This is a genomic window from Veillonella denticariosi JCM 15641 (assembly GCF_002959855.1).
GTDB lineage: Bacteria > Bacillota > Negativicutes > Veillonellales > Veillonellaceae > Veillonella > Veillonella denticariosi.
Genome location: NZ_PPDB01000003.1, coordinates 458,932 through 574,274, shown reverse-complemented (window position 1 = coordinate 574,274; position 115,343 = coordinate 458,932). Strand labels below are relative to the sequence as shown.

General features: G+C 42.2%; 102 protein-coding genes (2 of these 102 only partly in view). 44 read left to right on the top strand and 58 right to left on the bottom strand.

What is annotated here, in order from left to right; translation table 11 throughout:
- A protein-coding gene (locus tag VEHSUH05_RS05030) for an ESPR-type extended signal peptide-containing protein (protein ID WP_105090920.1) crosses the window boundary here: on the bottom strand, positions 1–129 show its 5' portion. 6,159 nt of this gene lie to the left of the window's left edge; the window shows 129 of its 6,288 coding nt (coding positions 1–129); it begins with the start codon at positions 127–129; its stop codon lies off the left edge, out of view.
- Between the two features lie 708 nt (positions 130–837).
- Here VEHSUH05_RS05030 and VEHSUH05_RS05025 point away from each other — a divergent pair.
- Positions 838–1,104 carry a hypothetical protein gene (locus VEHSUH05_RS05025; protein ID WP_105090919.1) on the top strand — a complete coding sequence of 89 codons (267 nt, stop codon included), beginning with the start codon at positions 838–840 and terminating at the stop codon, positions 1,102–1,104.
- A gap of 116 nt (positions 1,105–1,220) precedes the next feature.
- Here the strand turns inward: VEHSUH05_RS05025 and VEHSUH05_RS05020 are convergent, their stop codons facing one another.
- The 3 genes from VEHSUH05_RS05020 to VEHSUH05_RS05010 all read right to left on the bottom strand — a co-directional run bounded on the left by VEHSUH05_RS05020 (position 1,221) and on the right by VEHSUH05_RS05010 (position 8,653).
- Positions 1,221–1,865, bottom strand: a complete 645-nt coding sequence (locus VEHSUH05_RS05020) for a hypothetical protein (protein WP_105090918.1) — start codon at positions 1,863–1,865, stop codon at positions 1,221–1,223.
- Between the two features lie 106 nt (positions 1,866–1,971).
- The gene (locus VEHSUH05_RS05015; protein ID WP_105090917.1) at positions 1,972–6,864 is read right to left on the bottom strand and encodes an ESPR-type extended signal peptide-containing protein; all 4,893 of its coding nucleotides are present in this window, start codon (positions 6,862–6,864) and stop codon (positions 1,972–1,974) included.
- A gap of 649 nt (positions 6,865–7,513) precedes the next feature.
- Positions 7,514–8,653, bottom strand: a complete 1,140-nt coding sequence (locus tag VEHSUH05_RS05010; protein ID WP_105090916.1) for an inverse autotransporter beta domain-containing protein — start codon at positions 8,651–8,653, stop codon at positions 7,514–7,516.
- Between the two features lie 412 nt (positions 8,654–9,065).
- Here VEHSUH05_RS05010 and VEHSUH05_RS05005 point away from each other — a divergent pair, with 412 nt between their 5' ends.
- Entirely contained in the window at positions 9,066–9,956 is an 891-nt protein-coding gene (locus tag VEHSUH05_RS05005) for a DUF3829 domain-containing protein (RefSeq protein WP_054674372.1), read from the top strand.
- A 205-nt stretch (positions 9,957–10,161) separates the two neighbouring features.
- Entirely contained in the window at positions 10,162–10,419 is a 258-nt protein-coding gene (locus VEHSUH05_RS05000; RefSeq protein WP_054674374.1) for a hypothetical protein, read from the top strand.
- A gap of 146 nt (positions 10,420–10,565) precedes the next feature.
- On the opposite strand, the gene VEHSUH05_RS04995 is transcribed toward VEHSUH05_RS05000, so the two are convergent.
- The gene (locus VEHSUH05_RS04995) at positions 10,566–10,892 is read right to left on the bottom strand and encodes a Tat pathway signal protein (protein WP_232203193.1); all 327 of its coding nucleotides are present in this window, start codon (positions 10,890–10,892) and stop codon (positions 10,566–10,568) included.
- A 1,246-nt stretch (positions 10,893–12,138) separates the two neighbouring features.
- On the opposite strand from VEHSUH05_RS04995, the gene VEHSUH05_RS04990 reads away from it, so the two are divergent.
- A complete protein-coding gene (locus VEHSUH05_RS04990; RefSeq protein WP_105090915.1) occupies positions 12,139–13,557 on the top strand; it encodes a sodium:solute symporter family protein in 1,419 nt (472 codons plus the stop codon).
- Positions 13,558–13,704: 147 nt separating this feature from the next.
- On the opposite strand, the gene VEHSUH05_RS04985 is transcribed toward VEHSUH05_RS04990, so the two are convergent.
- Positions 13,705–14,259 carry a hypothetical protein gene (locus VEHSUH05_RS04985; RefSeq protein ID WP_054674375.1) on the bottom strand — a complete coding sequence of 185 codons (555 nt, stop codon included), beginning with the start codon at positions 14,257–14,259 and terminating at the stop codon, positions 13,705–13,707.
- An 8-nt stretch (positions 14,260–14,267) separates the two neighbouring features.
- Positions 14,268–14,837, bottom strand: coding sequence for a hypothetical protein (locus tag VEHSUH05_RS04980; RefSeq protein WP_105090914.1), 570 nt, complete (start codon positions 14,835–14,837; stop codon positions 14,268–14,270).
- A 488-nt stretch (positions 14,838–15,325) separates the two neighbouring features.
- On the opposite strand from VEHSUH05_RS04980, the gene VEHSUH05_RS04970 reads away from it, so the two are divergent.
- Positions 15,326–16,396, top strand: coding sequence for a DUF4917 family protein (locus VEHSUH05_RS04970; protein WP_054674377.1), 1,071 nt, complete (start codon positions 15,326–15,328; stop codon positions 16,394–16,396).
- Between the two features lie 109 nt (positions 16,397–16,505).
- Here the strand turns inward: VEHSUH05_RS04970 and VEHSUH05_RS04965 are convergent, their stop codons facing one another.
- From VEHSUH05_RS04965 to VEHSUH05_RS04805, 33 genes are all read right to left on the bottom strand, one after another.
- Entirely contained in the window at positions 16,506–16,931 is a 426-nt protein-coding gene (locus tag VEHSUH05_RS04965) for a hypothetical protein (RefSeq protein ID WP_105090913.1), read from the bottom strand.
- Between the two features lie 17 nt (positions 16,932–16,948).
- On the bottom strand, positions 16,949–17,221 hold the full coding sequence (locus VEHSUH05_RS09495; protein ID WP_483887660.1) for a P-loop NTPase fold protein: 273 nt from the start codon (positions 17,219–17,221) through the stop codon (positions 16,949–16,951).
- A 191-nt stretch (positions 17,222–17,412) separates the two neighbouring features.
- A complete protein-coding gene (locus VEHSUH05_RS04955; RefSeq protein ID WP_245875932.1) occupies positions 17,413–18,795 on the bottom strand; it encodes an SNIPE associated domain-containing protein in 1,383 nt (460 codons plus the stop codon).
- Positions 18,796–19,276: 481 nt separating this feature from the next.
- The gene (gene hxsC, locus VEHSUH05_RS04950; protein ID WP_105090911.1) at positions 19,277–20,308 is read right to left on the bottom strand and encodes a His-Xaa-Ser system radical SAM maturase HxsC; all 1,032 of its coding nucleotides are present in this window, start codon (positions 20,306–20,308) and stop codon (positions 19,277–19,279) included.
- Positions 20,309–20,316: 8 nt separating this feature from the next.
- Complete coding sequence (gene hxsB / locus VEHSUH05_RS04945; protein WP_054674386.1) at positions 20,317–21,753, bottom strand: His-Xaa-Ser system radical SAM maturase HxsB; 1,437 nt, start codon at positions 21,751–21,753, stop codon at positions 20,317–20,319.
- On the bottom strand, positions 21,753–22,082 hold the full coding sequence (locus VEHSUH05_RS04940) for a hypothetical protein (RefSeq protein ID WP_054674388.1): 330 nt from the start codon (positions 22,080–22,082) through the stop codon (positions 21,753–21,755). Before VEHSUH05_RS04940 ends, hxsB begins: the two co-directional genes overlap by 1 nt.
- A 1-nt stretch (position 22,083) precedes the next feature.
- Positions 22,084–22,836 carry a peptidoglycan-binding domain-containing protein gene (locus VEHSUH05_RS04935; RefSeq protein WP_105090910.1) on the bottom strand — a complete coding sequence of 251 codons (753 nt, stop codon included), beginning with the start codon at positions 22,834–22,836 and terminating at the stop codon, positions 22,084–22,086.
- Between the two features lie 221 nt (positions 22,837–23,057).
- A complete protein-coding gene (locus VEHSUH05_RS09395) occupies positions 23,058–23,366 on the bottom strand; it encodes a DUF4236 domain-containing protein (protein ID WP_245875931.1) in 309 nt (102 codons plus the stop codon).
- Between the two features lie 287 nt (positions 23,367–23,653).
- Entirely contained in the window at positions 23,654–24,259 is a 606-nt protein-coding gene (locus VEHSUH05_RS04925; RefSeq protein WP_105090909.1) for a hypothetical protein, read from the bottom strand.
- Positions 24,260–24,564: 305 nt separating this feature from the next.
- Positions 24,565–25,335 carry a sigma-70 family RNA polymerase sigma factor gene (locus VEHSUH05_RS04920; protein WP_105090908.1) on the bottom strand — a complete coding sequence of 257 codons (771 nt, stop codon included), beginning with the start codon at positions 25,333–25,335 and terminating at the stop codon, positions 24,565–24,567.
- A gap of 255 nt (positions 25,336–25,590) precedes the next feature.
- Positions 25,591–26,733 (bottom strand): glycoside hydrolase family 3 N-terminal domain-containing protein, encoded by a 1,143-nt coding sequence (locus VEHSUH05_RS04915; protein WP_105090907.1) that lies wholly within the window; start codon positions 26,731–26,733, stop codon positions 25,591–25,593.
- Positions 26,734–27,431: 698 nt separating this feature from the next.
- A complete protein-coding gene (locus VEHSUH05_RS04910) occupies positions 27,432–28,862 on the bottom strand; it encodes a [FeFe] hydrogenase, group A (RefSeq protein WP_105090906.1) in 1,431 nt (476 codons plus the stop codon).
- A gap of 318 nt (positions 28,863–29,180) precedes the next feature.
- Positions 29,181–30,497 carry an O-antigen polymerase gene (locus tag VEHSUH05_RS04905; RefSeq protein WP_105090905.1) on the bottom strand — a complete coding sequence of 439 codons (1,317 nt, stop codon included), beginning with the start codon at positions 30,495–30,497 and terminating at the stop codon, positions 29,181–29,183.
- Positions 30,487–31,149: a hypothetical protein gene (locus tag VEHSUH05_RS04900; RefSeq protein WP_105090904.1), complete on the bottom strand. Its 663-nt coding sequence runs from the start codon at positions 31,147–31,149 to the stop codon at positions 30,487–30,489. Before VEHSUH05_RS04900 ends, VEHSUH05_RS04905 begins: the two co-directional genes overlap by 11 nt.
- 29 nt (positions 31,150–31,178) lie before the next feature.
- Positions 31,179–32,423: a flippase gene (locus tag VEHSUH05_RS04895; protein ID WP_105090903.1), complete on the bottom strand. Its 1,245-nt coding sequence runs from the start codon at positions 32,421–32,423 to the stop codon at positions 31,179–31,181.
- Positions 32,420–34,399, bottom strand: a complete 1,980-nt coding sequence (locus tag VEHSUH05_RS04890; RefSeq protein WP_105090902.1) for a hypothetical protein — start codon at positions 34,397–34,399, stop codon at positions 32,420–32,422. Before VEHSUH05_RS04890 ends, VEHSUH05_RS04895 begins: the two co-directional genes overlap by 4 nt.
- A gap of 12 nt (positions 34,400–34,411) precedes the next feature.
- The gene (locus VEHSUH05_RS04885; RefSeq protein ID WP_105090901.1) at positions 34,412–35,563 is read right to left on the bottom strand and encodes a glycosyltransferase; all 1,152 of its coding nucleotides are present in this window, start codon (positions 35,561–35,563) and stop codon (positions 34,412–34,414) included.
- Between the two features lie 13 nt (positions 35,564–35,576).
- Positions 35,577–36,638 (bottom strand): glycosyltransferase family 2 protein, encoded by a 1,062-nt coding sequence (locus tag VEHSUH05_RS04880; protein ID WP_105090900.1) that lies wholly within the window; start codon positions 36,636–36,638, stop codon positions 35,577–35,579.
- A 2-nt stretch (positions 36,639–36,640) separates the two neighbouring features.
- Entirely contained in the window at positions 36,641–37,414 is a 774-nt protein-coding gene (locus VEHSUH05_RS04875) for a DUF4422 domain-containing protein (protein ID WP_105090899.1), read from the bottom strand.
- A 99-nt stretch (positions 37,415–37,513) separates the two neighbouring features.
- Positions 37,514–38,611: a UDP-galactopyranose mutase gene (glf, locus tag VEHSUH05_RS04870; protein ID WP_105090898.1), complete on the bottom strand. Its 1,098-nt coding sequence runs from the start codon at positions 38,609–38,611 to the stop codon at positions 37,514–37,516.
- The gene (gene wbaP, locus VEHSUH05_RS04865) at positions 38,611–40,038 is read right to left on the bottom strand and encodes an undecaprenyl-phosphate galactose phosphotransferase WbaP (protein WP_105090897.1); all 1,428 of its coding nucleotides are present in this window, start codon (positions 40,036–40,038) and stop codon (positions 38,611–38,613) included. The genes glf and wbaP overlap by 1 nt, the downstream gene beginning before the upstream one ends.
- Positions 40,039–40,221: 183 nt before the next feature.
- A complete protein-coding gene (locus tag VEHSUH05_RS04860; protein ID WP_105090896.1) occupies positions 40,222–41,385 on the bottom strand; it encodes a glycosyltransferase family 4 protein in 1,164 nt (387 codons plus the stop codon).
- A gap of 20 nt (positions 41,386–41,405) precedes the next feature.
- Positions 41,406–42,659 carry a PIG-L deacetylase family protein gene (locus VEHSUH05_RS04855; protein ID WP_105090895.1) on the bottom strand — a complete coding sequence of 418 codons (1,254 nt, stop codon included), beginning with the start codon at positions 42,657–42,659 and terminating at the stop codon, positions 41,406–41,408.
- Entirely contained in the window at positions 42,629–43,600 is a 972-nt protein-coding gene (locus VEHSUH05_RS04850) for an O-antigen ligase family protein (RefSeq protein ID WP_170007097.1), read from the bottom strand. The genes VEHSUH05_RS04855 and VEHSUH05_RS04850 overlap by 31 nt, the downstream gene beginning before the upstream one ends.
- A gap of 425 nt (positions 43,601–44,025) precedes the next feature.
- On the bottom strand, positions 44,026–45,051 hold the full coding sequence (locus VEHSUH05_RS04845; RefSeq protein ID WP_105090893.1) for a glycosyltransferase family 9 protein: 1,026 nt from the start codon (positions 45,049–45,051) through the stop codon (positions 44,026–44,028).
- A 25-nt stretch (positions 45,052–45,076) separates the two neighbouring features.
- Positions 45,077–46,249: a glycosyltransferase gene (locus tag VEHSUH05_RS04840; RefSeq protein WP_105090892.1), complete on the bottom strand. Its 1,173-nt coding sequence runs from the start codon at positions 46,247–46,249 to the stop codon at positions 45,077–45,079.
- Positions 46,250–46,343: 94 nt separating this feature from the next.
- Positions 46,344–47,285: a VirK/YbjX family protein gene (locus tag VEHSUH05_RS04835; protein ID WP_105090891.1), complete on the bottom strand. Its 942-nt coding sequence runs from the start codon at positions 47,283–47,285 to the stop codon at positions 46,344–46,346.
- Positions 47,286–47,538: 253 nt separating this feature from the next.
- Positions 47,539–48,666, bottom strand: a complete 1,128-nt coding sequence (locus tag VEHSUH05_RS04830) for a glycosyltransferase family protein (RefSeq protein WP_105090890.1) — start codon at positions 48,664–48,666, stop codon at positions 47,539–47,541.
- An 88-nt stretch (positions 48,667–48,754) separates the two neighbouring features.
- Entirely contained in the window at positions 48,755–49,513 is a 759-nt protein-coding gene (locus VEHSUH05_RS04825; RefSeq protein WP_105090889.1) for a glycosyltransferase family 2 protein, read from the bottom strand.
- A 1-nt stretch (position 49,514) separates the two neighbouring features.
- Positions 49,515–51,518, bottom strand: coding sequence for an LTA synthase family protein (locus VEHSUH05_RS04820; protein ID WP_105090888.1), 2,004 nt, complete (start codon positions 51,516–51,518; stop codon positions 49,515–49,517).
- Positions 51,519–51,557: 39 nt separating this feature from the next.
- The gene (locus VEHSUH05_RS04815; protein WP_105090887.1) at positions 51,558–53,495 is read right to left on the bottom strand and encodes an LTA synthase family protein; all 1,938 of its coding nucleotides are present in this window, start codon (positions 53,493–53,495) and stop codon (positions 51,558–51,560) included.
- A 168-nt stretch (positions 53,496–53,663) separates the two neighbouring features.
- Positions 53,664–54,947: a transcriptional regulator gene (locus VEHSUH05_RS04810; RefSeq protein ID WP_105090886.1), complete on the bottom strand. Its 1,284-nt coding sequence runs from the start codon at positions 54,945–54,947 to the stop codon at positions 53,664–53,666.
- Between the two features lie 327 nt (positions 54,948–55,274).
- The gene (locus VEHSUH05_RS04805; RefSeq protein ID WP_054674440.1) at positions 55,275–55,877 is read right to left on the bottom strand and encodes a class I SAM-dependent methyltransferase; all 603 of its coding nucleotides are present in this window, start codon (positions 55,875–55,877) and stop codon (positions 55,275–55,277) included.
- Between the two features lie 203 nt (positions 55,878–56,080).
- Here VEHSUH05_RS04805 and VEHSUH05_RS04800 point away from each other — a divergent pair, with 203 nt between their 5' ends.
- From VEHSUH05_RS04800 to VEHSUH05_RS04790, 3 genes are all read left to right on the top strand, one after another.
- Entirely contained in the window at positions 56,081–57,439 is a 1,359-nt protein-coding gene (locus VEHSUH05_RS04800) for a hemolysin family protein (RefSeq protein WP_105090885.1), read from the top strand.
- 437 nt (positions 57,440–57,876) lie between these two features.
- The gene (locus VEHSUH05_RS04795) at positions 57,877–58,941 is read left to right on the top strand and encodes an efflux RND transporter periplasmic adaptor subunit (RefSeq protein WP_105090884.1); all 1,065 of its coding nucleotides are present in this window, start codon (positions 57,877–57,879) and stop codon (positions 58,939–58,941) included.
- A complete protein-coding gene (locus tag VEHSUH05_RS04790) occupies positions 58,938–62,000 on the top strand; it encodes an efflux RND transporter permease subunit (RefSeq protein WP_105090883.1) in 3,063 nt (1,020 codons plus the stop codon). Before VEHSUH05_RS04795 ends, VEHSUH05_RS04790 begins: the two co-directional genes overlap by 4 nt.
- Positions 62,001–62,376: 376 nt before the next feature.
- On the opposite strand, the gene VEHSUH05_RS04785 is transcribed toward VEHSUH05_RS04790, so the two are convergent.
- The 10 genes from VEHSUH05_RS04785 to dnaA all read right to left on the bottom strand — a co-directional run bounded on the left by VEHSUH05_RS04785 (position 62,377) and on the right by dnaA (position 72,271).
- Positions 62,377–62,694, bottom strand: coding sequence for a YbjQ family protein (locus VEHSUH05_RS04785; protein ID WP_038117605.1), 318 nt, complete (start codon positions 62,692–62,694; stop codon positions 62,377–62,379).
- Positions 62,695–62,797: 103 nt separating this feature from the next.
- Positions 62,798–64,279, bottom strand: coding sequence for an amino acid permease (locus VEHSUH05_RS04780; protein WP_105090882.1), 1,482 nt, complete (start codon positions 64,277–64,279; stop codon positions 62,798–62,800).
- Positions 64,280–64,288: 9 nt separating this feature from the next.
- A complete protein-coding gene (gene gyrB / locus VEHSUH05_RS04775) occupies positions 64,289–66,190 on the bottom strand; it encodes a DNA topoisomerase (ATP-hydrolyzing) subunit B (RefSeq protein WP_105090881.1) in 1,902 nt (633 codons plus the stop codon).
- A 54-nt stretch (positions 66,191–66,244) separates the two neighbouring features.
- On the bottom strand, positions 66,245–66,493 hold the full coding sequence (gene remB / locus VEHSUH05_RS04770) for an extracellular matrix regulator RemB (RefSeq protein ID WP_054674446.1): 249 nt from the start codon (positions 66,491–66,493) through the stop codon (positions 66,245–66,247).
- 36 nt (positions 66,494–66,529) lie between these two features.
- Positions 66,530–67,015 (bottom strand): hypothetical protein, encoded by a 486-nt coding sequence (locus VEHSUH05_RS04765; RefSeq protein ID WP_054674448.1) that lies wholly within the window; start codon positions 67,013–67,015, stop codon positions 66,530–66,532.
- A 96-nt stretch (positions 67,016–67,111) separates the two neighbouring features.
- A complete protein-coding gene (locus VEHSUH05_RS04760; RefSeq protein ID WP_105090880.1) occupies positions 67,112–68,014 on the bottom strand; it encodes a DciA family protein in 903 nt (300 codons plus the stop codon).
- Positions 68,001–69,101, bottom strand: coding sequence for a DNA replication/repair protein RecF (gene recF / locus VEHSUH05_RS04755; RefSeq protein WP_105090879.1), 1,101 nt, complete (start codon positions 69,099–69,101; stop codon positions 68,001–68,003). The genes VEHSUH05_RS04760 and recF overlap by 14 nt, the downstream gene beginning before the upstream one ends.
- Before the next feature lie 3 nt (positions 69,102–69,104).
- Positions 69,105–69,338, bottom strand: a complete 234-nt coding sequence (locus VEHSUH05_RS04750; RefSeq protein WP_054674450.1) for an RNA-binding S4 domain-containing protein — start codon at positions 69,336–69,338, stop codon at positions 69,105–69,107.
- Positions 69,339–69,350: 12 nt separating this feature from the next.
- On the bottom strand, positions 69,351–70,463 hold the full coding sequence (gene dnaN, locus VEHSUH05_RS04745; protein WP_105090878.1) for a DNA polymerase III subunit beta: 1,113 nt from the start codon (positions 70,461–70,463) through the stop codon (positions 69,351–69,353).
- A gap of 245 nt (positions 70,464–70,708) precedes the next feature.
- On the bottom strand, positions 70,709–72,271 hold the full coding sequence (gene dnaA / locus VEHSUH05_RS04740) for a chromosomal replication initiator protein DnaA (protein ID WP_105090877.1): 1,563 nt from the start codon (positions 72,269–72,271) through the stop codon (positions 70,709–70,711).
- Between the two features lie 958 nt (positions 72,272–73,229).
- Between dnaA and rpmH the strand changes: the two genes are divergently transcribed.
- From rpmH to rsmG, 8 genes are all read left to right on the top strand, one after another.
- On the top strand, positions 73,230–73,364 hold the full coding sequence (gene rpmH / locus VEHSUH05_RS04735) for a 50S ribosomal protein L34 (RefSeq protein WP_004692946.1): 135 nt from the start codon (positions 73,230–73,232) through the stop codon (positions 73,362–73,364).
- Positions 73,365–73,444: 80 nt separating this feature from the next.
- A complete protein-coding gene (rnpA, locus tag VEHSUH05_RS04730; protein ID WP_054674543.1) occupies positions 73,445–73,804 on the top strand; it encodes a ribonuclease P protein component in 360 nt (119 codons plus the stop codon).
- A gap of 49 nt (positions 73,805–73,853) precedes the next feature.
- On the top strand, positions 73,854–74,075 hold the full coding sequence (yidD, locus tag VEHSUH05_RS04725; RefSeq protein ID WP_105090876.1) for a membrane protein insertion efficiency factor YidD: 222 nt from the start codon (positions 73,854–73,856) through the stop codon (positions 74,073–74,075).
- 169 nt (positions 74,076–74,244) lie between these two features.
- Positions 74,245–74,910: a YidC/Oxa1 family membrane protein insertase gene (locus VEHSUH05_RS04720; protein WP_105090875.1), complete on the top strand. Its 666-nt coding sequence runs from the start codon at positions 74,245–74,247 to the stop codon at positions 74,908–74,910.
- 9 nt (positions 74,911–74,919) lie between these two features.
- Positions 74,920–75,705, top strand: coding sequence for an RNA-binding cell elongation regulator Jag/EloR (gene jag / locus VEHSUH05_RS04715; protein ID WP_095066671.1), 786 nt, complete (start codon positions 74,920–74,922; stop codon positions 75,703–75,705).
- Positions 75,706–76,010: 305 nt separating this feature from the next.
- A complete protein-coding gene (gene mnmE / locus VEHSUH05_RS04710) occupies positions 76,011–77,396 on the top strand; it encodes a tRNA uridine-5-carboxymethylaminomethyl(34) synthesis GTPase MnmE (protein WP_105090874.1) in 1,386 nt (461 codons plus the stop codon).
- A gap of 218 nt (positions 77,397–77,614) precedes the next feature.
- The gene (gene mnmG / locus VEHSUH05_RS04705; protein ID WP_105090873.1) at positions 77,615–79,486 is read left to right on the top strand and encodes a tRNA uridine-5-carboxymethylaminomethyl(34) synthesis enzyme MnmG; all 1,872 of its coding nucleotides are present in this window, start codon (positions 77,615–77,617) and stop codon (positions 79,484–79,486) included.
- Positions 79,487–79,537: 51 nt separating this feature from the next.
- Entirely contained in the window at positions 79,538–80,287 is a 750-nt protein-coding gene (gene rsmG / locus VEHSUH05_RS04700) for a 16S rRNA (guanine(527)-N(7))-methyltransferase RsmG (RefSeq protein WP_054674456.1), read from the top strand.
- 135 nt (positions 80,288–80,422) lie between these two features.
- Here rsmG and VEHSUH05_RS04695 read toward each other — a convergent pair whose 3' ends face one another.
- From VEHSUH05_RS04695 to VEHSUH05_RS04685, 3 genes are all read right to left on the bottom strand, one after another.
- Entirely contained in the window at positions 80,423–81,280 is an 858-nt protein-coding gene (locus tag VEHSUH05_RS04695; RefSeq protein WP_105090872.1) for a methylenetetrahydrofolate reductase, read from the bottom strand.
- A 188-nt stretch (positions 81,281–81,468) separates the two neighbouring features.
- Positions 81,469–83,901, bottom strand: a complete 2,433-nt coding sequence (locus tag VEHSUH05_RS04690; RefSeq protein ID WP_105090871.1) for a homocysteine S-methyltransferase family protein — start codon at positions 83,899–83,901, stop codon at positions 81,469–81,471.
- 183 nt (positions 83,902–84,084) lie between these two features.
- Positions 84,085–84,885: a vitamin B12 dependent-methionine synthase activation domain-containing protein gene (locus tag VEHSUH05_RS04685; protein WP_105090870.1), complete on the bottom strand. Its 801-nt coding sequence runs from the start codon at positions 84,883–84,885 to the stop codon at positions 84,085–84,087.
- Between the two features lie 797 nt (positions 84,886–85,682).
- Between VEHSUH05_RS04685 and VEHSUH05_RS04680 the strand changes: the two genes are divergently transcribed.
- The 10 genes from VEHSUH05_RS04680 to VEHSUH05_RS04635 all read left to right on the top strand — a co-directional run bounded on the left by VEHSUH05_RS04680 (position 85,683) and on the right by VEHSUH05_RS04635 (position 94,535).
- On the top strand, positions 85,683–86,453 hold the full coding sequence (locus tag VEHSUH05_RS04680; RefSeq protein ID WP_038117574.1) for a ParA family protein: 771 nt from the start codon (positions 85,683–85,685) through the stop codon (positions 86,451–86,453).
- Positions 86,437–87,369 (top strand): ParB/RepB/Spo0J family partition protein, encoded by a 933-nt coding sequence (locus VEHSUH05_RS04675; RefSeq protein ID WP_105090869.1) that lies wholly within the window; start codon positions 86,437–86,439, stop codon positions 87,367–87,369. Before VEHSUH05_RS04680 ends, VEHSUH05_RS04675 begins: the two co-directional genes overlap by 17 nt.
- A 444-nt stretch (positions 87,370–87,813) precedes the next feature.
- Positions 87,814–89,034, top strand: a complete 1,221-nt coding sequence (gene hydF, locus VEHSUH05_RS04670) for a [FeFe] hydrogenase H-cluster maturation GTPase HydF (protein ID WP_105090868.1) — start codon at positions 87,814–87,816, stop codon at positions 89,032–89,034.
- A 93-nt stretch (positions 89,035–89,127) separates the two neighbouring features.
- On the top strand, positions 89,128–89,649 hold the full coding sequence (locus VEHSUH05_RS04665; RefSeq protein WP_038117570.1) for a DUF4446 family protein: 522 nt from the start codon (positions 89,128–89,130) through the stop codon (positions 89,647–89,649).
- A 9-nt stretch (positions 89,650–89,658) separates the two neighbouring features.
- Positions 89,659–90,615: a M23 family metallopeptidase gene (locus tag VEHSUH05_RS04660; protein WP_038117568.1), complete on the top strand. Its 957-nt coding sequence runs from the start codon at positions 89,659–89,661 to the stop codon at positions 90,613–90,615.
- Between the two features lie 240 nt (positions 90,616–90,855).
- Positions 90,856–91,434: a cob(I)yrinic acid a,c-diamide adenosyltransferase gene (locus VEHSUH05_RS04655; RefSeq protein WP_105090867.1), complete on the top strand. Its 579-nt coding sequence runs from the start codon at positions 90,856–90,858 to the stop codon at positions 91,432–91,434.
- A gap of 42 nt (positions 91,435–91,476) precedes the next feature.
- A complete protein-coding gene (locus VEHSUH05_RS04650; protein WP_105090931.1) occupies positions 91,477–92,631 on the top strand; it encodes a hypothetical protein in 1,155 nt (384 codons plus the stop codon).
- A gap of 41 nt (positions 92,632–92,672) precedes the next feature.
- The gene (locus VEHSUH05_RS04645; RefSeq protein ID WP_105090866.1) at positions 92,673–93,053 is read left to right on the top strand and encodes a GerW family sporulation protein; all 381 of its coding nucleotides are present in this window, start codon (positions 92,673–92,675) and stop codon (positions 93,051–93,053) included.
- A 147-nt stretch (positions 93,054–93,200) separates the two neighbouring features.
- Complete coding sequence (locus VEHSUH05_RS04640) at positions 93,201–93,659, top strand: OmpH family outer membrane protein (protein WP_038117561.1); 459 nt, start codon at positions 93,201–93,203, stop codon at positions 93,657–93,659.
- A gap of 354 nt (positions 93,660–94,013) precedes the next feature.
- The gene (locus VEHSUH05_RS04635; protein ID WP_105090865.1) at positions 94,014–94,535 is read left to right on the top strand and encodes a nitroreductase family protein; all 522 of its coding nucleotides are present in this window, start codon (positions 94,014–94,016) and stop codon (positions 94,533–94,535) included.
- Positions 94,536–94,746: 211 nt separating this feature from the next.
- On the opposite strand, the gene VEHSUH05_RS04630 is transcribed toward VEHSUH05_RS04635, so the two are convergent.
- The 3 genes from VEHSUH05_RS04630 to VEHSUH05_RS04620 all read right to left on the bottom strand — a co-directional run bounded on the left by VEHSUH05_RS04630 (position 94,747) and on the right by VEHSUH05_RS04620 (position 96,974).
- Positions 94,747–95,034 (bottom strand): cupin domain-containing protein, encoded by a 288-nt coding sequence (locus VEHSUH05_RS04630; RefSeq protein WP_054674463.1) that lies wholly within the window; start codon positions 95,032–95,034, stop codon positions 94,747–94,749.
- Between the two features lie 316 nt (positions 95,035–95,350).
- Positions 95,351–96,016: a hypothetical protein gene (locus tag VEHSUH05_RS04625; protein WP_054674465.1), complete on the bottom strand. Its 666-nt coding sequence runs from the start codon at positions 96,014–96,016 to the stop codon at positions 95,351–95,353.
- A gap of 1 nt (position 96,017) precedes the next feature.
- Positions 96,018–96,974 (bottom strand): DUF1858 domain-containing protein, encoded by a 957-nt coding sequence (locus VEHSUH05_RS04620; protein ID WP_105090864.1) that lies wholly within the window; start codon positions 96,972–96,974, stop codon positions 96,018–96,020.
- Positions 96,975–97,433: 459 nt separating this feature from the next.
- Between VEHSUH05_RS04620 and sfsA the strand changes: the two genes are divergently transcribed.
- From sfsA to VEHSUH05_RS04595, 7 genes are all read left to right on the top strand, one after another.
- The gene (sfsA, locus tag VEHSUH05_RS04615; protein WP_105090863.1) at positions 97,434–98,756 is read left to right on the top strand and encodes a DNA/RNA nuclease SfsA; all 1,323 of its coding nucleotides are present in this window, start codon (positions 97,434–97,436) and stop codon (positions 98,754–98,756) included.
- A 169-nt stretch (positions 98,757–98,925) separates the two neighbouring features.
- Positions 98,926–99,564: a virulence RhuM family protein gene (locus VEHSUH05_RS04610; RefSeq protein WP_054674470.1), complete on the top strand. Its 639-nt coding sequence runs from the start codon at positions 98,926–98,928 to the stop codon at positions 99,562–99,564.
- A gap of 36 nt (positions 99,565–99,600) precedes the next feature.
- The gene (locus VEHSUH05_RS09390) at positions 99,601–99,807 is read left to right on the top strand and encodes a hypothetical protein (protein ID WP_245875930.1); all 207 of its coding nucleotides are present in this window, start codon (positions 99,601–99,603) and stop codon (positions 99,805–99,807) included.
- A 12-nt stretch (positions 99,808–99,819) separates the two neighbouring features.
- Positions 99,820–100,017 carry a hypothetical protein gene (locus tag VEHSUH05_RS09385; protein ID WP_245875929.1) on the top strand — a complete coding sequence of 66 codons (198 nt, stop codon included), beginning with the start codon at positions 99,820–99,822 and terminating at the stop codon, positions 100,015–100,017.
- Positions 100,018–100,020: 3 nt separating this feature from the next.
- Complete coding sequence (locus tag VEHSUH05_RS09380; protein ID WP_245875928.1) at positions 100,021–100,416, top strand: hypothetical protein; 396 nt, start codon at positions 100,021–100,023, stop codon at positions 100,414–100,416.
- 106 nt (positions 100,417–100,522) lie between these two features.
- The gene (gene gyrA, locus VEHSUH05_RS04600) at positions 100,523–102,994 is read left to right on the top strand and encodes a DNA gyrase subunit A (protein WP_038117547.1); all 2,472 of its coding nucleotides are present in this window, start codon (positions 100,523–100,525) and stop codon (positions 102,992–102,994) included.
- Positions 102,995–103,145: 151 nt separating this feature from the next.
- Positions 103,146–103,517 carry a hypothetical protein gene (locus tag VEHSUH05_RS04595; RefSeq protein ID WP_038117545.1) on the top strand — a complete coding sequence of 124 codons (372 nt, stop codon included), beginning with the start codon at positions 103,146–103,148 and terminating at the stop codon, positions 103,515–103,517.
- Between the two features lie 508 nt (positions 103,518–104,025).
- On the opposite strand, the gene VEHSUH05_RS04590 is transcribed toward VEHSUH05_RS04595, so the two are convergent.
- Complete coding sequence (locus tag VEHSUH05_RS04590) at positions 104,026–105,378, bottom strand: MFS transporter (protein WP_038117543.1); 1,353 nt, start codon at positions 105,376–105,378, stop codon at positions 104,026–104,028.
- A 103-nt stretch (positions 105,379–105,481) separates the two neighbouring features.
- On the opposite strand from VEHSUH05_RS04590, the gene VEHSUH05_RS04585 reads away from it, so the two are divergent.
- The 11 genes from VEHSUH05_RS04585 to VEHSUH05_RS04530 all read left to right on the top strand — a co-directional run bounded on the left by VEHSUH05_RS04585 (position 105,482) and on the right by VEHSUH05_RS04530 (position 113,813).
- Positions 105,482–106,579 carry an ArsR/SmtB family transcription factor gene (locus tag VEHSUH05_RS04585; protein ID WP_038117540.1) on the top strand — a complete coding sequence of 366 codons (1,098 nt, stop codon included), beginning with the start codon at positions 105,482–105,484 and terminating at the stop codon, positions 106,577–106,579.
- 248 nt (positions 106,580–106,827) lie between these two features.
- Entirely contained in the window at positions 106,828–107,202 is a 375-nt protein-coding gene (locus VEHSUH05_RS04575; RefSeq protein WP_038117538.1) for a hypothetical protein, read from the top strand.
- Positions 107,203–107,382: 180 nt separating this feature from the next.
- On the top strand, positions 107,383–107,769 hold the full coding sequence (locus tag VEHSUH05_RS04570) for a DUF805 domain-containing protein (protein WP_051435773.1): 387 nt from the start codon (positions 107,383–107,385) through the stop codon (positions 107,767–107,769).
- Positions 107,770–107,837: 68 nt separating this feature from the next.
- A complete protein-coding gene (locus VEHSUH05_RS04565) occupies positions 107,838–108,371 on the top strand; it encodes a flavin reductase (protein ID WP_105090862.1) in 534 nt (177 codons plus the stop codon).
- A 199-nt stretch (positions 108,372–108,570) separates the two neighbouring features.
- A complete protein-coding gene (locus tag VEHSUH05_RS04560; protein WP_038117532.1) occupies positions 108,571–109,008 on the top strand; it encodes a hypothetical protein in 438 nt (145 codons plus the stop codon).
- Between the two features lie 121 nt (positions 109,009–109,129).
- Complete coding sequence (locus tag VEHSUH05_RS04555) at positions 109,130–109,732, top strand: DNA-3-methyladenine glycosylase I (protein ID WP_105090861.1); 603 nt, start codon at positions 109,130–109,132, stop codon at positions 109,730–109,732.
- 187 nt (positions 109,733–109,919) lie between these two features.
- Positions 109,920–110,636, top strand: a complete 717-nt coding sequence (locus tag VEHSUH05_RS04550; RefSeq protein ID WP_105090860.1) for a DUF554 domain-containing protein — start codon at positions 109,920–109,922, stop codon at positions 110,634–110,636.
- A 510-nt stretch (positions 110,637–111,146) separates the two neighbouring features.
- The gene (locus tag VEHSUH05_RS04545; RefSeq protein ID WP_054674476.1) at positions 111,147–111,431 is read left to right on the top strand and encodes a type II toxin-antitoxin system RelE/ParE family toxin; all 285 of its coding nucleotides are present in this window, start codon (positions 111,147–111,149) and stop codon (positions 111,429–111,431) included.
- 11 nt (positions 111,432–111,442) lie between these two features.
- Complete coding sequence (locus VEHSUH05_RS04540; protein WP_038117525.1) at positions 111,443–111,757, top strand: HigA family addiction module antitoxin; 315 nt, start codon at positions 111,443–111,445, stop codon at positions 111,755–111,757.
- Positions 111,758–111,814: 57 nt separating this feature from the next.
- Positions 111,815–112,168, top strand: coding sequence for a Spx/MgsR family RNA polymerase-binding regulatory protein (locus tag VEHSUH05_RS04535; protein WP_038117523.1), 354 nt, complete (start codon positions 111,815–111,817; stop codon positions 112,166–112,168).
- 871 nt (positions 112,169–113,039) lie between these two features.
- A complete protein-coding gene (locus tag VEHSUH05_RS04530; RefSeq protein ID WP_105090859.1) occupies positions 113,040–113,813 on the top strand; it encodes a hypothetical protein in 774 nt (257 codons plus the stop codon).
- A 263-nt stretch (positions 113,814–114,076) separates the two neighbouring features.
- On the opposite strand, the gene glpT is transcribed toward VEHSUH05_RS04530, so the two are convergent.
- Positions 114,077–115,343, bottom strand: partial view of a glycerol-3-phosphate transporter gene (gene glpT / locus VEHSUH05_RS04525; protein WP_105090858.1) — the 3' portion only. Its footprint extends 56 nt past the window's final position; only the last 1,267 of its 1,323 coding nucleotides appear in the window; the start codon falls outside the window, past its right edge — the gene reads right to left on this strand; the stop codon is at positions 114,077–114,079.

Genomic DNA, 115,343 nt, shown 5'->3' with positions numbered 1-115,343 from the left:
TGTAGCGCCTACCATTTTAGAGAATACAACCGACAACGAGGAACGTTTCGTCATGTTCTTTGCTGTTTCCGCCACAACAACATAGCAGCCCTTTGTGCGATTCCAAATCACTTTAAATACTCGATTCATTAATCTTTCTCCTATAAAACTTATAAAACTTACTAACTAACTATCTACATTTTAATGAAATAACAATGATGTACCGATGATGTATTGAGAATTTATCGACATTCTTGAATGTGTATATCTAAAATACCACATTTTACTGGAAAAGTAAAATTTTTTTCATTTTATTTTCACAAAATTTTGTATTTAAATTATTAATAATTTCGATAAAATTAAATATACTGAATATTCTGCATAAACACTGTATTTTTTAACTATTATTCACCTACTTTCATAAATAATGCCAAACTCTCAATAATTATGTAATAATATCACACCATATGTAACCAATTTATTTTCTCTTCATCATCCTGTTTTATGATGACCGTATAATAGAATGGTATCTCGTCATAAACGGATATCGTACACGGCGTTCTGCCATCTCGACTCAATGTACGTACACAATTACTACATACCTACTTAAGCCAATTAACTATAGCACATTACACATGTCTATGAGGGTACATTCTATTATGTGAGAAAAGGAATGATCGGTGAAAGCCATAATACCGGCATTCCTTTTCTTTTATTTTTACGCTACGAACGCGGTCCGATGAGCTTTGTGGACTTCATAGAAATAGAGCATACGTATATGAAAACTATTTATACAGTCACTCCATGTGTTTTTTAACTTTTCCTGTTATACTGAAAGCAGAAAGGAGGAACTCATCTATGTCAGAACTCAATATCTTAGAACAAAATATAGACAAACCGAATCCGGTTAACGAAGAAGATATCGTAGTCACGAGAGATAATCAAACTTTCACAATCAAAGGACGTTTTAACGGAGAAGAAGGCGTGTTCACATACGACACGGACGTTCAGCCTAACGATCAGTTAAAATTTTTGCGCCACAACTTTACGGCCATCGTAAAAAAAATTACATATAAGGTGATTCAAGGTCAGCGAATCACATTGATTGCAAAATTATATGCATAAAAATATCGGGGTATTGTTAATACAAACAACACCCCGATATTTTTTATCGGTTATACAATTATAAGAAATACAATACAACACAACAACACTTAATTCTTATAATTGAATAATCTAAATTATTGAATTGTCGGTGCATTAATCGCAGCACGAAGGTCAACTACATGAGCGTCTTCCGGTTCCGGAGCCGCCTGTTCCCCCACAGGTTTCACGCGATTATTACCGTCTTTCATGGCTTCGTTCAAGCTGAAGATCACCATTTCATTCATGTAGAAACGCAATTCATCATCATGAATATTGGCCGTATTACGATCTAAAATATCGATGATTTGTTGTGCGTAATCCAATTTACCGTCTTCCGACACCGTCACATGGTCCGTAAAGAACTGTTTGTAATCATTATACAAACGGTCTAACGCCAAGCGCGCATAGCTGTCGTTCTTGTAACGATGGCTCACGATGTACCAGCTGCGGCGAACGTTCATGTAATATAATACATTATTACGATAGCGCTCTTGCCCCTTCATAACGCGCGTATCATCCATGATGCGTTTGCCCTTCTGATCCAATTGGAATTGTGTGAAAGCATTCACAACATCGCGAACTTCTTCGCTAGGTACAGGAACTGCGACTTCCGCTTCAATCACGTTTAACGGTTCAGCAGGTTGTTCCGGCATCATCAATCGATCTTGAGCCGCATCCGCTTGACCTACCGCACATACACAAGCAAGCGCCAATACAGGCATAAATTTTTTGAATTTCATAAATCCTCCTAATGACGAGCCGCCCCCCGAAGGGCGGCTTTCATATTCCTTACATGATTCTTACATGAATAGAGTATACTAAATAACCCATTTAATCAAGTCAAATTTACTTTGTAAGCCCTGCTTGTTGCATCAACAATGCAATTTGAGCCTTCATTTGTTCATTATCTTCCTTCACAGAGGATAATTCATCAATACGTTGTTGCATACGTGCATTATCATCCTTAACAGAAGACAGCTCATTGAGGCTTTCTTGCATGCGTACATTTTCAGCTTTCAACGCTGTCACTTCATCTTGCAACACATAAATAGAGCTGATAGGGCCGCCCTTGTATCGTTCAGGAACCGCTTTCTTAGCATCGGAAGTACCGAATTTACGAGTTACACCGGCATTGACCATGTTATGGTGGCTACCTACGGACATTCCTACATGGAACATCGTATCTTCCGCCGTATAATGAGCAATGCCTAGAGCCGCCGCTGTTTCACCGCGATAGTTGCCGATGCCGGCCATCACTTGAGTCGGTTCCAACGGATCGTACTGAATAGGTTTCAACGCTGAAAGTGCCGCCGCATGAGCGCCTACACGTTGTGTTTCGCCCGCTACCGCATTAATGGCATTTGACAAGCCGTCAGTAGCATCTTTCAATTGATTTACGTTAACCGCATCGGTTCCGTTTACGCCAGGGCCGACATTACTGATCGTATTGCCGCCGTTGTCGAGGCCGTCTTTTGTGAGGCTCACCTGGTTGCCGCCGGCCGGAGTGATGGTCACACCGCCACCGTTCATAACGGTCGTATTACCGTCAGCGTCCTTAGTCGTTACGGTTTCAAGACCTTTCAAGTCTTTCGCCATACGAACCTTAAGGTTATTGCTACCGTCGGATACGACGCCCAAGTTATCTTCGGATGTCAACTTGCTAGCATCAGTAATGCCACCCACTACATTAACTTGTTCGTTAAGCTTTTTCTTGATTACGGAACCGCTATCGCCACCGTATTTCATACCATCGTCTTTAGTTGCCACTTGGTGTGTCTTACCATTTTCGTCCTGGTACTTAATACGAGTGATGTCGTTACCGTTGAGGTCCGGATCACCTTTATCGACAGTTATATCCGCATTGCGGCCGTCTTTACCGGTTAAACCGATATGACCGACACCGTCTTTACCGGACATGGATACAGCATCTTTACCGTCTTTGCCTGTGATACCTACTTTGCCGTCTGTACCGTCAGGACCTGTAATGGATACACCGTCTTGACCGTTTTTACCGACTTTTACTTTATCAGTAGTTACGCTGTAAGTCTTAAGATCTTTCGCCATCTTGATAGTAACATTACCGTTTTCGGCTACGGTCTTAATATTCTCACCGGAATATTTATTGTCAGACTCTGTACCTTCACCTTTGATAGTAACCTTTTGGCCTAGATCACGATGGAATTCACCTGTATTGCCAGCGAAATTCATACCTTTTTTCGTGATTTCATCGCCTAGATTAGTAATCTTATTATCCAAGGATTTGTGGGATTTTTGCAATTGGTCTTCTGTAGCAGCACGACCGCTTGTGATGTTGTCAGGATCCCAATCTTTGTTTTCCAGACCTGTCACATAACCGTCTTTACCGTCAACAGCGACTTTGCCTGCCGCAATCTTGCCGTCTTTACCGTCGATAGTTACCTTATCGCCGGCTTTGATAGTTCCGTTTGTACCATCAAAGGAAACTTGTTTCCCCGCATCTTTGCCCAATGTCACCTGATCTTTAAGGCTTACTTCATAATTCTTGGAACCATTAGCGTTATCGCTAGGTGTAACAGTGATATTGCTGCCTTGAGAGACCGTCGTGGAGGCTTTCGCTGTAGCGTTATCCAATTGGGATTTATTAACCGCATCCATAGGATCCGTACCGTTGGCTACATTGGTAATCTTGTTGCCGCCGTTGTTTAAGCCGTCTTTTGTGAGGCTCACCTTATTACCGCCGGCAGGATTGATTGTCATTCCTTCACCGTTGATAACAGTATTATTACCACCGTTTGTGAAAGTTGTAGACGTTAACCCCTGTAATTCTTTTGCCAATTTTACATTCAATGTACCGTTGCCGTCAGATACAACACCGATATTATTGTCGGATAATTTAGCTGCATCAGCACCGCCTTTGATAGTTACGGTATCACCTAATTTTCTGTTGCTTACGGCACCGGTATCACCGGCAAAGTTCAAACCTTTTTCAAGAGTCTTATTGATATCGGAAATATCCTGTTTATTCTTATTGATGTTCTGCGTATTGTTGGCGATATCTCCGGCATTTTTCGCAATGTTTTGTTTATTACCAGCGATGTCCTGCTTGTTCTTATCGATATCATTTTTATTATTAGCGATATTTCCGGCATTTTTATCAATAGCGGATTTATTCGTATTAACTTTGTCGTTAACCTTCTTCAACTGATCTTCCGTCGCAGCACGACCGGATACAGCTACAGGATTATCCACATTCCAATCCGTATTCGTGAGGCCTGTCACATGACCTGTATCACCATCTACGGTTACAGGGTTCGTTGTACCTACGGTAATTTTATTACCGAGACCGACAGTATATTCCTTACCGCCTGCCGCATTTGTACCTTCCGTTACGGTTACATTCGCATCCTTCGCTTTCACAGTGGATGCCTTCGCAGTACCGTTGATAGCTTTTTGTAACTGACCGTAGTTAACTGCATCATTAGGATTGCTGCCGTCCGCCACGTTGGTAATCTTTTGATTGTTCGCGTCGATGCCGTTCGGCGTTACATAGGTCTTACCGCCTACAGTCAAGCCGTCGTTGTTGATTGTTGTACCGCCGGCAGTAACGCTTTCTAGACCGGTTAACGTTTTCGCCAATTTTAGATTTAATGTACCGTTGCCGTCAGATTCAACACCGATATTACCGTCGGACAATGTGCCTGTAGCACCGCCTTTTACAGTTACGGTATCACCTAATTTTCTGTTGCTTACAGCACCTGTATCGCCAGCAAAATTCAAGCCTTTATTAATTTTTGTATTAATAGTGGAGATGTCTTGCTTGTTTTGAGCAATATTGCCGGCATTGTTTGTAATATTTTGCTTATTATCAGTGATAGCTTGTTTATTCTTATCGATTTGATCCTTATTAGTATTAACTTTATCGTTTACCTTCTTCAACTGATCTTCCGTTGCAGCGCGGCCAGATACAGCCACAGGACTATCTACATTCCAGTCTTTATTTTGAAGGCCTGTTACATGGCCTGTAGTACCATTAATCGTTACAGGGTTCGTTGCACCTATTGTAACGGTGTTACCTAAAGTCATATTAATAGTTGTATCACCATTAGCTTGTGTGATTGCCGTATTGATATTGCTGCCGTCACCTTTGATGGTAACTTTAGAGCCTAATTTATTATTTTTCGTGCCGCCTGTATTAGCATCGAAATTAAGCCCTCTTTCAACTTCTTCTTTTACAGCATGTAACTGACTGCCATTGATAGCATCTGTACTATTAGCATCGATACGACCGGCAGCCAAATTAGTAAGCGTACGATAGTATTTTTTAATACCTGCCACACCGGCTACATTATTGGCACCGATACTTACGGTACCTTGAGCTGTACCGCCGGCAAAGGTCTTATTGACACCGTTAACAGTTGCATTCGGAGTACTTACTATAGTTTCCGTCGTTGAGTTAGTACCTAGCGCTACGGAATTAGCCTGATCCACACGGGCATTATTCCCCATAACAAAAGAGTCTATAGCCGTCGCATATGCCCAGTTACCTAACGCCATGCTACCCTTTGCGGATACAGTGGAGTTGTTACCCATAATATGGGCCCCTTCCTCCGTCGTATCCAAATGGTTATTATTCCCCATAACACTGGAGAATTTAGAGTTAATAGTTCCGTTATTAGTCCCCCATACATACGTATCATCGGAGTTGACAATATTTTTAGACCCGATAACGGCGGAACTTGTACCGTTTGATTCCGATCCATTACCGATAGCGATAGCATCTTGCTTAGTAGCCTTAGCTTTTGTCCCTATAGAAATAGCATTTTCCTTCGTCGCTTTTGCCGTTTCACCGATAGCAATAGAGGCTTCACCGCTAGCGGAACTATCCCAACCCATAGCAGCAGCATTAGTAGCGTCAGCTGTAGAGTTAGCACCGATTGCGCGAGCACCTTGCGCCAATGCTTTAGCGCCGTTACCGATGGCTACGCCCCAATCGCCTCGGGATTGGGAACCGTTCCCCATAGCGATAGCACCACCTTTAGATGCCTTCGCATTATTACCGAATGCCATGGAGGATCCACCGTAAGCACGTGCATTGGAACCGAAAGCCTGATCATTATCAAGACCTATCAAGTTATTGCTTTCATCATAGCCGGCACGTGCATTGTTTCCCAACGCAAAGCCGTTCGTGGATTGTACTTTTGCTTCATTACCGATGGCTACACCATTATTAGCAATGGTATTCGCATTACGACCGATAGCTACAGCTTGCGCACCTTGCCCTAATGTACCCGTACCAATAGCGATTGTGTTTATATCTCTTGTTTCCGCACTATGACCGATGGCGATACCACCGCTCTTATCCGTGATGCCCGGTGTTGCCGTAGCAGGGTTAACACTTACTGTGGCACCATGACCGATAGCGATACCGTTTTGGCTTTCAGATTCAGATGGATCATTTTTACCAACAGTAGCGTCTGTACCCATAGCCACACTATAGTCACCACGAGCATTTGTTCTATCACCAATCGCGATACCACCATCATTTTCAGCTGTCGCACCGGTACCTCTTGTAATAGGTGCCCCCAAAGCATCCGTAGGCATCATAACGCCTGTCAACATAACGGCAACTACTGTAGCGCCTACCATTTTAGAGAATACAACCGACAAAGAAGATCGTTTCGTCATATTCTTAGCTGTTTCCGCCACGACTACGTAACAACCCTTTGTACGATTCCAAATGACATTATAAATTCGATTCATAATAATCCTTTCCTACCGAGCTGTCGGTAAAAACATCATCCGTCTGCATTTCCTCACACAGCAAACATAATTTGAAATAACAAAAAAGAAGTGATAGAGACGGGTGATCATCTACACTTCCAACACAACGATAATATTCAGATTTACGATCCGAATATTGTATTTTTCAATGATTATTCATCTTACTCTCGCCCTAGACTATACAATATCAAAAAAATTCTATCTTGTAAACAGCTTTTTCATGTTTTCTTCATTTTTATATTTTTATTAATAAATTTAATAGTTAAGATAAAGAATCTTCATTTTACTAGCATTTAGCCGATAAAATTATCATTAAATTTAGTGATAAACGTCCCACATAATAAAAATCGTCCCACAGGAACATATACAAAAATTGTCACATATTCATGAAATATTAATTTTTACACAATTTTTCACACGACCGAACATAACAAATGTATACCATACATATGTTAGACTACATATTAAACTACATATATTAGACTACATACACATTACAATACATTTACATTTACATTTACAATAACTATCACATATATACGGTAAAACTAAAAGCCGAGGCTCTAAAACCTCGGCTTTCACCATATCATTTCTATATAGATATATTTATATTATTATCTCTTGCAGACTAATCAACGTGCACCGTATGTTGGCGGCGCACATTTTCCAGCATATTCGCGCGAACCGATGTTTTCGCATCCGATCGATGGTTGCCGCCGAACCACGCCGTATCGATACCGGCCAGACGGAACATGATCTTGCCGTACGGACTGCCGTGCTTATGCTCCGGCTTGTTGTAGCCCATATCTACAGAAACCCGCGGCGTGAGCTGCATCTCCGTACCGATGCGCAAACCGTGCTTATCCGCACCTCGCCTCAACTGCCAACGATAGGCCTCCATATACACGCGAGCCCAACGAGCATTCTTGAAGCTGGTCCCGTATTCCGCAGTATATCCGTTAGACACGCTCTCCAAGCGCGTCGCACCGTCAAGGGAACGCTCGCCGGACACACCGCGATACCAGTTCATGCGAAACGCACCGATGCCCGACACGTACTCCAGCCCGACGCTCACACGGCCGTGATTTCCTCTGAACCGATGATCATAAAACAGATTGCCGCCGTAATAATGGTCATCATTCGCCGCGACTCGACGATACCCGACACCTACATTCGCCGTCGCCCCCGTATCCGCCGCATTCGCCAGACGCTCCTGCGTGAACCACACATAACGGGATGCCTCATCATAATGACCTAGCGGCTGCAATGTTTCTACACCGTACAAGGGTTTCCAGTTTTTCTGAAAGCGCAACGACAAGACAGTTCGCTGCATCCACGGTTTCGCCGTTGACCCGTGCATCGCGGAATGAACCCCAGTCATGACCACCGCCTGCAACGCGGAGTTGACCGCATCCGTATCGGAATAACGGGTCGTCTTTTTATCCGTTGAGTCCGGCATCTTCAATCCGCCCTGACCGATAACATGATCCGGCGTATGAGAGGAGTTAACGCGGAATGTATCATCTAATTTGATAGTCTTCCGGTCATCTGTTGATTCGGATTTGATTTCGGAATTTGAACGACTCTTCACCGCCCCATTTGCAAATACCGATGTATCTGAGGCATCAGACGATACGTCCCTGCTTTCACTATGAACTTGTTTTACCGTGGTCGCCTGCATAGGCTGCGCCGTCCTGTCCACCTGTTCCCCCGACACGGGTATAACGGACATGCAAAGGGCCGCTACCAACACAATTATATATTTCATTACACACTCTTATTTACAAACACACATCTCTGACTACGTACTTAATGACTCTCACTGATTACGCACGCTGATTTCATTCTTAATTAGGTACATTGGTTATTCATGCTTTCATCATGAAAAATTCGTGAAATTATTTTTTATTTTATACAAATATATAGAGGATTGTCAATGCGAATACGATGTGTCATTTCAATACAATACAATGGGTTACGCCCATACAGATGCCCATGCAATCGGGACCGAGCATATAGTATTTTATAACGGTAGTGCCAAGACAAAAATCATCCTGATCATATATTGAGAGATGGATTTCATTTTATTTATATATAAGTTCTTCTTAAAAGTTTGTGATAAGTGTATAATTAAGATATATAAACAGCGTTTAATGAATTCTTGAAAGGAGAGGGTCTATTTGAATCCATTAGGTAAAAGAATTACAGTTGCTGTGTTGTGTATGTCCGCTTGTGCGGCGCCATTGTTCTTAGGAGGGTGCGGTCTGTCCAACGTAACAAAACAGATTTCTCAAGGCTCCCAAAAACCGCAACAGAACGATGTGGAGTTGTTTAACAAGTACATTAAAGCTATCGGTGATTTCAACAGCCGCAGTCTCACATTCTCCTATGCGAATACGCCGGACATGGAGGATTTGAAAAGCGGTAAACATTTAACGTCCTTCAGTTCACCGGACTTCAAGCGATTGGAGGAAGCGTTGCAGGAAGCGAAGAATGCCGGTGTTCCTTATGACGACATGAACGAACCGCTCGACAAGGTGCTCGCCGTGTTGCACGATATCGTACCGGTAGCGGATGAACTGGACGCCTATTACGATGCTAAAACGTACACGACGGACAATTACGCCAAGGAGCAGCAGTTAGGGCCCAAATATGTTCAATTATACGAACAATTCTACGCCGTATATCCCGCATTGGACGATATCATCCATAAACATAATACGGAACGGCAGAAAGAACATCTGAAAGAAATGAAGGATGCGGGTCAGAAAAATGGTGCCGCCGTTCAGGAGGTTCATTTACGTCTTACCGATATAATTGACGGTCTTGAAAGCAATAAACCGATCGACGCCAATGCGGTCAATCAGGAATTGCAGGCTATCAGCGACTTGGCCAACACGATAAACAAATCGGAATACGACTCCACAAAACGGTCTTTACACCAAACCATCGGTGCGATTCGTACTTTCATGAGCAACCAGGATGATAAAAATTACGAAAATATGATTTCGCAATATAATGATTTCATTAGCGATATGAACAATTTGGACATACATGGATTGGATAAATAATCCGATTGCAATGAATCCGGTTACAACAAATTCGGTCACAGTGAATCCGGTTACAGTAAATCCGGTTACAACAAGTTCTTTATATGATAAACATGTTATACAGGGGATTCATACCCATACGTTCCGATATAGTAAAAACTGAACACTAAGCAGATTAAACGTATATTTCAAAAATTTAAACGCATATTTCAAGAGAGGAATTACCATGAAAAACAAATTATTGCCAATGGGTATTATAGCCTTAATTATAGCCGTAGTTATCTTACTGTTCATCCCGGACCCGTCAGCGAACAACCTGGAAATCGCTAAACATGCGACCAGTGCACAACAAGCGGCACAGGCCATTTCCAAAAACAATCAGACATCGATTCTGATTCACACCATCGGCATGTTCTGTCTCGGCCTCGGCATTGCGTCGACCGCGGGCGGGATTATCCTGAAATTTATAAAAAAGGATAACTAAAAACACATATGTAAATACAAAAAAGCTGTACACACATAGTTACGTTTTGAACTGCATCTTGATGTTAAAGGTATTGTAAATAACATCAAAACTGTTCATTCAATCTATGCATGTACAGCTTTTTTATGATTCTTTCAATAAGATCATCAGCGACGCGCAACCCGCATAGCCGCCATCATAGCCGGCGATTTCCATAACGACTGCCCGTTATCGGATACGAGTTTATTATTGTAATAGAATACGTCCGCATTGTAATATTCAGTGCCGCTGCTCACCTGATAGCTGAGGCCTGCCGTAGTGTATACAGTGAAATTCACCACGTCACCAATTTTCTTCACGGAGTCCTGATCCACATACCAGCTGTTACCGTTATATGTCGTAGCATATACATCGTGACGCGCCTCTACAGAGGTCGCATTAACACCGATAATTACAAACAGCGCCGCCAAGGCGTACAAACATTTGTGTATCATGGGAATCCCTCCTTTACTTTAGAGATACGACCCTATTATACCAAATAATGTGAAAGTACGCATAAGGGGGCAGAAAAACCGGGATACTCGGAATATGAACTGCACCGTAAAAAAAGTTTTCTTCTTCGTACATCTGAAAATAAATAAACACAACCTTATTAGCATAAGTATATTATGCCAATAAAATTGTGCCTATCGTTTTATACTGTTTGAAATTTTATCTGATATTTTACTATACACAGATTTATTATAATGTCGTTCATCTCAATTTGACGATATAAATCTTTATCTCTATAATATAGGTAGATAGTCAGACGAGTAGCTACGTCGGGCTCATCTCGGAAAACATAAAATTTTGAGAAATGGCCTTTTCGTTTTATACTAATCTCCGGGTTAGTGGAAATGAAGGGCTATTTATCTTTAGTAAGACAAATAAGTGCTACTAGCGCTCCGAAGGCAATGACCACAGCCATCACTTGAAGCAGGAGCATGATTAATTCATAATCGCTCATAGACTTATCCCTCCCTTCGGAAACGAAGAGAGGCCCAACCCCGTCCAACTATCCTAATCCAATTATAAAACGAACTAATATTCGGTACAATAAGCAGCGTATTATAGAAATATATGAATAAACTAATAGAATATTTTACTATACACAGATTTCATTACAATGTCATTCATCTCAATTTGACGATATAAATCTTTATCTCTATAATATAGGTAGATAGTCGGACGAGTAGTTCCGTCGGGCTCATCTCGAAACTTAATAGAAATTAGGAAATGGCCTTTTCGTTTTATCTAGCTACCATGCGGTAACGAAGGGCTATTTGCTTTTTCCAAAGCAAATAAGTGCTACTAGTGCTCCGAAAGCAATGACCACAGCCATCACTTGAAGCAGGAGCATGATTAGTTCATAATCGCTCATAGACTTATCCCTCCCTTCAGAAACGAAGAGAGGCCCAACCCCGTCCAACTATCTTAAGTTCATTATAAAGCGAACTAATGCTCGATACAATAAGCAGCGTCTTATAGAAATATATGAATAAACCAATAGCCGGTATCTGTTATGCAGGTACCGGCTATTTTTTCCTCTATCAGTATGTATTCTCCACACATCTGCAAAACTCCTCTTTGTAATTTCCCCTATTTTTAGGGATAATTAAATTATACTTGATCAATGCACGCAAGTAGTAAGGGCGACTTAGTATGTATTTCTGAAGGCTGTTTAGTTTTTGGAGGTGACATATGGAATCTTTAACGATTATTTGGATTATTGTATGTTTATATTTATTGCTGAACTTATTGGTCGGTGTGTATTGTCATATCCGTGTGAAAGACAGCACTGATTATCTGCTCGCCGGTCGTCGTATCGGGGTTCTTATGACGGCAGGAACATTAGCGGCGACGGAGATCGGTGGCGGGAGCACCGTCGGTGTAGCGGCAAAGGCCTACGGTTCATGGGGCCTATCAGCCGGATGGTACGTAGTCTCCGCCGGCATCGGCGTTATTCTGGTTGCTTTCATAGCACCACTCCTACGGCGCGCCATGGCGACGACAGTGCCGGAAATCATCGGGCGTCGATTCGGCGCATCCAGCCATCTCATTACATCCATTCTGTCCATGCTGGCCACAATCACCCTTGCGGGCGTACAGATTACGGCAACCGCAACGATCATCAGCGTCCTCACGGGGCTTTCAACAGAACTCGCCATCCTCATCTGCGGCGCGGTGCTCGTTATCTACACCATGTCCGGCGGCATGTGGAGCGTTACCATGACGGACGTGATTCATTTCTTCGTCCTCGTGGGCGGGTTCACCATCGCGGTCCCGTTCGTGCTGCATAACGTGGGCGGCTGGGATGCGGTCGTTGCCAAATTGCCCGCTGAACAGCTGGGTTTCACCAAGGTGGGATGGAAAACCATCATCGGCCTCATCATCATGTATTTCATGACGTTCTCCACGGGTCAGGAATCGGTACAGCGCTATTTCGCGGCCAAGGATGAAAGAACCGCCGTGCTCGGCTCTATCATCTGCGGTATCATCATGTCCCTGTTCGCCTTTGTGCCGGCTGTCCTGGGCCTCGTAGCTCTTGCGGAATTTCCGAATATCGAAGCCAACAATGCAGTCGCCACTGTGGCATTGAATCTCATGCCTCCGGTTATGGCGGGCTTTGTCATGGCCGCCGTCGTATCGGCGACGCTTTCATCAGGGGCTGGTGACCTGTTGGGGGCGGCCACCGTATTCACCAAGGATATCGTGGAACATCACTTTGGTAAAAGGCTCACCGATGCTCAGCTCACGCGCTACAGTCGTTTGTGCGTACTGCTGCTCGGCATCATCGCCATCATCATTTCTCTCGTAAGTAAAGCCATCATTCCGATGCTGGTATTTGCTTTCACCATGAGATCCGCAGGTCCGTTCGCGGCGTTCCTCTTGGGCCTCACATGGAAAAACGCGACCGCAGGCGCCGGCATCTGGTCAATCGTGCTCGGTTCTATCGCGGGCGTGTACTGGGAATTCGTGGGCAATCCATATGGCATCATGTCCATCATATTCGGATCCGTCGTGAGCCTCATCGTCTTTGTGGCGGTCGTATTCATCGAACGCGCTATGGGCAGACCCCCGGCACCACCGGCAATACCGGAGGATTTAAAGATAAAATAATCCTGTGATAAATCATGATACGTCAAGGGATTCCTTATGCATTAAGAAATTCCTTAAAAAAGATGTATTGAATGAGCTCTATAAAATGAAATCTTAATGGCATAAAATAGAAAACTCCTATCGGTAACATACCAATAGGAGTTTTTTTTATTTCCCGACTACGTCGTCAAATTGCACACCATAGCTGCGTTCGTACAATCGATTCGCCCATAGGTAACCGGCAAAGCCGAAGTCAACAGGCACGGATGCCATACGCTTCCATTTTTCCTCAGTTTGCATATCGTAACGGGTCCCGTCATTGTGATAGCGTTTATACTGACTGATTGTAGCCGTAATACCTGCATGTTTCTGTTTATAAGCCCACAACTCTTTATAGGATGTAAACTGATGGGCTTCCAGTCTTTTGATCAAATTCGCAAACGATTGCTTCGTATCAAAGGAGTACACCGTCTGTTTTTCTTCAATCGTATCGCCGGCAGGCATCAGCACGTACTGAGTCACGGCTATCTGCTTTGTCCCGTTCCGGCCGTTCGTCGCCTGCATCGACTCTTTATCTATATATGTGCCGTCCCCTTTACCGCTTTCACCAAAGCCATGAAGCAGTTCATAGCGACTGGAGTTCTGTAATTCCTGCATTGAGACAGCATGTACCGACACGATACACGACAACAACAACGCCAGAGCTATATAAAGTACTTTCATAATCGGCCTCATTTCACTACAATATCGTCAAAATGCATATGATACGCCTCGTAGAACAGTATATCGGCTATATCGTAACGCGTTGTATTCGGCTGCGTGCGCAAAATTGCCCGCTTGGAAGCCGCTTTCTGTCTCGGCAACGGGGTCCCGTCAAAGGAGAAGCTGCCCAAATCTTGTTCCAGACCCTCCATCCCTGACGCAGATTGTGCCGATTGAATTGCGGTCGTCAACGAAGCACGGTTTTGCTTAGCCCGGTATACCTGACTTGCAAGAGACTGACGCACATCATACGTAACAATCCAGGAATCCCCGTAAATCACATGTTTTCTAGGCGATTGATACACATTATAAATATAAGCCTTTATCTTATAAACAGGCGGCGTATATTCCAAGACCTCCAGCGAACCCGTATCCAAATACCAGGTAGTCCTCTCATCAGCACCCGGCACATCAGGCCTGCTTTCATGGATTACCTTAAACTGCGGCGACGACTGCAGTTCCTGTATCGAAATCGCCTGCCCGGTCATGGTGAAAGCTAGCGTCAGCGCCAAACCTATTACAATACCTTTTAGTTTCATAATTACCTCTCAAATGATAATAAGCACGAACTCGTTAGTATAAGTGTACTATACTCTCTAAATATGCATAACCCACATATTGAATAATAATACTATCTATGTTTTAATGAAATTAAATATTATTTATTCTTTATAACAATACTAAATATTCATCCTATATTTTATAGATTCACTATATTTTTTCTACATAATAGATCTTTTCTACCATGTTTTTAAAACCAAATACTTTATGGTAGTTTTTTATCCATAGAAGACGTACATGTATGAATAACGATCAATTAGAATTTGTAGAATCTGTAAAAACAAATACAGATAATGAGTTTTCCTGAAAGTCGGTTCCATTATCAGCAAGGAAGTCATATTTTCGCTCACTATCGTTTGGACCGGGTTCGTTTTTCTTGTTACTAGTATGATAGCTGGTGGCGGCTTGACCACAAGCCTATTGACTTTAAGATATAGTTAATTATTAATCTAAAAGGAAAGTTTATATGTTAGAAAAATATTCTGAACTTACAAATGATATGGATTTCAGTAAGGCTGCACTTATCGTAGGAAACGGTGCTAGTATATCATTATCAGCCAACTTTTCATACAGCAACTTATTTTCAAAAGCTGAAGAAATAGGACAATTATCATCTAAACTTGCTAATATATTTAATCAGCTTCATACCTCAAATTTCGAGTCAATATTAAATCAATTAGATATAACACAAAAAATGAATAATATGCTTCCTCTTTCCCATATTTTAAAGGAAATACTACCATTATTTGACGACACCATCTCTAAATCTAGAAACCAAATAAAAAAAGCCTTAATTGAAACCATCAGAAGTGTACACCCTGAATATACGAAACTATCAATCACCCACCCAGAATCTAATAATATATTAAAGCTTAATAAATTTTTAAATCAGTTCGACTATATTATCAATCTAAACTATGATTTACTAATATATTATATTCTTCTTGCTAATAAAAATCTTTTCATAGACTCTTTCCGACATGCTGACCCCGATAACTACAATCTAACCTTTGATGAAAATATTATAAATACAAGCTTTGGCTCAAGGACGAAACTATATTATCCACATGGAAATATTGTTCTTTGTGTAGATTCCAATGGAGAGGAGCAGAAAATTCGTTGTGCTGAAGCAAATTCACTTTTACAGAAAATTCTTAGTCTTTGGGAGCATGAAAATGCTCTTTATCCACTATTTATTTGTGAGGGTTCATCTACAGAAAAGGTAAAAAGCATCTATAGAAATTATTATTTAAGATATATCTATAAAAATATCCTACCCAAACTACCTGATAATATTATATGTTACGGTTGGTCCTTAAGTGAAAATGATGAACACATTTTAAAGCAAATACTAAAAAACAAAAGTGATTCCTTTAAGATACTTATTTCTATTCATAAAGGTTCCAAAAGTAGTTTGCAATTAAATACTGAGTGTACCAATATAAAAAATAGAATTACTAATATTAATAGTAATACTGATATACACTTTTTTGACGCTACTGATGAAGGATGCTGGCTAAACTATAACGCTGACTAAAAATAATAAAACACTTAATTTAAAAGCGACCAATAACAAAACCCATTTATATTGATTTTATAAGCGATAGGGATAGTTACTTACTACCTCTATCGCTATTTTAATCAACCTAGAAAGTAGACAGAATTCCCAACATTAACTCTAAATCTTTATCCACTGGCAACTTTATAATATCAGGCATTAGCCCCAAACTTAATGTTCCTCCATCAATACTAGCCAACCCAACTGATAGCAATCTCAAATAGATCCCTTTATCAATCGCTATCGATTTTAAAGGCATAGAATTATCTTCTTTTTCAATTTCCCCGTTTTTAGCTTGCTCATATTCTTTAATCAAATCTAGATTTATATCATATTCCAACATTTCGAAATTACAAGATAATAAAGTTTCTACATCTTGAACTAGTAAGAATTCAAGTGCATTAACAAAAATGCAAAATCGTTTCCAATCTAATTTATCTTCAATATAATATTTAAATAGTATACCCATCCATTCGGCCTTTTTATCTTCATTGAATGAGTCAATTTTAATCATAAGCCACTTTATATGTTCTAATCGTACCTCATCATTATTAAGATATTTTTTCTTATACGATTTTTTACTTTCCGAACCTTATTAGACTCTCCTAAATATTGCTTTATAAAAATTGTGTCATAAAATAAAGATTTAAAATCAACTAAATCATTAATCCCATATAAGGAAAAAACTATATAATCTTTATTATCTAAAATTCCACTTTGCCTTAAATAATCTTTTACAATATTTTTTATAAAGTAACTCTTACCACATCCCCACTCACCAGTAATCATTAAAGCTTGATTGATAGTACGATTCTGAATATAATGCTTAATTACTGATAATATTTGTTAATCATTCATAGGTCTCTCCAAAATTTATAATGCTATAAACAAACATATATTACTGCTTAATTATTATCTAAATAAGTAAAAGCTCTACATAAGCATAAACTTTTATTGTAGAGCTTTTAACTAATAATTAATTTAACAATATATTTTTATTGAACCAGAGATTCTCTATATTCTTCTGCAGCCGCATCATAGGTCCATTGCACGGTTGCATTATGATGTTCTGTCACAACTTTTTCAATTTTATCAAGTGGAATAGAGAAAAATTCTTTTCTATGATTTACTTTATTTACCTCATATTCTCTAAAGGTGTTATGTAAAATTGATTCTAAGGTAGGTGCATCATCTGAAAAGATTAATGCATGAACATCAAATTCAAATGGGACAGATGCACTACTTAATTCCTTAATTCTATCCATAGGTTCAAGACGTCTAGTCATACCAATTTTAAAAATATTTTCCCCAAATGAGCCAATATTAGAGATAATATAAACAAAACCAGCACGTGTATTCTTTTCTCGATTTAATACATCAGATTTAACAGTTTCAAGCTCAGAAAGTTTTTCTTCACATTCTTTAATCTTATCAATGTATAAGGTCTTTTCTACTTCATTATCAGTCTTTTGTAAATATTTCATTAGCTTAGAAATTTCATTTTTAAATTGAGTTTCATCTTTCTCAATTTTTGCTTTTTCACGCTCAATTTCACGACGGACTTTTTCTTCTTCTTTTAATTGTTCTTGTATAATTCTCTTTTGTTCTCGCTCATCTTCTAACTTTTCTTGATATGCGTGAGCTGTAATTAATTGTTGTAACTTATTTTCAAGAAAACCTTTTGTAATTTGCACTCCATCAGATTTATAAATTTTATTTAAAGTTTCATAGGATCTTAAGATTTTACTCCTCATAGTATCAATATTTTTAAGTGTAACATTCGATATAGCTAAATCACATTCAGCATTAAATGAACGTAAAATCTGACGTATTTGATTATTTACAAACTTTTTATCATCGTTAATAAGCGCATCTACAGCTGTATTATTTTTTACTAATTCAGCTTCTTCTAACTTATATTTAGATAATATATTTTTTAATTCCTGAGATGTAGCAAGTTCAAGTCCTTCCGTATCTATATTAACTACTGTTACTAAAGGCTCTAGATTTTCAACCTCTAGCTTCTTATTTTTTAGCTCCTTTTTAACTTTTGATATTTCAGAGTACAACTGATTAAGCTCAGCACTCTTTTCACTAATACGTACTTCAATATCATGCTCTATTTTGGCCTTTTCTCTTTCAATAGTCTCTTCCAATGTAGCTAATTTTGATTGATTAGCTTCTATATTCTGAATAAGATTTTGATTCAAAATATACTCTTTGTAAATTTCATTTTCAACCATCGCCCATCGATGATATCTAGCAAGTAATAATATTGCAACTCCAATAAGCATAATCGGCCAAACTACACTAATGGCAGCCATTAAGAAAACAGCAATATCTCCCACAACAAATCTTTTTTCTCCATTATTATCCATAATATTTCTCCCTACACAAAATTAATTGAAGTTTACTTTCTCTTTACCCACTTGCTTTTGAAATTTACTATTCCTCCAAATAAAACCATCAATAAAATGTATTTGCTTAAGAGTTAATTGAGCTTTTGTACTATTTTCATCGAAAAAAGATTCGACGCATCTGATAATATACCATTAGGTGCTACACTTCCCTGCAATATAAGCGGCGAAGTTGTATTATCATCACTCAATCGGACGATACTAGACATACAAAATTATCAAACTTTAAAAGAACAAATTCTGCTACATCAATAATTTCAAATGATGTATTAGTTAATTTAATAGGCGTTACAGTAATGCCTATATTATTTATCTGGAACAATCGTAAGATTACTTACCTTCATTGGCTAATCAGGTAAATCTAAAATAGGCGTATTATTAATACTAATATACGTTATATATTTAAATTAATAGTTTTTATATTATATCTCCCTAGCCATCCTCATAAAGGAGTGATATGTCCACTTATATTAATAGAAGTCTCAAAGATTCCACAGCACTGATCCTTTTCCTTGCAAGTATCACATATAACCGGATATGTCTTTTTCCACGCAGAAATACTATCTCGAGCTAAGAAACGGACTCTTTCAGTCAATAAACATAATGGTATATTATAAATTGAGGTCATCATACCTTTTCTATATAATGATAATGCCGCTAAATCGAGTATATTTTTATAATCATAAGGATCTATCCAAAATTCGTCACTATTTTTAGCTGCATATCCGCTATATTCCATTCCCATAATCGCAACATGACACACAAATGGTAAATTCCTCGAAATATATTCAACTAACAAGTTAAGATTTCCTATAGTTTTACTGAATAAAACCGTTCTAATTTCGATTAAATGCCCCATTCTAAACAGATTAAATATTCCTTTAATCGTATCAATAAATGCACCTTTGCTACCAACAATAAAATCATGCTGTTCATAGTTAGCAGCATATAAAGGTATGCAAAATAATATTTTACGATGACCGACACTAGAAATCCGCTCAACAAATTTCATATTTTTAAATGCACGACCATTTGTTAAGAACGAAATAGGCACATCAGGATAAATCTCATGAACCACCTCTAATAATGTAACAATTACATCTTGAAATATAGTAGGCTCACCGCCGGTAATCCCTATATGCTTTACATTCTCGGGTCTTAACTTCAAGATTTGTAAGTTCATATCTAAAAAATGACCGGAATTATCGCAAACTTGAGGGCACATAATACACGCACTATTACATTGGTTGGTTATAAAAAGTGTCAAATCAGCCCAGTTACTACGATACAAAATAGAAATAATACCATCCGGCATAATCGACACAATATCGCCATACTCATAATTCAGAAAATCATTTGGTGAAAGTTTCAAACTAAGCTGATCATTTTTACAGATAATCTCTCCATCTTCTACATAAACTTTTCCTATAAAGGGTTGCTCTATATTAATACCTTCAATCTTTGTACTTAACATTATCAACCTCAATAACTAATCCAAGACCAAAAGACCTTATTAATTCTGTCATCATTTAAACTTAACAAATAGAATATATAGTCTAAAACACCTTTTGTTTTCCGGCAAAAACTACTACTCGGACGATGCCCATCAAGCGTACCACTTTCAACATAGTAACGCACAGGATCTGCGCCGCAATATAACTGATAAGCACATGTAGCACATTCCGGTAAGCACTCAACACAAGATGCTTTCACCACATCTTTCGCAATCTTACCTTTAAAAATTTCTTCCCAAGTATTAGATTTGACATGACCTAAACAGAATCGCCTATCACCACGTCTTGCCAGCATGCGACCTTCGTCAGAAGCATATACATAACCATTATAGTCATAGATAACACCACTAATAATATTTCCACATGGAGACTGTAAATCAACAAATCCTGTACTAAAAGGAGTTAAAATACGTTCCAACAGTAATGCGGCATAATATTCAACAAAATGATACCCTTCAATATTTTTTTGAATAATATAATTTAATGCAGTCTTATAAGATTTGAGAAACTCCTCTGTTGAATAGCCTAAAGTCTTTATATTATCTACAGCATTACCATAAGGATTTAATGCACGAATAAAAATCCCGTGAAAATCATGATTGATATATTCATCCACTACCTGCGGCAGACTATTGAGATTAGTTTTGCTAACCGTAAGTAGAGATGAAGCAGCATCCTGCCCTAAAACACTTCTTGTTAAAGCTAACTTCTCTTCAAATACTTCATATCCATCAATAGGCCCTCGTGGCTTTCGGTTATAATTTTGTATCTCCTGATCCCCATCAAGAGATGTAGATATTGCAATACCATGTTTTTTACAATATCTCAATATATCTTTTGTAATTAAAGTTAAATTGGTACAAATAACAAATTCTAATCGTCTTTTAGCAATCCGATTAACAATCTCTGCATATTCGACAATATCTTGAATAATCAACCAGTTTAATAAAGGCTCACCTCCTTGAAACTCAATTTTAATTATAGGAGAAGGCGATTCGAAAATCTTATTCACAATTTGCTTTGCTGTGGGCCAATCTAAATCTAGATTATGCTCATTTTCATTAGCACTACTTGCATGGCAATAGCGACAATTAAAGTTACATCGAGCTGTTACAACTATCATATGTAAAGATGTAAAATCATCTAAATAAGCTTTTCTACTCTTCAGTTGATTAGCTAATAAATCAAGCTGAATTTCAAGATCATGATCATCGGCTAAAAACTGTTTATCTTTTAACGCAAAATAAAAGTCTGATTTTGTATCAATATCTCTATTAAGAATTTGACTGAAATCATCCTTGTTAATAAATAAATGTTCGCCACCTTGATTAACAAGTATCATGATCCCATTATCAAGCTCAGTAAACCAAAATGGCAACAGATGTAGTTCAGGGCATTGTGACACTAGTCTATCCCCCCTGCCTTATCAAAAGCTTTGTGATAAATTATAGATCTCAACTCACCAAATCTATCATCTAAGTCAATTTGAACTTGTTTTTTCAAAGCTTCATTACAAAAATTTCCAAGCAAGGTTTCGAGCTTCTCTTTATCGGCTTCCAGCTTTAGTTTAAACCAGACACCTACAGTATCATGATCAACTTCATCGATTTTAATATGATAGTAATCCGTAAACATATTAGCTGCGTACATAACAGCTTTAGGCTCATAAAATTCTTTTTTTAATTCAACAAAATAGATAAAATCATTTTCTTTTCTAATAAAATAATTATCCATATCAAATACCCAAGGCTTGTTTCATCTTCAAATATACACGTCCATTTTGTGGTAATCCATGTCGAGCCTGAAAGTCATATATGGCAGCTACTACTTCCTGTGTGCGACCACTAGTAGATGTAAATTTATACCCGTATCTCTGTAGGCCTGACCGAATAATATTAATATTAGTACTATTTAAATATGCCTCTGTCTGCCAATCAACAATACCAGATACAGGTAAACCATATTCTATCTGAAAGTTTTTTATCGCTTGCACTGTATTAGGCCCCTTCTGACCATCAACAGCTCCTACTGAATATCCTAAATCGTTAAGTTGTTTTTGTATCTCTGCAATAGACAAAACATCAGTTGGCTGTGCAGGTGCAACATCCCCTTCATCAGAAGAACCTGAATAACCGCCAGAATAGCCGCCACTGGAATACCCTCCGCCTCGACCGTATGAACTTGAATAATGAGAGTAATGAGATCTATGCGAAGAATGTGATCTATGACTATAGTGTGCCATCTCCACTAAGTCATTAGAAAAAATACCATCAATACTATCAAAAATCTGTTTTTGAGGCAATGTATCTTTAGATTTGAATTTAGAGCCTTTAAATTGATTCAAATTTACAGCACCACTATGGTTTAAGGTTGTTAAATCATCTGAATATGATTCCCAAGCCTGTGCAGTAGTAGGTAATCCCAATTGAGCCAAAACCCAAGAGCTAACTGTAATAAATGTTAACCATGCCTTTTTTGATTGTTTCATGATACCCCTCAATTCCTTTTTAACTATACATATTAAATCAACTTAGAATCCAAAATATAAGTAATAATATAAAAACTATTAACAAACAGCCACAACCTGAATCCTTTTTATTACCACTTACATCATTTTCGCGTTCTTTATAGTTTCTTTTAACATCCTCCCAACTAGAATCCTTCTTAGGTTCCACCGGCGCATACAAAGACAACAGATCAAAACTACACTTAGGACAATTCCGCCAAGTTTTTTCTCATATTATGCCCACAATTAGGACATACACGCGTATACGGAATCACATTATCAACTATATGACTATCAAACTTATTATATGAAGTATATGATAAACCGCTACCCGGAAGCCCAACCGTATTCCTAATTCCTGATTTACTTATCGTTGTATGAATACCTTTACGACCAAGAGTTAAACTGGTACTCTTCTTATTAAAGTTAATTTTGATTCCGGGCGCTATTTTTATAGAACGATGAAATTTAAAAAATCCCACACTAAAACCTCTAAGCGCAAACAACTTCATGAATTTTTCATTATTAATTATATTATCGAATTTTTAATATCAAAATTCAATTAATTCCCTATAAATACCTTTAATAGATAAAAAAATATATGCAAATCATTTCTAAAATCTACTATTAATAAAAGATTCTTTCACGCCAAAAAACCATCCCTCAATTTCTCAAGGGATGGTTTTCCTCATTCATATATATTTATTTTTACACTTATACAACATCAAAATTACACAGCTTTCACCTATACGCCTGCCCCCTCTCAACAACACGATCCGAACGATCTATGTCAAAGGTCTTATGTTGTGAGGTCTCGCCAGGCGATGAAGAGTTCCGCCACAACGTGCGGGTTGCCGCTCATTTTGATGCGAGCCATCATTTTACGTACGTAATGGCAATGTTCCATCATGGCTTCCGCCAGTTTGCGGCGCACCTGGGCCGGCGACTGGTACACCAGGATCGGTTCAAAGTCCGCCACGCGGATATAGCTCGTATCCGATTGCGGTCCCTCCTCCACCCGATATTCATAAGGAATCGCCACGTTAAACAGGCCGTATACCACGTCTTTACCGATAGAACGACGGCATTTAATATGGGCCAACGTCATATGCGGTCCAAAAATCCGCGGTGCCGTATACGCGCTGCGATGACCGTCGCTGCTCAACATACAACCCGGCCGTAAGCCTTCTTTCAGAGCCAACTCGCGTGTAACGAGGCGTATCGGCTTGTCGATGAGGGCCTGCCGACCATCGACATAATAGCACAACGTACTGTCCGCGCCATTTTCATAGGTTGGAATAAGACAAACAATGTGATTCTCGGGATTCGCGTATACCAAATCCAAATCCTCTCCCTGTGATAAACGAGAGATCATCAATTCTGCAACTCCGTCATGTGATGTCATCTAAACATCCTCCTTAATAAAATAAGGAACATTCCTATGCAATTAATAATGAACACGTGTTCTGTGAAAGCAGATCTGCATGCGGTGATCCGCCGTTAAAACTATTGTATACCTCCATACACATTTTGTAAATATATACGGAAAACTATAGAATTTTATGTATTATTAAATATTGTTATAATCTTGTAAACACAACGATTAACTGATGTGACATTAATTACGCATCGAATTTGTAAAACGTATATAACATGCATATCTATAAAACATTATGAACTGATATGAATCAGTCGAACCATCATAAACTGCTATGAACCGTTACGGTTATTATGGTCCGCTGTCAGATATTTCCGCAGTTTCCTGATAGCCCGTTCGTGGCGTTGCTGCACGGCTTGGCGGCTGCAATTCAGTTCTTCGCTGATGGCGGTAAAGCTCTTAGAGTCGCCATATACCTGACGTAGTAAAGACCTTTGTGTTTCCGTCAGACGTGACATGGCCCATACGAGGCGCTGCCGCAACTGCTGCTCCATCTCCCGGTTCATCACCTCTTCCTCCACGCAATCCGCGGAGGCGAACTGATCCATGGCCAGCTGCTTTTCGTCACTGTCCGTCGTCGTGTCCGGCAGATGTATTTCCCGCTGCCACTGACGACGCTGATGCTTGAAGTAATTCATCTGACCGTATCGGATGCCGGCTTTCACAAAGCCTGCAAACGGCACGGGTCCCTCCGTATCATAGCTGTAAATCGAGTCCACGAGAACCGCCCACAGATACCCTTCAAGGTCCTCTCTGAACGCGCGATTCATAGTGAAGTTCGTATAATGCAGAATGAGCGGACGATACCGACGACACAGCTCGATCTGTGCCGCATCATAATGAATTTCATCAGGACTCCACGGCTGGTACAACACGGTTTGCACCCGCATATTCCGGCGCTGACATATACGCACCAGATTTTCGTCCGTAATCGATGCCAACACCTCCGGCGAGCACACCATAGTTTGCAAAATCGGACGATCCGCATGTTTCTCCGGCGACTGACACCGTTGAATATTTGGTAATTCATCAGAAATTAACATAATCCCCTTTCCTGCCCAGGCATAGCGCTTGACTACACCTTAACGCGGAAAGAGGATTATGACAAATCAGGAATTAATTAAATTTTATACATATTTTCCAGGGTTATCAGTTCAATATCGGGATTTGTATTGGTAAAAGTATATCCACTTTTACTAAATAACCAGTAATATACGGCGCCGTGAATGCAGCAATTTACTATATCGTAATATAGTAGTTTACGATATAGTAGTTTACACATAAAAGATTCACAGATGTCAGTCCGCATGTTCCTGCATTTTCATGGACAGAATCCGCCTTACCGATGCGTTTAACCGCTCTTCGGAGATGTCTCCGTTCTCCACGGCGCGGGATAAGGCACGATGCACTTCGTCGATATGCATCGTATCTGCATCGAGCAGGATGATATCGCTGCCGGCCAAAACGGACGCCACCGCATAATCGCCGATGTTCTGATTTGACTGCAGAGCTCCGACGTCGATACGATCCGTCATGATAATGCCGTCATAGCCCAGATCGGATCGCAGCCAATCCGTTATGATCGACTTTGATGAACTCGCCAGATGTTCGCTGTCGATAGCGGGAAACTGCGCATGGCTGACTATGACCATATATGTATTCGGCGTCGTCTGTTTCACAAGGCGCTTGAATACGGCCACATCATTATCGCTCAAGTAGTCCTTCGTCTCATCGGCGGAGGAAAACATGCGGTCTCCCGTTCCCAACGAGGGGAAATAATTGTAAGCGAACCACATATGATTGATCTGATAGCGCTCGGCCATAGCCAGATTGATATGGCCCGCCCATGTCGGGTCCGCCGTATAGGAAATATGCGGCACCCCCAGATTCGCATTAGGTCCGATAACGAGATTAAAGCCCATATCGCGCAATTCGATAGCGGACCGCGTCGTAAGGTTGATGATGCGGTCAATCGAATATTGTCCCATCTTGGACGCCTCGGGCAGACGCAAAAAAATATCGCCCCTGCGTTCCACCTTGTCCCGATTGATTGCGATGTACGGCGTCACTAAGCTCGATGTCACCGCCGTCTGATGAATCTCCTCGATGAAAGCTTTCACCTGGTTCTTGTACATCAGGTTCTCATTGGTCAACAAAATACCGCCCACCCGATATTTACGGATGACGTCCCGTTGCGACTGCCCCAGCTCGGTGCCATGCAGGCTGATCATCATGAGCTGTCCGATTTTATCCTCTCTCGACATAGCATCCAGCCATGTATCGACCTTTTCCGTGACAGGTTTATCCGAAGCCACCAGTCCGCGATACGAAAACTGCCGAATTCCTTCGCTCCCCGTATTCTGATGTTTACACGAAGCGGCCAAAATGACTGTCAGGATTACGCCCATCCCTAAAATGACTCGCTGAATTATACTTTTCATGCGTACACAAAACTCCTCATTAGCACCGTAGTGCCCCATTACCTACGTAACCAAAGAGGTATTAGGTACTTTCACAATCCGCGATATACAACAAACTTGTCCGTTCCTTGTGAAAGTTCCCTTCGGTTTACTAACGTCCATTCGGCCTGTAGCCCTCTCTAACCACACAATGTACGCTAACGTTCTCCCAAAGAATACGACCCCATCGCATCCGTTTGACATTATGTATTACTATTATACACTATATAATTCATCATTTCCTCATGCACATTGAACATATCTATACTAAATTCTCATAATTGACAGACCGAAATGAGAATATATTTTATACCACAATAAAATATGTTTTACTATCAATATTCATTAATATGTTAGCATCTATATCCAAGATGAGACTATGTTTTATATCATAACAAAACCCTATGGAATCTACATAATGTAATCTCTAACGTCAGATAAACCATTAGATGCGCTATCTAATTAATTGTATTGTCTCTAACGTCAAAGGATCCACTCACAATAGCCCATAGGGTTTCTACAGCGGTTTATGTGATTGTTAATATAACGAAGCTTCTCCATTACTCATGGCCAGGAATTCATCAGATATTGAACACCATAACGAGATTAGATCGTTTGCGCCTAATTTCGTGGTGTTACACACTACTAAACATTTATCGGATATTGAAAAGTGCTTACATTTATCCTTTGAATTTAGGGGATGTAGGGCATGTTTCAGGCACTACGTCCTTACGATCGCCAAGCACCGCACTGCGATCCGTATAATGTGTATGCAACAGTTCGTGCGCCTTATGGCCCAACGGTTCGCCCAGGAAGTTCTTGTACAATGCCTGGATTTCAGGGTTTTCATAGGAAGCGACCCATTTATAGTTTTCGTCCGCTTCATAAAGGCCGCCGATACGGGCTTCCTTGGTTTTTACGGCTTGCGGCAATTTCGTACGCGGTTGACCGCCGCCGCCGATGCAGCCGCCCGGACATGCCATGACTTCGATGAAGTCATAATGCTTGTCCCCTTCTTTCAACGCGTTGAGGAAGTCACGGGCATTCTTACCGCCGTGCACGACCGCAACGGACAAGGTCACATCATCACCGAGTTGAACGGTCGCTTCTTTCACACCCTGCATGCCGCGTACGTCCTCGAGATGAGTCAACGCGTATGGAGGCGGTTCTTTATCCGTAATGAGTTTATACGCCGTACGCATAGCGGCCTCCATTACGCCGCCGGTGTTACCGAAGATGATGGATGCACCGGTTTCCATGCCGATCAGTTCATCAAATTGAGATTCTTCAACGGCATTGAAGTCGATGTTTTCCTCTTCAATCCAGCGGATGAATTCGCGAGTCGTAATGGAGATGTCCGTATCCATGCCGAGGGATTCGTCGTTGTAGAAACGGGACGCCGCATTTTCTTCTTCCCGTTTCGTTTCCGCTTTCTTGGCCGTACAAGGGTTGACGGAAATGGACACGATATTATGAGGGTCAATGCCCTTCTTCTCAGCAAAGTACGTCTTGATCATAGCCGCTTCCATGGCGATACAGGAACGCGTAGATGACAAGTTCGGAATGAGTTCAGGGAAATAGATTTCCGCAAAACGTACCCACGCAGGGCAGCAGCTCGTAAATTGAGGAATCTTTCCGCCCTTATTGAGGCGTTCTACGAGCTCGGACGCTTCCTCCATAATGGTCAAATCGGCACCGAAGTTCGTATCCACTACATAATCGGCTCCGAGAGCGCGCAAAGCACCGACCATTTTTCCTTCCAGGAATGTACCGGGTTCAAAGCCGAAGCCTTCACCGATGGACACGCGCACAGCCGGAGCCGTCTGGATGACAACGATTTTATCGGGATCTGCGAGGGCTGCTTTCACCTTATCAAGCTCGGATTTAGCATGCATGGAATCGAACGGACACGCCGCCGCGCACTGACCGCAGTGAATACATACGGGCACGTCGCCGTTCGCATCGAGATCATAGTAATCGAGCACGCTCATCACGTCCGCACAAGCGCGACGGCACAAGGTGCAGTTCTTACATTTCGAGATGTCGTGAAAAATCGAAGGATTGTCGAACGCAATCGGTACGCGTTTATCGATAAATTCATATTGAGACATGAGGACCTCCTCGGGACAAACTATAACTATAAACCTTTGGGGGCGAAATATGCCGAGCCACCGGCGGCAAAATACGCCAAATCACTTGCGTGCGAAATATACCGAACCGTCAGGCACCTGCACACGGGGCATACTGTCGCATCTTACCTATAGTATACGATATGATGAAAGTTTATACTAGGTCAATACTAAAAACATGCTGAATCCTAAATTAATCCGTTAAAATGAAAGATATTGTAGGTTTATCATTCATATATAACTTATTGACACTATAGAAAGAAGGGGCTGGAACCGGATTGATCCTCAGCCACTGGTCTATTACGATTTTTGTTTATATAGCAGTTTAATCAGTATATATTGCAGTACGATTACATAAACGATTTGTGATCCGAAAAAATCGATAAAAATCCGATCGTCCACGTAAAATAGATATAGCGGATACACAAAGGTGGCGTAGGCCAATATCAATAGGATATTATTTCTTTGTCTGCATGTGTAGTACAGAATGCTGTAAATCAGAATAATCAGCAGTGCAAACAGATACATGCCGATAAACGAGAAATCATGATAATACCGCATCAGCGCCGTATATACATTGGTATCTATATTATTAAAATACGTAAAGAACAAGAAAATACTCGGCTTCGGCAGTGCAAATCCCAGCGTATTTAAGTTTCCATAAGGCCCTACAAACAGCGTTTGCCCGATTAACGTGGAGTCAGGCAGTTGATAGTGTAAGATGACATCAAATGCCGAAAGGGATATGCCTGCGTAGTGCGCCAGAATTTCAAAAGCTGATTTATCGGCGCTGACGCCTTTTCCGAATAATGTCCCCACGATAATAAATAGTAGAAAGAAACTCAAAAAGGAAACGCCCGCCGTCGTAAACAGCTTCTTCGCATATTCATAACCGTCGTATTTCCGATACAATGCATGACCCGTGACCGTAAATATAAAAATCACCAACGTTATAATTAAAATACGGCCCGTCGTTAAGTATACAAAAGGAAAGAAGAATAACAACGGTATCAAATACGATAAATTGCTCCATTGCCATCTTTTACATACAACGCGTTGAATAAACGCGAATAATGATATATACGTCAGTTGCTGCACCAGAATTTGATAATATGCCATCCAACGTGACAGCTGTACAGTTGAACTTTCAGCCATAATATAAGGCCGTATACTGCTGGCGATGCCCAGTATACCATTACGATTGCCCACCTTGGCGGCCAGTGTATACATCTCATGGCCCGCAAGTCCAACGATGACGAACAGCAGAACCCACATCATCACTTGACGATAGACAGGGATATATACATCATTAATCGTATGCAGTTGATTATCAACTTTCATAGGTATGGTCTGATTATCATGTAAACAATAGGCCACATACAAGGCCCCTGCGGTCATAACCATCTGTACCGTGATTAAAATCAATATCGTATCACCATGCATCGGCAATTTCCAACGATTAACCATGATGCTGCACAGTATACCGGCAATCGTCAGCGATGATTGTGTGGCGATAATTGGTGAAAGCAGATCGAAGTCCAGCACATACAGCGTCAGCATCAGCATGACGACAGACAGTAGCGATAATAACGAAAACCATAACAGGCTATCTACCATGACGATACTTCCTCACAGCCGTAACAGAGATCAATAAACTCATTACGAGAGAACCCAATACAAATCCTATAATGCCATATTTTACATATAAAAAGCCCTCTTCATGGTGTCGATCATCACCGAAAATGATTTCTTTGTGAATCACGCAAAGCGAATAATAGGGGCTCATTGCCTGCACATTGCGGTTTGCATAAGCGATATACTGATCGGTCAATCCATCTAGATGCGCTTTTACATATTCCTCATCTTGTATATCATTAGGATCAAACATAATGTACAGTTCATATAGTTTAGGATCATCGGAGTTGACAAAGATATGTTGCTGATACCATTTAAATTGGTTGATGGAATCCATCGTATCCCAGTTGGAATTAATCTTATTCCAGTCGATGGTATCGGATGTCTGTTTTATAAAGCCCACGATGTAACCCTGGGAATTAAGGACCCCCTTTATCTGAGTCTCCGGCTTCACTACCAGATTCGGAGTCTGATCATCTAATGCAAATATGACGGATGCATTAATAGGACCATGCACCATGACAGGTTTTACTAGAATTGTTCTGGTAATCATAATGGCAATGGCACAGACAATACCCACAAGAGCTATTTGCCACCATTTTCTTTTAAGTTCATTAATAATATACATATTCATATATCTTCTCAACTTTTCTCAAATGACTGTCATAAGAATCTAAAATCGCTGGCATTGACAAATTTGACGCATCGGTACAGTACATATATCTCGGTCAGCACCATCGTCAACGCCGCGCCATCAGCTTTCATATAATAAATCAACGGAAATACAATACACAAATCTAAAATAGCGGAATGAACTAAAACTGTAACGAATTCCTTCTGATGACCGAAGGATATCATTCCGAAAAGCCCGTAAATATTACTGGAAATCACGATGAGCGGTAAGAACGCCAGGATTTGTAATACCGATACGGAGTCTTCATAACTCGGTCCAAGAATATAATAAACCAACCATTGTGCTGTAATCAAGATGCCGATACACAATACGGATGTACCGGTACATAAAATGATGAAAGCCTTGCGTAAAATGGCTTTAGCCCGTTCTTTCGATTCCTTCGCCGCTTTGTTCACAAATGGATACAAAGCGTCCACAATCGGACTCAAGCCGCCTCTGAAAGCATCGATAATGCGATTCGCCGCACTATAGATACCCACGATATAGTCAGAGGTTAACAGCCCTAAAAAAACAATGGTAGACGTGGTGTACAAATTAATGGCAACCATAGAGCCGAAATAAGGAAGGCTATCTTTGATCGCGTCCTTGATATGACTCCATTTTACTCTGATCAATATATCGGGATATTCCTTAATAATAATCCCCCAGGAACACACCGCCGCAATAACGGTGGTAATGGATTGGAAAAAACCGGCCCATACGATATCATCCGCCGCTTTCACAAACAGGAAAATACCCGCCACCGATATAATCCGGCCCATAATACTGACAAATGTGATGTACCGCATTTTTTGTATACCTTGAAAGAACCATATCGGAAATAGTGCCGTCCCGATGACATTCAAGTAAATCGCGACGTATAGTAGAGCGTTAAACGTGAACCAATGAGAAAGCGCAACGAGCGCCAAGGCAAAAACCACCGTCAGAAGCAACAAAATAAAGAGTTTCGCCCCCATAATCGAGGTGAAATAAAAGCCCCGCTTGGGTCCTCTATCGTGACGAGCTATGCTTTTAGGGCCACTCAGATCGAAACCGAAATTGGATACCAGCAAAAAGTATTGAATGATACCCGTAGCAAACGCCAGTTCACCGAATCCGTCGACGTGTAACACGCGAACCAAATAAGGAAAGGTGATAAAACTGAGCACATATTGAAGCCCCTTCACGGTTAACAGGGATCCGATATTTTCCAACAATGACCAATTAACTTTCATCGTTTCCCCCACTTATCTCGCAAAATCAGCCTCAGTTGATTCCCCCGGCTCAACATTCGTAACAATATATTGGAATGACCGACAGCATGCATAAATCCTGCAGGCCATACACTGTTCTTGAAATCATCATATAATCGCTTCGGATTGGCTGCATACGATGATAATGTACCGCATTTTACCATCGGTTCAAAGGAATCAATATACACCGGATAAGAACCCCAGTATGTGAGGTCTTCATCGGTAGGATGTAAAACAAAGTAATTAAAATTAGTCATAATCGTATCTGTATCAATAGAGCCGTACCGAGTCATATCAACGGGGTAGCCCTTATAAAAATCTATCGCCCCTTGATGTAATTCCCGTAGACGAACTTTATAGCTATCCGGTATGGCATCATATTCATAGGCTTCCAGCACAGCCTCAACTGCACCATCTTCGGTACGCGTATATCCCAATGTCGTACCATGAGGAGCGGTAAAGAACACCTCTAAAAACATGTATCCCAGACGCAATGCCGTTTGCAGTTCATAGTTTTCGCTAATATCGATATACGATTCTGCCGGTTTAAGACTGTTTTGTAAGTACAGAGGAATCCACTCTATATCGATATGATTAATGCGGCTATACTGCTTTAACGCCTCTACAATCGTACCGGATCCCAAATCGACAATACCGATTTTTGTATACGTGCTGTATTGACGGATATAGTCATACAATAAAGCCCCCTGCTCCTGCGAGTTCATCATAACCCGATCTCGAACGCAGTCATATAAGGCCTGAATCCGACCATCCGTAGATAATTCCGCTCTGCTGAACGTATCGCTTTCCGACAGTCCCACGGAGCGGATGATATCCGCATCATACGGTATACCTAATCTGTTGAAAAACGTCGTCAATGTAATGCCGGACTGCCACGATTTGTAAAGATTTAAAATATCTTCCAGGGACTGCTGATATTGAAGCAGCGGAATCACAACAGAACGACGGGATAAATAGGAATAAAACGTGTCGATGCTATCTCGAACGGAATCGGAAATCTTTTGTAACACATAGCCGTCACGCGCTAAAAACAAAATGGAATCAAGATTATAGGATTTTCTTTGTTGCTCGACCCATTGCATAAAGCCCGTAACAATGGGACCGAATACATCAAAGCCCAATCGATACGCCAATGTATCAGTTACTTTCGATAATTCTGATACATCCGTTAGTGACAATGCTTCTACAGCATCTGATGGTTCCGCTATATTTGATGAGTTATATTTTGTAATAAACCCGTACAATAGCGAATAATTTAAATCGGACTTGGCCCTGGTCACATTTACATACTGCGTGCGATTGGCCGGTTTCACCAGATACGCATCCAAGCCTCGTGATTTAGACCGCTCTATATCGGCCTTTACGTCGTTGCCCACATGTAATACATCCTGCGGCTGTACCTGAATCTCATCCAATACGGCCGTAAATAATTCACCGGACTCATGTTTTGTTTTTCGATACATACAAGATGCAAACAATTTTTTATATCCAACAATATCATTATACGCCAATACGTCTGCAATCGTTGCATCCGTCAGATACATATCAGAAATGATATATACATCTTTTCCCTGCTGTAATGCATAGTGAAAAGCTTTCACAATAGGATCGTTAGGAAAGGTCAGATTGATTTCCAGTTCTATTTCTAAACTTTTACAAGCATCGGCTAAATCCTTACCGTATACATCAGCGAATACTTCGTATATTTCATCAAGCGTCACCTCTCTATACGGGTATGTTTTGCGAGCTTTCCTATCTGAAAGCTCCCGTTTTCGATAGAAATCAATAGATTCTACATGATTTCGTTTCTGATATTCCCGATCCACCAAATGCCATAGATCTCTATCGCGATATAAAACGCGATATATCAACGTATCGTACACGTCAAACGTAATGACGGAGTGTGCATCAATCGCTTGTTGTAATACTAAGTCCATACGTTCTCCCCACTACTTATTTACAAACTTATGATATGTGTCTATCAATAAATTCTCAACGCGTTTCGTTTCATGTTCAATGTCATAGCCGGCCGCTTTCAATTCATCGTATCGGCTTTGACGATGATTCCGTTTAGCCTCTATAACGGCTTGTGCCCATGTATCGATCCCCGCATCTAGTGAAATAAACCGCGTCGATGGCAACAAACTCAGTTCATGCGTAACTGTATCGGATAATAGTAACGGCAAATCCGATGCTTGTGCCTCGATACCGACAACGGTAAGGCCTTCAAAAAAGGATGGCATCACAAGCACATCCGCCGCCTGCATAATGCGATTCACATCATCTCGTCGCCCCAACAGGCGAACCGCATCATGTAAACCATATTCATCAATTTTTCGCCTTACTTCAGATAGATAAACGCTTTCCTCCGTCGTATCCCCCACCAGCAGTAAAACAGAGTCTGGATGAATACGATGAACCTCTCTGACTATATCTAATAAAAAAGTGTGATTCTTCTGGTAAGAAAAACGCCCTACATGCAATAAGGTCAACGTCCGATCCAAACCCAACGACTGACGCATCGCCTTCCGAACGGAATCATCTGCATCATACTTATGAATATCGATGGCATTATAAATGACATGATACGGCTTGTTGACGAACATCCACTGACCGGCGAAACGACTGCAGGCGAAGCGCAAATTAGCACTCCAGGACAATAATTTCTTATTCATCCCTACCAGCAGCCTTCGCGCTAACCCCTGTTTATTTTCAAAGCCCGAATTATGACTGTGGATGACACGAACGGGAATATGAAACAATTTTCCCAATACGAGAGGAAACACGTATTCCAAGCTGTTCGTATTTAATACGACGGCATCATAAACGCCTCTATTTTTAAATGCGATAGTGAGCCATTGCCAATAATGCAATAAGGGATTTTTATGCCTAGAAACAACCTTAAAAATCTTACTGCCCGCACCTAGTATTTCATCTTCATAACATATGGCATATTCACCGGTAATGTTGACAAAATCATAGGTGATCCGACTCGTATCCAAATGTCGAAACTGCTCAATCAGATATGTTTCAATACCGCCCAAATTACGTGTCATCCCCACTTGTAACACACGTAATCCTTTATGTTCCCGATTTGTCATAATAACGCTCTTTCTAACTCGATTTAATCTTAGCAAATAATCCCTTACAACGATGACGTACAAACGAGATGCCCTCGGTACATAAAATAACGGCTGCAGTGCATCTGTACTTCAACAGCACTGATAATACGCCGATCAGAGATAGTCCGCTGCACATATGTTTCTGCATCGCTTTAAACAGGGAATCCCTCCATAACAATTGAAGCCATTTATATGTTTCAAAAATGGACGCCCCCATTCGTTCCAATGAGGAATACATATATTTGACATATAACCGGCTCAATAATTGAAAACAAGCATTATCGTCAATGTCGGCAGTCTGCATATACTCATAAATGGTTTGAACCTTTAATCGATACATTTCATAATACTTCGATTCCCGTTTTTTCGATAAGCTGGACTTATCAAAATCCAATATATAATGATAATACACGTCGGGAATCGTCCCCATAGACTTGGCCTGTGTGAGGTATTCAAAGGAAAACATAAAGTCTTCCATGATATATCGTTCGGAAAAACGTATATTATGAGCGGTGATGATCGACCGTCTGTAAAAGCCGTTCCAAACATAGCCGAACAACGGAATATATTCCATTTCAAGTACCATTCGTAAGATATCGGTTTTGCTTTCAGATATAAAAGGCACCACATCATTTATCTTATCCCTGATACTGAGATTATGCTCGATATAATGTTCAATAGCCCCATATTTCCATATTTCAACCTGCGGATAACGCTGACGATAATCAAAAAATGATTGCAATATGTTCTCACCATAATAATCATCAGAATCCATAAAGGTCACAAATTCACCACGTGCCAACAATAAGCCCTGATTACGGGCCTCGCATACGCCACCGTTGGAAATATGGCGGATGACAACTGTCATGTCGGGATACGTAGACACCAATGCATCCAAAATCTCACCGGTTCTATCCGTAGAACCGTCATCAATGATGATCAATTCATACTGTGACCGGTCAACAGTCTGGGAATATACACTTTGAACGAGGCGCTCGATGGTCGTCTCCGCATTATAAGCGGCAACGATGATAGATACTACCGGATTCATCATGATTACCTGACCTTATTCGTATAACCGAATTTACGTAATATAAAGGCTGAGCCCTTTTTCAACCAATTCTGCGGCTCCATAAAGGACACATTTTGTTCCTTGTACTCAATATGATTCGCTTCAAGCCACACATCGAGCAGAATTTCGCTGACAAACCCGAAAATGCGCGATTCGTACACATCATAACCGGAAATGTCTACACGCTTTTCGAGCTCCTCCAATATGGAGAACATCCACTCACAATACTGATTGTATAGGTCTCGACGCATCACAAACATATTGAACATGTGCGCCCAGGTACGATTACAGACCGTTGTGAAAGCAGCACTATATTCAGGATATTTCTCGGCGATGATCTGTTCCGCTATATCAAGCCCCTCCGTATGATGAGCGTGATTGTAATGTGAACGATTCGATTCAACATAGTATTTGCGCTTATCCGCTACCACTACAGGATATTGTGAAAGTAAACCTTCCCATTCCGCACCGGTTAGGATCTGATTCTTTTTATCCTCTACAGAGCGCACCTCTTTACGCGTAAAATACCGTCTGTAATGAACAAGCCCTACATAATCTGCATCAAGATTCTTCCACGCCCAATATAATGCTGTCAATTCACAATAATTAGGATTTTTCAGCGAAATATTATCCCCTGTATTGTCACCTACATATCCTAAATCAGCTTTTCCTTCACGCCCAACATGAATTGGCATATATACGTGATCTTCAGGCATCCAATATTGCTTATGTGTGGCTACTAATATTTTTATATTCACTATTTCACTCCTTACATAAGCTATGCACGCTTTCCCCTAACCCCTTGTACTGCTCTTGCAGCATATGAAATCGTACTCATAGCACATAATAATACACCATTAAACCAATTCTCTTTCAACCAGTGACAACGCACTCGCAATGACCTTATCCATATCGTAATATTTATATTCCCCTAAGCGGCCTCCAAAGATTACCTTCGTCTCCGCTTCGGCTTTTTTTACGTACTTAGCATATAAATCTAAATTCTTTACATCATTTACGGGATAATACGCCTCTTCGCCTATTGTCCAGTCTTTCGGATACTCTTTCGTCACATAGGTAACCTGCTGCGTGCCGAACTCAAAATGCTTATGTTCAATGATACGAGTATACGGAATATCCGCCTCCGTATAATTCACAACGGCCACGCCCTGATGATTGGCTTCCTCCAGACATTCCGTTTCAAAATGAAGACCTCTATATTCCAATACCCCTTCGGAATAACCGAAATATTCATCGATAGGTCCCGTATAAATAATTTTATTCGCCATAGCTTCATATTCATCGCGATGTTCAAGGAAATCTACACCCAATCGCACCTCGATACCGTCCAGCATGCGCTCAATCATCTTCGTATAACCGCCCACGGGAATCCCCTGGTAACGGTCATTGAAATAATTGTTATCATACGTATAGCGAACGGGTAATCGTTTAATGATGAAAGCAGGCAATTCCGTGCATTTACGGCCCCATTGTTTCTCCGTATAACCCTTGATGAGCTTTTCATAAATATCCGTACCAACAAGGCTGATAGCCTGTTCCTCAAGGTTCTTCGGTTCACCCGTAATTACCTGACGCTGCTTCGTAATGATCGCCTCCGCCTCTTTTGGCGTGCGTATGTTCCACATCTTGGAGAATGTATTCATGTTGAACGGCAAATTGTACATCTCACCCTTATAATTCGCCACAGGGCTGTTCACATAGTGATTGAACTCGGTAAACCGGTTTACATATTCCCACACATGCTTCATTGATGTATGAAAGATATGGGCACCATATACATGAATATTGATATCATCTTTGCTTTCACAATATAGATTACCTGCTATGTGATTGCGTCGATCGATGACGAGAACAGACTTACCGCGCTTGTGCGCCTCATGAGCAAATACGGCACCGAACGGGCCTGCCCCTACTACTAAATAATCGTATGTCATTAATACGCGCCCTTTCCCTTCACAACGGCCAATACCGTTTTTATCAAATATACAATATCAATCCACACGGACCAGTTATGCACATACCAGGAATCCATGAGAACTCGTTCTTCATAGGTCGTATCACTGCGACCGCTAACCTGCCACACACCGGTAATGCCGGGCGGCACAAGGTAAAAGTCGTTGATATAGTCGCCATACTTTTCAACCTCCGCCTGCACGATCGGCCGCGGTCCCACAAGGCTCATATCGCCCATGAGAACATTCCACAGCTGCGGCAGTTCATCGAGGCTGGTCTTACGTAAAAATTTACCGATTTTCGTAACCCGCGGATCGTCCTTCAACTTGAAGTCCCGCTCCCATTCTTCGCGAGCTTCCGGATGTTCCTTTAAATAAATTTCCAACGCTTCCTGCGCATTGGGAACCATGGATCTGAATTTATAGCAGAAAAATTCCTTGCCGCCCTGACCGACCCGTTTATGGCCGAACACGATAGGTCCCGGAGAGTCAAGATAAATCAGCACCGCCACGATTGCGATAATCGGCAAGATCAAGATGCCGCCGCACACGGTGGCCACAATATCAAAAATGCGTTTCATAATGCGGTTGGACTTACGAGCTAAATTGTTCTGCACCCGCAATACGACAGCCTGTTCCTCCATCATGCCGCGAGCCGAAATATTGCTGGCCGGCAATCCGAACAGCTCCGGTACAAAGGCTACACGCTTAACAAGCAACTGTAGCCGATTCACCAGAGACACCAGTTTCTTTGACTCGAGACCGGGAGCGCAGATAAGAACCGTTTGAACCCCCGTGTCCTTAATGACGTCTTCTACATCATCGAATACACCGAAACATTCATATTCCGCCGCTATACTGACTGATTTCGGATTATCGTCCACAAAACCGATAATCTTATATGTGGAAATCGGCATGCGATCAAACGCTTTTTTTACGAGCTCCGCCGTCTTGCCGGCACCGACCAGTAGCACAGGAATACTTAAATACCCCAAATAGGATAAAACTTTACCAACAGAAAATCTAAATAGATATACAAACAGTAAGATGCATATATACGAAAATCCGACAAACAATCTTGATACGTCATTTGTGACATGCCCCGTATACATCAGCACGATAGACACCACAACACTGATGGTGATACTGCGGAAAATGGCCTTGATTGTATCCCAATACGGTGCGGCTACGGAATATGCGTTATTCAACAGCAAAACAAATAGAAAGATAGCAGGAATAACAGCATATACATAGATATCTTCCATCTTAAAATTAGATTGAAGCGGTATGTGTGTAAACGATAAGCGCAGATAATACGCACTCAAGATCCCCAATACGATGCCTATATAATCAAAACAGGCTAATATAAATTTACTGATTACTAAGTGATAGTTTTTATAATTCCCCATTTATAAAACCTCAGATAATAATAAAAGGCTGTTTTCTCCACTAACACTCAGTAAGAAAACAACCTTCTCTCTATAAAACCAGAATATACTAACAATTATCCACATTGTACCATATTTAGCGGCATAAAACCATGAAGAATGTTGATTTTATCAACACTTATCAAATCTAAATCAATATTATTTTTAAGGTTTCACTTTTAACATATCAATGGGTACTTTTCTCTGATTTGTTACGGTCAACTCCATTTCCTTAGATACTACATCGTAGGAACAATATGTCTTAACATATTCTGAAGCTCTACGACCTAACTCATATCTCAATAAGGAATTATCAAATAACTTAGAAATATATTTGACATAGGAATCCACATCTGTTGTAGAGACCCGATATCCTGTACGATCATTAATAATTAAATCATTACAACCACCAATATCAGAGCATACAGTCGGTAAACCGCTACTCATAACCTCCAATAAAGAGGTAGGCAATCCTTCATGTTCAGATGGGAATATATACACGTCAGCTAAACGATGATAATATTCTACGTAATCGACTTCACCGGTTACGATAATTGAATTATCACATTCTAAACTTACCTGTCGCGCTTGATCCAACAAATAATTTTCTCCACCACCAACAATATAAAAAGTAGCTTTAGGATATTTTATATGTAATTTTTTCCAGACATCCAAAGCAACCAAAATTCCTTTATTCTTGGCTACGCGTGCACAAAACAATAAAACGGGTTCACTGGAATCAAGGTGAACATTACATTTAGCTACTTCCCGTTCCACAGATTTCACATATTGATAGCGATGCACATCAATACCATGAGGAATAATAGAAATTTTTCTCCTATCAATATGCCCTAATGATATAAATCCATCATAAATCTCATGCGTCGTCGCAATATATTGATCACATGATGAAAACAGTCTATTTCTGAAAGATGTATCCTTTCGAAATAATTCCGCCTTACCCGTCAATGCTAATGTAACCGGTTTCCCTGTTAATTTTGCATATGCAATAGCCCAAACGGAAAACTTCGGGGTCCCAATGATATAAAAAGCATCTATATTGCGATGGGTCGTAACCAAACACATTAAGATTTCAAACCATCGTATAGAGCCATGCAATCGGACTAAATCAATACATCCATCATACAATTCTCTAAATTTAGTAAACCAATATTTTTTCTTTGCCATAATCGTTACATGGTGCCCCAGACGAATTAATTCCTTGGCGTGATTTAATCCATGTCGTTCTCCACCACTTTGATTCGGCATTCCCGATTTATCAAATTTCTTCCCTATTGCAAAATCTTTAATCAATAAAACAACATTCATATCTCCCTCCATAATATGATTTATTTGTTACGCATCAATTTTCGAATTTCTTTGTATGCACGTTTACGATAATGATGATCTAGCGAATATTTAATTTTATTTATTATGTAATCATATACAAATCGTATCCAGTAAAAGTATGATTTTTTATGTATATAACTTTCACAGAATACAGCCGGATTATTAGCCAATACACAACGTACACAAACCGTCGTCAAATTATGATTCAACATATATGTATGTATAGAATAATAAGAACCGTTTTCTATAATATCTCCATTACAATACCATATAATTTTATCATCTATAGATGATAACTCACACCCTCCAGTTTCATAACCATAATATACAGAAACTACCGGATTTAATTCTCCTCCATAAATATACCAATCATAGGCAAAATGATTATCAATCATGATTTGTAAATATTCATTTTTATATTGTAAATTTCTCTCAGGTCCTCTAAGCCAATACACCTGATCACTGTTAATAAGACGTGTACTACGCCGATAAGCCGCTTGTGATATATGACAACCTAATCCAAGATACAATGGATTCTTAACTAATCGTTTATGTCTACAAGACAACGGTACGGGAATACGAATCCGTTTATCCCATTGAAGATTTTCGCTAGGTGTTGTCAGATACTCAGGATGGGCAAAAGGATTCATTTTTGTGGAATACCAATGCGGTGCCCACCAATCTTCGATTGATTCATATGCCGTGCCATAGGCAAATGCCGTATATAATCGAGTAGTAGAGCCTTTAGACCATAAGCTTTCCATGACAGATAATACACAGCTTTCACATTGCCGATGATCACGATGCGAATCAAAGCCTGTACAAATAATAGCGTCAGGACGAATCATTTCTATTAAATTACGTATATCCTGTAACAATGTATTCCACGATATCTGACGGTCTCTGTAAATAAATACCGAATCTTGATGTTCATAGACTGACATCTCATCAGAGCCACAGTCCGGATAATCTAAAAAGTGGATATTCTCTTTTGATATCCCCATATACAAAGCAGCTTGTATAGCTTCATTATTACGCAACGGAACAGCATAATCCCAATCACCATTCGTCATATATGCAATATGTACATCCAGGCCTTCTGCTACTGCACCGATTATGGTACTACCCGCCGTATTAATCTCATCATCCTGATGAGGTACAAGAATCAGCAGTCGCCTACCCCCAAAAAAAGAAAGATAAGAAAAACTGCTGTCAAACTGTTTTATGATTCGCTTCTCTTTATGCTGCCACATACGAGCCCCATAGTTCCACATAATATATGCATAACGAACTTATTTGTAATGCCGGAATCGACTTGTCCGTGAATCATAATCGCGCTCCACATCCAAATCATAATAGGCAATAAAATATTTTGAGGATTTTTATACATTTGCTTTACAAAATATAATAGTATGCCTATTGAAAATATGATATACGCAATACCTCCGATTAATCCTGTTGTTGAGAAAAAATATACCGTATTATTATGAGGCATAGGTATATTTCGTTCTTTCGCCTCCTCAAAACAATACGTTTCTTCGTATTGTTTCTGCCATTGATCGAATCCAACACCTAAAAAAGGGTAATCCTTCCACATATTATAAGAGGATTGCCACATCAGCAGCCTCTCTCCATCATACTCTCTGGAAAACTCCGTTTCCTTATCAAACCGCTGCATCACGTTTTCTTTAGGTAACTCTATAACTAGGGATGCTTGTACCGTATTGGACGGCAATATGGATCTCATGTTAGAATCAACGACTTTATTAAAAGCAAAAAAGCCCCCCACAACGGTCAAGATACTCAACATAATTACAAATATATATCTTATATATCGTTTTATCGAAATAACACTATACAATATAATTACAAATAATCCGCCGCCGACAAATCCCGACATCGCCCCTCGAGAAAAAGAGCCTATAAAGGGTATCACCGAAACTAAAAGTGTTATCGTTTGAAGGATAAGTGAATACAAGTATATCTTCTCATGAGATGTTTTCCATTTATAAAACAACCATAGACATCCCAAGATAATGACAGGTAAGATTTGCTCAACAATCTGTCCGTAATCATTAGGTCCCACAAACATACTCGTCACACGCCACTGTTCCTTTTGAATCCCCACTAAGACGTCTATAATCTGCAACCAACCTTTAGCGGATAATATCAATAAAGCAATGCTGGATCCCATGAAAAATGCCAACTCGGCTTTATCTTTTACATAACTATAAAATAACGGAATAAAAGGAAAAGCCCAATATATATATTTCCATGTGCTATGAATCGTGCTTCCCCCGTGATATACCGCAGATATCAAGAGAGCACAAAAAAATAATCCGAATAATTTTAAAATCACTTTCGGCGGCATCATAGACCTTATAATCATGGGCTGCTTATTTTTTATATTAAAATACCGATATAGTTCAAAGATTATCAAAATCGCCAGCGAAATACTATAGCCTGCATTAAAACTGCTGACCATCAAAAAAATCGTGAATAGCAGTAGACATGACGACTGTATATTATCTAACCGTTCTATATTCAATGTTTGACTCCCCATATTAACCCCACATGACTTATATCTTTAATGTCTCCCCCAATAAGTCTTCTAATTAATTATACACTATTCCTATTTTCTAAATATTCCAATACATTGTACACCATATAAGGTGTAATATTTCTTATATCCGACCAGTCTTCCTGATTGACCAACGGCATCGGCTCTCCATATACCTTGTAAGAATCATCGCCTAAATAAATAGGATAACAATGATGTTTAGGGGCCCAACGAGACGGTAAATCCTTGTTAAATAAAGGAATCACCGTCTGCCCCAATGCGGCCGATACATGCATAGGACCGCTATCTACACTTATATGACAAGTCGAATATCCTATGAGCGCGACTAACTCCGCAAAGCTCGTCCGATTTATCACATTATATGGTACATCCTGCAATCTATCATTATTTTCTTTTGTTATACCCGCTACAATGACAGGCATATTGTATTTCGCTTTTACCAATTCAATGAATTCATAGATATAATCGACCGGCCAATCCCGTTCATATCGACTGCTGTACGGTGTCAAAAGTATAAAGGGATGATGTAAATCTACACCAAACTGCTTACACCTGTCATATATAGCCTGTTTTTCTTCGTCGGTCGGCATGGAAACATCAGGATGTGTCATATCACCCGGAATCTCAATATGCAACGCTTCCGCAAACAGCAGTGCATTCGTTTCCGCCGCATATCTCGTCTCGCGCATCACATCATGTGTCAATGTTTGCGTCAATAATCGGCTGATTGGATTACTGAGTCTCGATTTCCCTATCCGTTCAGAAATCCCGAAAATATATGCAAAGGGTAAAAGGTGCGGTTGCCAGTCGGTAAAAACAGCCACATCCTGCCCATATAAATCTTCCAATGCGCGAAATCGCGACAAAAAGATACCACGTCTAACGCCGATAACATGATCGATCCAGGGTATTCGATTAATCACATCTACCGTCTGTTGTTTCGTCAGAATCGTCAATTCATAATTCGGATGTAATTCCTTTATACGCCGCAATGCGGGCGTAAACATGATCAAATCCCCTACACCACCGCCGGTAGTGATAAATATTTTTTTTCTATCTGTCATGGCTTATCTCCCGAAAAGTCTTTTATTATTTCCCTACATTTAATAACAATGACTCCCATTGATCCCAAATGAGTTCCGGTGCATATTGTTTCATTGATTCCCTCGCCTGCATACCCATCCAGATTCGCAGCTCTCGATCTCCCATCAATCGATTCAAAGCCATTGTCAGCGGTGCAACACCGTCATCGCAAAGTATCCCGTTCACGCCATCTACAATGAGTTCATTCACCGCGGAGCAGCTCTTATACCCTATCGCAGGTAGTCCCATGCTCATGGCTTCCCCCAACGATAAACCGAACCCTTCGTATGCGCTGGGAAACACAAATAAATCGCCTTGCGTAAGAACACTCGGTATATCCTTCGTAGTTCCCATAAAGCGGATGCGTTCCTGCAGACCTTCTCTAACTACGATACGATCCAGTTCTTTTTTATAAATTTTGCGATCTTCCTGCCCCCAAATTTCCACATCCCAATCGGGATACCGTTTTGCTAATGGAGCAAATGCCTCCAGCAGCAGATGAGGACGTTTATGATTTTTATCTAACCGTGCAACAAACAGAATCTTATATCTATTCTTGTCAGCCCTTAAATCCGCCTGTTCATCATATTGTGGAATCGCATTACCGATGACGACGATACGCGCATCCGGTATATGATTTTTAATATGATCCCCAAAGGACGGCAATAGCACTTGATTTATCGTGCTTTTTTCAACAGCGGATATCTCCTCTATCGGATAAATGTGAAAGTAATCCTCCGGATCCCCATGACTCATCGTAATAACAGGAGTCGTGACACCTAAATCGAGCAATAAAGCCTTAGCGGCGGCCGGTTGAAACGATACAATCACATCCGGCTTCGTCCGTTCCAATACGGACCGTAAATTATCCAGTAAATAATTTGATGTAAACTCATTATTTACGCCACGAGCCTTACGAGTATCGACTGAACGTAGTAGCTCGCGCTTCAGCTTATACCACAGAGGGATCTTTATAGACTGACCCTCATAATGACATAAATCATAGGTCCTCACCGCCATATCGATAGGATAGTAAAACTGCCCCTTCTTAACATCACTATAGACAAGGCTTACTTCGTGACCGCGATGATGCATTTCATTGGCAAAAGCCGCCGTCACCTTTGCTAATCCGCCCGTATCTCCTACCATTTTCGTCAAGTTTGCTAATAATATACGCATATAATTCCCCTATTTAATCATTTCCTATGCTTAAATATAACAACTCAACTCTCTGTACACAAATTGTATACTCACGCTAATTACTGATTGAAACCTACTGGTTATTATTTAATAAATACGGTTTCAAATTATCCCTGATTTGAACCTCATATGAATCCAATAATCCGTAACGCTTTCTATATTGACTGCGTTTTTGTGATTTGATCTCTTCAATGGGCTTACGATATTCCTCTAAAGGGATCTTATAAAAGCGTGAATCCTCGGTTATAACGCCGCCGATATCCTCCCATAACGGATCAAGTTCAGCGACCTTCGCTTTATGACCGCGAACCATATGCGTGTTAGCATAAAAACCTTCATCCGACACGGCATACATGGATTCAACCTTACAATATTTCGCCAATTCCCGAACCAAAAAGATAATAAAATTTTTCGGTCTGTACCCAAACATTTTTTTCGTAATATGCTTGGCATTCTCTAAACCGTCTTTATAGCCCTGAACGGTCCCGATCCATAGAGCCGGCTCTCCATTTAAGCCTTTCCCCAGACGAATATTCGCATGATAAACACCTTCATCACCGAGCTTCAATAGAATCGTAAATAAGCCCTCTTTACGCTGCCCTGTCATAAAATTAAGATGAGCCGTCATATGTAACGATTCATCTTGCCACAATAGGATTCCCTGTTTCAACGCTTCCGGCTTTGCGTCATCCGGACTGTATAACATGGCAATCGTTTCCGGCGTGAAAACGCTTTCCAACGCTGTAAAATGGTTCTTCACCGCATCAATTCGCTCGCGCAAGGTGGACTCTTTAAATAAAAAGATACGGCTCATCAGCTCATAAAGACCTTCCTGTTTATCCAGGATATGAGCGTCAGGCTTATAATTTTGAAAGAAGTCTTTATACTCCATGATTTCCCGCTTATGAAAAACAGTACGCAAAAAATGGAGGATTACGCGACGCGTTTCACGCCAGCTCTTTTTTCCGTAAATAGCACGGCCATTACTCCATTGACCTTTAATATATTGAAACATACACGCTCCTTACGATTACTTTATACTATATGCATGTATCTCAAATATAGCATCGTATAAGATATAGTACGTATAGCTTTCTTAAGATACAGATTTTTCTATTTATTTTCCTATTTACTGATATGATTAATAATTTATCTACAATACTATCTCATCTATAACTATTTATTATCTATGATGATATCATCTATAATAAATAACGATGTATTCATAATAAATGCGGATATATTATATACCGATATATTCGTTAAATTTATGTCTCTAACATTGATTGTATCATACGCCTATGGCTATATGTTTCATTAGCCCGTTGTAATCCTTCCTGATAAACGGAAGGATTTTCTATCATTTGATTAACGAAGCGCTCTAATCCGCGTCGAATTGTATCAACGTCGGAAACATCAATGCTTTCACCGACACGATACTGTTGCAACACCTCGGGATTAATTTCAGGGGACACGAGAACCGGTTTATTGAATCCGATCGCCGTAAACAACATGGCACTCCAATGATAACGATAACGCTCAGCACCATAGGGCATCAAAATAGCATCGACATCCAGTAGCGCCCGGTCCCATTCAGGACCGATCAAGTTCGCATGCAGAAAGGTCAGCCCTTCTACATCGGCATAACTGCGGGCAATGGAATCAAATAACTCCCCATCCTCCGGTTTTGCCGTAGCCCCTTGCACCAATAGTTCCACGGGCCCTTTAAAAGTAGCACCTTTAAAAGCATCCAGCAACGGAATAATATTTTTCTCTTTTCTAAATTGCCCAAAAAAACCCAATCGCAACGGATGATGAATCGTAAAAGCCTGTCTTTCCTCTATGGACGGCGTAAATACAGGCGGTGCAACAGCTCGCACACGCGGCAAATCGGAGCGCAGCATATCGTCACGCAAGGTAATGACATCTAAATAAATATTCTCATATCGACCCGCCCGTTCCGCCTGTGTGAGAAATCTCCTGTTTTCACCTTTACCGATACCATGAAAAATAAGATGTATCGGCACCGCCGCATTTTTTAAGGATGTATCTAAAAGAGCTTTCACATAACGATATGTCGCCGTAGGAATGATGAGGGCATCACAATTATGGTCCGTTAATTTTCGCGCAGCCGCTCTGAACCAGGCGCGACGGCGTTTTTCCCGAAGCAGTGATAGAAACGGCTTTTTCCACTTGGCAGCCCCTGCATAGGTAACCACCTCTCCGCCATCAAGATATATTACATCTACACCGTAATCGACCTTAAATTTAAAATTCTCAGGTACCATCAATACAGGCTCATGACCTTGGCGTTTCAATTCATTAATAATGATGCGATCAAATTCCACCTCATGACCGGCTGGCATAATGATGCTTTCCAAAATAGCGACACGCATTGATGTGATCCTCTCTTACGAATTATATAACTCCAGGAATATAAATGAAAGATATAATTATCGTCATATTTATAATTTCATCTACTGATTATAGCTTCCCCTTTGACTTCAACAAATAATAGAGTTTTACATATTTAATCATCGTATAAAAATAATGATTTACGGATAAAATGAAACCCAGCTTTCCATCTAAAAAGCCCTTATCCAACACATAGACCTTAAAAAATGCCCACTGAGGACGCAAAAGTATATCCTTAACGAACGAACAGGACTTACCGGCATCTCTATATTTTTCAGCAGCCAACGTTGTATAGTTATTGAATTTATTGAAATATTGATGCCAGTTATCATAGGTGTAATGATACATGGGACCCGTCAATTTAGCTTCTTCATAAGGAGTAATAATAGCCGGATGTACATATCCTTCGACATAACTTCCTTCAGCAGGCATCAAGCGCAATACATAATCGGGACGCAATACACCATGCGTCGCCTCATTATGGTGAAAGCGATTTCTACGTTGTATCCAATATGCTTTTGGCTCATCCCGCTTTACTGCGGCAATAATTTCTCGCCCCAGTTCCGGTGAAATGCGCTCATCAGCATCGAGAAAAAGAATCCATTTTGACTTAGCCTCTTTAATAGCAAAGGTCTGCTGTCCGCCCCAGTCACCATTCATGGCGTGCTGTATCACACGGGCCCCCATAGAACGTGCTATATCAGGCGTCGCATCGGAACTGAAATCGTCGATAACCAATACTTCATCAGCGAACGTTACCGTTGCAATGCAATCCCTGATATTCTGCTCTTCATTTTTCGCCAGAATTATAACTGTTAATGTCGCCATACTATACTCCCTCATTCTGTCTGCTATGTTTCATAAGCCATGTTGAAAGCGACCGCCAGCGATTGGCTTCATCCGCATGATTATCAATCGGTCTGATGTATTCCACCGGATCACGACCGTATACGTTATACTGCCCATAATCCTCACGAACATCGCCCACCATGATATCCGTAATCCATTGATATGGTGTTACATGTACCGGCGGCTGCGTTTCAAATAAGGACGGTAAAATAGAATAGTACTCGAATCCCTTCGGAGCGATAGCTTCAATTATGGTCGGCATCAGGCTTAAATGCGTGCCGATGGATGTGGTGAAAGTATCCCTAGAAAACTCCGGATGCTGTATATAACATACCGTATTAAAACGTTCGCGCACCGTATAGTCACGGTGTAAGAACGACGTGTTATTAAATTCTCCGAATAATGCGGAATGATCTCCGGTTACGATAAACAGGCTGTCCGGAAATCTTGCTTTCATCGCATCTACGAAATCAAAAATTGTCTTATCACAATATTTATACGTCGCTAAGCCTTTATTATCGGCTTTGCGATTGATGATATCGTTTCCTGCACCTTGCAAATCACGGTGAGCATCAAAATCAAGCAGTGTATCAGGTAATTTATACGGACCATGATTCGTGGTAGTGTACACAAAATGAAATGTAGGCTCATCAATATCACTGATAAGACGTGTGGCTTCCGCTAAAAATACGTGATCATACACCCCTAACCATGTCTGCGGTGCCTTAGGTCCGCAAAATGCAGTCGCATTTTCAATGCGATCAAATCCTTGGGCTTTGCCGAATTTTGTAAAGTTCCCACTGGAGGAGTTGCCACCGTACCAGTATATCGTCTGATATCCCAATTTCTTTATCTGATGAGCCAGCGCAGTCGGTAATGTTTCATGCCAAAACTGCTCCTTTTCATTAAGCTCCATGCCGCTATCGTAAATACCGCTCATAAGACTTGAAATAGATGGACGAGATACATTACCGGCAGGTAAAAAATTAGGGACAGTCAATGTATGCTCATCTCCGGCAAATCTCTTTAACCCGGGACAAATATTAAAGGATTCATATAACGGGTCCATAGACCATTGTGTGATACTTTCACCGACAATAAAAAATATATGTTTCGATTTCGTAATGCGCGGACCCGATGCAACCCGTTTAAAAGCAAATAACGGATGGTCTAATGAGCGCCATGAATCGTTTATGGCGATATGATTAATGTCTTGCGCCAGTTCATCATCGGTTTTCATCTGCTCCGGCTGCAACGGATTCTTACGCACTAATTTAAGTGCCTCCAAATCATCAACTGTAGCCTTCGCAAAGAAAATATCCTCTTTCACTATCGTAGGAACTACGTCCCATTCGGGCTTATTACGATGATTTAAGGTTCCCCCGTAATGTAGCCAATAATAAAGCAATATATACAGTGCTAAAAATCCAAAAATACCAAAACCTTCTGTAAGGGTACTTTCAAAAGAAGGATAAGGAATCGTCGGCAACGCCAACAACATCATGCTGGCAAAATAGCTGATCATCGCCATGGGAATAAATCCGGCAACAATCCATCCGCCCTTGTCCTGATTAAAGAAAATATCAATCAAATTATGTTTATCCGCATGCGCTCCATAATGAACCATGTAATTGTAGGTATCATTAAAATGTTTATAAAATATGAGCTTACCCGTAAAAGCGGCATATATGATGCAGCTCACCAACACATTGATGATCACGGGCAAAACAGTCTGTAAATCAGGAATGAGTAACGATGGCAAGGTCCCTAATACAAGCAGAATCAATAGTTGATACGCATTGATATCGAGGCCCCACCAAAAGCCGAAACGAAAGCATTCTCTGATAATCTTTCCTTTACCCGCTAGGGATTGATACGGATGATACATCCATATAAAAATTGCTCGAAATATAGCACATAGTATGGGTAACCAAATAAATAATTTAATATTTTGTTGTAATGATAGAAAAAATTGTTCACCCATATAATCCTGACTTCTCTTCTTTATAAATTCTCTATATATTTACTCAATGCTATTCCCATGCTTAATTCGCCATGCCGCCAGTTCCCGCATAGTCCTGATCACATCTCCGTACGCCGCCGGCATCTGTGAGTTTTGTTCCGATACCTTACCGTTATTATCAAGCCATAAGCGATGATTGAAGACAAACTGTTCCTGGCTGAACAGGCTCGGCACCATCGCTTCATAGGTCTGTCCTTCACGACCTGCAAGCTCAGCCAGTGTCGGAATAATCTGGATACTCATGCCGAACGCATTCGGCGCAAGCCAGTCTTTATGAATACCGCGACCGTAAAAGATAATCGGTATCGTAGAGGCCACATTCGGTCCTACATCGTGAGCAAAGTTGAATCGTTCGCTATGATCGCCGGTGATGACGAACAGCGCCGTCGGATCCTGCTGCTCTTCGCGACCGATAAATTCGCCCATCACATGGTCGGCATACCAGATATGCCCCATTTCATTTAACTGTTTATCCGTTTCAGCGATGGAATCCGGCAAATGACCCTTAACCTTATTGACATCGAAGCCTTCCTTAGCGACATCCACATTATATGGCGGATGATTTGACGTGGTCATGATGACATTGATGATTTTTTCGCCCCGGTGCTGATCCATATAATCGGAAATGGCCTTAAAGAGGTATTTATCCGCCACGCCCCACGCATTTCCTTCATCGCTGGGAATCTCGGACGCATCGTGGAATTCATCAAAACCTTGGGATAAAACAAAATTCTTCACGTTCTGCCACGTGCTGAATCCGCCGTACCAGAACACCGTTTTGTATCCCAGTTTCTTCATGACAGGACCTATGCCGAGACCGTAAGACTGTACGAAGCTTTGATTTTCATAATTCGGATATAATCCCGTATCGGGCATTCCCGTCAACAGTCCGTTAATGGCCGGCATCGTGCCCGTTCCCTGAGCCAACGCCAGGTGCGTGCTCATCGCCTGAGGATCGGCCGCATATTTTCTGCCCTGTTCGACGAGATATACGCCAGGTTCGTTATATTCAGGCAAAAACGGCCATAATCCATAGGATTCACCGAGAATGACGTTAATCGACCGCGGCTGTTCCTGTAATCGCTGACGAGTCACCGTTTTTGTGAAAGCCGCATCAAATGTACTGCCGTTAGGCTTTCCGCCGATGGCCTTGATCTTCTCATTCAGTTCCGCCGGCGTCAAGTTGATAACCTCAAGCTCCTCCGTTCGTTTAGCGATACTTTTAACACGATACAGCGCCTGTACATCGTCGAGAATCGTTTCATTCAACAAATTGGAATTGAGGCGCGCCGCACTTTCCCAGTTAATGGATTTCGTATAGCTGAAAGCTCCGCCGAATCGGAATGTCAGAAATACAAGGCCGAAGATGAGAAAAAGTCCTATGCCCGTCAGCCATTGTGAAAGCTTTGTTTTCGGTGTCCACTGTATCGTAACGGGATCCAAAATCCGATTCAATAATCGGCATAAAATACCGCTTACAATAAGGGCACCGATGAGGTACGGAATAGCGTGATATTCGTTGACAGCCGTATTAATAATGGCGGACATATCATCATTCTTGCCGTTAATGAGCATAGCATTGTAAGATGAATTAAAGATTGTATAAAACGGAATTCGTCCGAAAAATAGTAATGTCAGTAAAACGACGGCGATAGAGGAAATGATTTTCTTGATTTTTAGTGACGGCCATTTCGGTACAAAGGTGTGCACCAAAGTGCCGCCCACAAAGCTCAATAAGCAAAGAGCGCCGACCGTCTTCAAGCTCAACCGGAACCCGAGCCACAACGACATCAGCACATCATGCATCGATGCCGTCGCCAGCTGTGATTGAAATTTAAGGAGAAATACGATTCTAAATACGGTTAACAATAGGGAGAAGAAGATAAAAATCCTGATCTCATCCGCTATACCCTGAAATAATCTCTGCCATCGGCTCATATCGTAACCTCTCTATTACTCGTATTTACTCATCAAACTCTATAATCATGCATCATAGGGGATACTTCTTACACCTATTCCCCCTGCACCGTTTACATTTTCCGCAGCCGCGGTCGACAGTTCCGGCACCCGCCATTTTTTCACCAGCAGACCACAAAACCATCGTTTTTACTTTTTTTCGCCTTTACCGGCCTTTTGTGATTTCTTATTGAACAAATCAATTTTTTTATCACTCAAACCTAAAGATTTATAATCGGATTTTGCCTTATCATCTTTAGATTTCTTGGCATTTTTAAACCTATCCTTATCACCTTTAGACTTGGCTTTTCCATCCTTTGATTTCTTGTCTTTGGACTTAGATGTATCATCTTTGAATGTGAATGTTTCATCTTTGGATTTTTTGGATTTGTCCTTCTTCGACTTATCTTTCTTATCCTTTTTATCCTTCGACTTTTTCAGCTTATCTTTTTTGTCCTTTTTATTTTTCTTATCTTTATCTTTCTTAGCTTTTTTGTCTTTATCTTTTTTGTCTGTGGATTTTTTAGATTTTCCGTCCGTGCCGTTAATGCGGACCCATTCTTTATCAACACGCTTCAACTGCTTTTTAATGAGCTTTTCCAGCTTCTTTTGGCCCTTTTTTCTATCCATATCGGATTTACCGAACAACAGGGCATTTACCGCCGTGAAAGGGTCAATGGATACATCGTCGTCTGACTCTTCTTCCGAATCGGTTTTCTTGAAATCTCTCTTCCCATCATATGATCCATCTGCATCAAATGTATCAATATTATCTTCATCATCGAAATTAGATTGTTTATGCTCTGATAGAAAGGATTGTTTTTCTTTGAAAGCATCCGCAGAATCATGTACATGTTTTGTCTCCAGTGATTCCACACCTTGCAACGGCTCCGCATGCATATGCTCTATGGATGCTTCATCCAAATCATCCATATCGGCGTTTTTTTCGATGCTTTCACCGGCACCTGTAAACAAACCGCCCATCGCATGAAGTTCATTCAATTTGATATGATTCACGCCCACCGTCGTATCATGTTGAAGCGGCACATCCTCGAGCTGCACCTCTTCCATAGCGTACGCATCGTGACGATTATCGACACCCTTGCCGATACCATGACCTACGGTACCATCATCGTAAACATGTCCCACGACATCACCGAACAGATCCTGTTCCAGAGATTCGTACGTATGAAGCAGCGCCATCCGGTTCTGCACCTCATCGATCTGATTCCACAGATCAACCAAGGTGGACGTGTAATACACGCGCTCCTTAACCTCCAGATAAGCCTGATATACGATAGCCAATTCGGTTTCATTGAGCCCTTCTTCAGTACCGATTTCCTCAATCATCTGCTGAATCTGCTGATCTCTGTCATAGCGTTTGATCAGCGCCTTGCGAATTCGTTCAATCAATGTCGTAGTGATGAGTTCCATAGGTACCTCCTCTGCTCTATATTCAGTCCTACACATTTCAATAATGCATACGAATTAATGTACAGAACATTGAAAATCTAAATCAATTTTATAATCTCTAATATAGTATTATAGCAGAATTTACGCGGTTTTTCCTCTATAAAATGAATAAAACCCCGGCTGCGACATGATTTTCTGTTGCCTGTGAAAATCAATGTATCATGGTCCCGCCGAGGTATTCATAAATGCAGTTAATATATAAATTTATAAAATCTATATCCATTAAACTTGTGTAATCATACAGTCTTTAGCCTTACACAATATAGTATTTAAGTTTACGCAGTCCTATCAAAATAAAGTCACCCTATAAACGAGTATCTTTTCCTTTGCGTCCGGTTCCTGAAACAGATCGCTGCAATCGATAAATACTTCCTTCTCCAGTCGCACATGAGTATTTAAAAAGTTCTCCACCTCTTCATTTACATAGTAAAAGAATAGCTGAATATTACGTGGATGATGATATACGGAATCAAAGATATTACCTAACACGCGCTTAATCGTATGCAACGCAAAGGGATTAAAGAAAAAGCAGCAATCCGCTGCATCAGGCAATTCATAGGTGGCCGCATCACCAAGGACAAAGGACACGCGATTCCGAGCCGCCGGACTTTCAGTATTTTTCAACGCCTTGAGGTACAGTCGTTCATCGTATTCGATGCCGATGGACCGGCACCCCGTCTGATAAGCCATAAAGATACCGACCCGCCCCTTGCCGCTGCCGTAGTCGATCAATGTATGTTTTTTACGGATATAACCGCTGTTCGCAAGCCGTTCGAGAACGCAGTAATCCGTCGCCTCATAGGGATGATGCTCGCCGTCGGACCGACTGTCATCGCGGCCGGATGTTTTGATAGCGAGTAATTGTTCCCATTCCTGTTCAGATGTTGACATAGATATAGATATACTCCTTCTGTAATATTATCCTATATTTTTAGTTTTATAAAAATTATTTTATAATAATCTATTTAGATTCCTATAGATACAAAGGCACCCCTTAGAGGTACTTTTACCATTATATAAACATCTATCTATACTTATATGATATACTAAATAAAGGTATTATTTCGATTTATATCATACAAAAGGAGTCCCAAATGGACAGTGATCTGACCTTAGATTTTATAATTATCATCGTATTAATCATCGCCAACGGCTTGTTTTCCATGACCGAGCTGGCCATCGTCAACGCCAAGAAGCGCCGCCTGGAGGAAATGGCGGAGGCCGGCAACGAGCGCGCCAAAAAGGCGTTTGAATTGTCGGAGAGCCCGAACGAAATGTTCTCCACCATTCAAATCGGCATCACCCTCGTCGGCATCCTGACCGGTCTGTACTCCGGTGCCACCTTCTCGGGACCGCTAGAGGAATTACTGAAAAATTCCATACCGGCCATCGCGGACTATGCCGCATCGATCAGCTCCTTCATCATCGTAGCGATCATCACCTACCTGTCACTTGTGATCGGCGAACTGGTGCCGAAACGACTCGCTTTAAACAGCCCCGAATCCATCGCCGTCATCGTGGCGAAACCGATTTACTGGCTGTCCGTGGCACTGAAACCGATCGTCAGCTTTCTCGGCATCTCGACGGAATTTTTGTTGAAAGTACTGGGCGTCACCGTGAAAGAAGAGGCGCCTGTAACGGAATCCGAAATCAACAAGATGCTCACCGAAGGCGTCGCCATGGGGGCTTATGAAGAAGAGGAACCGATTCTCGTAGAAAACATCTTTCACCTGGCCGATATGAACGCCGGCGATATCATGACACCGCGCACACAGCTCAAATGGATTGACCTGAACGGCACGGATGATGAAATCATGGAGGTCCTCAAAAACGCGAACCAATATCGCATCCCCGTCGGTACCGACTCTTTGGATGAACTGAAAGGTCTCGTAACCGTATCGGACGTGTTGGTACAGATCATGCAGCGACCAAACGATTCCATTTCAATTCACGATATCATTAAATCATGTCTGAAAGAACCGCTACTCGTACCGGAATCCATTACGCTCATGAAGTTGCTTAAACTGCTCCGCACGGAAGGAGTTCACGAAACCATCGTTCTCGATGAATACGGCGGCTTCAGCGGTCTCGTCACACTGCACGACATCATGGAGGAAATCGTAGGCCTCATGCCGTCCGGCGAGGAGGAAATCAAGGAAGAGGAAAACCGCATCATCGAGCGCGAAGACGGTACATGGCTCATAGACGGCCTGCTCGACGTGGACGAATTCAAAGAATTCTTTCACATCGACACGGAATTACCGGGCGAGGAAAAAGATTTGTACAAAACCATGGGCGGCCTCTTGAATGTTCTGTTCGGACGCATTCCGAAGGAACTGGACAAGGTCAAATGGAACGGCTACACCTTTGAAGTCATCGACATGGATAATACGCGGATCGACAAGATCCTCGTCACCTATGAAGAACCCGTTGCGGAGCCGACAGAAGAATAATCAGATAACCCTTATAACGATTCGATACCCTCTAAAGTTAGAGTTTATTTTCTAACTTTAGAGGGTATTTTTTTATTAATTGATTTTATGCCACCTATATAGAGGCTATTTCAACTTCCAATCGTAACTCAACATATAATTTACACATCAGTTTAGTTATAAATACAATTATAGTTATAGAATTCCTTTACACTTACTGGAATTTTTCCACTATATATAGTATTATTTAATTGTATAAAATATAAAATCTGTACCTATTTCAGCTATTCTGGTACTTATTCTGGTACTTAATGATGAAATACATTATCATATGTACTCCTTATAGAATGTATAAACGTACCACTGATTTCGGGAAATACTATTTCCGAAAATACTAAGAGCTAATATAATGATACTTTCACATGAAATAGCTATAGACGGGATAAAGGAGAGATTCTATGAATCAAAGAGTCATATCAATGATAGCCGCCATCATGATAGGGGCGACCCTCATCAGCGGTTGCGGCTCAGAAAAACAGACAGATGAAGCGAGTCTAAAGGTCCGCACCATTACCATCGGCGAAGAAAGCGGCACTACCGGCGCCGGATATTCCGGTACCGTTCATAATCGGACGGAAACCAATCTGGCCTTTCAGATCGGAGGACGCGTTATCAACAAATTTGCCAGCGTAGGCGATCAGGTAGAGGCCGGTCAGGTCATCGCTCAGATCAACGGCGCCGATACGGCATCGCAGGTACAAAATGCGGAGGGCGCCGTAAAAGCGGCTCAATCGGCTTATGACCTGGCGAATACAAATGCAAAGCGATACCGCGAACTGTACGCCCAGCAGGCGATCAGCAAATTGCAGCTGGATCAAGCGGAAAATCAGTTAAACGCCTCGGCGGCTCAACTACAACAGGCGCAAGCCAGCCTCAACTTGAGCAGCAATCAGGACAGCTATACTAACTTGATCGCCCCCGATACGGGCATCATCACGAGCCTCACCATCGAACCGGGTCAGGTCGTAGCGGCGGGCCAACAGGTGGGCATATTGGCGGCCGGTCATGAGCCGGAGGCAGTCATCTCCATTCCTGAACAGGAACTCAACACCGTCCACGTGGGCAGTCCTGCAACGATTACGTTCTGGGCGCTTCCTGACGTAAAAGTACAGGGCGTCGTTCGCGAAATCTCTCCTGTTCCGGATCCTGTAGCGCGGACCTATACGGTAAAAATTTCCTTGCAGAATCCTCCGGACTCGGTACAACTGGGCATGACGATCAACGCAAATCTGACATCCACGGATTCAACGCATCTAACCATTCCTTTGACGGCGTTGGTAAAAGATTCGTCCGGTAATAATGCGGTATATATCATACGGGACAACAAGGCTCATCTCGTACCGATTAAAACCGGTGAATTCGGTTCGAATTCGGTTATCGTCACATCAGGCCTCTCGAAGGGCGACATCGTCATCACCGCCGGTACTCAGCAATTACAAGAAGGGACGGCGGTTAGTCAATGAAGAAATTTAATCTAGCCGAATGGGCCTTAAAACATAAATCCATCATCTATTACTTCATGGCTGTGTTACTCACATTCGGTGTCTTCTCATTCACCCATATGGGACGCATGGAGGATCCGGACTTTACGATGCGCACCATGGTGGTCGGCGTCGCCTGGCCGGGGGCTTCCCCGCAGGAGATGTCCGATCAGGTAACGGATAAATTGGAGGAAAAACTGCGCGATTTACCGGGACTGGACTATACGAAATCTTTCACGGACGGCAGCAAATCCGTCATCTATATCAATCTGAAAGAAGATTTACCGTCCAATCAGATTCGTCCCGCCTGGGAAGAAGCGCGCAACATGATCAACGACGAATGGAAATCATTGCCGGCGGGCGTACAGGGTCCGACCATCAATGACCGCTTCGATGATGTTTACGGCATCATCTACGCCATCAGCGGTGACGAATATTCGTACGAAGAAAAACGTAAACAGGCGGAAGATCTGAAACGTCAGCTGTTATCCGTGCCGAATGTAAAGAAAATCAGCCTCATCGGCGTACAGCAACAGACGTTGAACGTCACCATCAACAAGGATAAGCTCGCATCCTATCAGGTGAGCACACAGCAATTTTTGACCGCCCTGAAACAGCAGAGCATGATGGTTCCGGCCGGTACGATTACGACGGATACGAATAATGTATACCTTCGCATAAACGGTCTCTTCGACAGCCCGCAGGCGGTACGGGACATGCCGATACGCGTCAATAATCAGACATTGCGCCTCGGCGATATGGCGGACGTGACCATGACCTATCAGGATCCGAGCGACCCGCAGTTCTACTACGAAGGCAAACCGGCCATCGGTATCGCCATCTCCATGGATGCAGGGGCAAACAATATCGAATTCGGCGAAGCGATCGATAAAAAATTGGCTGAACTGAAGAAAACCATTCCTGCCGGTCTCGAACTCGATCAGGTATCGAATCAGCCACATATCGTGAAGGAATCCATCGGCGATTTCTCGCAATCTCTATTCGAAGCCATCGCCATCGTACTGCTCGTCAGCTTTGCGTCCCTGGGACTTCGCACGGGCATCGTCGTGGCCCTCACCATTCCGGTTGTCGTGTCCACCACATTTATTTTGATGTATGAAAACGGCATCTACTTACACAAAGTAAGTCTCGGCGCCCTGATTTTGGCTCTGGGGCTTCTCGTGGACGATGCGATCATCGTCGTGGAAATGATGAACGTTAAGCTCGAAGAGGGTTGGGGTCACTTCAAGGCGGCCACCTTCGCATACCAGTCGACGGCATTTCCTATGCTGTCGGGGACGCTCATTACATGTGCCGGCTTCTTGCCGTTAGCCCTTGCACAGGGAATGGTGGCGGAATTCACGAAATCCCTGTCCATCGTAGTCTTCATGGCGCTCATTCTATCCTGGTTCGCCTCCGTTCTCGTGAGTCCTGTACTGGGATATAAAATCATCGAAACAAAAGCACCGAAGCCTGAATCGGAATGGTCCAGACGCGACCATATCATGCACAAGATGAAAATCACCTTCAACGATAAATTCGAACGACTCCTCCATTGGTCCCTCGACCATCACAAGGCGGTCCTCGGCATTACGTTGATTGCTTTCATACTTTCACTTGTTTCATTCCCTCTCATCAAACAGGAATTTTTCCCGTCCTCCACGCGGAATGAAATCGTCGTATCCATGCAGTTCCCGCAGAGTTCGTCCATCGAATACACGGCAAGCCAGGCGAAAATCATCGACAAGCATTTGCAGGATAATGAACATATTTCGACATTCGCATCCTACGTGGGCCAAGGATCCCCTCGATTCGTGCTCACATTGGAACCTGAACTGCAACGGAATAATTTTCTCCAATATGTGATCGTCACGAAATCCTTAGAGGACCGGGATAAATTATACAGCGAGTTGACCTCATATCTGAACGAACAATTCCCGTCAGCCCTCGTAAATACACAATTCCTGCAAATCGGCCCGCCATCGAAATATCCGGTCATGCTGCGCGTATCCGGACCCGATCAGGCCAAGGTGAAAGAAATCGCCAATACCGTGAAAGCACGGATGCAGGAGGACAAGGATTTACATAATATAGCCTTCGACTGGCCCGATACGGAGCCGGTCGCCAACGTGCATATCGACCCGAATAAGGCGCGTCTGCTCGGCATCGACAGCTATTCCGTATCCTTGCATCTGCAAAGCTTATTATCGGGTACGAAGTCCGGTGAATATTATGAAGGTAATCAAACCATTCCGATTACATTCCGATTAGGTGACAATGCACAGCACAATTTAAGTGCTCTTTCATCATTACCTATTCAAACGGGAAGCGGTAATTACGTACCGCTCAGCCAAATCGCAACGATTATGATGACCCAGGAGGACGGTATCATCTGGCATCGCAACATGATGCCGACCATCAGCGTACACGCCAATGTGAAAGAAGGCGTTCTCGGCAATGCGAAAACGAATGAAATCTATAAGCAATTAAAGGATATTCGTGACAGCTTGCCTGCAGGGTATTCCATCGACCTCGACGGCTCCGCGGAAAAGAGCGTTACGGCGGTAGACAAATTACTGGTACCGATGCCGATCATGCTCTTTGTGATCATGACGATTCTCATGTTCCAATTGAAGAGGATTCCGCTCATGTTCATGGCTCTATTAACGGCTCCGCTCGGACTCATCGGCGTCGTAGTGGCCCTCAACATTACGAGAACACCGCTCGGCTTTATGGCCATTCTGGGCATCATCGCTCTGTCGGGCATGATCATTCGTAACTCCATCATCCTGCTCGATCAAATCGAAATCCACAAAGCGCAGGGACAGGAACCGCGTGAAGCTATCATCAGCTCCGCAACACTTCGGTTCCGCCCTATCATGCTCACCGCCATTGCGGCTATCATGGGCATGATTCCCCTCATGGGATCCGTTTTCTGGAGCCCTCTTGCCATCGCTTTCAGCGGCGGCCTGCTCGTCGCAACAGTACTGACACTCATCGTACTGCCCGTGATGTATGCAACTTGGTACAAAATAGAATAAATCTATAGGCTCGTTCTATTAATATAGAGCGGGCCTATTTTATTACTATATTTTTAATAATTAACGACAAAAAGAAAGCTATATCACCCTCTCGCTCCATTCTACGTAAGTCGCTCGCTGATGATATAGCTTTCTTTTTACATATCTCATATAATCAACACATTGTATTTCTAAATAATACCTTTGGCCCGCTCAATATTACAATATACATTATCCTATAGATTTATTGTATTTTGTATCTTTATAAATCGATGTATTCTATTTTGTACCGCATATATTTTATGACGGATAAACGAAAAGGGACTGTACTATAAATGCCGTCTTACCGCATTCTATTACAGTCCCTTTTATGTCTTATTAAGTTATACGATTCAAATCAGATCACTACAGCCGTTCCGTTGCATGTAATCATGAGCATGCCGTTTGTTTCACCTACTGTGCTGTATTGAAAGGATACGCCGATAATCGCATTAGCGCCGATTTTCTGAGCGCGGCTCGCCATTTCATCGAGTGCGGCCTGACGTGCTTTCATCAAGGATTCTTCATAGCTGCCGCTACGACCGCCTACGATATCGCGGATGCCGGACATAAAATCTTTTACAAAATTACGACCCTCTACGACTTCGCCGAATACGATGCCCTTATATTCTTTTATAGAATAATTTTCAATGTGCATTGTTGTTGTAATAATCATAATTGGCTCCTTACTGCCGATACAAACAGGTCCGTCCATATCAACAAAATCTATATCATCAACGAAACTGTCGATACACCGGAATCCCTATCTCTCGGGATCTCTATCGTTCGAAATCCCGATTCAGGTTAACCTCTTTTAACGGCACCAGCTTCGTTTTCTTCGTATATTTATAGCCTAGGTACACGGCGAAGAATACAGGCAGGCCGATATAGGCGACGGATACACCGTACCAGTCGATTGTTTCGCCTGTGAAAGCCGTGTAATTTTGGCCGCAGATGATGATAACGCAAAGAATAAGCGCCATAATCGGACCGAACGGGAAGAAAGATGCTTTATACGGCAATTCTCTGAGGTCTCTGCCTTGCGCTTTGAAAGCACGGCGGAAACGATAGTGCGCCACCGCAATGCCGACCCAGGCAATGAAACCACATAGACCGGAAATATTGACGATCCACGTATATGCCGTACCTTCACCGATGAAGCTCGTAAGGAATGCAAACAAACCGATAGCCGTCGTCAACACCAACGCCGGAACAGGCACGCCGCGTTTATTCAATTTAGCGAATATCTTAGGCGCCTGACCTTCCTTCGCCAACGCATAGAGCATACGGGTCGAAGAATAGAGACCGGAGTTACCCGCACTCAATACAGCCGTCAAAATGATGGCATTGATGAAGCTCGCCGCAAAGGCGAATCCGAAGCGGTCGAATACCAAGGTGAACGGACTGATGGACACATTTTCAATGCTGGAATTCAATAAATTCGGATCCGTATAGGGAATGAGGAAACCGATAACTGTGAAAGCACCAATATAGAACAGTAAAATACGCCAGAAGATGGAATTAATCGCCTTCGGCACATTTTTTTCCGGTTCTTCCGCTTCACCGGCCGCTACACCGATGAGCTCCGTACCCTGAAACGAGAAGCCCGCTACCATGAAGATGGCGAGAATCGCTTCCCAACCGCCTACGAACGGAGCGTCTCCGACTGTCCAGTTCGTGAACCCCGGAGATGTACCGCCGATACCTAAGATCAGCATAAAGCCGCAAAACAGGAATACGAATACCGTAATGACCTTGATACTGGAGAACACATACTCGCTTTCACCAAAGGAACGAGTGGACAAATAGTTGAGCCCGAATAAAATAAAAAGGAACAGCGCGGACCACACGATGGCCGGCACATCAGGAAACCAGTATTTCATGATGAGCGCCCCTGCGAGCACCTCTGCAGCCAGCGTAATAGCCCAGTTAAACCAGTAGTTCCACCCCAACGCAAAGCCGAATGCAGGATCTACATAGCGTTTTGCATAGGTTCCGAACGAACCGGGAATCGGCAAGTACGTCGCCATCTCACCTAAAGATGTCATCAGAAAGTACACCATGATGCCGATGAGACCGTAAGCCACGAGAGCACCACCAGGACCGGCGGTACTGACCACCTCACCGCCGGCCACGAAAAGACCGGTACCGATAGCCCCGCCCAAGGCGATCATGTTCATATGACGCGCTTTGAGGGAGCGTTTTAAATGTTGTTGTGTATTAGACGTATACTCTACGTTATTATGTTGATTATCAGACATGTGTACTCCTTATAAGTCGAGATTACGCACGTACTTAGCATTATCTTCAATAAATTTACGACGCGGTTCCACCTTATCGCCCATCAATACGGTAAATATTTTATCCGCTTCGATGGAATCTTCAAGACTGACTTGTAAAATCGTGCGATTTTCAGGATTCATCGTCGTTTCCCATAATTGTTCAGGGTTCATTTCCCCCAAACCTTTATATCGCTGAATCGTAATGCCGTCACGGCCTATTTCATCAAGTTTAGCTGTCATTTCCGCATCGGAATATACATACCAGTGGGATTTACCCTTCTTGATCTGATAAAGAGGCGGTTGAGCGATATAAATGTGACCTTCCTCTATCAACGGTTTCATATAGCGGTAGAAGAATGTCAACAACAAAGTACGGATATGAGCGCCGTCGACGTCCGCATCCGTCATGATGATAATCTTGTTGTAACGGGATTTCGTAATATCGAATTCATCGCCGATGCCTGTACCGAAAGCGGTAATCATGGATCGAATTTCGTTATTTGCCAGAATTTTATCAAGACGCGCCTTTTCTACGTTAAGGATTTTGCCGCGCAACGGCAAAATCGCCTGATAACGGCGATCACGGCCCTGTTTAGCACTACCGCCCGCGGAATCACCTTCGACGAGATAAATTTCCGTCATGGATGTATCCTTTTCGGAGCAGTCAGCCAATTTACCGGGCAAGCTGGACACTTCAAGAGCATTTTTGCGGCGCGTCAAATCGCGGGCTTTACGGGCAGCCTCACGAGCACGGCTCGCCATGGTCGCCTTTTCGATGATTTTCTTCGCATCCTGCGGATGTTCCTCAAAGAATGTCTTGAGTCCATCCGACACGATGACATCGGTAATCCCCTTAACTTCGCTGTTGCCGAGTTTTGTTTTCGTCTGACCTTCAAACTGAGGTTCCAGTACTTTCACGGAAACGACGGCGGTCAAACCTTCGCGCACGTCCTCGCCGGACAGATTGGATTCATTTTCCTTGATCAAGCCGGCCTTACGGCCGTAATCGTTCAATGTACGAGTCAAAGCGGAGCGGAAACCCGACAGATGTGTACCGCCGTCCACGGTATTGATATTATTTACGAAGGACAAAATATTTTCGCTGTAGCTGTCATTATATTGAAGAGCCACATCCACGACCACATCATCCTTTGTATTTTCAATGTCGATTACCGTCGGATTTACGACTTCCTTATTTTCGTTCAGGAACGTTATGAAAGAACTCAAGCCTCCTTCATAGTGAAAGCTTTCCACACGCGGTTCATCCTGGCGCAAATCGCTCAATGTGATGCGAAGACCTTTATTGAGGAACGCCAATTCCTGAAGGCGTATTTTCAATGTATCGAAATTGAATTCAGTGGTTTCAAAGATTTCAGCATCAGGCTTGAATATAACGGTAGTACCCGTACTTTCAGACTTGCCGATTTCAGTAAGTTCCGATGTTTTATGACCGCGGGCAAAGGTAATCTCCTGAATGATACCGTTTTGAGATACCTGCACCTTCGTCCATTCGCTCAATGCATTAACAACGGAGATACCTACGCCGTGCAGACCGCCGGATACTTTATATCCGCCGCCTCCGAATTTACCGCCCGCATGTAATTTGGTCAACACCAATTCCACGGCGGACATACCGGATTCGTGCATTCCCGTAGGAATACCGCGACCGTCGTCCACTACGGTAACACTGTTATCGGGATTGATAGACACTTCGATATGCGTCGCATAACCTGCGAGCGCTTCATCCACAGAGTTATCCACTACTTCATATACGAGATGATGTAAGCCGCGTACAGACGTACTGCCGATATACATCCCCGGGCGTTTACGAACCGCATCAAGACCTTCTAATACTTGAATATTCTGGGCCCCATAATTTTGTTCAGGCATGAAACAAACTCCTCCTAACAAAACCCTAACCCACAACGGTTAAGGAAATTTAACTTATCTGTTTATTATACTATAAAACTCATCAATTCGTCTCATTAATGTCTTAATACTGATACCGGATGCATATATACAGTCATCTGTCACCACATATGTCTTGATTTTTTCATCCGGCACTATGGCGATATATTCCATCGATTCATAATGATGAATCGGACTTTTATGAGATTTTCCGCCCTTTGCATGAACCATGGTAATGATGGATTCTATAGGTACCGCTACAGTATCACCGATATGAACGTACATAGAAACTCCTTATTTTTTATAAATAGTTAAAATAAATTAATACGGATAATTAGTTATTAAATCATATGCATATTTTGCTGCTTCTTTTCTACCAAAATTATCTTCTAACCATTTAGCTAAAATTAATTGAGGTGTATATTCAACCATAGATAATTTTGCCTTTATTAATATATTTTCTGGATATTCTATAACTTTACCATATGGATTTGGTTCTAATTCTAACAATTGAATAAGATATTCACCGTTCATATCTTTTAACATATCTATAACTTCAATAGCCTTATCTTCTACTCGATATAGTACTATTGCAAATTGTAAATTTATATTATCAGTATTAAATACATAATCCTTAAAATTTTCTGACCTTTCTTTCTCTTCAAAGTATAAAGAATTATATAGTTTTTCTGCTAAAATAGATGCTTTTATTCTCGGATTTTTACGTAAGTATAAATAACGATTTAATTTAGGAATTATTATATATAACAATAAAATAATTACAATTATCCACATTATAATAACCATAACTAACTCCCCCTACACAAAACAATCACCCATATATCCAAATACTTACAACACTTCTAACTAAAATTTTATACTTAAATCAGTTCAACACTATATTTATTTTTCAAGAATCCCATTCAACGCATCAATTTTGCGTTGTTCTTCTTCCGCAAGAAATTTGGATCGATATTTATTGCACAGATTAATGACGTGCTGCTCCGTCAGTTCGTCCTGTTTTTTATGGGTAATGAGCATAGCCGCCATATACATGTGGCAACGATTGATTGACCCCTTATAAATCTTATCCAAATAAAAGTAAATACATTCCCGCATCGCTTCTGCAAAATGAATAAATGTACATTCAATAAAGGCCTGACAGTCACTGTACTTTATGTACGGATATTTTCGAATCACAGCCTTAATGGCCTTGATATGTTCCCGATGCATCTCATATTCGCAGGTGGGACATACGTCTTTTTTCGATTGCATGTGCATGCCGCATCGATGACAGCGATGATATCCGCAGCGCTCCAAATAAATTTCCTTCTTGCGCCGCGTAATTTGTATCTTTCTGAAAGCAACTTTTAATTTCTCATCATCGGTGTTCTCTAAAGACCGATCGATAGCTTTCACATCGTCCTCTGAAAGCACGATACTGTCAAAATCTATATTCTTATCCGGAACAGGCGTATCCGGAATGGACAATCCCTTATTTTCCTCTGCTTTCACATAACTCTGACGACGCATGATAAATCGAATATCCTCAATGATTTCACGACCGTAATAGTTGTTGATTTCCTCGATGATACGCCGTTTCTGCATCTGTAATTCCTGCATCCACATGGACGTATCCGCGCTGATGATGACGAGGGGCGGCTTGATATCCACAATCTGCGCATGAGAGGCGATAACGGCCCCCACCACATCATGCCAGTGATGCACGAGGGTATTCAATTTATACTGTTCCAGCAAATTCAGTTCACTCAAAGCCATAGGCAAACATAGATCAAGGCTTTCCATACTGAATCTGTCCCCCTTCACAATGAATAAATTGAACGGATTTCAAATCCTGAAAATCATGAATATCCGTCGTAGTAATAAATGTTTGAATTCGTTTGTGAATAAACTGCAATAAATTCGCCCGTCTCGACTCGTCCAATTCACTCAGGACATCGTCCAATAAAAGTACCGGATATTCACCCACCTCGGATTTGATGAATTCCAGTTCACTCAACTTGAGCGACAAAACGGCCGTCCGCTGCTGTCCCTGGGATCCGAATTTTTTTAGATCCATGCCGTCCGAGAAAAATCTCAAATCATCGCGATGAGGACCGACACTGGTCGTAAGTCGATGACGATCCAAAGGCAAAGCCGCCTTGATTCGCTCGTAAAAGCCTTCCTTCGTATATTCCAAAGAACCGTCCTCAATATATGACTGTTCATAGCCGATGGTGAGATTTTCAAGACCTCCCGTGAGCTTACGGTTCATCAGATCGATGAGAAGATTGATTTTCTTTAGACTTTCAAGGCGTTTTTTTACGATAAAACTCGCCATATCCGCCAGCTGTAAATCCCATTCATCGAGAGGTATGCTCTGCTTGCCGCGGTATTCTTTTAACAGCGCATTGCGTTGCTGCAACAACCGGTTATATTGTATGAGCTGATGATAATAGGTAGCGCTTGTCTGGGAGATTTCCATATCGAGAAATCGACGACGCCCAGAGGGGCTGCCCTTGATGAGCTGTAAGTCCTCCGGACAGAAGATAACCGTATTCAATGTACCGATGAGTTCCTTTTGAGAAATCTTCGTATCATTCAATCTGATATCCTTCGCCCCTTGACGGAACAACTTGATATTTACCTTCTGAGGCGTATCCTTTTTCTCGAACTTCACGACGAGACCCGCTTCATCCGCGTTGAATAATAACATATCCGATGTATCGTTCGTGCGATGGCTCTTGCCGATAGTTCCTACATATATGGACTCGAGGATATTCGTCTTCCCCGCCCCGTTTGTACCGTACAGGACGATGATTTCCGGGTTGAACTGAATCTGAATATTCTTGTAGTTGCGAAACTGGAATAATTGCAGTGAGTCAATTCTCACCGATTATGCCTCCTCTTTGGTAACAACGAAATCCACATCGATGCCTTCACAGGTTATGACATCACCGACACGGCATTTCTTGCGCTTTTCCGTAACGATCTGACCGTTCAATGTGAGGGCTTTATCATCGATAAACGATTTAATCTGACCGCCCGTTTCGATGACGCCTTCCAATTTTAACAGCTGATCGATTTGAATATATTCAGTATGAATAGGAACCTGACGTTGTTCTTTCATAAGGCCCTCCTATTACGAATTCGTACGAACAGGCGTTACGACATAGGTATAATTAGGATTGTTATCCTGACGAATCACAACAGGTCCGTTCTGTTTCAGATACAGATGAATATTTTCGCCCGAACTGTGACGCAAAATATCTGCAATATAGCGACCGTTGAAAGAAATGGTAAACGGCACGCCCTTAAATTCCACAGGCACATCCTCTTTAGCCATACCGATTTCGGAATTCTGTGTGGATAAGGTTACCTTACTTTCAGACCAGTCATAGCGGATGACATTATAGCTGATATCCTTTGCCAACAACGATACGCGATCTACGGCACCGGCAAACTCCTTGCTGTCGATGATGGCGCTGGAATCAAATTGGGACGGAATTACCTTTTCATATTCAGGATATGTGCCTTCAATCAAACGGGAAATGATATAAATCGACTCAAAATTGAAAGCAATCTGCGTACGATTCCAGATGATATTGATCACGGCCGGATTATCTGTCGGCAATAAGCGGGATACTTCGGCCAATGTTTTTGTAGGAATGATGGCGCGCATCGGAGTCGTCGCAGGTTCTTCGATGGTGATTTTCTTAACCGCCATGCGATGTGTATCTGTTGCCACCATGGTGACTTCCGATTCCTTTACTTCAAGAAGAGCCCCTGTAAATACAGGACGGTCCTCATCGGTAGCGGCCGCATAATTTGTTAAATCGATGAGTTCTTTCATGGCAAAGCTGTCGATGTTGAGATGATCCTGATCGTGAATTTGCTCTACCAGTGAAAAATCATCGGGATGAAGTGTAACAAGGTTGAATTCGGAGGACCCCGATGTGATTGTTAAAGAATTTCCATCTTCCGGTTTATAGAGTTCAATCGTATCACCCGGTAATTTACGGATTAATTCTTGAAAATAACGTGATCCTACGACCATTGTCCCGGGTTCTAAAATTTCACCTTCAATGCTCAAACGGATACCCAATTCAAAGTCATTACCTTGTAGTTCGACTTGTCCGTTTTTAGTTGTCATATAGATAGCACCCGGTAAGTTTGAACTTGTTTTATTTTGAGATACCTTCTGTAGTACGTTGATTGCTTTTTGAAGATTTACTTTCGGAAATTTAATATGCATAATGTTCTCCTTATATATATTCTACAGTAGATCTGTTTCTACTAGTTTTCTGATTTGTTTGTTAGTTTAGTAGAAGTAGTAGTAGAGTGATGTTTATATGTGTAAAAGTACGACGGCGCCAGTGACTGTGTATCACTTGGCTTGTGTATAACCCTGTTGACATGTTGTACCCGGTTATCCACATATTCACAGCAAATACGCAATTTTGTGATATCCACAATGTTGTACACATTATATCCACATACTTATCCACAGGTTGTTAATTTCTGTTTGATTTCTCCGATCATCAATTTTGTTTCTTCGTTTTTTTCGATTTCTTTCGTTATTTTTTCATAAGCGTGAAGAATTGTCGTATGGTCGCGCGAGAAAGCCGCTGCAATCTGCGGATAGCTTTCATTGATCATATCGCGGCACAGATACATGGCGATTTGACGGGGAAATGCGAATTGAGCTTTTCGTTTTTTTCCAAGTAAATCCTGTTTCTTTATATTGAAATAGGAACTGACGAAGTTCTGAATGGTTTCTATGTTGACCAGGTTCACTTCTTCCGCGTGAACGAGGCCCGCTAAAGCTTGTTTAGTATATTCCAGATCGATGGATTCCATGCGGTGGTCGATGGATGCGGTGCCGATGAGCTTGTTGAAAGCCCCCTGAAGGACGCGGACGTTTTCGCTGAACTGAAGCGCCACATAGTTGATGGAATCGTTATCGATGCGAATGATCTTGTTTTTGTTGTATTCCCGTTCTAACAGAGATTTAAAGATAGCGATGCGCGTCTCCAAATCCGGATTTTCCATGGTGGCGATGTAGCCGGCCTGGAATCGGGATCTGAGTCGGTCCTCAAATTGTTCCATGTCATTCGGCATCGTATCCGATGTGAGGACGATCTGCTTATTATTGTTTAATAATTCATTAAATGTATTGAACAGCTCTGTTTTTGTACTTTCACGGCTTTCAAGAAACTGAATATCGTCAATCATGAGAACGTCGATATTGCGGAATGTATTGCGGAACAGTTTGCCCTGATTGCGCTGCAATGTTTCGACGAAGATATTCATAAAGTTCTCGCTCGTAATGGACATGACCTTCATGTGCGGGTGATTTTCCTTGATGGCATTGCCGATGGCGTGCATCAAATGAGTTTTACCGAGCCCCGACGGTCCGTAGATAAAGAGTGGATTATAGTCGCCGCCCGGAAATTCCGCCACATTTTGAGCGGCTCCGAACGGAATGCGGTTGGCATTGCCCGTAACGTAATTATCGAAGCGGTACGCGGGATTCAGATTTGATAAGGATAAATCGACCGGTACATTATCCGACTGCAAGGTGGGAACCGATTCGGACACCTTTTTAGGCGTTATCATAGGTTCATCGGGAATATCTACAGGCGACGGAGCGCGTTCAATATAAACAGGCTCCTGATAGACCGGCGTGTAAAATTCCTCCTGATACGGTTTGTCATCGAGAGGCGGCAACGGCATAGGCGGTGCCGCGACAGGTGCATCATCGAATGTATCCTGCATGGTGCTTTCAGTACCCGCATCTTGTTGGTTAAAATCGAATAACACCATATCATGATGGGATCCGAGCACGGTGGTAATCGCATTTTGTAATGCATTACTGATGACGGGCTGCTGATCAATCAAGTTTTTTATAAAACTTTGCATAACGCCGATATGTATGGAATGATTATCGATGGACATGGGAATCAGGGATGACGTGACGCGCATGTAGAGGGCGTCAGGCATGCTTTTTTTCGCCTCCTGCAATATATGCTCCCATATATTATTCAAATCAATTGATTGCATATTGTGCCTCATGTGTATAACTACGGTAATAATGTGTATAGTTTAGGAAAAATGTGTATAACTGTTGTGAAAGCTGTGGAAAACTGTTCCGTTTCTGTGTATAAGTTGTGGATTACTTGTTAATAAGTGGAAATATATAGCCGATTCAGCCATATAAAACCTGAACTTATATAACATGTGAATTAAAAGATAAAAAATGTGGATAACCTTGAGGGTTACCCATGTAAACTTTACAATATACTGTGATTTTTCCTAATTTATGATTCGATTGTACCAAAAAAAGAGCATTTTGTCATTTAAACTGTGGATAACTTTTTTGAACTTTCTTTCTACGATGAGGTGTAGCAATTACTTTAGAAAAGGACCGGATACTGATTTTTGCGCTCCATCCTGCGCAAGTCGCTTAAAAATCAGTATCCGGTCCTCTCTAACTGAAAATTTATAATAAATGCAATCCACAATCCTATAAAAGTAATTGCTACACCTTGTATGCATTATAGAAATGTTCAAAAAAGTTACTTACTAAAAATAACAAAATGTCTTTTTTTTGCAGGGGAAAGTCCCTTTCTTTTCCCTCCCTTTTCCAAATAGAGATTAAAATGTAAATTTGTCTATTATAAAAAATTTAGATTGTGAGTTCTTGTGTTGCTGAAAATTGATGTTACGTTTACATCATGTAGTGGTGTTGAAGGTGACATTAGAATTTACCTTGGGAGGGAATATAGGGTCCTTTTGAGCGACTTTACGATTAGTATGGAGCGATGAAGGAGCCCTATATTCCTCCCCCTGGAAACGTAACATCAACTAAAGTATAAAATGTGTAGTAGAATTATTTTTAGAAATATAAGAACTCACAGCAGAATAGCCTTTATTATATTGACAAATTTACGTTTTACCTCTATAATAACCCTGTTATGGTATAAGTAAAACAATACAAGGACGAGGAGGTGTTTTACTAATGAAACGTACTTACCAACCAAATACTCTTTGGAGAAAACGTACTCATGGTTTCCGTGAACGCATGAAAACTATTGGAGGCCGTCTCGTTTTGAAAAGAAGACGCGCAAAAGGCAGAAAACGCTTATCTGCATAATATAATAGCTGTTAGGCAGGAGAAAAAACTTGGCGCTGCTGCCAAGTTTTTCTATTCTTAGGACTTAAAGGACAATGCATATGGATTATTGCCTTCATAAAACAAGACGTATTACGAAAAATAATGAATATCGCCTTGTTTATAAATACGGCAAATATGAAGTAGGACGCATGTGTGTACTCTATCGTATGCCCGTCGCAAAGCAACCGACACGTATCGGTTTTGTAACAGGTAAAAAGGTTGGCTGTGCTGTGGAGCGCAATCGGGCCAGACGCCTCATGAAAGAGGTATATCGCCTCAATCAACACAACATACGTGAAGGATACCATATCGTAATTGTCGGACGTGGACCTCTGAAAGACGCTACCTATGAAAAAGCGGAAAAGGAAATTTTGTACCTCTTGCGCAAGAGCAAGTTATTAGTGCAAGGTGAAAAATAGGACCACAAGTGAAGGCGCTTAGGTCCTTTTTGTGTATATGGAGGTTTCTATGAAACGCTGTATAACGATATTTTTACGTCTTTTGATCAGGTTTTATCAGATAGCCCTGTCCCCTTTAAAACCGGGATGCTGCCGATATTATCCGACATGTTCCGCATATACTTTACAGGCGATTGAAAAATACGGTCCTTTGAAGGGTAGCTGGTTAGGATTGAAACGCATATTGCGATGTCACCCTTTTCACAAGGGCGGCTATGACCCGGTTCCGTAATCGATTCAGGATGATACGGACGATGCGTTTTGTGAAAGCAACTTTCACCATGACCTATTCGGCACAGTTTTGGAAATACCTGAGCATCTGTATGGATGAAATTTAGACCATACCATAACGATATATAGATGCGCAAAGGCCGATTTGACTGTAAGAAAAAGGAGAAATAATGGAATTTTTAAGTAGTGCATTCCAACCTGTCATTGATTTAATGAGCACATTGGTAACCTATGCGTTCCAGTTGACTCAAATGGCAGGCTACCCAAGCTACGGTGTGGCGATTATCCTTTTAACGATTTTTATTAAAGCGATTTTGGCACCACTCACTGTTAAACAAATCAAATCTATGAAGGCGATGCAGGATTTGCAGCCTCGTATGAAAGCATTGCAGGATAAATATAAGAACGATCCTGCAAAGCTGCAAGCCGAAATGGGCGCGATGTACAAGGAAATGGGCGTAAATCCCTTGGCCGGCTGCTTGCCTCTATTGGTACAGATGCCGTTCTTGATCGCCATTTACTGGGCGTTGAAGGATTATCCGTATGATCCGAACTTTGTACAGTTCTTATGGCTTCCTAGCCTTGGCGAAACTGACCCTTACTACATCTTACCGGTGTTGAGTGCGGTGTCCACATGGATTATGTCTCGTCAAACGGGCGCAGGCGCTACCGGTGCTGCTGCGCAACAACAGAAGATTATGCAAATCTTCATGCCTTTGTTCATTGGTTACATTTCCCTCAGCTTCCCATCCGGTCTCGTTATCTACTGGGTTGTGTCGAATGTATTCCAATTGATTCAACAGCATTTCATTTACAAAAATTTGAACGCTAAGTAGGAGGCTATTATGGAATTTATCGATGTATCTGCCAAAACAGTTGAAGATGCCATTGCCAAGGGCGTAGCTCAATTAACCACTGACGGTCAGGAACTGGTGGAAACCAAGGTCTTGGAACAACCGACAAACGGTTTTTTGGGTATCGGTCGTAAACCGGCTGTCGTTCGATTATTTTTTACCGCTATGTCCAAATCCGCCGATTCTGATGAAAGCATCGTCGCTAATGAGGAATCTGTGGCTGTTGCTACTGAACCTGTGGCTACCGATGAGGTCGATGTAGCGGATGTTGTGGAAAACTCCGGCGAAGCGAAAGCGGCTAAAAAAGAGCTATCCAAAGAGGAACAACAAGTTATCGCCGAAAAGGGTAAACAATTCCTTGACGATATGTTCACGCAGATGGGTCTTACCGTGTTCATCGAAAAAATGATGACTCCGGATAAGATCACATTCCAAGTACACGGTGAAGAACTGGGTATCTTGATCGGTAAACACGGTCAAACATTGGATGCCATTCAATACTTGACGAATCTTGTGGCACATAAAGATGTGTCGGGCCATTGTCACATCGTGGTGGATGTGGAAAATTACCGCTCCCGTCGTGAAGAAACATTGGTAAATCTTGCGAAACGATTGGCTTCGAAGGTAAAACGAAACCGTCAAAAGGTGTCTCTGGAACCGATGAATGCTTTTGAGCGTAAGATTATTCACACCGCGTTACAAGGCGATCAGCACATCATAACGAACAGTGAAGGGGACGAACCGTTCCGTCACGTCGTGATTGCGTACAAAAAATAAATTGCGTATAAAAATAAGTTACGTACAAAAATAAAATAAGATACATAGTGATGACAGCCTTCAGAAAACGACTTGCTTTGGAGTCTTTCGGAAGGCTGTTATCGCCTGTAGTATTTAGGTTATGGTGAAAGCTAACCTAAGGTAATCTTCGCTACGAAGGTTGGTTTAGTTTAACTTTCACGTGCGAAGAAGTGATTATGGGGCATTCTGTTATGAGGAATGTCTAGATATTTATACAACATGATGATGAGCTCGTACGGTTATGAAACGCGGGGCCATAACATCATCAACATATGGAGATCATTATGTACATAGATGATACAATTGCGGCTATCGCCACGCCGCCCGGTATCGGTGGGGTCGGTATCATTCGGGTCAGCGGCAAGGATAGCTTTTCTATCGTGAACAGCCTGTTTAAAAGCGCCGGCACTGTGCCATTGATGGAGCGTCAGAATCGGACAATTCAATATGGAACGATTGTAGATCCGGCGACGGATAAGACCATCGACGAGGTACTGGTCTTATTGATGAAAGGACCTCATTCATACACGGCGGAAGACGTGGTGGAAATTCAATGTCATGGCGGTATCGTGCCGGTTCAACAGATTTTAAAACTGTTGGTAAATCATGATGTGCGCATGGCGGAGGCCGGCGAATTTACGAAGCGCGCCTTTATGAACGGCCGCATCGACTTGACGCAGGCGGAGGCGATCATCGACATTATCGAGGCGAAAACGGAGGACTCCCTCTCCCTCGCCGTATCGCAGCTGGATGGAACCGTATCGACCTTTGTGAAAAATATTCGAGAGCAGCTCATCGCCATGATTGCTCATTTAGAGGTGACCATCGATTATCCCGAGGAGGATATTGAAGACGTTACATCCCGGGAGGTGCGTGAACAGTTGGCGCCGATTTTACAATCCATGGATGATTTATTGGCGACGGCGAATACAGGACGTCTCATTCGCGACGGCATTACTACGGTTATCGTGGGCAGGCCGAATGCGGGAAAATCGAGCCTCATGAACGCACTTTTGCGGGAAAACCGCTCTATCGTGACGGATATTCCGGGTACGACGCGGGACAGTATTGAAGAATTTATGACTGTGGAAGGTATTTCTCTGCGCCTCATCGATACGGCGGGTATCCGTGACACACAGGATACCGTAGAGGCCCTCGGTGTGGAGCGCGCTCGTGACTATATCAATAAAGCGGATATCATTCTTTGTGTTATCGACGGATCAACACCGTTGACGGCGGAAGAAATCGAAATTCTGACCTCTGTCAGCGGTTTGAATACCATTGTGCTGCTTAATAAGTCGGATCTCGGACATATCGTTACGGATGAAGATATTCAGCGATACGGAACTTTCACGGCCATAGAGCGCATCAGCGCCAAAGACGGCGAAGGTTCACAAGTTATTGCCAAATGGGTGCAGGAGCTCGTGTACGGCGGTCGCGTGAAACAGGATAATAGCGCGATGATCAGTAATGTTCGGCACATCAGCCTCATGGAACAGGCAAAGGGACAAATCGAGCAGGCCCTCTCCTCTATCGATGCGGGGATGCCCGTTGATTTCGTGGCGACGGACCTGCGCGACGCCTGGGAATTACTGGGCGATATCACGGGCGATACGATCCGTGAATCCATGATCGACGAACTGTTCAGCCGATTCTGCCTGGGGAAATAAAAGTAGGGCTTGAGGGAGCAGAGGAGCGTAAGCGACGATGAAACCCGAGCTTCACTTTGGTCGGAGCGTGGATTTTTCGAAAGCCCAGCGAGCGACCTGGACACAAGGAATTTGAATGATTAACCTGATTTTTAAAATGCCCTGTGATTAGCCCGCATTTTGGAAAACTGAATAAATAAGTATTAATCAAAAATATATAAATATAGTAAGGAACATATATGTATACAGTAGATAATTATGATGTCATCGTCATCGGCGGCGGTCATGCCGGCTGTGAGGCGGCTCTCGCCTGTGCCCGCATGGGTCATCGCACGTTGATGGCGACCATCAGTTTGGATAATATTGCGCTCATGCCGTGCAATCCCGCCGTGGGCGGACCCGGTAAAAGTCATCTTGTTTATGAGGTTGACGCGTTGGGCGGTCAAATGGGCATCAATGCGGATGCGACGGCTATTCAAATGCGCATGCTCAATATGGGAAAAGGCCCTGCGGTTCATTCCCTCCGCTGCCAATCTGATAAGATTAAATATCAGCACTTGATGAAAGAAACCGTGGAAAATACGGAAAATCTTAATGTGAAACAGATCATGGTGACCGAACTCGCCGTTGAAGACGGCAAGGTAACGGGCATTGTGACGGAATTGGGCGAGTTTTACGGCGCCAAGGCCGTCATTCTCTGTACGGGTACGTATCTGAAGGGCAAAATCCTAATCGGCGATACGTCCTATACGGGCGGTCCAAACGGACAGCGGACGGCGGAGTCGTTTTCGCAATCTTTACTCGATAACGGCATTGAACTGATGCGGTTTAAAACGGGTACGCCGGCACGTGTGGATAAAAGAACTCTTAATTTGGATAATATGGCCGTTCAGGAAGGCGATGTGCACCATCATTCGTTTTCTTTCATGAATGAATGGACGGACCGCAATGAACGTGTGTGCTGGTTGACCTATACGAATAAGGAAACACACGACATTATTAAAAGCAATATTCATCGTGCTCCGATGTACAGCGGTAAAATTGAAGGCGTAGGCCCCCGGTACTGCCCTTCCATCGAGGATAAGGTGGTGCGCTTTGCGGATAAGGAACGTCATCAGCTGTTCGTAGAACCGGAAGGCAGCAACACGAATGAAATGTATGTGCAAGGCATGAGCACGTCCCTTCCTATGGACGTGCAGTATGCATTTTTGCGGACCATTCCGGGCCTTGAAAATGTAGAAATCATGCGCCCGGCGTATGCCATCGAATACGACTGTCTGAATCCGTTACAGTTGACGCCGGCTTTGCAGGTAAAACATATCGAAGGCCTTTACTCCGCCGGTCAGGCGAACGGTACGTCCGGCTATGAAGAAGCGGCGGCGCAAGGACTCATGGCGGGCATTAATGCGGCATTGTGGATTGATGGCAAAGATCCTTTCATCCTGGCTCGATCCGAAGCGTACATCGGCGTTCTCATCGATGATCTCGTGACGAAGGGAACGAATGAACCGTATCGTATGATGACGAGTCGCAGCGAATATCGTTTACTGTTGCGTCAGGACAATGCGGATTTGCGCCTCACTGAAAAAGGTCGCGCCATCGGTCTTGTGAAGGATGACCGTTGGGCTAAATTCCTCGCTAAAAAGGCCGCTATCGAAGAAGGCATGGAATTGCTGCAGACAACGCCGGTCAATCCGTCGAAGGAAACACAGGAACTGCTTGCGTCTATGGGGACAGCACCGATTAAGACGGGTATTCGAGCCTATGATTTGGTGAAGCGTAATGAATTATCCTACGGTGTCGTTGCTGATGCGTTCGGCCTCAAGCGTTTCGATCCGGATGTGGAGGAGGAAATCGATATTTCCATCACCTATGAAGGATATATCAAAAAGCAGATGGATCAGGTGGATAAAGTTCGCAAACTGGAAGAAAAAATTCTTCCAAAGGAATGGGATTACACGCAAATTAAAGGTATTTCTCTTGAAGCTCAACAAAAGCTTAACAAAATCCGCCCTCACTCCATCGGCCAGGCGAGCCGCATTTCCGGTGTTTCTCCGGCAGATGTGTCGGTGCTGTTGATTCAATTGGAACAATACAACCGAAGCAGGTAATCGGCAGTATATGGACATATTAATTTTATACGTTAAAGGCTTACAGAAATTATGAAAGAAAAATACATGATTCCTATCGTTGCAGAGACCGATTTTGTAGCATATATGCTGGAACAGATGGAGGTTTTCGGTCTACCTTGTACGGCGGATCAGGCGAAGGATTTTTATACGTATTATACGATGCTCATTGAAACCAATAAATATCTGAATTTAACGGCAATTACGGATATGCAGGAGGTCGTCGTGAAACACGTGATCGACTCCCTCTCCTGTTACGATAAAAAAATCATTTCGTCCGGCTCCTCTATTATCGATGTCGGCTCCGGTGCCGGTTTTCCCGGCATTCCGCTGGCTATTTATGACAGGCCCTTGCGCATCACCCTCTTCGACTCTTTGAAAAAACGGCTTACCTTTCTCGAGTCCGTCATCGATGCACTTCATCTCGATAATTGCACGACGTTGCACGGCCGTGCTGAGGACCTGAGTCATCAGAATTACCGTGAAAGCTTTGATTTTGCCATGTCTCGTGCGGTGGCAAGATTGCCGGTACTTCTCGAGTGGACCGTTCCCTATGTGAAAGTAGGCGGTTCTGTCATCGCCCTTAAAGGCGCTGCATATGAGGAGGAAATCGGTGAATCCGAAAAAGCACTTTCTATATTGGGCGCCGAGCTTTCAGAGGTCCGGCCTATCACATTGCCGACCATCTCCGATAAACGAGCTGTGTTATATATAAAAAAAATCGGCCCTACGCCGAAAAAATACCCTCGTAAGCCTAAGAATATTAAAGAAAGACCGTTATAAATAACTACATAAAAGGCACAATCCCCGGTATTGAGTCCCCTCCCCTATCGTTAGATTGATTAATCTGACAAGGGAAGAGCTTCATACGTGGTGATTGTGCTTTTTTATTTAAAACAGAAAATTCAAAAATTTAGCCTATACGTGGTCTATTATGTGTAGCGTAGTGTCTATGTCATTGAGAGGCATAATATGCACGCCAGAGGCGATTTTTTTGATTTCTTCCAATGTTTCGATGGCAATCTCGGTTCCGGCTTCCTTACCGCCCTTTTCTACGCGGTTCAGGATCTCCTGTGTCAAGCTGATGCCGGGTACCTTTTCATGAAGATATGTGGCCATTTTGAAGCTTTTAAGAGGAATCAAGCCGAGCATGATGGGAATGTTGAATCCGGACATGGCATCGATATAGCGTTTTGCCTGCTCCAAATCGTAAATCGGTTGTGTTTGTACGAAGTTTGCACCATGTTCAATTTTAGCGGCCAATTTCTGACGTTCGATTTCAAGATCTTCAGCGCCGGGATTGCCGGTGGTACCGATATAGAAACTCGTCGGTTCATCCAAATCGTTACCGGCCATATCTTTACCGGAATTCAAGGTTTTGGAAATATTGAGTAAACCCATGGAATCCACTTCAAAAACGGCCTTGGCGAACGGATGGTCCCCGTTGTCCGGTTTGTCGCCGGTTAGGGTTAAAATATTGTGCACGCCAAGGGCTGCGGCACCTAATAATTCAGATTGCAAGCCGATAATATTGCGGTCGCGACATGTTAAGTGAAAAATCGTTTCGATTCCTTCGTGATGTTGCAACAGATACGATAAGGAAATAGGACTCATGCGCATTTTGGACATCGGACTATCCGCGATGTTGATGGCGTCAACCTTGCCTTTTAATCGCGCCGCCTGGTCGAATACCTTTTGAGCGGAACTGCTCTTCGGCGGATCAAGCTCGACGGTGATGGTGAACTGACCGTTCTTATGTTTTTCCCGTAATGTCATTATGTACCTCTTTTATTAAGTATATTATGGTTATGGTGAAAGCATACGAAAGCTTTCACCATAATCGGTGTAATTCAGTAATTCAGTGTTATGGTTTATTGTAATGAAATAGATTACATTGTTTATATAAATTGTTTTAGTTATATAAATAATTCTAATTATTATATAAAAATTAATAATATAATGAATTATTTCAATGTTTCAAAAAAGTCGTTAGCCTGGTTAACGGCTGCGATACCGTCCTTTGCATAGATATCTGCGCCCGCTTGGTCCGCATAGTCTTGAGAAACGACGGCGCCCCCCACCATGACCTTGGTTTTAAGGCCGGCTGCGCGGATGGCGGCGATGGTGTTGTCGATTTGCGGCATCGTGGTGGTCATCAGGGAACAGATGCCGACGAGGGCCGCCTTATTATCCTTGATGGCTTGCACGATTTCCTCCGGATCTACGTCTTTTCCGAGGTCGACAATCTTGTAGCCGTTATTTTCGAGCAGTGCCGCAACGATATTCTTGCCCAAGTCGTGGATATCCCCTTTTACGGTTGCTACCACGACGGTACCTTTATCGAGACTTTCACTGGCCGGAATGATTTCTTTGATCGTGTTGAAAGCGGCCTGCATCGTTTCCGCAGCGAGCATAACTTGTGGCAGGAACAGTTTGCCTGAACCGAATTTATCGCCTACGACGTTCATCGCTTCGGATAAGCCTTTCTTTGTGATGTCCAACGGATCGATGCCGTCAGCTAGGGCTTTCTTTACGAGGTCTATGATGGCCTCCTTCTCCCCCTGCTCTACACAGGCACGGATATTGGCCAACGGATCATTGCTGTCAAAGCTTTTCTTTTCAGGTCCTTTTGGTGCTGTATTGCCCGGCGCACTCGCTTCGTCTTCGTAGCCGTATTCCTTGATAAACTCCGCGGAGCCCGGATCCCATCCGAGCAGAGTGCAGCTGGATACGAAGGCTTTTTTTGCAGGATAATTTAACGGATTCATAATCGGTGTTGTCAAACCGGATGCGAGGGCCATCGTTAAGAATTGACTGTTTAAATATGGTCGTTGCGGCATACCGAAGGAAATGTTGGATAAACCCATCACCGTCGGAAAGCCGAATTTTTCTTTGTATAGCTGTAATGTACGTAAGGTCTGGCGTGCGCTGTCCTCGCCGCTGGCAAGTGTCAGTACCAAAGGGTCCAGCAATAGGTCGTGTTTCTGTAAACCGTACTCATAGGCACGATTAACGATGCTTTCAGCTAAAGCAACACGATCCTCCGCCCTTTCAGGAAGGTCACCGCTGGAGAGCGGCAAGCATAGTAGTGCTGCGCCATATCGTTTTGCCAACGGCATAACGTGAGTGATGGACTCCTCCTCCCCATTTACGGAGTTGATAAGAGCGCGTCCCGGATAATTTTTAAGGGCGACTTCCATCGCAGCAGGATCTAATGTATCAATGGATAAGGGTGTCTCAACCAGCATGGACAGTTCGAAAATCGCCTTTTCCATCAACGGTGTCTGATCCATACCGGCTACGCCCATATTGACGTCGAGAATATCAGCACCGGCCTCTACCTGATCAAGAGCATCGCGTTTTACGCGTATGAAGGATCCGTCGCGAAGCTCCTGTGCGAGAACCTTACGACCTGTTGGATTGATACGCTCGCCGATGATGAGCGGTTTTACATGATGTCCCAGTTCCAATAATTTAGTGCGGCTTGTGATGATTGTTTTAGGCTCTATATGAGCCCGTTCTTTTGGTGTATGTGTCGCTACGTTCTCAGCAATGCATTTAATATGCGCCGGTGTAGTGCCGCAGCAGCCGCCCACATAGGTGGCACCTGCATCTACAATAGGTAACATTAACGGTCCCATTTCCTTCGCCGTGAGAGGAAATACGGTTTTTTTATTGATAAGTTGCGGCATACCTGCGTTTGGTTGACAGATAGTCGGTAAATTAGTGACGCTTGCAATCTTTTCTATGAGCGGTTTAATCTGTTCCGGGCCTAGAGAACAGTTGATACCGACGATATCTGCACCCATTGCTTCCACAATGGTAGTCGCCACCTCCGGCGGTGTCCCCGTAATGGTACGTCCGTCTTCGCTGAAAGAAAACTGACAGATGATTTGAACATCTTCCTTTGTCTTCCCCATTGCTTCCCGAGCATCCAAGGATGCCAATAAGGCGGCACGCATTTCCTGGATATCGATGATTGTTTCTATGATGATAAAATTGGCTCCGCCTTCAATTAAGGCCTCGGCCTGTTCTCTATACGTATCATAAATAGAGTCAAAGCTCATATTACCTAAAGGTTGTAGAAAACGTCCTGTAGGCCCCATTGAACCGGCTACGCGAGCACTCGGCTTGCATTCCGCTATGGCCTCTCTTGCCACCTTTACAGCGGCTATATTTATTTCTTTTACACGATCTTGTAATTCGTAGTCTTCCAGTTTTAGACCACAGGCGCCGAATGTATTTGTTGTAATAATATCACTGCCATGTTGTAGGTATTGCATGTGAATGTTCTTTACCACATCTGGCTTTTCTATGTTGAATAATTCGGGACAATACCCCTCTTCCAAGCCTGCGGCTTGTAGCATTGTGCCCATGGCACCGTCAAATATATACATATGTTACTTCCTTTGTATTATCCTAAATTTAATATTTATATCATCCTATATTGATAAGCATTCTATCTATATTGATAAGCGTTCTATCAGCATTTTATAGTGATTTATATAAAGTATGTTTATTATAGAGTATCTTTATATAAATTATAAAGTAAATGTTTCACGTGAAACATCTATGATGATTTATTTGATTTCCGATTGTCCTTTCATGGTAATACCTGATGCATCAGCCGTATTTATACTCTTTTCACAAGGTGTATTATTAGTGTTATTTACCGTATTAACTCCGGTTTCTTTGGCAGTTGTAGTTACTTTCTCTGGTAGCTTGCGGGAGGCACAGTCTTTTTGTGAACATGAGGTACAACCGCGTTTTGTGTTAATATCTTCATTAGCCGGCATAAGTCCTATGATAGCTGTTACAGATTTTCTTGGGAATAACAGAAAGTTTTCTGTTACCTGTAATCCGATTTGCTCCGTTTTGATTATATTTGTCAGTTCCGTTTGTATTTCTAAGGGCCAGTTACCATAACCCGGGCTGAAACGCCATGTAGGCTTATATCCTTGCTTTTTAGCAATCGTATTGATCACTTCATTGACCTGATCGGCTACCTGCTCAACCGCCGTTGTTGCGGCTGCATCAAGTAACAGCCCTACCGTGTAATTACCTTGCTTAAAGAGTTGTTCGCTGCGAATTTCCACATCTTCTCCTACGGTAACGCCTAATACATAGACTTTTGTAGACTTTTCCAAATGTTTTTCGATGGTAGAACCGACGATTTTTAATGGCGGATTACTTAAAATTGTACATGTTTCTGCATCATAATCGTATTCCTGGTATACACCTTTAGGTGTAGCAAGTAATTGAATCTCTTTACATGCTTCGTTTACATAATTTTCCGGAAAGTCTTCCGCATGACGTAGTCCTGCGTATCGTTTTACTTCTGCTTTATCAATAGCAGGAAGCATTCCGTTATATATGGGCATAGAAACGCCTCCTTTTTTATTAAATATAAACCTACAAATTAATTGATGTAGGTTTAAGTATCTGTAATCTATTAATTAGTATATAAAGAAAAGCAAATGCCTGTCAAAGCATATGGCGCCTATATTCTCATATAATTTAGTGCTTTGTTGACATAGCCTGAAACTATAGCGGTTAAGATGTTGATTATAAATGTTTCACGTGAAACATTCATGCCTAATATTTATCTCTGTAGTGAGTTATGGTTTATATTTTATTCTAAATAAGTTGTTGTACAGATTGCAGAGGTTATTATATAGTTTCTTATAGCATCTTATATATTCTATGAATCTTGACTTTATTGTATGGATTACAGATGTTACTTCTATTATATGGATTACTATATGGGCTATTATATGGATTACCATATAGATTACAGAAATTACTCTGTAGATTATGGATATAATAAGGTATAGATTCACCAACCATTTGAGAATATAATAAGTAATGCTTGCTATATATTTGAGTTAAAGATTTATATATTCATAATACATATCTTGGAATCGTTTTGTTATGGGGTACAAATCCATAACTCTAATGATATGAACTATGTTTGTAATATAGGTATGGTATAAGTATAAATTGTTTCCGTAATATAAATTGTGTCAGTAATATAGATATAAATTGTGTTCGTAAATAAATATAAATCTCGGATTTAATCTTGAATATAAAATTAATTATAAGGATATTATCATTATTTTCGTAAATATATGTTATAATGAAAAAGAAATATATTAAACGATAATGCGAGGTGAATCAGGTGGGTAAGGTTATAGCAATTACTAATCAAAAAGGCGGGGTTGGAAAGACTACGACATCGGTGAATTTGAGCGCTTGTTTAGCTGATGAAGGTAAAAAAGTGCTGCTTGTAGACTTGGATCCACAGGGAAATGCGAGTTCCGGTTTAGGTATAGAAAAGAATGATTTGGAGCTATGTGTTCACGATGTATTGATTGATGGTGAAAGTATTACGTCAATTATTCAGCCGACTATGATTAAACAGCTTTATATTGCGCCTGCTACGATTCAATTAGCTGGAGCGGAAGTGGAACTTGTTTCCGTTGTTTCACGTGAAACAATGTTGAAAAAGGCTTTGACACCTGTTCGTGATGAATATGATTTTATTATTATCGATTGCCCGCCGTCTTTGGGGTTATTGACGTTAAATGCATTTACAGCGGCAGACAGTGTATTGATTCCAATTCAAAGCGAATTCTACGCACTGGAAGGGGTCAGTCAGCTGGTAAAAACCATTACCATTGTACAACAGACTTCGAATAAGGATTTAGTTATCGAAGGCGTATTGTTGACAATGTTTGATGGCCGTACTAATCTTTCCATTCAAGTAGCGGATGAAGTGAAAAAGTTTTTTGGGTCTAAGGTGTATAAAACGATTATTCCTCGTAATGTACGTTTAAGCGAAGCGCCTAGTTATGGGGAACCGATTATTATTTATGATCCGAAGTCAAAAGGGGCGGTAGTGTATAGTAAGTTGGCGAAAGAGGTTATTAAAGATGCCAAGAGAGACTAAGAGTAAAAAAGGTAAAGGGTTAGGCCTTGGTAAAGGCATAGACAGCTTAATAGGAATGGAATCCGTAGAGGCTGCGCTAGGGGAGAAGGAGATTCATGAGTTACCGATTTCTGAAGTAGTCCCTAATGTGGATCAACCTCGTAAAAATTTTGATGAAGATAGTTTAGCTACCTTGGCGGAGTCTATTAAGAATCTTGGCATTTTTCAACCGATTGTAGTTCGTAAACAAAAAAATAAATATCAAATTGTCGCCGGCGAACGTCGTTATCGGGCTGCTATCATGGCGGGTCTAAAAATAGTTCCTGTGGTGGTAAAGAAATATAATACCGAGGAAATGACAGAGGTTGCGCTTGTAGAAAACTTGCAGCGTGAAGGGTTGGATCCTATTGAGGAAGCCTTGGCATACCAAGGCTTAATGAATGTATATAAACAGACGCAGGAGATGATTTCTGCACGCTTAGGTCGTAGTCGTTCCTACATTGCAAATATGGTTCGCTTATTAAAACTTTGTGATTCTGTACAAAAAGACTTGATAGAAGGGGACTTGACCGTCGGTCAGGCTCGTCCGTTGTTGGCTCTTCGTAGTGCGGCGCAACAGATGGAAGCGGCTGAGCGTATTAAAGAAGAAGATCTCAGTGCTCGTGAAGCGGAGCAATTAGTAAAAGCGATGCAGAATAAGCCTGTTCGCAAAAAAGCCGGTAAACCGCAAGATACAGCTGAAGTACGTGCGTTGGTAGAACGCTTGAAACTCAGTCTCGGGTCTCCTGTAAATATTAAATTCAGAGCCGGTAAAAAGGTACAGGGCAAGATTGAGATTGCTTTTACATCGGAAGCTGAATTGGAACGACTCATCGCATATATAGATGGTCATGAACAAGATGATAATGATTCGGTTACGATGGAGTTCAGAGTATAGTTATAAATCAAAAAGCAATAAATAGTTATAGAGCGAAAAGCAATAATCTATATATAATTGGGTATAATTGCAATTCATGGTATAGTGTGCTAACATCTTTTAATCCATGGTATATGATGTAGTTAATCGCTATGGCGTAGAGTTGCAGTTTACTATAAACATTCTCTTTAATCGCAATGAAAGCGTAGTCTGCTGGCTGCGCTTTCATTGTGTTTGTACGGTGAATATCCTGATTATTCAGTTTGGGGTAGGGAAGTCCGAAGGGATATACATTGAACTGCATGAATTAAATGAATAGATTGAATATTTATGAATCATTAGGGTGAATATTATTAAAGGATAGATATAAATATTTTATGTATTAAATATTTTATGGTATAGTTTTCCCTCCTCTGATGGGGGAGGAAGGTACATATAATCGTAATTGATAATTAAGGATGAATTATGGAACAAACACCTAAGGCAAATCGCATACATATCGGCTTCTTCGGTCGTTGTAATGCGGGCAAGTCTACACTGATTAATATGTTGACCGACCAGCCGGTATCTCTCGTATCCGATGTGGCAGGGACGACGACGGATCCGGTAAGCAAGGCCATGGAAATTTTGCCGTTAGGCCCTGTGGTGATTACCGATACGGCCGGTGTAGATGATACATCTCAGTTGGGGCCTTTACGTATCGAAAAAACGGAAGAAATTATTAAGAAAATCAATCTTGCTGTCTATGTACTGCGTACCGATGAAACTCCGACGTCCGATGATATGCACTGGCTGGGGCTATTAAAGCAGCAACATGTACCGGTAGCGGTTTTTATCAATGAGATTGACGGTGTTTCCGGTGAAAGCTATGCTAAAAAGCCTGTTTCTTTGGAGGAATGGGCGACCGTAATCGCCTCGGCTGACTTTACAGAGAATGCTAGACGTTCGGAGTTGCTCGATTTACTGGGAGGCCTTACACCTCTTGATGTAGAAGGAGAGCAAACATTGTTAGAGGGCCTTGTGGAAATCGGAGATACGATTGTTCTCGTGTGTCCTATCGATAGTGCGGCGCCCAAGGGGCGTCTTATCCTACCACAAGTACAGGTTATACGCGAAATCTTAGATCATAAAGGTCTTGCCTTGGTATGTCAGACGGAAGAATTACCGGCTATGCTCAGTTCTCTGAAGAAGCCGCCGAAGCTTGTGATTTGTGACTCCCAGGCTTTTGAGCGGGTGGATGAGTTAACGCCACAAACTATACCGTTGACTTCTTTTTCTATCTTGATGGCACGGTTTAAGGGAAAATTACAGGATTTGGTGGCCGGTGTAGAGGCTATACATAATTTAAAACCCGGTTCCAAGGTGCTTATCAGTGAAGGTTGCACGCATCGACGTCAGTGTGATGACATAGGAACTGTTAAAATCCCGATGTGGCTGGAAAAGAAAGGCTATAAGGGTTTAGATCTGGAATTTACCAGCGGCGGAGCCTTTCCGAAGGATGTATCGAGATATGACCTCATCATTCACTGCGGTGCCTGTATGTTGACTCGTCGTGAAGTGTTACGTCGTATTGACTGCGCCGTCGTACAGGGCACACCTATCGTAAATTACGGTGTACTCATCGCGTCGTTGCATGGTATACTGGAACGGGCTATAAGCCCATTTATGAATGAAATTAAGATGTAAAATTATTACATTGTGTACAGTCATTTTACTTTCACAAATGAAATGATATAATAAACTGTTGATGGTTTGATGATTGGATAGGAAGGAATATACATGTTCGAATCGATTCAACCGTGGATTGGCGCGGTAATGATTATCCTCGTGATAGCATTGCTTGCATATTGTGTGACCTTGCACATCCGTTTGAACAGCCTGAAAAAGAAATACGATTTCTTTATGAAAGGCGAGAACGGTGTCAGTTTGGAACGTAAATTATCTGTTGAGGTCAGCGAAATTCGCGATGCCGCGAAGGGGCTTGAATCCATGCTCAGCGAGCAGGCCAACATCCGTAATATTCAGAGCAATACGATACAGAAAATCGGCTTTATCAAATATAATGCCTTTGAAAATATCGGCAATGATTTGTCCTTTGCCCTTACGTTGCTTGACGGCAATAATAACGGCATCTGTATTTCCAGTATTTACGGCCGCAGCGAGTCTCGTATCTTTAGTAAACCGATTGTGAAAGGTAAAAGTCTCGTCAATCTTTCACAGGAGGAATTAGAAAGTTTGAACGAAGCGTTGGGTGAACGTACGAACGCGGAAGCGTTAACGAGTGCCATCGTTTCAAAATAGGGAAGGTTTATGTTGAAATTACCAGTATTCATTTCGAACAGAATTGAAAGAAATGGAGAAAACTGCACATTGACATTGACTGTAAAGCAGGCAAAACTTGTGGCGGCTATCGGCTCCGCAGTTATCCTGTTGGCATTAGCACTCGGTATCTGGGGCATCGTGCGCCAGGCTGAGGTGGTGCAATTACGTCAACAAACTCAATTGCAATCGGAACAACTAAAACTATTACAGCAGAAAACAGAGGTTTTGGATAAGAAGATTCAGAACTTAAATCAAATCAGTGAAGAGAACAAGCAGATGCTGAAAGGCGCTGAATCGGGCACTCCCGCACAAGGGGGAGGGGACGGCAGCGACCCAAAACCGGAAGCCGCTGATACGGAGCAACCGACTACGTTAACGGCGGCACAACTATCGGCACAATTATCTAAAATGGATAAAGAAGCGCAAAAACTGTTGGTCAGCTTCTATACGATGCGTAATATTCTTCGTGACGGTGGCGCTCAGGACTTGATGGCGTTGCAACAAATCAACTACTCTGCCGGATCCGGCGGTGCTGCTAACAGTACAACTCCGAGCATTTGGCCTAGTAAGGGTGTTATTACGTCGCCATTCGGTAGTCGTGTCGATCCTGTGACGGGCGCTATCGGTGCATTCCACGAAGGCATCGACATCGCTGATGATTACGGCAGTCAAATCGTGGCTACCGCAGGTGGTGTCGTTACCATTGCGGGCTATACGAGCGGCGGGTACGGTAACCTCGTTGAAATCGACCACGGCAACGGATTTGTGACCCGCTACGGACATAACAGTGCTGTGCTTGTCACCCCTGGTATGACTGTAAAACAGGGACAGACCATCGCGTTGATGGGCAGCACCGGTAAAAGTACAGGTGCTCACGTCCATTATGAAGTACGCTTAAACGGCGCACCGGTGGATCCGATGGTATTCCTGCCTATCAGTAACTGAGAATTTAATATTAACTGAGAATTTAATATTTAATTAAATGAATTTGAAAGGACCTGCGTCATTATGATGCAGGTCCTTTTGTATTATAATGCCGCGTATCTTCACACAATCATATGCACGGGTAAACCGCTGCCTTAAAATGAATTACTCCTTGACGTTTCGAGGCTTTTAAGGGGCTATTCCGGTTTACTAACCCACGTATATATTGTAAAATAAGAGTAAATGAACGGAGGTATATCTATGAAGGCCTATGTACAAGTTTATACCGGTGAAGGTAAGGGTAAAACGACCGCTGCTATCGGTTTGGCTATCCGTGCCATCGGCGCTGGCAAGAAAGTCCTCTTTTTACAGTTTATGAAATCTAAAGTATATAGTGAACATAATATATTGCCATCTTTAGAGAATCTGACGTTGGAGACGGTGGGCAAGCCGTTCTTTATTATCAAGGAAGGTATGAAGAGCAAGGATGAGCTCGCTAAATGGGGCGATGAGGTAGTCGTTTTTGAGTCCGGCAATCCTCCGAAGGATTATGTGGCTCTTATCGAAAAGGGCTATGAACGGGCACTGGAAGCTATTTCCGGCGGCGATTATGACCTGGTTATCCTCGATGAATATAATATGGCTCTGTTTTTCGAACTTATTACATGGGAAAAGACGAAGGCCCTGTTGGATGCCCGTAATCCTGAAACGGAACTTGTATTTACCGGTCGCGGGGCGCCTCAGGAACTTATTGATGAGGCCGATCTTGTTACGGAAATGAAGGAAATTAAGCATTATTACTTGCAAGGTGTGATGGCCCGAAAGGGGATTGAAAATTAGCAGACTTTCACCATCATATGAGCACCTAAGGAGGTGATGTGGTTGAGTACAGTGGCTATTGTAGTCCTCAGTATTGTGGCTATCATTATAGCGCTTATCTTGATTATCCTACTGACACCAATCACATATAGCATCGATATCAACGGCCGCACACCGTACCGCGGGGAACTGCGTATCAGATGGCTGTGGCGCGTATTTTCCTTGCATTTAGCATATCTGCAGGATAAACCGTTTTTCAAGGAACTGTATTTCCTGGGCGTATTGAAAATCGGGCCTGTGAAAGATTACGAAGAATGGCTTGAAAATCGTGTGGACGAGGAATATCATAAGGCCATGGATGATGTCGATATGAGTCCGGAAGCGGCCTTTGTGAAGGCTATGAACGGAAAAGGGCAGGGCTCATCGGCAAGCTCGTCCGGAACGAGTTTTGATGATTTAGACAGCGGCCAAGGTTCATCAAAAGGATTTGATGATACAGACGATATAGAAACTGAATTCGATGATGAGGTAAAAGAACCGGTTCAGACTCGTATTGAGAAGGCGGAGCCTGTCAAGAAATCCGTTGAAGGGTCTGGTGCTCAGGCGCGTGCAGACCGATATGATACGATTCAACAGGATCCGACGACGTTACATATAAAAGCCGATGATGAAGTGGTGAGTCGCGTTACTTTCAACAGTGACGGATCCGTGAAGGAAAAGGTATTCACCAAGGTGAAAGATTTGAAAACGACGGTGAAGGCACGCTTTAAAAAGCCTGATCCTGATGATCCGGTGGCATCGTTTAAATCAAAAATTCCTACATTCTGGTTCATGAAACATGTGACTAATACGGAATTATGGCGTCAGCTGTTTCTCGTATCGAAGCGGTGTTATAATCATTCGAAACCTCGGGATATAGAGGTTGAGGGCCGTTTCGGACTGGGAAATCCGTATCGAATGGGGATAATAGCGTCCATGCTGTACAGTATTTGGCCTGAACAGGCCGAACATATCGAGCTGGATTATGTAAATCTCACCTGTGCCGGCAGCGTACATATTAAAGGGCGCATTATGCTAGGGGTTCTGGCGTGGCATGGAACGCGATTTATGCTTTCAAAACATGTATGTGATCTGCTTGGTGAAAGCATACGCGTATTCTGGACGAAGCGCAAGGAATCAAAAGAATTAGAAAAGCTGAAGACGCAGCAGGCGTCGTAGCTTTCACGATAGTAACCTGATGAAATAGCGGAGGTACTGTGATGGAGAACAGTAATGTAAAAGAGAATTTGGAAGTCCTATTTGAGAAATTCAAAAATATGATCAAGGTGGAAACCGTTGTCGGTGAAGCGGTGCAGATCGGCGATACTACATTGGTGCCGTTTGTGGACGTAACTTTCGGTTTCGGGACCGGTACAAATCATAATGTTGCCAATAAAAGTCAGGAATCCGACGGCGGTGGCGGCGGTGCGCGCATGGAACCGAGCGCCATTCTCGTTATCAAGGGGGATCGCATCGAGTTGTTTAACATCAAAGGGAATCCGTACAGCAGCAGCTTTGACCGCCTTATCGGCTTGGTGCCTGATCTCGTGTCCAAGCTCAAATCCGACAAGTATATTTACTTGAATGATGAAGCGCAATAGAGCTTGATTTATAAGGGTTCATGATGAGTTCATGGGCCCTTATTATTCTATATGATAGAGTCTTGTGAAAGTTTCCGAGATTTGATATAGTTAAACAGTGCACTAGTCGATAGTGTGATGAGACTTTACTGTTGAGGAGGATTTTAGATGAACGTAACTAAGAAATTAACAACTCTGGCTATTGTTGGCGCTCTTTCCGCTACTGCAGCTGTAGCAAGTGCGGCTAATATCGGCTTGGTGAATATGAGTCAAGTAGTTAACAGCTATCCCGGTTATGGCGCTTTGGATATGAAAATGCAACAGGTAGATGCTCAATACCGTCCACAAATTGAGAAGAAAGTTGCTGAAATTGAAAAAATTCAGGATAAAGCACAAGCTGAAGCTGAATTCAATAAATCCGTAGCTCCATTGCTTCAAAAGGAAAACGAAGAAATCAATAAAATTGCTGAACCTATGATGCAGTCCATTCACAACGCAGTAGAAACAATCCGCGTTGAAAAACATATGGATGTAGTATTGGATGATCCATACACAATCCGTGCGGCTGATAAAGACAGCAAAATTGAAAATATTACCGATGAAGTAATTAAACGCCTTAAAAAATAATCCGTTTATAGGATAAAAAAGACCCCAAAAAGCCTCCGAAGCCACCGCGTTGCGCGCTAAGTCGGTTTTTGGGGTCTTTTTTATCTAGCTGAGTTATTATTTTAAGGCGTTGGGTATAGAGGAAAAGGCCACCCACCAGCGTGCGGTTAAGTAGGGCTTGAGCAGATAGAGGACCGTAGGGACGTATAGATGCCAAGCATCACTTAGTTCCGAACGTAAGATTCTTCGTAGAAGAATCCACAGTGAGGATAAAGTTCGTTTTCCGAAGGGGGATTGTCTTTTATATAGATTATTCTTTTAAGGTGTTGGGTATAGAGTTTTTAGGTGTTTTATACAGAAAAGGAGTGAGGCTCAATGGAAGGTTTTAAATCGTTAGCAGCAAATCGGTATTCTGTTCGGAAGTTTGATTCTAAAAAGGTGGAGCAGGAGAAGGTTGATTCGCTTTTAGAGGTTGCCAGATTGGCGCCTACGGCTCATAATAATCAGCCGCAGAGGCTTCTTGTGCTCGATTCGGCGGATAGTCTAAATCGGTTGAAGGATTGTACGCCGTGTCACTTTAACGCACCGTTAGCGATTATTGTCTGCTATGATAACAAGGCCAGTTGGAAACGCTCTTTTGATAATGAGGATATGGGGGTTGTAGATGCAAGTATTGTGGCGACTCATATTATACTCGAGGTGGCGGATTTAGGTTTGGGCAGCACCTGGGTGGCTTATTTTGATCCGGATAAGGTCCGTGAGTTGTTTTCCTTGCCGGACAATATCATTCCTGTGGCTGTTATTCCGATTGGTTACCCTCATGCAGACAGTGTTCCTGCTCCGGGGCATACGACGCGTTTCGATATCAATGATTTAACGACGTATAATTCGTTTTAAGCGGTTTATATCATTGCCGAACGGGTTAGTTATATACTGAATCGGCCGAACGATCATGTACTGAACGGTTAATCATTATAAATCGCGAATGGTTACAAATAACCCCCTACGTTAGATGTTACTTAGTCTAACCGTAGGGGGACATTTATTGATTGGACAGTATCAACCGTCCATTATTTATATAAAAGCTATTTTATAGCCATTAATTTTGTTATTCCGGTTTATGGATGAGGTTTACCACGAATTCGCTGTCTTCCACGAGTGTTGCCTGGATGTAGTTGTCACCGTTGAATTCGAGTACTTGGCCCGGTATGAGGATGTGTTCTTCTGTTTCGTTGAGGAATACCTGTACTTTGCCTCTTACGACCGTGAAGATGACGTTGGCTTCCGGATGGTTGTGTTTTTCGACTTTTTCACCGGCTTTGCCGCCTTTTTTCACGATGACGTAGTTCGGACCTTGAAATAATAAACCTAATTCTTGATTTACTGTGCCTGCCATAATAGACCTCCTAATTCCAGCTTTTGTATTTTGAAAGCTTACGCTAACTTTTAATTTACATTGTGTAATTACCTTATGGTTACATTATAAATGAAATTACTTATCAATGATGTGTCTGTAGCTACAGTTATGTAGAAATATATAGAAAATTCAAAATAATAAAAATTTTACAAGGTTATTATATGAAAAGACGAGCGTAAGTTTACGCTCGTCTTTTAGTACATATATTTTATGCTAATCAGTACAGATATTTTATTCTAATTAGCACATATATTTTATTCTAATTAGTACATATATTTTATTCTAATTAGCTTTATTATTTTTTACGAATGGAATATAAACGGGTACCGTTTTCCTCTGTTGTGACGAGTTCGAATGCAGGATCGATTGCTTTCACAAAGGCCTCGAACCATGTCTGGTACGCCAGTTCCATGAATTTAGGGTCGATGCCCGCTGTGCGCCAGTAGCCTGCTTGTAATTTGTGGGCGCCGACCCATGTGAATTCATTTTCGCTGTCAGCAACGATTCGGTCGCCACCGTCGCAAGGCATGCCGTTTACATAGTAATTCTGCAGCGCGTTGTAAATCGCAGGCGCCGTGTTTTCCGCAAGGCTGTCCTGTGCGACGATACCGCATGCCTGGCCCTGCACCGCAAAGGCATCCAGAATAGCCGTCACCACGTGAACCGCTTCGTCGCCGGAGTTCGTATCGAGCAGGTCTTTGATGAAAGCCGCTTCGCGAACGGAGGCGATGTTCATCTGATTGGACAACCAGCCGTGGATATTGCCGTGGTCGATGATATTTTCGAGAGGAATACTCGGATTGATAGGTTCGCCGTAGGTGTCGATGGAAATGGCGTGCAGTTCGTCAGCCAAATCGTCGACAACCTTGGATGTTTTTTCCAGAATCAGGTTTTCCCGTTCCACGAGTAATTGAATTTTACGGTATAACCAGTAGTGAATGTGACCTAAGAATGCGGACATGTTAAGCTCCTTTGCGTGCAGTTTCTAATTTTTCTACTAAATCGTATACGTTTACACCGTGAATTTCTGCGGCCTGCCACAATGGTTCAGCCGTAGAAGACGGACAGCCGAGGCAGCCCATGCCGACGCTTTGTAATACCGGTACAACGACCGGATAGGTATCGACGATGTCGCGAATGATTGTGTCCGGCGTAATCGGAGCGCCTGCTTCGAGGCGAGGCTGTTCCACGATAGGATCGTTGCCCTGGCCCGGTAAGAATACAGCCGGCTCATCGGATTTGCTTTCAGCGGGAGCTCCTTCTAGATCGCCCAATACGGCCGCTTTAAAAGCCTCTAAACCGATGCGGTCGATGAATTCACCCATCCGTTCAATTTGTGCATTTTCTTTGTAGTATGCGATGATTCTGTCAACTAATGCAAGAGCTTCTTTTTCTGTTTTCACCTCCGCGATGAGGTCGCCGATGCGAGGGTGGGCACCGCCGCTGCCGCCGGCGTATACATTCCAGCCTTCAACGGTACCGATGACGCCGACGTCTTTCATGCGACTTTCAGTACAGGAATTCGGACAACCGGAAACGCCGATTTTCATCTTGCTGGGCATTTCCTCGGATAGATATTTGCGTTCAATCTGCATGCCGAGATGGACGCTGTCCTGTTTGGCACGTTTACAGAACGTTGTGCCCGGACAGATTTTGACGCTGCGCACGCGATTGGACACGGTGTAAGCCGGTTCCATGCCGAGCATTTCCCAAGCCTGGTCAACGTCTTCCGCTTTCAAATTCGTAATCATAATGCGTTGGCTGCCTGTCAATTTGAGGACGGCCCCGAATTTGTTCGCTACGTCGATATATTTTTGTAATTGATCCGGTTGAATGAACCCCGCCGGAATACGCGGTGTAATTGCATAACGGCGTTGACCGTTTTTGATGCGTTGTAAATTTGCTGCGATTTGTGCCATGATAAATCCTTTCTCGAGCCCCTCTCTGCGGAGGATTGTGGCTAAACTACTTAGTTAATCTATGTAATTCTTTATATGTTATCTATATACGCCGTAGGGTTTTGTGAAAGCTTCGCACTTACATACGAACAGCGTAATGAGATCAACTGGGCGATGCCTCATCAAAACCCGGCGCAGAGATCAGCATGGGTATTTGGAATACTGACCTTATGGTCCTTAGTATAATACATTTCGATGATAATGAATGTAACCTTAGCTACATAATTTGGAGCTTTCAATACTAATTATTAATACTAGCTATGCACTATCTAAATGATATACAGTGCGGACAGATGCCGCATCGGATTATGGGCATATTAGATTCCCGCCGTCATATTCTGTATAATAAAGGTAGTTTTCTTATAGTATATCATTAAAATGTGGATTCAGTTGATTTATATACATAGCACATGAGGTTATATGAAAGTATTATATGACACTATATTAAAGGGACGTTTTGTGGATCGGCCCAATCGTTTCGTCGTTCACATTGAACTGGACGGCGAGGTTGTGACTGCTCATTTGCCGAATCCGGGGCGCATGTGGGAATTGCTGTTTCCCGGTATCATCATGTATGCGGTGCCTCACAGCAAGCCTGATGCGAAGACACAGTTTCGCGTGGTCGGCATCGAACGGGACGGGCAGGTCATCATGCTCGATACCAATTACAGTAATGATGTGGCGCAGCATCTCATTGAGAACAGGCTCATCCCAGGCTGGGAACAGTGCCGTGTCGTACGCCGCGAATATACCGTGAAAGTTCACGGCACGTCATCGCGCTTTGATTTGCTTTTAACGAATGATTATGATGAGGAGTTTCTGCTGGAGGTCAAGTCCTGTACATTGTTTTCCAGGACGGGTGCCATGTTTCCGGATGCTATTACCGAGCGCGGCCGCAAACATTTGCTGCATTTAAAGGAATTACAGGATGAAGGGTATCACACGGGCGTATTGTTTCTCGTTCAATGGGACTGGGCGCAGTGGTTCCTGCCGGATTACCATACGGATCTCGCGTTTGCTCAGACCTTTAAAGAAGTGGCGCCGCACCTTGACTGGAAAGCCGTTGCCGTAGCGTGGGATGACACCTTTGCCATGCCGACGGTCGCCCGTGAATGTACGTATCCCGGTGAGGTTCTTGAAAGCGAAGCTCATGATAGCGGTGTGTACGTCATGGTGATGCATCTGGATCGCGATTTGGAACTTGAAATCGGTTCAAAAGGAATGATGCATTTTAAGGAGGGGTACTATATGTACGTCGGCTCCGCGAAGGCAAATTTGGCGAAACGTATTGAACGTCATAAACGAAAACGGAAGAAAATGCACTGGCATCTAGATTACTTCCGCGGGCACTGTGAAATGATTGCAGGATTGCCGATACGAACCAGTGGGAAGCCGCAGGCTATGACGCTCGGTGCTCAGACACAGCGTGAATGTGAGTTCGCTAACGACGACTCGCCTGTTCGGGAAAGCACCGCTATGGGCACAATCGATGTGAGCGTAATCGATAGGGGAATAATTAAGGGTACAACTATGGGTGAACCCGAAATTGACGTAGAGTGTGCTCTGGCTGATGCGGTGCGAGCTATTGCGGAATGGAACGTACCGAATTTCGGCTGCAGCGACTGTGAGTGCAGCAGCCATCTATTCGGAATGAGCGAAAATCCGATACATAATAAAGCGTTCATGGAGGTGATTGAGGAGTTTCGGATGAATCATCTGGATGCGATGATTAAAAATAGGTAAAGGAAATTTTTTATCCATTTGATTCAGGGGTAAATTTTATTAGATTTATAATGTTTTATAATGTGAAATTCCTTTTGCTTTCCTTGTTATTTGATTGAATTCTTGTAGTTTTTAGCTTATACTGAAATAAAACATATGTTCTGGTGTTGCAATAGGGATGAGGGATTATATGACATCGTTAAAAAATGCGATTACAGGGAATGTTATTGTATACCAAGGTGCAGACGAATCGATTTCAACGAATATGCTATATAAAGATGAAACATTCTGGATGACACAAAAGGATATGGGGCGACTGTTTGATGTTAATGTGCCTGCTATTAGTAAGCATTTAAAGAATATATTTGAAAGTGGAGAGTTAGATGCGTCAGCAGTTATTTCCAAAATGGAAACAACTGCTGAAGATGGTAAAATTTATCAAACTAATTTTTATAATTTAGATGCGATTATTGCAGTAGGGTACCGGGTTAATAGTAAAAAGGCAACTCAGTTCCGTATATGGGCGACAGGAGTATTGCGGGAATATATTGTTAAGGGCTTTGCTCTTGACGATGATATGTTAAAAAATGGACGATCATTTGGGCAAGATTATTTCAAGGAACTTTTACGTCGGGTTCGGTCCATTCGTGCCAGTGAGCGTCGTGTTGTTGATAAATTTTTGAATTTTAATGAATACAGAATTTTGACTCATAAAGGTCATATTTCCATGACAATGGCCCAAAAGAAAGCAATCGGCGAATATACAGTTTTCAACAAGACTCAACATGTTATTTCCGATTTTGATAAATTTGTAAAAGAGCATAGCTAATGGAGTTATTTTTTCAATAACCTATGAGGTGTGTATATGAAACGTTACATAACGTATATGGTATCGGCTCTGATGTGTAGTTTTATATTACTTCTGTCCGGTTGCGACTTCATCTGGACGACGTCCAATGGTGATCCTGCGTCGCCGGATGATGTAAAGGCCGGCATTGAGAAGGAATTTAAGGTTTGTAATCCTCAGTTGGTATTGCAGTCGTCTGTGGTGGAAAAGGAGAAGCCCTTTTAGCGGAATGTGTATGTGTTTTATGATGAACACAATGGGTTCTCTTTTTCGGTGCGCTCTGATGTAAAACATCCGACATTGCCGGTCCCCGGTGGTCAGAGGAATACGAATGCGGATTTTGCGTATGCAGAGGTGTATTTAACTCATTTAAACGGTAAGATCAGTGAATTAGCTCGGAATTATGGAATGCGAACGGCTACGGTCGATGAGTAGGTGATGCTGACACGTTCCAAATTAAAACGACAGACCGGCATGAGTGAAGTACCGCTCTTTGATGAAGGTGAATTTATCTTCGTAGACCACACGGTGAAAGGTGCCGACATGGTCGCTATGTTGAAGAAAATCTATGCAGTCTATAAGCCGAATGATGATGAGGCGCTGTTGCGTCCTTTATTCGGGCGGAAGGTTTCTTTTTACTATCTGCCGATTGGTGAACAGGATAAGACCAAAGCCGTTTATATTGAGGGTATCTGGTTCAAGGGAAAAGACGATTGGCGTGCTACGTTGCTCAATGTTTACGGTAGTTCTTCTTTTGATACCTCTAAACTGGAGAGCGGATTAGGGGAATATTTTAATCGTAGAATAAGCGATGCGAAGAATAGAGTTAATTAGGTAACTAAACTTTTACGGAATTCATAAGAACAATAGCGATAAATCAGGAAAAATGCTATAATTATGTGATGAATCAGTATCAGTGTTAGTAAAATGAGGTGAGATTGTGGCAGACCAACAGTGGTCCCACGGGAACATTCATCCCGTTCAGATTGATAAAGAAATGAAGAACGCGTACATCGATTACGCTATGTCCGTAATCGTTATGCGTGCGCTTCCGGATGTGCGCGACGGTTTGAAGCCGGTGCATCGTCGAATTTTGTACGCTATGCACGAAACAGGCATGACGCCGAACAAGCCGTACAAGAAATCCGCCCGTATCGTCGGTGACGTACTCGGTAAGTATCATCCACATGGTGATAGCTCCGTTTACGATGCGACGGTTCGTTTGGCGCAGGATTTCAACACCCGCTACCTATTGGTGGACGGGCACGGTAACTTCGGTTCCATCGACGGTGATAGTGCTGCTGCGATGCGTTATACCGAGGTTCGTATGGCGAGGATCACGACGGAAATGCTTGCCGATATCGACAAGGAAACCGTTGATTTTATGCCGAACTATGATGAAAGCTTGCAGGAACCGACTGTTTTGCCGGCGAAGATTCCGAATCTTCTCATCAACGGTTCCAGCGGTATCGCCGTAGGGATGGCGACAAATATTCCGCCGCATAACCTCAACGAGGTGTGCAACGGTCTTGCGATGCTCATCGACAATCCGGATGTGACTGTGGATGAATTGATGAAAGCCATCAAAGGGCCTGACTTCCCGACGGGGGCTCTCATTTTGGGTCGGGAAGGCATCAAAAAAGCGTATGCCACAGGTCGCGGCAGCGTGAAAATGCGTGCTCGTGCATCTATCGAAGAGATGTCCAAGGGTAAGCATAAAATTGTGGTTACCGAAATTCCGTATCAGGTTAACAAGGCTCGCGTGATTGAAAGTATCGCGAACCTCAGCCGTGACAAGGTTGTGGACGGTATCACCGCATTGCGCGACGAATCCGACCGCCAAGGTTTGCGTATCGTTATCGAATTGCGCGCCGATGTGCAACCGGATATCGTGCTTAATAAATTGTATAAACATACCCAACTTCAGGAAACATTCGGCGTGATTATGCTCGCCCTCGTGGACGGTCATCCTCGCGTATTGAATTTGAAAGAAGTCTTGGGCTACTACTTAGATCATCGCCTCGATGTAATCGTACGCCGTACGCGCTTTGAACTCAATAAAGCGGAAGCGCGTGCTCACATCTTGGAAGGCTTATTGATTGCACTGGATCACATCGATGAAGTGATTGCGACGATTCGCAGTTCCCAAACGGACGACATCGCACGCAACGCATTGATGGAGAAATTCGGGCTTTCAGAAAAACAGGCGGTAGCCATCCTCGATATGCGTTTACGCCGTTTAACAGGTTTGGAACGTGAGAAAATCGAAGACGAATACAAGGAATTGTTGGCATTGATCGAAGATTTGAAAGCCATCCTTGCCAGCGAAGCGCGTCAACGTCAAATCGTTAAGGACGAACTGGACGATATGAAGAAGAAATACGGCGATCCTCGTCGTTCTGAAATCACGATCGATACGTCCGATCTTGATGTGGAGGACCTCATCGCTGACGAAGAAATGGTTATTACCTTGACGAAACAGGGGTATATCAAGCGCATGAATGCGAACGTATATCGCAACCAGCATAAAGGCGGTGCCGGCGTTATCGGCATGAAGACGAAGGAAGATGATTATGTAACGCAGATTATGCATGTGCGGACGCATAATACCTTGCTATTCTTCACGTCTACGGGTCGTACGTATCGCCTCAAGGCGTACGAAGTGCCGGAAGCGGGTTCCCGCAATTCCCGCGGAACCGCGATGGTCAATGTATTGCCTCTCGCTGTGGGTGAATCGGTTACGACCATGATCGACCTTGAACGTATACAGGAAGATGTAAACTTATTCATGGTGACGGAGCTCGGCGTTGTGAAACGTACAGCTATCGAAGAATACCGTAACATTCGTCGTTCCGGTCTCAATGCGATTAATCTCGACGAAGGAGATCGCTTGATTTCCGTCAATGTAACGACCGGTAATCAAGATATTCTGATCGGTACGAAACTCGGTATCGCTATCCGTTTTAACGAAAATGATGCGCGCCTCATGAAACGGGCGGCTCACGGTGTGCGCGGTATTAAGCTCAATACGGGCGATGTAGTTGTCGGTGCCGGCGTTCTTGATACGGAGGAACGGGATGTGCAGATCTTCACCATTTCCGAAGAGGGCTTCGGCAAGCGCAATGATGCGGATGCGTACACATTGCAGAAACGCGGTGGTAAGGGATCGAAGAACTTTAAAATCACGAACAAGACCGGCGACGTAGTGGCCGTAGAGGTCGTTCATAATGATGACGAAGTGATGCTCATTTCCGAGCAGGGCAAGATTATCCGCTTCAACATGAACGATATTGCCGTGAAGAAAGGCAAAGCTATTTCCGGCGTGAAAACGCAGAACCTTGACGAAGGCGATAAGGTTGCAAGTATTGCTGTTATTCCGGCAGGGGAAATTGAAAACGAAGAAGAATTATAATAGAATATCGGGATGTTTCGTACATCTATTGTATTCTGTGAAAGGATATGTACATTCGTCATATACTGTATGTATATTCATGTAAGAAACTGGCGGGCGACCATCGTTGATGGTCGCCTCTGGTCGTAAAGGGTATATTAAGGGGTAACATATGAAAAAATGGTTAGTTGCCATTGTTATGGCAGGGGTAATGTTTGCTGGCGGTTTCGGACAGGCGAATGCGGCAGATTGGTATTATATTGATGCGGATGCTGATGATGCGACCTGGTTTATCGATAATGCGTCCGTGTATAAAACGGATGATATGGCGACCGTATTGGTAAAGGTCAATAACGTGGAAGGCTTTACCTACATTTATACGGTGCGTATCGATCGCAATGCAAAAATGTGGACGGAACTTGAATCAACCGTGTACAGCAATGCGGGGATTGCGCTATTGACCAATAAAAAAGCACAAAAACCGATGAAAATTGAAGGGGATACCATGGGGGCGGAAGTTATGCAGGCCCTCTGGGGAAAATAATCTATTAGTGAGCAAAGAATCCCCCTCCTAAAAACTCCAGCAAGCCACCCACTACGTGCGCTAAGTCGTTTTTAGGAGGGGGATTCTTTTGTGTATTAGCTTATTTTCAGAGGGCCTTGCAATAATAGAAATAGCCTCCAAGGTCACCCGCCATGTGCGGCTAAGTAGGGCTTGAGCAGATAGAGGACCGTAGGGACGTATAGATGCCAAGCATCATTTAGTTCCGAACGTAAGATTTACCAAACTGCGAAGCAGTGAAGGAAAATCCACAGTGAGGATAAAGTTCGGCTTTCAGAGGAGGTTCGTGTCTTTTTCTTGTCAGGCATTATGCATTCAGAGCGAATATCTATATTCAAGCGTGTTGGATTAAATTTTCCCTCAGAGGGCATAACGTTCCTAGGAGAGTGCGCCTTCGTTTTTAGGAAGGATTTGTTGTTGAATGAATATGACAAAGAGGCTGTAATTAGAACTAAGTTTTAATTACAGCCTCTAGATTAGAATAAATTAATTATTTATGATGGAAAAATTTAATTACTTCTTTTAAGCTTATGATAACTAGAATTAGTGTAATTCCCCAACCAATTCGAGTTGCTAATAATAAATCATTTGACCAAATATTTAAGCAAGTTGCACCAATAGCTGAACCGATTGAAATCGCAATATTTTGCAGCATTCGTTGCAAAGCTCCTGTACTTCCTTGGATTTCCATAGGACTGGCTTGCATGATACTGGCAATATTAGCCGGTTGAAAGTATCCACCACCAATACCGTAAATGAATAATCCTAATGTTAAGAGTTGATAAGGCCAGTTAGGATTGATTAGTAAAAGAAAAATCAAGGATATGATAATAATACTTAGACCAATATGGCTGAATAGTTTATTTTTATCTCCGTTATTGATTTTACTGGATATTCTTGAAAAAAGCACCAGCCCTGTAGGAGCTCCTAAAACAAGAAATCCAGTTTGCCCAACTTCTAGATGATATGATTGTTCAAAAATGAAGGGGGGAAGTAAAAATATCATTGCGGAGGCAAAGCCGAAGGTAACTGTTTGAAGAAGGTAAGAGATTACTTGAGGATTATTTTTTAATCCTTTGATATCGATAAGTGCATGTTTGTTATTAAGTTCCACATAGTAAAATATAATTCCGAGCAACAAGCTGGATAGTATCAGGATTATACCAACTATAAATAGATGTAATTTGTTTAATAAAGATAATCCTAATAAGAGTGAAACTAACATTAGAGCGTTTATGGTAATTCCAAGAATATCTAATTGCCGTTTGTTGTTTTTTTCGGAGAGTTTATTGAGAAGAAAATTATTACATGCAATTCCGAGAATTACAAAAGGAATATTTATCAAAAAAATAAGTTGCCAGAAACTTAAAGAAAGTATGATCCCGCCTAAAGAGGGCCCTAGGATTGGGCCTAGACCAATCATAATTCCGAGGATACCAATAGAGCTATTTTTACGTTTTTCAGAAACTAAAGTTGTAATTAGTGCGGCAGAAGTAGCTTGTAAAGCAGCCGCTCCTATGCCTTGAAAAATTCGTCCAATAATTAATAAACTGATATTGTTAATTAAGCCACAAAATAGAGAACTTAGACCAAAAAGCACGAATCCTAAATACGAAATTTTTAATTTTCCAAATTTATCGCTTAATACGCCTAAAGGTAGGATAGAGATAGCTAAAGCTAAAGTATAACCGGTTATTGTGAAGGCTGCAATATCAGTTGAAGTTTGAAATTGTTCTTTTAAAAAGGGTAATGCTATATTGATAATTCCTGTATCGAGAGTGGATAATAACATTCCCATACCTGCAACAATTGTTATGAGTAAATCTTGCAATTGTTTATTCATAAAGATTTCTCCTTTTCTTTAAAACTATTTAAGTATAATATAATAAGTCTAAAGTCTATAATCAAACGATTCAAAAAATATCGAATCGTATAGGAGGATGTTTATGGCTATTACAATTCGGTTTAGCGATTATGCTTTGGAAACAAATGAAACGTTAATACAAAGAATACAATTTGTGTATTCCCCTTTAAATGAACTTTTTAGAAGTTTACATGTGCTTTTAAATCCGCGCCATCATGGAACTAATATTGATTGGGTGATTGAGATACAAGATAAACTTACTGAAGAATTTTATGAGAATCTTCATTATTTCCAACTTTTTTATGAACTGGGGGTCTCTCCTATTTTGCTTTGTAATTTTCGTTATCATATGACAACGATTGAAGAGGAAATACAAAATTTAAAGGAATTTCTTGTTAATTATCCGACTATTCGATTAATTGAGTATTTGGAGAGAATAATAGATGATAGAGAAAATGCCTTTATTCCAACATTAGCAAAAGGACTAGAGTGGAAAGATTTTTCTTTAAATGAAAATGATCAATTGCTTAAAGATTTGAAGCGAAATGCTACAAGTGTTTACCGGAGGCTTTTTTCTTTTATTGATTGGTATAGAAAATCAATTTTTGATGATACTTGGAAAGAAAAATCAATTGAGCAAAAGCTTTTAATTGAAATACAAAAGCAATCTTCATTTTTGAGGGAAAAAGGTTTTATAGAGATGTTTAATCATTTACAAATTGATCGAATTCATTGGAAAAAAGATGCCTTATCCATTATTAAACCTTTTGACCAAGAGATTCATTTAAAGGACAGTGACTCTATTATGCTGTTACCAAGCTATTTTATTTGGCCGCATCTGTTTGTTGAATCTTTTAATCAAGGAATTGCTATTACTTATGATATTATGGAGCAACCAAGTTACTATAACTCCACACCGGAGGGATTAGTTACTATTTTTAAAGCCTTGAGCGATTCAGTGCGGCTGCAAATTATGAACTATGTTTTGGAGAAACCATGTACGACGCAGTCTTTAGCACAAATTTTATTAATGACTGATTCAAGTGTATCGAGACACTTACAAATTTTAAAAGATGCAAAGTTACTGAAAGCAAGAAAAGTGAAGAAGTTTGTTCTATATGAACCGACAGAGTTAGTTACTCAACTTATGCCGAATTTTTATCGTTTCTTTCGAAATTGAGAGAAGATGAATTACTATGTTGATATCATTAATATGTCAATTAACTTCACAGAGACAAATAGTGTTAAAAACTGATTTGAATAGATTGATGGAAGATTTTTATAAGTAGATTTCTATCGATTTAATTCTGGAGTGATTGTATATTTCGGAAATACTTTGATGCCGGTTGATAGAGATAATTTTCATACAATATTTATTTTTCCCTTATATACTATCTTTATATTTTATTTTTTATGAGAGGTATTGATATGAAAAAAACATTGGCAGCTGTATTGGCAGCAGGGGCTTTATTAATCGGCGGTATCGGTAGTGTTGATGCGGCTAACTGGTATACTGTAGGTACTGATAATAACGGTATTACCTGGTCTATCGATAACGATTCCGTTAAGAAGGATGATAAGAAAGCTACATTGGATATCAAGGCGATGGATGCTGAAGGTTATCACTATATCGTGACTGAAGAATTCAATAATAAAAAACGCGAAGTAAAGGATCTTAAAGTCACTTTATATAATCCTCAGGGATATGTGGTGAAAGAGGAAAAAACCAACAAACAGGCTCATAAGGTAACTCCTGGTACACCGGCTTATGCTGTATACCGACTTATCTGGGGCGGTAAATAATAATCGGCTCTCGCTGAATTCTGATAGGCTCATATACTGATTGAATCAGGTGAAAGCTTATTTCCTGCGCGAAAATAAATGATTTCAACAACGCACGTTCTTGTAGTGAGAGCGTGCGTTTTCTTTCACAAATGGTCATGATTGTCTGCATGAATAGATATGAGAAAGAGGATGATACATATGGAACAATTGAAAGCACTGTTATCTTTATCCGGACGGATGAATCGTCGATCTTTTTTAGTTAATTTATTAATCGTCTTTGTTATCGGTTTTGTGGGTGGATATATTCTGGGCTTGACTAAATTTTCCACAGTCGGTATTTGTATCGGCGGACCGATTGTGTTTATTGCTATCCTTCGAGAATTAGCGGTGGCCTCGCGACGCATTCATGATGTGAATGGACCGACATTTCTTGCATTTGTTTATATCTTATCCAGTATCGTTGCCATTTGGTCGCCGGATATAGGTTTGGTGTTACTGTTTGTTAAATTGCTGTTAGTGGTTATCCCGGGGAATAAGAATACAAATAAATACGGAGATAAACCGGAGAATAAGATAGTTTTTTAGTATATTTTTGAAAGCAAATCTATTATAGCTCGATAATAAATTGTCAGTGTTATGACGGGGGTATCTCTATGAAACCGTTTGAATCTCGTAATTACAAAGCTTTTACCATGTTCGCAGACCGTTGGGCACTTGTAACGGCCGGCACGCTAGATGATTTTAATACATGTACCGTCAGCTGGGGCAGTCTCGGCAATATTTGGGGACCTAATGACGATGATATGTCGACGGTGACGGTATATATTCATCCGGCACGGTATACGCAGGAATTTATGGCTAAATACGATACATTTACGGTCAGCTTTTTTCCGGACAGCTATCGTCAGGCGCTCGGTTACTTGGGGTCTCATTCGGGGCGTAATGAGGATAAGGTGTCTAATTCCGGTTTGACGCCTGTGAAGATAGGGGATGACGTGACCTTTGCGGAGGCGGAATTGACATTCGTATGCAGAAAACTGTATGAACATCAATTTGATGAGGCTCATTTGGCAGATCATGTGAAGGCGTTTTATGCAGCTAATTCACCTGTGTATACGCAAGCGGGCCACAATCGTTGGGAACCGCATTATATGTACATCGGCGAGATTATTGATGTGGTCGAATAGACTCCTCGTAAGAATGTTGCTTTCAATATGATGTTGAAAGCAACATTTTTATGTGATTTTTATGAATCTATACCTCACAATTTGCCTCAAATCTGTTATAATTAGTTTTATATTATAAACTGTTGCGCGTATGTCATCGCCGGTTCACTCCGAAGCGTGTGCATATGCGTTTATTATTCTGTTTGGTGTAGGTAGTCTCATGAGTGTATTGAAGCCTTTGTTGTGGCTGTTAGAACCGTATATAGTGTACAAAGCCTATTTGTGGGGGCTTCATTTTATCGCTCGACCTCTGACGTGGGAGGGCGATGTTGATCTCTTTGCGCTCACATTGGCCGTGTTGTTGGCGCTTGATGCCATTGTGCTGCCGCTTGTGCTCCTTTACTGCCCTGCGCTGAATGATGGTAAAAGCATCCCGGCCTGGATGCAGCGGCTAATAGAGTCCGCCTGCCGCGTATATGATTTAATCGATAATAAGGTTCATAAGAGCACGTCGGTTTCGTGGATTCGCAAAACATTGCACGTAATGCTGCTGTTCGTCTATTATCTGGTGCCGTTTTATGTCGGCGGCAATCTCATCATGGCGCTTGTTATGGCCCTCATGTATGATATATTGCTGTGGGCACAGGGCTTAGCGTAGGTATAGTGCAATTCGTTTAGGATAATTCTTATTGTGAAAGTAGTGTCAGGTATTTCAATCTATTCGTAATTTGAAATGGTGTTCGGTTAGAGACTGTTTTGTATTTTCCCGGGAGTTTTCTATGGAAAAGTTTATCTGTGAATGGCCTACGACGCCGTTGTATCATGCATATCACGATTATGAGTGGGGACGGCCTGTTCATGATGATCAACATCAGTTTGAGCATCTTTGCCTTGAAAATCTGCAGTGCGGGCTCAGCTGGCTTACGATTTTAAACAAACGGGAGATTATACGGTCCTGCTTTGATCATTTTGATATCGATAAGGTGGCTCGCTACACCGAGGATGATGTGCAGCGTATCCTTAAGGTGGAAGGCATGATTAAGGCACGCCGTAAAATAGAGGCCATCATCAATAATGCGCGTGCTTTTCAGGGGATTCAGCGAGAGTTCGGTTCTTTTTGCGACTATATCTGGGCTTTCACAGGGCATAAGACCATTATTTATGACGGTCACCCGGAGGGAAAGGTGCCGCCGAAGAACGGTTTGTCCACGCGGATCAGTCAGGACTTGAAGAAACGGGGATTCAAGTTTGTCGGGCCTGTAACGATTTATTCTCATATGCAGGCGGCCGGCCTCATCAACGACCATGCTAAAGACTGTCCGTGCTTTTACGAAATCAATGAGAATGCGGACGTAGTGCATTTGCCGGCAGATGATGAGTAGAGGCTTCTATGCGTGAATGTTTACGGGTTGTTTATGTGTGAATGTTTATAGGCTGTTCATGCTTGAATATTTACAGACTGTTCATGCTTGAATGTTTCGGGCTATAAGTTGATTTTTAAATGCGAAAATGCATATAAATAAAGTCCGTCCGACTAAGAGGGGCAGCTTTCACAGGAAAGGAATCAGTATGTTTGGTTTGGGGACGGTTATTAACGTGGTCCTTATTATTGCGGGGAGCCTTATCGGGCTCGCGTTTCGGCGTTCCATGAAGGACAATTTGAAGCAGACCCTCATGATGGTGAGCGGTATCATCGTTCTGCTTCTCGGTATGAGCGGGGCCATGCAGTTTATGCTGGTCATCGTGAACGGCACGATTCAGACGTCCGGTCCGCTGTTGATGATTATCAGCATGGTGGCGGGCGCTGTTATCGGCGAAATCATAGATTTTAACAGGCTCATTACGATGCTCGGTGACTGGGTGAAAGCTCGTACGGGCAATTCCGGAGATCCGCAATTTACACATGCTTTTATTACGGCGTCCCTTACATTTACCGTGGGGGCCATGGGCGTGCTCGGCTCTATTCAGGACGGTCTTACCGGTAATTATCAGACATTGCTGCTGAAAGGCATCCTCGATGGTATTATCGTTATGGTCATGGCGTCATCCATGGGTAAAGGTGCATTATTTTCCTTTTTTCCTGTTGGCGTGACCCAATGGATTATTACCGCTATGGCACACGTTGCGGCGCCTCTCATGACACAAAGCGCTATCGATAATCTGTCCTATGTGGGATCGATTTTGATTTTCTGCGTCGGCATCGATTTAATCTGGCCCGGTAAAATACGCATCGCCAATTTGTTGCCGGCCATATTTGTAGCTATGGGGCTGACGTTTTTCCTTTGATTCTTGTGCGGTGGCTCTATACATTACTTCAGGATTTTGTTATATAATTTTTCGGTTCTTCCGATGAATCATCTATCAGACATCCGAATATATAATTTAATACAACATATGACTGAGTTCGCTATTCTGCGGACTCATTTTTTATGCTGTAGATTACTATTTAATACAACTATGATTGAGTTCAGCATTCTGTTGACTCAGTTTTTATGCTGTAGATTACTATCAAAAGAAATATTGTATGTATTATTTTTAGTTGTAAGCGTGCTATCTTCAGAATGAGGTGTCAATTTATGTTTCTATGTGCTGTCGGTAGTTTTCTCTTTTGTAGTATTGGCAGTCGTGCCCTTGAGAATCTTTCGGCCGCGAACGATGTGAACATTGGTGACATCAGCAGGTTTTAGACATACTTTCACAGAAATAATTCATAGATTAGCATTCTTGTACCTGCAATTCGGGTAGAGTATATTGAATTATACCTGTATTACAGGTATAATAAAGGAGAGCTGGTTTATGATTATCGGATTTAAGGATAAGGAAACAGAGAAAATTTTTTACCGTAGTTATTCTCGGCATCTGCCGATTCATATTCAGCGGAAGGCTTTGTTAAAATTACGGTTTCTTCATGCCTGTCGATGTTTAGAAGATTTTATGGTTCCGCCAGGCAATCGATTTGAGGCTTTACATGGTGATAGAGAGGGTCAGTGTAGTATTAGAATCAACAGGCAGTATCGTATTTGTTTTCGTATAGATGAGGATTGCAACTTACATGATGTAGAAATTGTAGATTATCATTAGGGAGGATTAGAATGAGTGAACTGATTCCCGTGCCAAAGATGAGTGAAGTTTTATTGGAGGAGTTTATGCGACCATTAGGACTTAGTACATATCGTGTGGCAAAGGATATTAAAGTCCCTGTGTCTCGCATTCAAGAAATTTTGCAGAATAAGCGTAAAATTACAGCAGATACAGATTTAAGATTATGTAAATATTTTGGCATGTCCAATGGTTTTTTTCTTCGCATGCAAATGGATTTAGACTTACTTGAGGCGAAAGATATGGTTAATCTTCAGGCAGATTTAAAAGAAATTACATGTGTTGCTAATCAATCCGTTGATAATTGATATGTTTGTTACACTTATGGTAAAAGCAGGATTATACAGTATAGGAAAGGAGACCATATGTTATTCGTAGAATATCCGAAATGTACAACTTGTAAAAAAGCAAAGAAATTTTTAGACGATCACAATATTAAATATACCGATCGTGATATCAAATCGGAAAATCCGACAGCTGAGGAAATTGCGGCATGGTATCCTCAATCCGGAAAGGATTTGAAAGCATTCTTCAACACGTCCGGTATGATATATCGTGAGCAGCAATTGAAGGATAAGTTGCCAAATCTCAGTGAAGAGGAAAAACTTGCTTTGTTGGCATCGAACGGGATGTTGGTGAAACGTCCTATTCTGGTGCTGGACGACCGCGTACTCGTCGGGTTTAAAGAGGCCGAATGGGTAGAGGCGTTAAAGCTCTAATTTTATATCAAATATGAAGGAACGCCCCTATCTCTAAAAGCCTCCAAGGCCACTGCTGCGCCGCCAAGTCGTTTTTAGAGATAGGGGCGTTCTATTTGATGAGTTAAAATTAGATCTTTAACTAAGCCTCGTAAGGGAGGATTCCGAAGGCCACCCACTTCGTGTGCCAAAGTCGCTTTAGGAGCTATGTTCATTCCTGTATTTAAGCTGCTACTGACTAATTAGATCTTTAACTAGACCTCGCAGGGGGACTCCAAGGCCACTGCTGCGCCGCCAAGTCGTTTTTAGAGATAGGGGCGTTCTATTTGATGAGTTAAAATTAGATCTTTAACTAAGCCTCGTAAGGGAGGATTCCGAAGGCCACCCACTTCGTGTGCCAAAGTCGCTTTAGGAGCTATGTTCATTCCTGTATTTAAGCTGCTACTGACTAATTAGATCTTTAACTAGACCTCGCAGGGGGACTCCAAGGCCACTGCTGCGCCGCCAAGTCGTTTTTAGAGATAGGGGCGTTCTATTTGATGAGTTAAAATTAGATCTTTAACTAAGCCTCGTAAGGGAGGATTTGAAGACCCTACACTTCGTGCGCCAAGGTTGCTTTAGGGGTTATATTTTGATAGGTATTGTCATTCATGGAGATATTTTGTATAATATTCACAGTAGATATACCCCTATGGGTACGTTGGCGAATAGCTGATTACTTAGAAGGTGAATGGCTAATTACGTAGAATGTAAATTGTTAACTACTTCAAAGGTAAATGATTAGTCAGTTTAAAACCACTATTTAAAAACAAATTGTTAGAAGCATCTATTTCAAAGTATATGTGAATTTCCGGCTTAAGTGTGGCCGGTATCTATTCATAGAGAGGTCTTTATGAAAATACTAAAAGCGTTATCAGCGCACTGGTCATTACGCACACAGGGGAGCATATTGGCCCTTGGTGCAGTATTCATAATGTTGGATATAATTACGGAGCGCATGAGCCCGATTATTGATCTGGCATGGGTGACCGTCCTTATTTGCGGTTTACCGCTGTTGATCAATAGCGTGCAAAGCATATGGGATAATTTGGAAATTCATGCGAATTTCCTTATCGTCGTAGCCATGTTGGCGCTCATTGCTATCGGTGATTATCACACGGCCGCTTATGTGGGTCTTGTCGTGCAGGCCGGTTTCTTCCTGGAACAACTAATTACGGATGAGGCCCACTATACACTCGATGATGATATGCTGCCCGTTATGCCGGCACCGCTGGTGGCGATTAGACAAGGGCTTAACCGATATTCGTCGGTCATCGTTGTGGCGGTAATGCTGCTTTCCATGGGCGCTTTTGCATTAACACGCGATTTTATGTATACCGTTACGTTGCTACTGGTACTCTGTCCGTGTTCGTTGGAACTGATCCTCGTGTCTCTTATGATGGGCTCCCTTGTTGATGAAAGCTCTCCGACGGCGCCGCTTTCAAAGGGGGCCAAACAAATCCATTTATGTATGCTCATCCTATCCGTAGTATTCCACATAGCAATCATCGGAGCCGGCGTATTCGGCCTCATCGGACCCGTGATGGCTGTCGTTTTACATGGGCTCGCACGACTTGGTCTCGTGTATAATCTGAAAGTACTGGATGGATATTTATGTGTGGCATAAATAGATTGACTATCGTCATAAGTTGTAACGACATAAATTTACAACGGCGTAAATTTGCAACGATATAAATTTGCAACGATATAAATTTGCAACGGCGTAAATTTGCCATACGTTTTGTTTTATAAATTTTTATCTAATAAGCTCGGAATTACTAATAAAAAGGACTCTAAAACAGCTCGATAAAGCTGTCTTGGAGTCCTTTTTGTGTGAAAGTATCGTTAGTGTAATTGGTATGGTATATGGTCTATGATCCGTAATCTATACTATTGTCTTTTATCACCAAGGGTAAGAAGCAAGAATACGATGGAGAGGATACAAGCACTTACGAGTGCTACAAATCCACCGTCCCAACCATAGAGGTCAACCATGAGGCCCATGAAGGCGCCTGCACCGGCGGAACCGATGAGGTAACCAAGCAAACCTGTAAGGCCTGTAGCGCCGCCCGTTGCTTCGCGTGGCACCATGTCGGCTGCCTGGAGGCCGATCATCATAACCGGACCGTAGATAAGGAAGCCGATCGCGATGAGCGCCAAGTTATCGATGAAGATATTACCGGCCGGATTGAACCAGTATACGAGAATGGCAACGATAACAAGAATCATAAAGCAGATCGTAGCCGGAGCACGACGGCCGCGGAATACACGGTCGCTCAGGTAACCGCTGACGAGCATGCCCGGAATACCGGCCCATTCATAGAGGAAGTAGGCCCAACGGGAACCTTCCTTTGTAAAGCCTTTCACGGCAGTTAAATAGGTAGGAGCCCAGCTGACTACACCGTAGCGGATGAAGTATACGAAAATATTCGCAATAGCAAGGTACCATAAGTATTTGTTGTGCAGAATATATTTAAAGAAAATTTCCTTAAACGTGCTTTTTGTATGGTCCTCTTTATGAGTGTGGGTAACCGGTTCGTGTTTGTATTCCTCAATAGGCGGCAGACCGCAGGATTGAGGGGTATCTTTCAGCAAAACAAAGGTGAGAATCGCAAGTATGATAGCAATAATAGCAGGGAAGAAGAAAATACTATGCCATGTGCCGAACAGATAGATACCCAATGTGGCAAGAGGTGCAATGATACCGCCCCCGAGATTGTGCGATACGTTCCACCAGGACCACCACACGCCGCGTTCGGAGCGGGAGAACCAAGTAACCATATTTTTCGCATATGGAGGATACCCCATGCCTTGGAACCAGCCATTTAGGAAAGCGAGAACACACATGATAGGAATGCTGCTCATAACGCCCGGCAAGGTACCGAATAATAGCATTACTAATGCACTCAGCAATAGACCTACCGTTGAAAAATACTTCGGGTTAGAGCGGTCAGACGCATTACCCATGACAAACTTACTGACACCGTAAGCTACGGATAAGACGGTCATAACAACACCGAGATCCGCTTTGGCGTAACCGTACTCGGCAATCATGTACGGCACAGCAAGGCTGAAGTTTTGTCGAATCAGGTAGAATGTAGCATACCCGATAAATGTACCGGCAAAGACCTCTTTGCGAAGTCGTTTGTAGGTGGAA

Excerpts from the sequence above, each read along its gene's own strand:
- VEHSUH05_RS04845 (WP_105090893.1), bottom strand. The coding sequence starts at position 45,051 with ATGACAGATAGAAAAAAAATATTTATCACTACCGGCGGTGGTGTAGGG.
- VEHSUH05_RS04695 (WP_105090872.1), bottom strand. The coding sequence starts at position 81,280 with ATGACATTACGGGAAAAACATAAGAACGGTCAGTTCACCATCACCGTC.
- VEHSUH05_RS04985 (WP_054674375.1), bottom strand. The coding sequence starts at position 14,259 with ATGAAAGTACTTTATATAGCTCTGGCGTTGTTGTTGTCGTGTATCGTG.
- VEHSUH05_RS04545 (WP_054674476.1), top strand. The coding sequence starts at position 111,147 with ATGATTATCGGATTTAAGGATAAGGAAACAGAGAAAATTTTTTACCGT.
- VEHSUH05_RS04825 (WP_105090889.1), bottom strand. The coding sequence starts at position 49,513 with ATGGCGACATTAACAGTTATAATTCTGGCGAAAAATGAAGAGCAGAAT.
- glf (WP_105090898.1), bottom strand. The coding sequence starts at position 38,611 with ATGACATACGATTATTTAGTAGTAGGGGCAGGCCCGTTCGGTGCCGTA.
- VEHSUH05_RS04860 (WP_105090896.1), bottom strand. The coding sequence starts at position 41,385 with ATGAATGTTGTTTTATTGATTAAAGATTTTGCAATAGGGAAGAAATTT.
- rsmG (WP_054674456.1), top strand. The coding sequence starts at position 79,538 with ATGAAAGAAAAATACATGATTCCTATCGTTGCAGAGACCGATTTTGTA.
- wbaP (WP_105090897.1), bottom strand. The coding sequence starts at position 40,038 with ATGGGGAATTATAAAAACTATCACTTAGTAATCAGTAAATTTATATTA.
- VEHSUH05_RS05025 (WP_105090919.1), top strand. The coding sequence starts at position 838 with ATGTCAGAACTCAATATCTTAGAACAAAATATAGACAAACCGAATCCG.
- VEHSUH05_RS09395 (WP_245875931.1), bottom strand. The coding sequence starts at position 23,366 with ATGAAGTTGTTTGCGCTTAGAGGTTTTAGTGTGGGATTTTTTAAATTT.
- VEHSUH05_RS04880 (WP_105090900.1), bottom strand. The coding sequence starts at position 36,638 with ATGATGAATCCGGTAGTATCTATCATCGTTGCCGCTTATAATGCGGAG.
- VEHSUH05_RS04855 (WP_105090895.1), bottom strand. The coding sequence starts at position 42,659 with ATGTGGCAGCATAAAGAGAAGCGAATCATAAAACAGTTTGACAGCAGT.
- rpmH (WP_004692946.1), top strand. The coding sequence starts at position 73,230 with ATGAAACGTACTTACCAACCAAATACTCTTTGGAGAAAACGTACTCAT.
- VEHSUH05_RS04655 (WP_105090867.1), top strand. The coding sequence starts at position 90,856 with ATGAAGGCCTATGTACAAGTTTATACCGGTGAAGGTAAGGGTAAAACG.
- VEHSUH05_RS04590 (WP_038117543.1), bottom strand. The coding sequence starts at position 105,378 with ATGAATAAACAATTGCAAGATTTACTCATAACAATTGTTGCAGGTATG.
- VEHSUH05_RS04760 (WP_105090880.1), bottom strand. The coding sequence starts at position 68,014 with ATGGAAAGCCTTGATCTATGTTTGCCTATGGCTTTGAGTGAACTGAAT.
- VEHSUH05_RS04765 (WP_054674448.1), bottom strand. The coding sequence starts at position 67,015 with ATGGTTATTATAATGTGGATAATTGTAATTATTTTATTGTTATATATA.
- VEHSUH05_RS04890 (WP_105090902.1), bottom strand. The coding sequence starts at position 34,399 with ATGGACTTAGTATTACAACAAGCGATTGATGCACACTCCGTCATTACG.
- VEHSUH05_RS04530 (WP_105090859.1), top strand. The coding sequence starts at position 113,040 with ATGAAAATACTAAAAGCGTTATCAGCGCACTGGTCATTACGCACACAG.
- VEHSUH05_RS04910 (WP_105090906.1), bottom strand. The coding sequence starts at position 28,862 with ATGTCTCAATATGAATTTATCGATAAACGCGTACCGATTGCGTTCGAC.
- VEHSUH05_RS04790 (WP_105090883.1), top strand. The coding sequence starts at position 58,938 with ATGAAGAAATTTAATCTAGCCGAATGGGCCTTAAAACATAAATCCATC.
- hxsC (WP_105090911.1), bottom strand. The coding sequence starts at position 20,308 with ATGTTAAGTACAAAGATTGAAGGTATTAATATAGAGCAACCCTTTATA.
- VEHSUH05_RS04560 (WP_038117532.1), top strand. The coding sequence starts at position 108,571 with ATGAGTGTATTGAAGCCTTTGTTGTGGCTGTTAGAACCGTATATAGTG.
- VEHSUH05_RS04970 (WP_054674377.1), top strand. The coding sequence starts at position 15,326 with ATGTTAGAAAAATATTCTGAACTTACAAATGATATGGATTTCAGTAAG.
- mnmG (WP_105090873.1), top strand. The coding sequence starts at position 77,615 with ATGTATACAGTAGATAATTATGATGTCATCGTCATCGGCGGCGGTCAT.
- VEHSUH05_RS04895 (WP_105090903.1), bottom strand. The coding sequence starts at position 32,423 with ATGAAAGTTAATTGGTCATTGTTGGAAAATATCGGATCCCTGTTAACC.
- VEHSUH05_RS04675 (WP_105090869.1), top strand. The coding sequence starts at position 86,437 with ATGCCAAGAGAGACTAAGAGTAAAAAAGGTAAAGGGTTAGGCCTTGGT.
- VEHSUH05_RS05015 (WP_105090917.1), bottom strand. The coding sequence starts at position 6,864 with ATGAATCGAATTTATAATGTCATTTGGAATCGTACAAAGGGTTGTTAC.
- VEHSUH05_RS04665 (WP_038117570.1), top strand. The coding sequence starts at position 89,128 with ATGTTCGAATCGATTCAACCGTGGATTGGCGCGGTAATGATTATCCTC.
- VEHSUH05_RS04900 (WP_105090904.1), bottom strand. The coding sequence starts at position 31,149 with ATGAATATGTATATTATTAATGAACTTAAAAGAAAATGGTGGCAAATA.
- VEHSUH05_RS04905 (WP_105090905.1), bottom strand. The coding sequence starts at position 30,497 with ATGGTAGATAGCCTGTTATGGTTTTCGTTATTATCGCTACTGTCTGTC.
- VEHSUH05_RS04750 (WP_054674450.1), bottom strand. The coding sequence starts at position 69,338 with ATGAAAGAACAACGTCAGGTTCCTATTCATACTGAATATATTCAAATC.
- VEHSUH05_RS04820 (WP_105090888.1), bottom strand. The coding sequence starts at position 51,518 with ATGGGTGAACAATTTTTTCTATCATTACAACAAAATATTAAATTATTT.
- dnaA (WP_105090877.1), bottom strand. The coding sequence starts at position 72,271 with ATGCAATCAATTGATTTGAATAATATATGGGAGCATATATTGCAGGAG.
- mnmE (WP_105090874.1), top strand. The coding sequence starts at position 76,011 with ATGTACATAGATGATACAATTGCGGCTATCGCCACGCCGCCCGGTATC.
- VEHSUH05_RS04785 (WP_038117605.1), bottom strand. The coding sequence starts at position 62,694 with ATGATTATTACAACAACAATGCACATTGAAAATTATTCTATAAAAGAA.
- VEHSUH05_RS04570 (WP_051435773.1), top strand. The coding sequence starts at position 107,383 with ATGGAACAATTGAAAGCACTGTTATCTTTATCCGGACGGATGAATCGT.
- VEHSUH05_RS04835 (WP_105090891.1), bottom strand. The coding sequence starts at position 47,285 with ATGTTTCAATATATTAAAGGTCAATGGAGTAATGGCCGTGCTATTTAC.
- VEHSUH05_RS04830 (WP_105090890.1), bottom strand. The coding sequence starts at position 48,666 with ATGCGTGTCGCTATTTTGGAAAGCATCATTATGCCAGCCGGTCATGAG.
- VEHSUH05_RS04685 (WP_105090870.1), bottom strand. The coding sequence starts at position 84,885 with ATGCCCATATATAACGGAATGCTTCCTGCTATTGATAAAGCAGAAGTA.
- VEHSUH05_RS04920 (WP_105090908.1), bottom strand. The coding sequence starts at position 25,335 with ATGTTAATTTCTGATGAATTACCAAATATTCAACGGTGTCAGTCGCCG.
- VEHSUH05_RS04555 (WP_105090861.1), top strand. The coding sequence starts at position 109,130 with ATGGAAAAGTTTATCTGTGAATGGCCTACGACGCCGTTGTATCATGCA.
- VEHSUH05_RS04660 (WP_038117568.1), top strand. The coding sequence starts at position 89,659 with ATGTTGAAATTACCAGTATTCATTTCGAACAGAATTGAAAGAAATGGA.
- yidD (WP_105090876.1), top strand. The coding sequence starts at position 73,854 with ATGAAACGCTGTATAACGATATTTTTACGTCTTTTGATCAGGTTTTAT.
- VEHSUH05_RS04690 (WP_105090871.1), bottom strand. The coding sequence starts at position 83,901 with ATGTATATATTTGACGGTGCCATGGGCACAATGCTACAAGCCGCAGGC.
- VEHSUH05_RS04640 (WP_038117561.1), top strand. The coding sequence starts at position 93,201 with ATGAACGTAACTAAGAAATTAACAACTCTGGCTATTGTTGGCGCTCTT.
- VEHSUH05_RS04540 (WP_038117525.1), top strand. The coding sequence starts at position 111,443 with ATGAGTGAACTGATTCCCGTGCCAAAGATGAGTGAAGTTTTATTGGAG.
- VEHSUH05_RS04885 (WP_105090901.1), bottom strand. The coding sequence starts at position 35,563 with ATGACAAATCGGGAACATAAAGGATTACGTGTGTTACAAGTGGGGATG.
- VEHSUH05_RS04535 (WP_038117523.1), top strand. The coding sequence starts at position 111,815 with ATGTTATTCGTAGAATATCCGAAATGTACAACTTGTAAAAAAGCAAAG.
- VEHSUH05_RS04810 (WP_105090886.1), bottom strand. The coding sequence starts at position 54,947 with ATGGAACTCATCACTACGACATTGATTGAACGAATTCGCAAGGCGCTG.
- VEHSUH05_RS04955 (WP_245875932.1), bottom strand. The coding sequence starts at position 18,795 with ATGGATAATAATGGAGAAAAAAGATTTGTTGTGGGAGATATTGCTGTT.
- VEHSUH05_RS04795 (WP_105090884.1), top strand. The coding sequence starts at position 57,877 with ATGAATCAAAGAGTCATATCAATGATAGCCGCCATCATGATAGGGGCG.
- VEHSUH05_RS04595 (WP_038117545.1), top strand. The coding sequence starts at position 103,146 with ATGAAAAAATGGTTAGTTGCCATTGTTATGGCAGGGGTAATGTTTGCT.
- VEHSUH05_RS04915 (WP_105090907.1), bottom strand. The coding sequence starts at position 26,733 with ATGAAAAGTATAATTCAGCGAGTCATTTTAGGGATGGGCGTAATCCTG.
- rnpA (WP_054674543.1), top strand. The coding sequence starts at position 73,445 with ATGGATTATTGCCTTCATAAAACAAGACGTATTACGAAAAATAATGAA.
- VEHSUH05_RS04980 (WP_105090914.1), bottom strand. The coding sequence starts at position 14,837 with ATGAAACTAAAAGGTATTGTAATAGGTTTGGCGCTGACGCTAGCTTTC.
- jag (WP_095066671.1), top strand. The coding sequence starts at position 74,920 with ATGGAATTTATCGATGTATCTGCCAAAACAGTTGAAGATGCCATTGCC.
- VEHSUH05_RS04550 (WP_105090860.1), top strand. The coding sequence starts at position 109,920 with ATGTTTGGTTTGGGGACGGTTATTAACGTGGTCCTTATTATTGCGGGG.
- VEHSUH05_RS04965 (WP_105090913.1), bottom strand. The coding sequence starts at position 16,931 with ATGATTAAAATTGACTCATTCAATGAAGATAAAAAGGCCGAATGGATG.
- VEHSUH05_RS04630 (WP_054674463.1), bottom strand. The coding sequence starts at position 95,034 with ATGGCAGGCACAGTAAATCAAGAATTAGGTTTATTATTTCAAGGTCCG.
- VEHSUH05_RS05010 (WP_105090916.1), bottom strand. The coding sequence starts at position 8,653 with ATGAAATATATAATTGTGTTGGTAGCGGCCCTTTGCATGTCCGTTATA.
- VEHSUH05_RS04620 (WP_105090864.1), bottom strand. The coding sequence starts at position 96,974 with ATGGCACAAATCGCAGCAAATTTACAACGCATCAAAAACGGTCAACGC.
- VEHSUH05_RS04850 (WP_170007097.1), bottom strand. The coding sequence starts at position 43,600 with ATGGGATCCAGCATTGCTTTATTGATATTATCCGCTAAAGGTTGGTTG.
- hydF (WP_105090868.1), top strand. The coding sequence starts at position 87,814 with ATGGAACAAACACCTAAGGCAAATCGCATACATATCGGCTTCTTCGGT.
- VEHSUH05_RS04805 (WP_054674440.1), bottom strand. The coding sequence starts at position 55,877 with ATGTCAACATCTGAACAGGAATGGGAACAATTACTCGCTATCAAAACA.
- VEHSUH05_RS04940 (WP_054674388.1), bottom strand. The coding sequence starts at position 22,082 with ATGGATAATTATTTTATTAGAAAAGAAAATGATTTTATCTATTTTGTT.
- gyrB (WP_105090881.1), bottom strand. The coding sequence starts at position 66,190 with ATGCCTGAACAAAATTATGGGGCCCAGAATATTCAAGTATTAGAAGGT.
- dnaN (WP_105090878.1), bottom strand. The coding sequence starts at position 70,463 with ATGCATATTAAATTTCCGAAAGTAAATCTTCAAAAAGCAATCAACGTA.
- VEHSUH05_RS04610 (WP_054674470.1), top strand. The coding sequence starts at position 98,926 with ATGACATCGTTAAAAAATGCGATTACAGGGAATGTTATTGTATACCAA.
- VEHSUH05_RS04815 (WP_105090887.1), bottom strand. The coding sequence starts at position 53,495 with ATGAGCCGATGGCAGAGATTATTTCAGGGTATAGCGGATGAGATCAGG.
- VEHSUH05_RS05000 (WP_054674374.1), top strand. The coding sequence starts at position 10,162 with ATGAAAAACAAATTATTGCCAATGGGTATTATAGCCTTAATTATAGCC.
- VEHSUH05_RS04720 (WP_105090875.1), top strand. The coding sequence starts at position 74,245 with ATGGAATTTTTAAGTAGTGCATTCCAACCTGTCATTGATTTAATGAGC.
- VEHSUH05_RS04645 (WP_105090866.1), top strand. The coding sequence starts at position 92,673 with ATGGAGAACAGTAATGTAAAAGAGAATTTGGAAGTCCTATTTGAGAAA.
- VEHSUH05_RS04565 (WP_105090862.1), top strand. The coding sequence starts at position 107,838 with ATGAAACCGTTTGAATCTCGTAATTACAAAGCTTTTACCATGTTCGCA.
- VEHSUH05_RS04780 (WP_105090882.1), bottom strand. The coding sequence starts at position 64,279 with ATGTCTGATAATCAACATAATAACGTAGAGTATACGTCTAATACACAA.
- VEHSUH05_RS04840 (WP_105090892.1), bottom strand. The coding sequence starts at position 46,249 with ATGCGTATATTATTAGCAAACTTGACGAAAATGGTAGGAGATACGGGC.
- VEHSUH05_RS09390 (WP_245875930.1), top strand. The coding sequence starts at position 99,601 with ATGAAACGTTACATAACGTATATGGTATCGGCTCTGATGTGTAGTTTT.
- sfsA (WP_105090863.1), top strand. The coding sequence starts at position 97,434 with ATGAAAGTATTATATGACACTATATTAAAGGGACGTTTTGTGGATCGG.
- VEHSUH05_RS04575 (WP_038117538.1), top strand. The coding sequence starts at position 106,828 with ATGAAAAAAACATTGGCAGCTGTATTGGCAGCAGGGGCTTTATTAATC.
- VEHSUH05_RS04935 (WP_105090910.1), bottom strand. The coding sequence starts at position 22,836 with ATGAAACAATCAAAAAAGGCATGGTTAACATTTATTACAGTTAGCTCT.
- VEHSUH05_RS04925 (WP_105090909.1), bottom strand. The coding sequence starts at position 24,259 with ATGACATCACATGACGGAGTTGCAGAATTGATGATCTCTCGTTTATCA.
- VEHSUH05_RS05020 (WP_105090918.1), bottom strand. The coding sequence starts at position 1,865 with ATGAAATTCAAAAAATTTATGCCTGTATTGGCGCTTGCTTGTGTATGT.
- VEHSUH05_RS04995 (WP_232203193.1), bottom strand. The coding sequence starts at position 10,892 with ATGATACACAAATGTTTGTACGCCTTGGCGGCGCTGTTTGTAATTATC.
- VEHSUH05_RS04800 (WP_105090885.1), top strand. The coding sequence starts at position 56,081 with ATGGACAGTGATCTGACCTTAGATTTTATAATTATCATCGTATTAATC.
- remB (WP_054674446.1), bottom strand. The coding sequence starts at position 66,493 with ATGTACGTTCATATCGGTGATACTGTAGCGGTACCTATAGAATCCATC.
- VEHSUH05_RS04990 (WP_105090915.1), top strand. The coding sequence starts at position 12,139 with ATGGAATCTTTAACGATTATTTGGATTATTGTATGTTTATATTTATTG.
- VEHSUH05_RS04635 (WP_105090865.1), top strand. The coding sequence starts at position 94,014 with ATGGAAGGTTTTAAATCGTTAGCAGCAAATCGGTATTCTGTTCGGAAG.
- VEHSUH05_RS04625 (WP_054674465.1), bottom strand. The coding sequence starts at position 96,016 with ATGTCCGCATTCTTAGGTCACATTCACTACTGGTTATACCGTAAAATT.
- VEHSUH05_RS04585 (WP_038117540.1), top strand. The coding sequence starts at position 105,482 with ATGGCTATTACAATTCGGTTTAGCGATTATGCTTTGGAAACAAATGAA.
- VEHSUH05_RS09380 (WP_245875928.1), top strand. The coding sequence starts at position 100,021 with ATGCTGACACGTTCCAAATTAAAACGACAGACCGGCATGAGTGAAGTA.